General features: G+C 69.4%; 101 protein-coding genes, 2 tRNA genes and 1 pseudogene (1 of these 104 running past the window's edge). 72 read left to right on the forward strand and 32 right to left on the reverse strand.

Annotated features, from left to right (window positions below):
- Nucleotides 1-143 precede the first annotated feature (143 nt).
- The 5 genes from H4F99_RS12560 (at nt 144) to H4F99_RS12580 (ending at nt 4,327) form a co-directional block, all read left to right on the forward strand.
- Nucleotides 144-572: an SseB family protein gene (locus tag H4F99_RS12560; protein WP_182670097.1), complete on the forward strand. Its 429-nt coding sequence runs from the start codon at nt 144-146 to the stop codon at nt 570-572.
- A gap of 392 nt (nt 573-964) precedes the next feature.
- Entirely contained in the window at nt 965-1,411 is a 447-nt protein-coding gene (locus tag H4F99_RS12565; RefSeq protein ID WP_182670098.1) for a hypothetical protein, read from the forward strand.
- Between the two features lie 997 nt (nt 1,412-2,408).
- Nucleotides 2,409-2,918, forward strand: coding sequence for a GNAT family N-acetyltransferase (locus tag H4F99_RS12570; RefSeq protein ID WP_343064215.1), 510 nt, complete (start codon nt 2,409-2,411; stop codon nt 2,916-2,918).
- Nucleotides 2,919-3,533: 615 nt separating this feature from the next.
- Nucleotides 3,534-3,929 (forward strand): VOC family protein, encoded by a 396-nt coding sequence (locus tag H4F99_RS12575; protein WP_182670099.1) that lies wholly within the window; start codon nt 3,534-3,536, stop codon nt 3,927-3,929.
- The gene (locus H4F99_RS12580) at nt 3,926-4,327 is read left to right on the forward strand and encodes a GNAT family N-acetyltransferase (protein ID WP_182670100.1); all 402 of its coding nucleotides are present in this window, start codon (nt 3,926-3,928) and stop codon (nt 4,325-4,327) included. Before H4F99_RS12575 ends, H4F99_RS12580 begins: the two co-directional genes overlap by 4 nt.
- 88 nt (nt 4,328-4,415) lie before the next feature.
- On the opposite strand, the gene H4F99_RS12585 is transcribed toward H4F99_RS12580, so the two are convergent.
- From H4F99_RS12585 to murJ, 6 genes are all read right to left on the reverse strand, one after another.
- Nucleotides 4,416-4,491: transfer RNA gene (locus H4F99_RS12585), tRNA-Thr, on the reverse strand.
- Between the two features lie 83 nt (nt 4,492-4,574).
- Nucleotides 4,575-5,525 (reverse strand): 4-hydroxy-3-methylbut-2-enyl diphosphate reductase, encoded by a 951-nt coding sequence (gene ispH / locus H4F99_RS12590; RefSeq protein ID WP_182670101.1) that lies wholly within the window; start codon nt 5,523-5,525, stop codon nt 4,575-4,577.
- A 46-nt stretch (nt 5,526-5,571) separates the two neighbouring features.
- Nucleotides 5,572-6,084 (reverse strand): signal peptidase II, encoded by a 513-nt coding sequence (lspA, locus tag H4F99_RS12595; RefSeq protein WP_182670102.1) that lies wholly within the window; start codon nt 6,082-6,084, stop codon nt 5,572-5,574.
- Nucleotides 6,084-8,873 (reverse strand): isoleucine--tRNA ligase, encoded by a 2,790-nt coding sequence (gene ileS, locus H4F99_RS12600; RefSeq protein ID WP_220481178.1) that lies wholly within the window; start codon nt 8,871-8,873, stop codon nt 6,084-6,086. Before ileS ends, lspA begins: the two co-directional genes overlap by 1 nt.
- A 59-nt stretch (nt 8,874-8,932) precedes the next feature.
- Entirely contained in the window at nt 8,933-9,883 is a 951-nt protein-coding gene (locus H4F99_RS12605) for a bifunctional riboflavin kinase/FAD synthetase (RefSeq protein WP_182670104.1), read from the reverse strand.
- Nucleotides 9,884-9,921: 38 nt separating this feature from the next.
- Nucleotides 9,922-11,463 (reverse strand): murein biosynthesis integral membrane protein MurJ, encoded by a 1,542-nt coding sequence (murJ, locus tag H4F99_RS12610; RefSeq protein ID WP_182670105.1) that lies wholly within the window; start codon nt 11,461-11,463, stop codon nt 9,922-9,924.
- Nucleotides 11,464-11,713: 250 nt separating this feature from the next.
- Between murJ and rpsT the strand changes: the two genes are divergently transcribed.
- Nucleotides 11,714-11,983, forward strand: a complete 270-nt coding sequence (gene rpsT, locus H4F99_RS12615) for a 30S ribosomal protein S20 (RefSeq protein ID WP_182670106.1) — start codon at nt 11,714-11,716, stop codon at nt 11,981-11,983.
- 222 nt (nt 11,984-12,205) lie between these two features.
- Here rpsT and cgtA read toward each other — a convergent pair whose 3' ends face one another.
- From cgtA to rplU, 3 genes are all read right to left on the reverse strand, one after another.
- The gene (gene cgtA / locus H4F99_RS12620; RefSeq protein WP_182670107.1) at nt 12,206-13,282 is read right to left on the reverse strand and encodes an Obg family GTPase CgtA; all 1,077 of its coding nucleotides are present in this window, start codon (nt 13,280-13,282) and stop codon (nt 12,206-12,208) included.
- A gap of 140 nt (nt 13,283-13,422) precedes the next feature.
- Nucleotides 13,423-13,683 carry a 50S ribosomal protein L27 gene (rpmA, locus tag H4F99_RS12625; RefSeq protein ID WP_182670108.1) on the reverse strand — a complete coding sequence of 87 codons (261 nt, stop codon included), beginning with the start codon at nt 13,681-13,683 and terminating at the stop codon, nt 13,423-13,425.
- A gap of 12 nt (nt 13,684-13,695) precedes the next feature.
- Complete coding sequence (rplU, locus tag H4F99_RS12630) at nt 13,696-14,007, reverse strand: 50S ribosomal protein L21 (protein ID WP_182670109.1); 312 nt, start codon at nt 14,005-14,007, stop codon at nt 13,696-13,698.
- 578 nt (nt 14,008-14,585) lie between these two features.
- On the opposite strand from rplU, the gene H4F99_RS12635 reads away from it, so the two are divergent.
- From H4F99_RS12635 to H4F99_RS12660, 6 genes are all read left to right on the forward strand, one after another.
- Entirely contained in the window at nt 14,586-16,691 is a 2,106-nt protein-coding gene (locus tag H4F99_RS12635; RefSeq protein WP_182670110.1) for a S8 family peptidase, read from the forward strand.
- Between the two features lie 90 nt (nt 16,692-16,781).
- Nucleotides 16,782-17,708 (forward strand): OmpA family protein, encoded by a 927-nt coding sequence (locus H4F99_RS12640; protein ID WP_182670111.1) that lies wholly within the window; start codon nt 16,782-16,784, stop codon nt 17,706-17,708.
- Nucleotides 17,709-17,862: 154 nt separating this feature from the next.
- A complete protein-coding gene (gene uvrA / locus H4F99_RS12645) occupies nt 17,863-20,781 on the forward strand; it encodes an excinuclease ABC subunit UvrA (RefSeq protein WP_182670112.1) in 2,919 nt (972 codons plus the stop codon).
- On the forward strand, nt 20,778-21,461 hold the full coding sequence (locus H4F99_RS14705) for an acyl-CoA thioesterase (protein WP_246372040.1): 684 nt from the start codon (nt 20,778-20,780) through the stop codon (nt 21,459-21,461). The genes uvrA and H4F99_RS14705 overlap by 4 nt, the downstream gene beginning before the upstream one ends.
- Before the next feature lie 81 nt (nt 21,462-21,542).
- Entirely contained in the window at nt 21,543-23,105 is a 1,563-nt protein-coding gene (locus H4F99_RS12655; RefSeq protein WP_182670113.1) for a DUF4139 domain-containing protein, read from the forward strand.
- On the forward strand, nt 23,102-23,860 hold the full coding sequence (locus H4F99_RS12660; RefSeq protein ID WP_182670114.1) for an enoyl-CoA hydratase/isomerase family protein: 759 nt from the start codon (nt 23,102-23,104) through the stop codon (nt 23,858-23,860). The genes H4F99_RS12655 and H4F99_RS12660 overlap by 4 nt, the downstream gene beginning before the upstream one ends.
- A gap of 13 nt (nt 23,861-23,873) precedes the next feature.
- Here the strand turns inward: H4F99_RS12660 and H4F99_RS12665 are convergent, their stop codons facing one another.
- The 3 genes and pseudogenes from H4F99_RS12665 to H4F99_RS12675 form a co-directional block, all read right to left on the reverse strand.
- Complete coding sequence (locus H4F99_RS12665) at nt 23,874-24,743, reverse strand: sulfurtransferase (RefSeq protein WP_182670115.1); 870 nt, start codon at nt 24,741-24,743, stop codon at nt 23,874-23,876.
- Nucleotides 24,736-25,577 (reverse strand): annotated as a pseudogene (locus H4F99_RS12670) (NUDIX hydrolase). The gene H4F99_RS12665 and the pseudogene H4F99_RS12670 overlap by 8 nt, the downstream one beginning before the upstream one ends.
- Nucleotides 25,578-25,725: 148 nt before the next feature.
- A complete protein-coding gene (locus H4F99_RS12675; RefSeq protein ID WP_182670116.1) occupies nt 25,726-26,415 on the reverse strand; it encodes an FKBP-type peptidyl-prolyl cis-trans isomerase N-terminal domain-containing protein in 690 nt (229 codons plus the stop codon).
- Nucleotides 26,416-26,656: 241 nt separating this feature from the next.
- On the opposite strand from H4F99_RS12675, the gene H4F99_RS12680 reads away from it, so the two are divergent.
- Genes H4F99_RS12680 through nth form a run of 3 tightly spaced genes read left to right on the forward strand, consistent with a single transcriptional unit; the run spans nt 26,657 to nt 28,523 of the window.
- Nucleotides 26,657-27,439 carry an enoyl-CoA hydratase/isomerase family protein gene (locus H4F99_RS12680; protein ID WP_182670117.1) on the forward strand — a complete coding sequence of 261 codons (783 nt, stop codon included), beginning with the start codon at nt 26,657-26,659 and terminating at the stop codon, nt 27,437-27,439.
- A complete protein-coding gene (locus H4F99_RS14645; RefSeq protein WP_343064216.1) occupies nt 27,436-27,822 on the forward strand; it encodes a hypothetical protein in 387 nt (128 codons plus the stop codon). The genes H4F99_RS12680 and H4F99_RS14645 overlap by 4 nt, the downstream gene beginning before the upstream one ends.
- Nucleotides 27,822-28,523 carry an endonuclease III gene (gene nth, locus H4F99_RS12690; RefSeq protein WP_182670118.1) on the forward strand — a complete coding sequence of 234 codons (702 nt, stop codon included), beginning with the start codon at nt 27,822-27,824 and terminating at the stop codon, nt 28,521-28,523. The genes H4F99_RS14645 and nth overlap by 1 nt, the downstream gene beginning before the upstream one ends.
- Before the next feature lie 12 nt (nt 28,524-28,535).
- Here the strand turns inward: nth and H4F99_RS12695 are convergent, their stop codons facing one another.
- Nucleotides 28,536-29,390, reverse strand: coding sequence for a 2OG-Fe(II) oxygenase (locus H4F99_RS12695; RefSeq protein ID WP_182670119.1), 855 nt, complete (start codon nt 29,388-29,390; stop codon nt 28,536-28,538).
- A 368-nt stretch (nt 29,391-29,758) separates the two neighbouring features.
- On the opposite strand from H4F99_RS12695, the gene H4F99_RS12700 reads away from it, so the two are divergent.
- The 24 genes from H4F99_RS12700 (at nt 29,759) to rnt (ending at nt 54,240) form a co-directional block, all read left to right on the forward strand.
- Complete coding sequence (locus tag H4F99_RS12700; RefSeq protein ID WP_182670120.1) at nt 29,759-31,198, forward strand: hypothetical protein; 1,440 nt, start codon at nt 29,759-29,761, stop codon at nt 31,196-31,198.
- Nucleotides 31,199-31,337: 139 nt separating this feature from the next.
- Complete coding sequence (locus H4F99_RS12705; RefSeq protein WP_182670121.1) at nt 31,338-34,016, forward strand: TonB-dependent receptor domain-containing protein; 2,679 nt, start codon at nt 31,338-31,340, stop codon at nt 34,014-34,016.
- Nucleotides 34,017-34,166: 150 nt separating this feature from the next.
- Nucleotides 34,167-34,973 (forward strand): type II secretion system protein N, encoded by an 807-nt coding sequence (locus H4F99_RS12710; RefSeq protein WP_182670122.1) that lies wholly within the window; start codon nt 34,167-34,169, stop codon nt 34,971-34,973.
- 50 nt (nt 34,974-35,023) lie between these two features.
- A complete protein-coding gene (gene gspD / locus H4F99_RS12715) occupies nt 35,024-37,027 on the forward strand; it encodes a type II secretion system secretin GspD (protein WP_182670304.1) in 2,004 nt (667 codons plus the stop codon).
- Nucleotides 37,024-38,523, forward strand: coding sequence for a type II secretion system ATPase GspE (gene gspE / locus H4F99_RS12720; protein ID WP_343064217.1), 1,500 nt, complete (start codon nt 37,024-37,026; stop codon nt 38,521-38,523). Before gspD ends, gspE begins: the two co-directional genes overlap by 4 nt.
- A complete protein-coding gene (gspF, locus tag H4F99_RS12725; RefSeq protein ID WP_182670123.1) occupies nt 38,510-39,718 on the forward strand; it encodes a type II secretion system inner membrane protein GspF in 1,209 nt (402 codons plus the stop codon). Before gspE ends, gspF begins: the two co-directional genes overlap by 14 nt.
- A gap of 35 nt (nt 39,719-39,753) precedes the next feature.
- Nucleotides 39,754-40,203, forward strand: coding sequence for a type II secretion system major pseudopilin GspG (gene gspG / locus H4F99_RS12730; RefSeq protein ID WP_182670124.1), 450 nt, complete (start codon nt 39,754-39,756; stop codon nt 40,201-40,203).
- Nucleotides 40,204-40,222: 19 nt separating this feature from the next.
- Nucleotides 40,223-40,705 carry a GspH/FimT family pseudopilin gene (locus tag H4F99_RS12735; protein WP_182670125.1) on the forward strand — a complete coding sequence of 161 codons (483 nt, stop codon included), beginning with the start codon at nt 40,223-40,225 and terminating at the stop codon, nt 40,703-40,705.
- The gene (gspI, locus tag H4F99_RS12740) at nt 40,689-41,072 is read left to right on the forward strand and encodes a type II secretion system minor pseudopilin GspI (RefSeq protein ID WP_182670126.1); all 384 of its coding nucleotides are present in this window, start codon (nt 40,689-40,691) and stop codon (nt 41,070-41,072) included. Before H4F99_RS12735 ends, gspI begins: the two co-directional genes overlap by 17 nt.
- Entirely contained in the window at nt 41,069-41,668 is a 600-nt protein-coding gene (gene gspJ / locus H4F99_RS12745; RefSeq protein ID WP_182670127.1) for a type II secretion system minor pseudopilin GspJ, read from the forward strand. The genes gspI and gspJ overlap by 4 nt, the downstream gene beginning before the upstream one ends.
- Nucleotides 41,665-42,660: a type II secretion system minor pseudopilin GspK gene (gene gspK, locus H4F99_RS12750; RefSeq protein WP_182670128.1), complete on the forward strand. Its 996-nt coding sequence runs from the start codon at nt 41,665-41,667 to the stop codon at nt 42,658-42,660. Before gspJ ends, gspK begins: the two co-directional genes overlap by 4 nt.
- Nucleotides 42,657-43,751, forward strand: a complete 1,095-nt coding sequence (gspL, locus tag H4F99_RS12755) for a type II secretion system protein GspL (protein ID WP_182670129.1) — start codon at nt 42,657-42,659, stop codon at nt 43,749-43,751. The genes gspK and gspL overlap by 4 nt, the downstream gene beginning before the upstream one ends.
- Nucleotides 43,748-44,230 (forward strand): type II secretion system protein GspM, encoded by a 483-nt coding sequence (gene gspM / locus H4F99_RS12760; protein ID WP_182670130.1) that lies wholly within the window; start codon nt 43,748-43,750, stop codon nt 44,228-44,230. Before gspL ends, gspM begins: the two co-directional genes overlap by 4 nt.
- Complete coding sequence (gene gspN / locus H4F99_RS12765; RefSeq protein WP_182670131.1) at nt 44,227-44,865, forward strand: type II secretion system protein N; 639 nt, start codon at nt 44,227-44,229, stop codon at nt 44,863-44,865. Before gspM ends, gspN begins: the two co-directional genes overlap by 4 nt.
- A gap of 266 nt (nt 44,866-45,131) precedes the next feature.
- Nucleotides 45,132-46,292, forward strand: coding sequence for an OprO/OprP family phosphate-selective porin (locus H4F99_RS12770; protein ID WP_182670132.1), 1,161 nt, complete (start codon nt 45,132-45,134; stop codon nt 46,290-46,292).
- Between the two features lie 203 nt (nt 46,293-46,495).
- The gene (pstS, locus tag H4F99_RS12775) at nt 46,496-47,590 is read left to right on the forward strand and encodes a phosphate ABC transporter substrate-binding protein PstS (protein ID WP_182670133.1); all 1,095 of its coding nucleotides are present in this window, start codon (nt 46,496-46,498) and stop codon (nt 47,588-47,590) included.
- A 166-nt stretch (nt 47,591-47,756) separates the two neighbouring features.
- Nucleotides 47,757-48,725, forward strand: a complete 969-nt coding sequence (gene pstC, locus H4F99_RS12780) for a phosphate ABC transporter permease subunit PstC (protein WP_182670134.1) — start codon at nt 47,757-47,759, stop codon at nt 48,723-48,725.
- Complete coding sequence (pstA, locus tag H4F99_RS12785) at nt 48,725-49,612, forward strand: phosphate ABC transporter permease PstA (protein WP_182670135.1); 888 nt, start codon at nt 48,725-48,727, stop codon at nt 49,610-49,612. The genes pstC and pstA overlap by 1 nt, the downstream gene beginning before the upstream one ends.
- A 34-nt stretch (nt 49,613-49,646) precedes the next feature.
- Nucleotides 49,647-50,456, forward strand: a complete 810-nt coding sequence (gene pstB, locus H4F99_RS12790) for a phosphate ABC transporter ATP-binding protein PstB (protein WP_246372086.1) — start codon at nt 49,647-49,649, stop codon at nt 50,454-50,456.
- Between the two features lie 8 nt (nt 50,457-50,464).
- The gene (gene phoU / locus H4F99_RS12795; protein WP_182670137.1) at nt 50,465-51,175 is read left to right on the forward strand and encodes a phosphate signaling complex protein PhoU; all 711 of its coding nucleotides are present in this window, start codon (nt 50,465-50,467) and stop codon (nt 51,173-51,175) included.
- Nucleotides 51,176-51,444: 269 nt separating this feature from the next.
- On the forward strand, nt 51,445-51,849 hold the full coding sequence (locus H4F99_RS14530) for an HvfA family oxazolone/thioamide-modified RiPP metallophore (protein WP_246372043.1): 405 nt from the start codon (nt 51,445-51,447) through the stop codon (nt 51,847-51,849).
- 61 nt (nt 51,850-51,910) lie between these two features.
- A complete protein-coding gene (locus H4F99_RS12800) occupies nt 51,911-52,771 on the forward strand; it encodes an HvfB family MNIO-type RiPP peptide maturase (protein ID WP_246372046.1) in 861 nt (286 codons plus the stop codon).
- Nucleotides 52,764-53,525 (forward strand): HvfC family RiPP maturation protein, encoded by a 762-nt coding sequence (locus H4F99_RS12805; protein ID WP_182670139.1) that lies wholly within the window; start codon nt 52,764-52,766, stop codon nt 53,523-53,525. The genes H4F99_RS12800 and H4F99_RS12805 overlap by 8 nt, the downstream gene beginning before the upstream one ends.
- A gap of 55 nt (nt 53,526-53,580) precedes the next feature.
- A complete protein-coding gene (rnt, locus tag H4F99_RS12810) occupies nt 53,581-54,240 on the forward strand; it encodes a ribonuclease T (protein ID WP_182670140.1) in 660 nt (219 codons plus the stop codon).
- A gap of 21 nt (nt 54,241-54,261) precedes the next feature.
- Here rnt and sugE read toward each other — a convergent pair whose 3' ends face one another.
- From sugE to H4F99_RS12830, 4 genes are all read right to left on the reverse strand, one after another.
- Complete coding sequence (gene sugE / locus H4F99_RS12815) at nt 54,262-54,579, reverse strand: quaternary ammonium compound efflux SMR transporter SugE (protein WP_182670141.1); 318 nt, start codon at nt 54,577-54,579, stop codon at nt 54,262-54,264.
- A gap of 149 nt (nt 54,580-54,728) precedes the next feature.
- The gene (rlmB, locus tag H4F99_RS12820) at nt 54,729-55,490 is read right to left on the reverse strand and encodes a 23S rRNA (guanosine(2251)-2'-O)-methyltransferase RlmB (RefSeq protein ID WP_182670142.1); all 762 of its coding nucleotides are present in this window, start codon (nt 55,488-55,490) and stop codon (nt 54,729-54,731) included.
- Nucleotide 55,491: 1 nt separating this feature from the next.
- Nucleotides 55,492-57,924, reverse strand: a complete 2,433-nt coding sequence (gene rnr / locus H4F99_RS12825; RefSeq protein ID WP_182670143.1) for a ribonuclease R — start codon at nt 57,922-57,924, stop codon at nt 55,492-55,494.
- Between the two features lie 157 nt (nt 57,925-58,081).
- A tRNA-Leu gene (locus tag H4F99_RS12830) sits at nt 58,082-58,168 on the reverse strand.
- 233 nt (nt 58,169-58,401) lie between these two features.
- On the opposite strand from H4F99_RS12830, the gene rnk reads away from it, so the two are divergent.
- Nucleotides 58,402-58,818 carry a nucleoside diphosphate kinase regulator gene (rnk, locus tag H4F99_RS12835; protein WP_182670144.1) on the forward strand — a complete coding sequence of 139 codons (417 nt, stop codon included), beginning with the start codon at nt 58,402-58,404 and terminating at the stop codon, nt 58,816-58,818.
- A gap of 84 nt (nt 58,819-58,902) precedes the next feature.
- Complete coding sequence (parC, locus tag H4F99_RS12840) at nt 58,903-61,146, forward strand: DNA topoisomerase IV subunit A (RefSeq protein WP_182670145.1); 2,244 nt, start codon at nt 58,903-58,905, stop codon at nt 61,144-61,146.
- A 71-nt stretch (nt 61,147-61,217) separates the two neighbouring features.
- Here parC and asnB read toward each other — a convergent pair whose 3' ends face one another.
- Nucleotides 61,218-62,915, reverse strand: coding sequence for an asparagine synthase B (gene asnB, locus H4F99_RS12845; protein ID WP_182670146.1), 1,698 nt, complete (start codon nt 62,913-62,915; stop codon nt 61,218-61,220).
- 322 nt (nt 62,916-63,237) lie between these two features.
- On the opposite strand from asnB, the gene H4F99_RS12850 reads away from it, so the two are divergent.
- Nucleotides 63,238-65,664, forward strand: coding sequence for a penicillin acylase family protein (locus H4F99_RS12850; RefSeq protein WP_182670308.1), 2,427 nt, complete (start codon nt 63,238-63,240; stop codon nt 65,662-65,664).
- 34 nt (nt 65,665-65,698) lie between these two features.
- Complete coding sequence (locus tag H4F99_RS12855) at nt 65,699-65,941, forward strand: DUF6868 family protein (RefSeq protein WP_182670147.1); 243 nt, start codon at nt 65,699-65,701, stop codon at nt 65,939-65,941.
- 43 nt (nt 65,942-65,984) lie between these two features.
- Here the strand turns inward: H4F99_RS12855 and dapE are convergent, their stop codons facing one another.
- The 5 genes from dapE to map form a co-directional block, all read right to left on the reverse strand.
- A complete protein-coding gene (dapE, locus tag H4F99_RS12860) occupies nt 65,985-67,115 on the reverse strand; it encodes a succinyl-diaminopimelate desuccinylase (protein ID WP_182670148.1) in 1,131 nt (376 codons plus the stop codon).
- 222 nt (nt 67,116-67,337) lie between these two features.
- Nucleotides 67,338-67,691 (reverse strand): Spx/MgsR family RNA polymerase-binding regulatory protein, encoded by a 354-nt coding sequence (locus H4F99_RS12865; protein ID WP_182670149.1) that lies wholly within the window; start codon nt 67,689-67,691, stop codon nt 67,338-67,340.
- Nucleotides 67,692-67,694: 3 nt separating this feature from the next.
- Nucleotides 67,695-68,552, reverse strand: coding sequence for a 2,3,4,5-tetrahydropyridine-2,6-dicarboxylate N-succinyltransferase (gene dapD, locus H4F99_RS12870; RefSeq protein ID WP_182670150.1), 858 nt, complete (start codon nt 68,550-68,552; stop codon nt 67,695-67,697).
- Between the two features lie 3 nt (nt 68,553-68,555).
- The gene (gene glnD, locus H4F99_RS12875; RefSeq protein ID WP_182670151.1) at nt 68,556-71,183 is read right to left on the reverse strand and encodes a [protein-PII] uridylyltransferase; all 2,628 of its coding nucleotides are present in this window, start codon (nt 71,181-71,183) and stop codon (nt 68,556-68,558) included.
- Complete coding sequence (gene map, locus H4F99_RS12880; protein ID WP_182670152.1) at nt 71,180-71,956, reverse strand: type I methionyl aminopeptidase; 777 nt, start codon at nt 71,954-71,956, stop codon at nt 71,180-71,182. Before map ends, glnD begins: the two co-directional genes overlap by 4 nt.
- A 340-nt stretch (nt 71,957-72,296) precedes the next feature.
- Between map and rpsB the strand changes: the two genes are divergently transcribed.
- The 15 genes from rpsB (at nt 72,297) to rnhB (ending at nt 87,782) form a co-directional block, all read left to right on the forward strand.
- On the forward strand, nt 72,297-73,109 hold the full coding sequence (gene rpsB / locus H4F99_RS12885; protein WP_182670153.1) for a 30S ribosomal protein S2: 813 nt from the start codon (nt 72,297-72,299) through the stop codon (nt 73,107-73,109).
- A gap of 142 nt (nt 73,110-73,251) precedes the next feature.
- Nucleotides 73,252-74,124, forward strand: coding sequence for a translation elongation factor Ts (gene tsf / locus H4F99_RS12890; RefSeq protein WP_182670154.1), 873 nt, complete (start codon nt 73,252-73,254; stop codon nt 74,122-74,124).
- A gap of 141 nt (nt 74,125-74,265) precedes the next feature.
- A complete protein-coding gene (gene pyrH / locus H4F99_RS12895; RefSeq protein ID WP_182670155.1) occupies nt 74,266-74,988 on the forward strand; it encodes a UMP kinase in 723 nt (240 codons plus the stop codon).
- A gap of 223 nt (nt 74,989-75,211) precedes the next feature.
- A complete protein-coding gene (locus H4F99_RS12900) occupies nt 75,212-76,132 on the forward strand; it encodes a cation diffusion facilitator family transporter (protein ID WP_182670156.1) in 921 nt (306 codons plus the stop codon).
- Nucleotides 76,133-76,189: 57 nt separating this feature from the next.
- The gene (frr, locus tag H4F99_RS12905; RefSeq protein ID WP_182670157.1) at nt 76,190-76,747 is read left to right on the forward strand and encodes a ribosome recycling factor; all 558 of its coding nucleotides are present in this window, start codon (nt 76,190-76,192) and stop codon (nt 76,745-76,747) included.
- A 20-nt stretch (nt 76,748-76,767) separates the two neighbouring features.
- Nucleotides 76,768-77,541 carry a polyprenyl diphosphate synthase gene (gene uppS, locus H4F99_RS12910; protein ID WP_182670158.1) on the forward strand — a complete coding sequence of 258 codons (774 nt, stop codon included), beginning with the start codon at nt 76,768-76,770 and terminating at the stop codon, nt 77,539-77,541.
- A complete protein-coding gene (locus H4F99_RS12915; RefSeq protein WP_182670159.1) occupies nt 77,538-78,380 on the forward strand; it encodes a phosphatidate cytidylyltransferase in 843 nt (280 codons plus the stop codon). The genes uppS and H4F99_RS12915 overlap by 4 nt, the downstream gene beginning before the upstream one ends.
- A 1-nt stretch (nt 78,381) precedes the next feature.
- The gene (locus tag H4F99_RS12920) at nt 78,382-79,557 is read left to right on the forward strand and encodes a 1-deoxy-D-xylulose-5-phosphate reductoisomerase (protein ID WP_182670160.1); all 1,176 of its coding nucleotides are present in this window, start codon (nt 78,382-78,384) and stop codon (nt 79,555-79,557) included.
- A gap of 96 nt (nt 79,558-79,653) precedes the next feature.
- Nucleotides 79,654-81,015 (forward strand): RIP metalloprotease RseP, encoded by a 1,362-nt coding sequence (gene rseP, locus H4F99_RS12925; protein ID WP_182670161.1) that lies wholly within the window; start codon nt 79,654-79,656, stop codon nt 81,013-81,015.
- 69 nt (nt 81,016-81,084) lie between these two features.
- Nucleotides 81,085-83,595 (forward strand): outer membrane protein assembly factor BamA, encoded by a 2,511-nt coding sequence (gene bamA / locus H4F99_RS12930; RefSeq protein WP_182670162.1) that lies wholly within the window; start codon nt 81,085-81,087, stop codon nt 83,593-83,595.
- 26 nt (nt 83,596-83,621) lie between these two features.
- Nucleotides 83,622-84,635: a UDP-3-O-(3-hydroxymyristoyl)glucosamine N-acyltransferase gene (lpxD, locus tag H4F99_RS12935; RefSeq protein ID WP_182670163.1), complete on the forward strand. Its 1,014-nt coding sequence runs from the start codon at nt 83,622-83,624 to the stop codon at nt 84,633-84,635.
- A gap of 54 nt (nt 84,636-84,689) precedes the next feature.
- Nucleotides 84,690-85,145, forward strand: coding sequence for a 3-hydroxyacyl-ACP dehydratase FabZ (gene fabZ, locus H4F99_RS12940; protein WP_182670164.1), 456 nt, complete (start codon nt 84,690-84,692; stop codon nt 85,143-85,145).
- Between the two features lies 1 nt (nt 85,146).
- A complete protein-coding gene (gene lpxA / locus H4F99_RS12945; RefSeq protein ID WP_182670165.1) occupies nt 85,147-85,929 on the forward strand; it encodes an acyl-ACP--UDP-N-acetylglucosamine O-acyltransferase in 783 nt (260 codons plus the stop codon).
- A 39-nt stretch (nt 85,930-85,968) separates the two neighbouring features.
- The gene (lpxB, locus tag H4F99_RS12950; RefSeq protein WP_182670310.1) at nt 85,969-87,162 is read left to right on the forward strand and encodes a lipid-A-disaccharide synthase; all 1,194 of its coding nucleotides are present in this window, start codon (nt 85,969-85,971) and stop codon (nt 87,160-87,162) included.
- A complete protein-coding gene (gene rnhB, locus H4F99_RS12955; protein ID WP_182670166.1) occupies nt 87,159-87,782 on the forward strand; it encodes a ribonuclease HII in 624 nt (207 codons plus the stop codon). Before lpxB ends, rnhB begins: the two co-directional genes overlap by 4 nt.
- On the opposite strand, the gene H4F99_RS12960 is transcribed toward rnhB, so the two are convergent.
- Nucleotides 87,769-88,260, reverse strand: a complete 492-nt coding sequence (locus H4F99_RS12960) for a hypothetical protein (protein ID WP_182670167.1) — start codon at nt 88,258-88,260, stop codon at nt 87,769-87,771. The two genes, rnhB and H4F99_RS12960, sit on opposite strands and share 14 nt — an antisense overlap.
- A 42-nt stretch (nt 88,261-88,302) precedes the next feature.
- Nucleotides 88,303-90,435 carry a tetratricopeptide repeat protein gene (locus H4F99_RS12965; protein ID WP_182670168.1) on the reverse strand — a complete coding sequence of 711 codons (2,133 nt, stop codon included), beginning with the start codon at nt 90,433-90,435 and terminating at the stop codon, nt 88,303-88,305.
- 133 nt (nt 90,436-90,568) lie between these two features.
- Between H4F99_RS12965 and H4F99_RS12970 the strand changes: the two genes are divergently transcribed.
- The 8 genes from H4F99_RS12970 (at nt 90,569) to H4F99_RS13005 (ending at nt 99,943) form a co-directional block, all read left to right on the forward strand.
- The gene (locus H4F99_RS12970) at nt 90,569-91,219 is read left to right on the forward strand and encodes a YkvA family protein (protein WP_182670169.1); all 651 of its coding nucleotides are present in this window, start codon (nt 90,569-90,571) and stop codon (nt 91,217-91,219) included.
- 260 nt (nt 91,220-91,479) lie between these two features.
- Nucleotides 91,480-92,112, forward strand: a complete 633-nt coding sequence (locus tag H4F99_RS12975) for a YkvA family protein (RefSeq protein ID WP_182670170.1) — start codon at nt 91,480-91,482, stop codon at nt 92,110-92,112.
- Between the two features lie 152 nt (nt 92,113-92,264).
- Nucleotides 92,265-95,786, forward strand: a complete 3,522-nt coding sequence (dnaE, locus tag H4F99_RS12980) for a DNA polymerase III subunit alpha (RefSeq protein WP_182670171.1) — start codon at nt 92,265-92,267, stop codon at nt 95,784-95,786.
- Between the two features lie 210 nt (nt 95,787-95,996).
- Nucleotides 95,997-96,332 (forward strand): hypothetical protein, encoded by a 336-nt coding sequence (locus H4F99_RS12985; protein ID WP_182670172.1) that lies wholly within the window; start codon nt 95,997-95,999, stop codon nt 96,330-96,332.
- A 123-nt stretch (nt 96,333-96,455) separates the two neighbouring features.
- Nucleotides 96,456-97,415, forward strand: a complete 960-nt coding sequence (locus H4F99_RS12990) for an acetyl-CoA carboxylase carboxyltransferase subunit alpha (RefSeq protein ID WP_182670173.1) — start codon at nt 96,456-96,458, stop codon at nt 97,413-97,415.
- Between the two features lie 15 nt (nt 97,416-97,430).
- Nucleotides 97,431-98,744, forward strand: coding sequence for a tRNA lysidine(34) synthetase TilS (gene tilS / locus H4F99_RS12995; RefSeq protein ID WP_182670174.1), 1,314 nt, complete (start codon nt 97,431-97,433; stop codon nt 98,742-98,744).
- Nucleotides 98,745-98,799: 55 nt separating this feature from the next.
- Entirely contained in the window at nt 98,800-99,069 is a 270-nt protein-coding gene (locus H4F99_RS13000; RefSeq protein ID WP_182670175.1) for an exodeoxyribonuclease VII small subunit, read from the forward strand.
- Nucleotides 99,062-99,943: a polyprenyl synthetase family protein gene (locus H4F99_RS13005; RefSeq protein ID WP_182670176.1), complete on the forward strand. Its 882-nt coding sequence runs from the start codon at nt 99,062-99,064 to the stop codon at nt 99,941-99,943. The genes H4F99_RS13000 and H4F99_RS13005 overlap by 8 nt, the downstream gene beginning before the upstream one ends.
- A 94-nt stretch (nt 99,944-100,037) precedes the next feature.
- On the opposite strand, the gene H4F99_RS13010 is transcribed toward H4F99_RS13005, so the two are convergent.
- Nucleotides 100,038-100,490 (reverse strand): DUF4870 domain-containing protein, encoded by a 453-nt coding sequence (locus H4F99_RS13010; protein WP_343064220.1) that lies wholly within the window; start codon nt 100,488-100,490, stop codon nt 100,038-100,040.
- 81 nt (nt 100,491-100,571) lie between these two features.
- Nucleotides 100,572-101,888, reverse strand: coding sequence for a metalloprotease PmbA (pmbA, locus tag H4F99_RS13015; RefSeq protein WP_182670314.1), 1,317 nt, complete (start codon nt 101,886-101,888; stop codon nt 100,572-100,574).
- Between the two features lie 192 nt (nt 101,889-102,080).
- Here pmbA and yjgA point away from each other — a divergent pair, with 192 nt between their 5' ends.
- The gene (gene yjgA, locus H4F99_RS13020) at nt 102,081-102,611 is read left to right on the forward strand and encodes a ribosome biogenesis factor YjgA (protein ID WP_182670177.1); all 531 of its coding nucleotides are present in this window, start codon (nt 102,081-102,083) and stop codon (nt 102,609-102,611) included.
- Nucleotides 102,612-102,646: 35 nt separating this feature from the next.
- Here the strand turns inward: yjgA and tldD are convergent, their stop codons facing one another.
- The 4 genes from tldD to H4F99_RS13040 all read right to left on the reverse strand — a co-directional run bounded on the left by tldD (nt 102,647) and on the right by H4F99_RS13040 (nt 110,148).
- Nucleotides 102,647-104,089, reverse strand: coding sequence for a metalloprotease TldD (gene tldD, locus H4F99_RS13025; RefSeq protein ID WP_182670178.1), 1,443 nt, complete (start codon nt 104,087-104,089; stop codon nt 102,647-102,649).
- A 111-nt stretch (nt 104,090-104,200) separates the two neighbouring features.
- Nucleotides 104,201-108,046: a YhdP family protein gene (locus tag H4F99_RS13030; RefSeq protein ID WP_182670179.1), complete on the reverse strand. Its 3,846-nt coding sequence runs from the start codon at nt 108,044-108,046 to the stop codon at nt 104,201-104,203.
- Nucleotides 108,047-108,076: 30 nt separating this feature from the next.
- Nucleotides 108,077-109,564: a ribonuclease G gene (rng, locus tag H4F99_RS13035; RefSeq protein ID WP_182670180.1), complete on the reverse strand. Its 1,488-nt coding sequence runs from the start codon at nt 109,562-109,564 to the stop codon at nt 108,077-108,079.
- Nucleotides 109,561-110,148 (reverse strand): Maf family protein, encoded by a 588-nt coding sequence (locus H4F99_RS13040; RefSeq protein WP_182670181.1) that lies wholly within the window; start codon nt 110,146-110,148, stop codon nt 109,561-109,563. The genes rng and H4F99_RS13040 overlap by 4 nt, the downstream gene beginning before the upstream one ends.
- Before the next feature lie 230 nt (nt 110,149-110,378).
- Here H4F99_RS13040 and H4F99_RS13045 point away from each other — a divergent pair, with 230 nt between their 5' ends.
- The 3 genes from H4F99_RS13045 (at nt 110,379) to H4F99_RS13055 (ending at nt 111,993) form a co-directional block, all read left to right on the forward strand.
- Entirely contained in the window at nt 110,379-111,101 is a 723-nt protein-coding gene (locus tag H4F99_RS13045) for an SIMPL domain-containing protein (protein ID WP_246372049.1), read from the forward strand.
- A gap of 2 nt (nt 111,102-111,103) precedes the next feature.
- Nucleotides 111,104-111,256, forward strand: a complete 153-nt coding sequence (locus H4F99_RS13050) for a hypothetical protein (RefSeq protein WP_182670182.1) — start codon at nt 111,104-111,106, stop codon at nt 111,254-111,256.
- A gap of 74 nt (nt 111,257-111,330) precedes the next feature.
- Entirely contained in the window at nt 111,331-111,993 is a 663-nt protein-coding gene (locus H4F99_RS13055; RefSeq protein ID WP_182670183.1) for an energy transducer TonB, read from the forward strand.
- Nucleotides 111,994-112,020: 27 nt separating this feature from the next.
- Here H4F99_RS13055 and rlmH read toward each other — a convergent pair whose 3' ends face one another.
- Nucleotides 112,021-112,491 (reverse strand): 23S rRNA (pseudouridine(1915)-N(3))-methyltransferase RlmH, encoded by a 471-nt coding sequence (rlmH, locus tag H4F99_RS13060; protein WP_182670318.1) that lies wholly within the window; start codon nt 112,489-112,491, stop codon nt 112,021-112,023.
- A 131-nt stretch (nt 112,492-112,622) separates the two neighbouring features.
- Between rlmH and H4F99_RS13065 the strand changes: the two genes are divergently transcribed.
- Nucleotides 112,623-114,353, forward strand: coding sequence for a glycoside hydrolase family 43 protein (locus tag H4F99_RS13065; RefSeq protein WP_182670184.1), 1,731 nt, complete (start codon nt 112,623-112,625; stop codon nt 114,351-114,353).
- Nucleotides 114,354-114,453: 100 nt separating this feature from the next.
- Nucleotides 114,454-115,343: the 5' portion of an alkaline phosphatase PhoX gene (locus H4F99_RS13070; RefSeq protein WP_182670186.1), read on the forward strand. It continues 679 nt past the right edge of the window; only the first 890 of its 1,569 coding nucleotides appear in the window; its start codon is at nt 114,454-114,456; its stop codon lies off the right edge, out of view.

Raw genomic sequence — 115,343 nt, forward strand, 5'->3', positions numbered from 1 at the left:
GCTCTTAACGGGGCGGCAGCTAACAATTCGTTCAAGCCGAAGCCGCTTCGTGGCGCCGTCTGCGTGCTTAGCTACGCTAGCACGCAGCCGTCACCACTCCGCAGCTCGGCTTAACTTCGGTGTTAGGTTGCAAGAGAGAGATCATGGAGTCCCAACCCCAGTTCGTGCCGGCCAATGACCTTGAGGCGCTTCTCCTGCAGGCGCAGCTCGGCCGCGTCCCCGCTTCTGAATTCTTGGACGCGCTGCTGTCGTCCCAAGTTGTCGTACTCCTAGATAAAGACCCTGGTCCCAGCGGCGTCTGGGACAATTCAGCGTCCCCGCTCGTCCTTTCCAATTCCTCTGGCTCGCCCGTTCTTGCGATGTTTACGGCTGCGGAGCGCTCCACCCCGTGGCACAAGCAGCTACCCCGGTTTGAGTTCGGCCTACTCGTGCAGTTCCAGTGGCTACTCCGCGGCATCGCTAGCAACGTTGGCATCGTTATCAATCCAGGCCACCCTGTCGGCCTTGAGTTGGCACCAGAGGCTGTCGTAGATCTAAGAGCCCGGTTGCAGGCGGCGTCGGTTGCAACCTAACAATTCATTCAAGCCGAAGCCACTTCGTGGCTCGGCTTAATTCTGGTGTTAGGGCCCGGAATGGCAGGGCTCAGGTCTTGGGGAAGTAGCTGTGTTGCTGCCCTTCCCTGGTGGTCTGGTCGGTAGAGCGCAAGGGGAAGGTGCCGCTCACCGCGACCGGCCACGTGTGGAAGTAGGCGGTTTGCCTGGTCAAGGCTGTAGGGGAAGGTTTGAGTGATAGGTCTTGGGCTTGGGGCTAAAGGCCCTTGAGGGGTCCGGGGCCAAGGGTGGTACAAAGGCGACAAGGCGGGCCACGGTCGGCAGAGCACTTCAAGCCAAGGCCGGGCCCTAACAATTCATTCAAGCCGAAGCCGCTTCGCGGCTCGGCTTAATTCAGGTGTTAGGCAGCTCTGATGCATCGCGCTCACTCATGGAAGCAATCCGGCAACATCGCGCTCTGGTATTACACGGAGAACGAGCGCAACTATCCGGGCTGGAACCTTACCGCCGACGCTGCCGGCTGCGGATCGCTTATTGCTTTGCTTGACGCCCTAGCCGCTGATGGCATTCCTGCATCCCGTGCGGTCGAGATCACAACGCCCACCAAGGCTCAGCTGGGCGTTCCAAACAACATGGCCGGCCTGGCCACCTGGCGATCCCCCAGCAAGCTTCGGGTTGCCTTCTCCAGCAACCCCACCGACTGGTCGTTCCCCCCTGATCTAGACCCAGCTGTTCTTACAATAGGCTCAGAGTGGCTGGCACCCCTACGTGAGGGCATCTCGGGTATTCCCCACGGTCGCGGTGACTATTCAATTGGTTCTTCTGGCAAGGGCAGTTCTAGGCTTTGGTTCTGGTGGTGAGTCGGGAGCTGCCTAACAATTCATTCAAGCCGAAGCCGCTTCGCGGCTCGGCTTAATTCAGGTGTTAGGCCACATGTGGAAGTCTTTCGCTCTCATAGTCCTCTGTAGCCTTTCTGGTTTGGCCAGCGCCCATGAGGACACGAGTCTCCCGATCGGCACCGATGGGACCATCCACGGACTGCCCAATGAGTGGGGCCCTGCTTCGCTGCAGGTGAGCTATTCCAGCCCTGGAGTGGTTTCTGGTGTGCGGCTGACCAGCCCAAGGTTCGCGGTCCGCCTCAATCCTTGCGTTCTGCGCCGTCTCACTGGCATTACCCAAGTCAGTGCTTCGGGCTCCTGGTACCACAACTTAGAGCGCATGCCGCCATACATCTCGCTGAGCTTTTTCAGCGCACCGCCGTCAGCGCCAGATTACTTTGGCGAGGGCTTCTCGGTAACTTTCTCCCTCGTGGAGGGCCAAATTGTTAGCGGCCGGCGCACTTGGGATCCGTGGTGGGGCAGCCCACGTGGACTGATAGTTGATGGCGCAAGCCAGTGCCGCGCTTGGGCAGATCTGCCATAGTGGGCCTAACAAATCATTCAAGCCGAAGCCGCTTCGCGGCTAGAATCAGCTCTGGCATTAAACGTCATTGAGAGGAGAGATGGACGCTTTACTAGTAGGCGCAGGCACGGTCCTGATGCTCTTGGGAGTTTTCGGAGTGTTCTTTGCTGCAAGTGGAAAGGCAGCCCTATCGGGGCCCGCAACCCGTTTCTTCTTCGCCATTCGAGGCAACACAGAACCCTCGCGGGCCTACATAGTGCTCAGCTCAAGTGTGCTGGTTGGACTCGGTGTCTACATGCTTTCGGCCGTGTTGTTCCCCGGCCTTCCGGGGTGGCTGTCCGTTGGGACCCTGCTATCTGTTTTCGTCTTGCAGCTTGCAGCCAACTACAAGCAGCATGATGCCTAACAATTCATTCAAATAGCTCAACTCCGACGTCCTGCGCCAGAGGAAAGATCGTGATCATTCGAGGCGCTGACCCCGGGCATGCGGCCGTCCAAGCCCTGTTGCGCGAGCACTTGGCCTCAATGGAGCACACCGCTCCGCCCGAAAGCCGGCACGCCCTGGACCTGTCAGGCCTCAAGGGCCCGGACATTTCGTTCTGGAGCATATGGGACGGGACCAATATCGCGGGTATCGCAGCCTTGAAGCGCCTGAGCGATTCGCATGCGGAGATCAAGTCCATGCGCACCGCGACCTCGTACTTGCGCCGCGGGGTTGCCACTCGCATGTTGCGACACCTCATCAGGGAAGCGAGTGCCACTGGCTGTTCGAGTCTCAGCCTGGAAACCGGTTCCATGGCATTCTTGGAGCCGGCACGCTGCTTATACAGGTCGTTTGGCTTCGTGGAGTGCCCGCCTTTCGCCGACTACAAGCCAGACCCGAACAGTACGTTCATGACCTTGGCGATCGACGGTCCGGCGCCGGGCAACCCGTTCCGACCCGTGCCGTTTCGAGACGCGCCGTGACGCAGGTGCGCAGGCCCAGGCGAAGTATTTTTTGCCTTGTTGGCCGTCATGCTGTGTACGCCGGCGCAGGCGAGCGATGTCCCTGCGTCCGAGCTGAGTATCGGCGGCGTGGCGTCCGGTGCCACGGAAGCAAGCGTGATCGAGCTTCTGGGTGAGCCGTCGCAGCGACTCGACACGGGAGAGGGCGTCGACCTTCGTTACCCTGGCCTCCTGATCACGGTGGGATGGTTTGAGCATCATGACGATGGGGAGCCGAGGCGCGTCCTGGCGCTCTTCGGGAACGGACCGGGTGCCTGTACGCCCCGGGGCCTGTGTCCCGGCATGCCTGCATCCCAGGCAGGTCGGCTCTATGGCCCGACCACGCCCGTCCAAAGAGGGTCCGGCACTTTCCTTGAGTTCCAGCCGGAAGGCGTCAGTTGTTGGCTGAGCATTTCGGTACCCGGCCCCATCGTGGAGTCGGTGGCCGTGGCATGCCAGCCATGAGGGCTGGCATGGCAATCAAGCCGATGGTGTTTGGCGTCAAGATGCGGGCGCCCGCCCCCACCCGGAACGCACGTACTTTACGTCCTGGCGGGACCGTGGGACATCCGACGTGAGGCGAAGGGAGGACCCCGGGTGAACCTAAATCAGATCACACTCCCGGCGACCGACCTGGACCGCTCGGTGGATTTCTATCGAAAGATGGGCTTCACGCTCATCGTGCACTCGCCGCCCCGCTATGCGCGTTTCGAGTGCCCGGACGGAGACGCGACGTTCTCGTTGCATGCCGCAGACCAGCCCGCCCTTGGCATGGTCGTGTATTTCGAGTGCGATGACCTGGATACCCGTGTCGAGCGCCTCCTTGCAGCCGGGTTCCCCTTCACCCAGCTCCCCACGGATGAGCGCTGGCTCTGGCGAGAGGCCCGACTCAAGGACCCGTCCGGCAACGTGCTGTGCCTGTTCCGGGCCGGCGCGAACCGCCGGTATCCTCCCTGGCGACTCCCGCTCCCTGAAAGGGCAAGCGAATCGTGAGTATCGAATACACGCACGACGCGACCGTTTCCACCGAAGAGGCGATCGATCTGTATCGTCGATCCACGCTTGGGGAGCGTCGCCCGGTCGAGCGGCCGGACATCTTCAAGGGCATGCTGGCGAATGCCAGCCTGGCGATCACGGCTTGGGACGGTGCGCGTCTGGTCGGGATCGCCCGGACGCTGACCGATTTCACCTACGTCGCGTACCTCGCGGATCTCGCCGTCGATGTCGACTACCAGAGACAGGGCATCGGCAGGCAGCTCATCGCAGCGACGCGGGAGAGGCTGGCACCCGAATGCATGATCGTGCTGCTTGCCGCGCCCAAGGCCAACGACTACTACGGGAAACTCGGCTTCACGCACAACCCGCGCGCGTGGGTCCTGCCGGGACGTTGAACCCGGGCGGAAGGCACAAAAAAACCCCGCTAACGCGGGGTTTCCTGGAGGAACCCGATCCGCCCTGCGGCGCGTCGGTCCCACGTGTTGGTGCCGGAGATAGGAATCGAACCTACGACCCCATCATTACGAATGACGTGCTCTACCAACTGAGCTACTCCGGCGGTGCCTGTTGCCGATCCCGGACCGGCAAAGGGATGGGAATTCTAGGCGGGCGCGGCCCGGCGGTCAATCGCCGGGATCGCGCTCAGTCGACGAGACGGAGCCGCAGCTCCTTCGGCAGCGCGAACACCATGCGTTCGGGCTCGCCGTCGAGCTCCGCGACGTGCAGGGCCCCCAGCTCGCGGAGGCGCTCGATGACGCCGCGCACGAGCACCTCGGGGGCCGATGCACCCGCGGTAATGCCAATGCAGGTCCGTCCCTCGACCCAGCGCGGGTCGATCTCGATGGCACCGTCGATCAGGTAGGACTCGACGCCTTCGCGCTGGGCCAGCTCCCGCAGCCGGTTGGAATTAGAACTGTTGACCGAGCCGACCACCAGCACCAGGTCGCAACGCGCGGCCAGCTCCCGGACCGCGTCCTGACGGTTCTGGGTGGCGTAGCAGATGTCGTCGTTTCGCGGCCCTTGGATTGCCGGGAACTTCCGTCGCAACGCCTCGATGACCACGCGGGTGTCGTCGACGGAGAGCGTGGTCTGGGTGGTGTAGGCGAGCCTTCCGGGCTGGTCGACCTCGAGGCGTTCGACGTCGTCGACATCCTCGACCAGGTAGATGCGGCCGGTCCCCTGCTCGCGCTTCCATTGGCCCATGGTGCCCTCCACCTCGGGGTGCCCGGCATGGCCGATCAGGACCACGTCGTTGCCGGCGCGGCAATGTCGGGAGACTTCGAAGTGCACCTTGGTCACCAGCGGACAGGTCGCGTCGAAGACCTTCAGGCCGCGGCGATCGGCCTCCTCACGCACCGCCTTCGACACCCCGTGGGCGCTGAAGATGACCGTGGCGCCGTCCGGCACGTCGTCCAGCTCCTCGACGAAGACGGCCCCCCGGTGCTTGAGGTCGTCGACGACGAAGCGGTTGTGGACCACCTCGTGGCGCACGTAGATCGGGGCACCCAGGGTGTCCAGCGCGCGCTTGACGATCTCGATCGCGCGGTCGACGCCGGCGCAGAAGCCACGGGGATTGGCGAGCAGGACATCCATCAGGCGGGGCGGATCCAGGAAAGGTACGGGAGGAGTGTAGCGCCGCTCAGGTCGCCTTCGCGTCGCGTCGGCCACTGAACAGGCCGTGCAGGGCAATGCCGACAGCACCGACCACGATTGCCGAATCGGCAATGTTGAAGGCGGGCCAATAGTAGAGATCGCGCCAATGCCACTGGATGAAGTCGACAACGTGGCCGTGCATCAACCGGTCGATGACGTTGCCGATGGCCCCGCCGATGACCAGTACATACGGCAGCGCGGTGCGCCAGTCGCGGCGTGGGGTCCGGGACAGCCAGTACCCCAGCAGGCCACAGATGCCGAAGGCGAGCGCGGTGAAGAAGTACTTCTGCCAGCCGCCCGCGTCACTGAGGAAGCTGAACGCCGCGCCGGTGTTGTAGGTGCGGTACCAGTTCCAGAAGCCGTCGATGACCGGCACGGCGGTGTACTCGGGCAGCGACGACAGCACCCAGGCCTTGGTCCACTGGTCGAGCACGATGACCAGCACCGACACCAGCAGCCAGGCCAGGGCGTCCGGGCGCGGACGCGACGACGGCGCCATCAGAACCACCTCCGGTCTTCACCCTCGCCCGCCACGTTCCCGACGCAGCGCCCGCACAGCTGGGGATGCGCCTCGACACTGCCCACGTCAGCACGGTGGTGCCAGCAGCGCACGCACTTCGGCTTGCCCGTTGGCGCGGCAGTCACGGTGATGTCCTTGGCATCGTCGTCCGCGAGGATCTCGACGTCGCCGCTGATGAACAGGAAGCGGAGCTCGTCGCCCATCCGCGACAGCCAGTTCTGGTCCGCCACGCCACAGCGCAGGGTGATCTCCGCCTCGAGCGCGGCACCGATCTCTCCCGCGGCGCGCATCGGCTCCAGCACCGCACTGACGTCCTCGCGGATGCCCAGCAGGCGCTCGACCCGGCGCGCGAGCACGGCCGCATCCTCGTCGTCCATCGGCGCCAGGCCGTCGTACCAGGTCGCGAACAGCACGTTGTCCTTGCGCTCGCCGGGCAGGTAGGCCCACAGCTCGTCTGCGGTGAAGCTCAGGACCGGCGCGATCCAGCGGACGAAGGCCTCGGCAATGCGGTACATCGCACTCTGCGCGGAACGGCGGCCACGAGAGTCCTCCTGCATCGTGTACAGGCGGTCTTTGGTCACGTCGAGGTAGAGCGAGCCGAGGTCGACGCTGCAGAAGTTCAGCAGTGCCTGCACGATCTCGGCGAAGTCGTAGCGCTCGTAGGCCGCCTTGATCTTCTCCTGGACCTCCCACGCGCGGTGCACGATCCAGCGGTCCAGTGCGACCATGTCGTCGAGCGGACGCAGGTGTGCCACCGGGTCGAAGCCGTGCAGGTTGCCGAGCAGGAAGCGCGCGGTGTTGCGGATGCGCCGGTAGGCGTCGGCATTGCGCTTGAGGATCTCCTGCGACAGCGACATCTCGTTGCTGTAGTCGGCCGAGGCGATCCACAGGCGCAGGATGTCCGCGCCCAGCGTCTTCATGATGTCCTGCGGCTCGATGCCGTTGCCGAGCGACTTCGACATCTTGCGGCCGTGCTCGTCGACGGTAAATCCGTGCGTCAGGCACTGGCGGTACGGCGCGGCCTTGTCGATGGCGACGCCGGTCAGCAGCGAGGACTGGAACCAGCCGCGATGCTGGTCCGACCCCTCCAGGTAAAGGTCGGCCGGCTTGCCCAGGCCACGTTCGAGCAGCACGCACTCATGGGTGACGCCGGAATCGAACCAGACGTCCAGGATGTCACTGGTCTTGTCGTAGTCGCCCGCCTCTGCACCGAGCAGTTCAGCGGCATCCAGCGTGTACCAGACGTCGACGCCGCCCTGCTCCACCCGGTCGGCGACCTGGCGCATCAGCTCCGTGCTGCGCGGGTGCGGCTCGCCGGTCTCGCGGTGCACGAACAGCGCGATCGGCACGCCCCAGGTGCGCTGGCGGGAGATCGTCCAGTCGGGACGGCCTTCGACCATGCCGGCGATGCGCGCTTCGCCCCACTTCGGGTACCACTGCACGTCCTTGATTGCGGCCAGTGCGTCTGCGCGCAGGTTCGCCTGTTCCATCGAGATGAACCACTGCGGCGTGGCCCGGAACGCGATCGGCGTCTTGTGGCGCCAACAGTGCGGATAGCTGTGTTCGAGTTTCGCCAACGCGAGCAGCGCACCGTTCGCGCGCAACGCATCGACGATCAGGTCGTTGGCCTTCCAGATGTGCTGGCCAGCGAGCACCGTGTCGCCCGCCGGCGGGGTCGACGGCAGGTAGACGCCACGGCCGTCGACGGGATTGAGCTCGGCGGCGCCGTACTTATCGAGCAGACCGTAAGGGCGACTGGCCGCGTAGTCCTCCTGGCCGTGGCCCGGCGCGGTGTGCACGGCGCCGGTACCGTCCTCGGCCGACACGTGGTCGCCAACGATGAGCGGGATGTCGCGATCGGCGTAGAAAGGATGCGCGAGCAGCATGCGCTCAAGCGCGGCGCCCGTCGTGCGCCCATGGACCGTCACCTCATCCACGCCGTAGCGTTGCAGGGCCTTGGCCGCGAGCGCCTCGGCAAGGACCAGCCAGCGACGACGGCCGTTCGAGGCCCGAGGGCCTTCGACCAGCACGTATTCCAGCTCCGGGCCTACCGACACCGCCAGCGAAGCCGGCAGCGTCCACGGCGTGGTGGTCCAGATCGGCACCCCGATGTCGACGTCCGCCGGATGCAATGCGCCGAATGCATGCGCCATCGCGGACGGATCGCGCGCGAGGTAGGCGACGTCGATCGCCGGCGACACCTTGTCCTGGTACTCGATCTCCGCCTCGGCCAGCGCCGAACCGCAATCGAAGCACCAGTGCACGGGCTTCACGCCGCGCGACAGGTGCCCGTTGTCGATGACCTTGGCCAACGCTCGCATCTCGTTGGCCTCGAAACGGAAATCGAGGCTGCGGTACGGGTTGTCCCAGTCACCCAGCACGCCCAGGCGCTTGAAGTCGCGGCGCTGGATGTCGATCTGCTCGTTGGCGTACTCACGGCACTTCTGTCGGAACTCGACGGCATCGAGCTTGGCGCCGACCTTGCCGAACTTCTTTTCGATCGCGATCTCGATCGGCAGGCCGTGGCAGTCCCAGCCCGGCACGTAGGGCGCGTCGAAGCCCGCCAGGTACTTCGACTTGACGATGATGTCCTTGAGGATCTTGTTGACCGCGTGGCCGAGGTGGATCGCGCCATTGGCGTAAGGCGGCCCGTCGTGCAGGACGAACAGCGGACGACCCGAAGCGTTCTCGCGCAGGCGGGCGTAGAGCCCTTCGGACTCCCAGCGCTCCAGCGTCTTCGGCTCCCGCTTGGGCAGGTCGCCGCGCATCGGGAACTCGGTCGCCGGCAGGTGCAGGGTGGCCTTGTAGGGGTTGGCGGGGGCTTCGCTCACGCAGGGACTCGCAATGGGTCTGTCGTCAAAAGGGCGCGCGCCTGGTCGGCATCGCGGTGCATCTGCTCGACCAGGGCCGGCAGGTCATCGAACTTCAGCTCGTCGCGCAGTTTCGCGACGAACTCGACCTCGATCCGCCGACCGTACAGGTCGCCGTCGAAATCGAACAGGTGGGCTTCCAGCAACGGCTCCACGCCGTCGACCGTCGGCCGGGTGCCCAGGCTGGACACCGAGGCACGGGGCGCCTCGCCGACGCCATGGACCCAGCTCGCATAGATGCCGGACAGCGCCGGCGTACGGCCGCCGAATCGGAGGTTGGCCGTCGGGTAGCCAAGTGTCCGCCCGAGCTGCTGGCCGCGCACCACGCGGCCGCCGATCCGGTAGGGGCGCCCGAGCAGTCGCGTCGCGGTGGCGAAGTCGCCCGCCACCAGTGCTTCGCGGATGCGCGTCGCCGAGACGCGCTCGCCATCCAGCATGACCGGTTCGATCTCGCCGGCCACGAAGCCGGCCTCGCGACCTGCCGCATGCAGCGTGTCGATGTCGCCCGAACGGCCCTTGCCGAAGCGGAACGCCGGACCGACCCAGACCTCGCGCGCATGGAGGTGGCCGACCAGCACCTGCGCGATGAAGGCGTCGGCCGACAGCTGGCTCAGGCGGCGGTCGAAGCGCAGCAGCCCCACCTGGTCGACACCCAGGGCGAACAGGCCCTCGGCCTTGGCGCGGGGCGACAGCAACCGCGGCGGTGGGGCGTGGGGGGCAAAGAACTCCCTCGGCAGCGGCTCAAAACTCAGCGCGACCGCCGGCAAACCCAGGGCGTGCGCACGCGCGACGGCGTGGCGCACCAGGGCCTGATGGCCCCGGTGGAGGCCGTCGAAGGCGCCGATGCAGACCACGCTGCCGTCCGGGCACCGGGGCCCACCATCGACGTCACGAAACAGCCTGCTCATGGAACCCGGCAGTATACGTGCGAAGCGCCGGGACCGCCTCACTGACGCAGGTGGCGCGGCCGCAGGCCCATCAGCAGCAGGACCGCACCGTAGGCCAGGCCGCCGGCCGCGACCACGGCCAGCAGCCAGGTCCAGCGCCACAGCATCGGCAGCGCGCTCCACTCGCCGATGGCTTCGCGCGCAGCGACCACGACGGCGGTCATCGCGAGCGCCGCGACGACAATGCGGCCGATCCAGCGCCCCCAGCCCTGGGCCGGCGCATACAGGCCCTGCCGGCGCAGGTGGCGCCACAGCAGGCCTGCATTGAGGACGCCGGCCAGCGCCGTCGCCACGGCGATCCCGACATGCGCTTCCGGTACGCCCAGCCACCACAGCGGCGTGACCAGCGCGATGGTGAGGATGACGTTCGCGATGACCGTGGTGATCGCGACCCGCATCGGCGTGCGCGTGTCCTGTCGTGCGTAGAAGGCTGGCAGGAGCACCTTGCTCAGCATGAACGTGGGGATGCCGACGCTCATGGCCATCAGCGCCGCCCCCACCATGTGCGAGTCCTCGGCGGTGAACCGGCCGCGCTGGAACAGCGAGGCGGTCAGTGGCTCGGCCAGGAGCGCCAGACCCAGGGCCGCCGGCACGCCGACCAGCAGGACGATCCGCAGGCCCCAGTCCAGCGACTTCGAGTACCCGGCCTCGTCCTTCGCCGCGTGTTGCCGCGACAGCTGCGGCAGGATCACCGTGCCCACGGCCACGCCGAACAGGCCGAGCGGCAGCTCGGTCAGGCGGTCCGAGTAGTACAGCCAGGACTGGGCGGCCGGCACCAGCAGCGCCGCGAACATGGTGCCGACCAGCACGTTGATCTGCGCAACCGAGGACGAGAAGACGGTGGGCAGCATCAACCGGCCGACCTTGCGCACGCCGGGGTGGCGCAGGTTGAAGCGCAGGCGCGGGCGGATGCCCAGCCGCCCCATCGCCGGCCAAAGCACCAGCACCTGCAGGATGCCGGCAGCCAGCACGCCCCAGGCCATCGACTTCTCGGGGACATCAAGGTGGCCCGCCAGCAGCAGCATCGCCGCGATGACGGCCAGGTTGTGCAGCACCGGGGTCAGTGCCGGCAGCCCGAAATGCCGGAACGTGTTGAGGACGCCCCCGGCCAGGGCGGTCATCGAAATGAACACCAGGTAGGGGAAGGTGATCCGAAGCATCTCGGCAGTCAGCGGGATGGTTTCCGCATCCGCGGGGGCGAGCGCGAGGAACAGGCGGGCGATCCACGGCGCCGCGAGCATGCCAAGGCCGCTGACGATGACCACGACCGCGAACAGGGCGCCGGCGACGTGGTCCAGCACCTCCTGCATCGCCTTCGGGTCGCCCTGCTCCTTCAATTCGGACAGGACCGGCACGAAGGCCGACGAGAACGAGCCTTCGGCGAAGATCCGGCGCAGGTAGTTGGGGATGCGGTAGGCGACCACGAAGGCGCTCATGGCCGGCCCGGCGCCGAACAGGCTGGCCTGCACCGCGTCGCGCACGTAGCCGGCGACGCGCGAAACCAGCGTCATCGCGCTGAACACCGCGCTGGATCGCAGCATGCCGCGCCCCTTGCCCTGTCTTTGCCCGGGGCCGCCGGCGGGCACGCCGGGGTCCGCGGGCGGCAGCGGCGCCCGCGCCGGTTCCTGAACAGCCTTGTCAGACACGTCTGTCCCCTGCCCCTTCGCGGTTGACGCAAGCCACTGAATTGCCCATAATTTCCTGTCTACCTGCCCGATTCAAGGCCCACATGGCGCCGCGGGTACGGATTTTTCCAGTTTCGACACACAAAATCTTCCAGGAATTCTCACCGTGGCCAACATCAAGTCCGCCAAGAAGCGCGCCAAGCAGACCGTCGTGCGCAATGCCCGTAACGCCAGCCAGCGTTCGATGCTGCGCACCTACGTCAAGAAGGTGCTGAAGGCGCTGGGCGAGAACGACGCCGCCGCTGCCGAGACCGCCTTCGCCGCCGCCCAGCCGATCATCGATCGCTACAGCGCGCGTGGCCTGATCCACAAGAACAAGGCCGCCCGTCACAAGAGCCGCCTGAACGCCCGCATCAAAGCGCTCAAGGCCGCCTGAGGCGACGAGGCACCCTCGCGCCGCGGTGACCCGTGGCGCCATGAAGAAGCCGGCATCCAGCCGGCTTTTTTGTTGCCCGGCAGCCCAGCTACCACCGGACGGCGGGGCCTTCGCAGGCGGCGCCAAGTGCAGTCACATCACCGACCGCCTGCATCCGGAGGGGATGCCTGGGTGCCCTGGCCGGGTCGGACCGGGGCGCACGACGCATAGGGGCCCGCCGGCTCAGGTCGTGGCGCCGCGCGCAGCCGCCGCTTCAGCGGCCGCCTCGGCCGCCTCTTCGGCCTGGCGATCGAAAAAGGCCATCACGTCCTTCATGATCGGCCAGGTGCCCTCGCGGCTGATCGCCGACACCTTGTACCAGCGCCCGGTCCAGCCCAGCTCGTCGATGATCGCCTTCGCGGCTTCGTCCTGCTCTTCCTCGAGCAGCAGGTCCGCCTTGTTCAGCACCAGCCAGCGCGGCTTGTCGAGCAACTCCGGATCGTGCTTGCCCAGCTCGTGCTCGATCGCACGCACCTGCTCGGCGGGACTGATCCCTTCCACGCCACCCTCCATCGGCGCCATGTCGACCAGGTGCAGCAGCAGGCGCGTGCGCTGAAGGTGGCGCAGGAACTGCGCGCCCAGGCCGGCGCCATCGGCCGCGCCTTCGATCAGGCCCGGGATGTCGGCGATCACGAAGCTGCGGTGCGCCTCGACACTGACCACGCCGAGGTTGGGATAGAGCGTGGTGAACGGGTAGTCCGCGACCTTCGGCGTGGCCGCCGACACCGCGCGGATCAACGTGCTCTTGCCGGCGTTGGGGAAGCCGAGCAGGCCGACGTCGGCCAGCAGCTTGAGCTCCAGCTTCAGCACGCGCTCCTCACCCGGCAGGCCCGGCAGCGCCTTGCGTGGCGCACGGTTGACCGAGCTCTTGAAATGCATGTTGCCGAGGCCGCCCTTGCCGCCCTTGGCGACCAGCAGGCGATCGCCATGGCGGGTCATGTCGCCGATGACTTCGTCGGTCTCGACGTTGGTGACGACGGTGCCCACCGGCACGGTGATGACCGCATCGTCGCCGCCCTTGCCGTACATCTGCCGGCCCATGCCGTCCTGCCCGCGCTGGGCGCGGAACATCTTCTGGTGGCGGAAGTCGACCAGGGTGTTGAGGTTCTCGTCCGCCTGCAGCCAGACGCTGCCGCCGTCGCCGCCGTCGCCGCCGTCCGGGCCGCCCAACGGGATGAACTTCTCCCGGCGGAAGCCCACGCAGCCGTTGCCGCCCTTGCCTGCGATGACCTGGATTTCAGCTTCGTCGACGAGTTTCATGGCGGGAATCGTGGGGCTGTGTGGGGGGCGCTCCGCCAGTGTAATGCGGGCGCCGGGGTGGGGTCGGCTTCAAACAAAAGGCCCCGCCGGAGCGGGGCCCTGGGTGGCATCGGCGCGATGACCGCGCCGCCTGCCTGCACTCAGCCTGCGTCGACGACGCTGACGGTGCGGCGGTTCTTCGGGCCCTTGGTCGAGAACTCGACCTTGCCGTCGACCAGCGCGAACAGCGTGTGGTCGCGGCCCAGGCCCACGCCCGGACCCGGATGGAACTGGGTGCCGCGCTGGCGGACGATGATGTTGCCGGCCTCGATCGCCTGGCCGCCGTAGATCTTGACGCCCAGGTACTTCGGGTTGGAGTCGCGGCCGTTGCGGGTGGAGCCTACGCCCTTTTTGTGTGCCATGACTGCTTCTCCTTACTTGCCGGCGATGCCGGTGATCTCGATTTCGGTGTAGTGCTGCCGGTGGCCCATCTGCTTGCGATGGTGCTTGCGGCGGCGGAACTTGACGATGCGCACCTTGTCGGCGCGGCCGTGGCCCACGACCTTGGCGGTGACGGTGGCACCCTTGACGTCGTCGCCAAGCTTCACACCGTCTCCGTCGCCCAGCATCAGGACGTTGTCCAGCTTGATCTCGCTGCCGGCTTCGGCTTCGAGCAGCTCGACGCGCAGGGTCTCGCCCTGCATCACGCGGTACTGCTTACCGCCCGTGACAATCACTGCGTACATGACCAGATTCCTCTGTAGTTATTTTGGTCGCTGACCGCCATCGAGGGCGGACAGAAGCGGAATTGTAGGTCAAACCGGGACTTGACACAAACACCAGGCTCACCGTCAGGCCATGATCGTCGGCAATTGGTCGAACTGCGGCCTGAACAGCATCTGGGGCTTGAGTTCCGCCGGCGCTGCATTTAGGTTCGAGTCAGGGAGCGATGACAGGGGATCGCTCGCTGCTGACCCACCGGACGGGCGCCAAGTGGCGTACGACCACCAGCGACAGCGAGGTATTCCTTGGGCATTGGGCACTGCGCTCGCTGCCGTCGGCCCGACCGGGCCCCGGCAGCCACGCCGCATCGGCAGGAGCACCGCTCCACCTGCCCGCGTTGCCCTGCCCCACCCGACGCCGACCGGCCCTTCGCCGGCATCGGCTCCAGAGCCAACGTCCAAGCGCGTCCCGCCGTTCGCGGCCGGCCGCGCCTGGACCATGCGTTTCGCGTCGCCGCCCGTGGCGACGACGCGGACAGGGCCCCGCGCACAGGGGGAGTATGCGGGGATGAATGGACTGCAACCGAAGGATTTTCCAACTCATGTCTTCCAACACGCACGCAGACCGCAAGCGTCCACCCACCCAGAAGTGGACCGCGCTCGCCATCGCCACGGCCATCGTCGTAGCGCCTGTTGCCTACTCCGGCGACAAGGTCGGGGGTTTCACGGCACCCAATGCCTCGGCATCGGCGACCAACGCCCGGGCCCAGGCCGCTGTCCGGACCGATCGCTTCATCGTCAGCTACCGCCAGGATCCGCGGGCCCGCGCTTCCGCCGCCGCGCGCGGCCAGGGCCTCGCCACCGCCGCACGTGACGCAGGCATCGGCATCCGTCCGGTCCGGGCACTGTCGACCGGTGCCCAGCTGATCCAGACCGACCGCAAGCTGGACCGGGCCAGCAGCAAGGCGCTTGCCATCGCCTTGATGAAGGACCCGAACGTGCTGGCGGTCGAGCCCGATCGCATGCTGACCCGCCAGTACGTCCCGAATGACCCGGGCTACGCCCAGCAGTGGCACTACCACACGGGCAATGGCGGCATCGACGCCGAGACCGCATGGGATACCACCGACGGTGCGGGCGTGGTCGTTGCCGTACTGGACACGGGCAGCACGCCGCACGCCGACCTGTTGCCCAACCTGATCCCGGGCTACGACTTCATCGCCGACCTCGACACGGCGGTGGACGGCGACGGGCGCGACCCGGACGCCAACGATCCGGGCGACTGGCACGACGGCGAGTGCAACATCTTCGGCATCCCCGAGGACAGCAGCTGGCACGGCACCCACGTGGCCGGGACGATCGCGGCCGCCACCGACAATGGCGTGGGCGTCGCCGGCGTGGCGCACGGCGCGCAGGTGCAGCCGGTCCGCGTGCTCGGCAAGTGCGGCGGTTACACCTCCGACATCGCCGACGCCATCACCTGGGCGTCCGGCGGCAGCGTGGCGGGCGTGCCCGACAACGCGACGCCGGCCGAAGTCATCAACCTGAGCCTCGGCGGCAGCGGCAGCTGCTCCGCGCTCATGCAGACGGCCATCGACGGCGCCGTCGGCCGCGGCACCACCGTGGTGGTCGCCGCCGGCAACAGCAGTTCGGACGTCTCCGGCTTTACCCCGGCCAACTGCGACAACGTCATCTCCGTCGCGGCCACCGGTCCGGCGAACGCGTTCGCGGTGGATTACTCGAACTTCGGCGAAGGCATCGACGTGGCGGCTCCGGGCGGCTCCGGCGTGGCTCCGGCCGAGGACAACATCCTCTCGACCCTCAACCTGGGCGCCCAGGGACAGGAGGGCGACGGTTACGCGTGGTACGCGGGCACCTCCATGGCGGCACCGCACGTGGCCGGCACCGTCGCGCTGATGCAGTCGGTCGCGGTCAAGACCCCGGCGGAGGTCGAGGAAATCCTCGTCAACACCGCGTACGCCGCCACCGGATTCCCGGAGGGCTGCAGCTACAGCAAGATGTGCGGCTCGGGCGTGATCGACGCGCGTTATGCCGTGGCGGTCGCCGCCGGGACGGAGCCGCTCCCGGATGCCCCGCCGCCGCCGCCGCCGCCGCCGCCGGCCACCGAGCTGGAGAACGGGGTCACGGTCACCGACATCGAAGTCGAGGCCGACGGCACCGTGCGCTACCAGCTGGAGGTACCGAATGGCGCTTCGAACCTGCTGTTCGCGATGTACGGCGGCGACGGGGATGCCGACATCTACGTGCGTCATGGCGCCGAACCGACCAGCACCGCCTTCGACTGCCGTCCGTTCTCGTTCGGCAACGACGAAACCTGCTTCTTCCCGACCCCGGAAAGTGGCACGTGGTACGTGACCATCGAGGGCTACACGGCTGCCAGCGGGATCTCGCTGTACCCGAGCTTCGTGGATCCGGGTTGGCCGCGGGCTCTGGCGGCGGAAGCCGAGCAGCTGAACAACCACCGGACGCGGGTCAGCCTGAGCTGGGCGGAAGGGGCGAAGTTCGTGGACCTGTACCGCAACGGTGCGATCCTGAAGACCGTCCGCAACAGGAACCACGGCACCACGGACACCTTCCGGATCATCGGCAGCGGCACGATGACCTACAAGGTCTGCAACAACGGGACGCTGGAGTGTTCCGACGAGGTGTCGATCGACTTCGCGTCGCAGAAGCGCCGCACGCGCTGATCGACCCGATCGCTGCACGGCATCAGTCGATGCCATGGACGGGGGCCCCACGGGGCCCCCGTTTTTCCCTGCCACCCACCGGAGTCCCGCATGCCCTTGCGCCTGCGTACAAGCCCCCCCACCCTTCGCGCGTCGTTCGCCATCCCCCCCGTCCTTGCCGCCCTGCTGTTGCTGGCCGGCTGCGGCGCCGACCCGTCCACGCCGGCCGCCCAGGCACCTGCGGACGAAAGCGTCGAGGACGACGCTGTGACCGGAGCCGCACCACCTCCGGATGCGGCCTTCGATGCCACGCTGGACCTGGTCAACAACAACGGTACGATCCGCTACCACGGCCGCGTGGAGGGCGAGGCAACCCGGGACGCGATCCTGCGCGCCATCGGCGGTGCATTCGAAGCCGGCGAGGCCAGCGGCGACATCCAGATCGACCCGAACGCCACGGCGCCCGGCTGGATCCGCGGCCTGCCGGCCTTCCTCGAAGCGTTCGACATTCCCGGCGCCGCCGTCGGCTTCGAAGGCGATACGCTGGAACTCACCGGCCGACTCGACCAGGAACAGCGTGCGCGCCTGACCGACGCCGCACGCCGCCAGTTCCCCGGCGCCCGCCTGACCGGTCTGTTCGTCGGCGCCGGAGCGGAGGACGCCGCCGCCATCGCGGCCCTCGCCGCGCTCGGCCCGGAAAGCGCCGCCTCCGAAGTGGAGCAGGCCCTCAACAGCCTGCAGGTGGCTTTCGAGCCCTACAGCGCGAAGGTCTCCTCCGAGAGCCTGGCCACCGTCGCCCAGGCGGGGCAGGCGATCGCCGCGATGCCTCCCGGGCGCCGCATCGAGATCGCCGGGCATGCCCGCGGCAGCGGCGATGCCGCGATCGATGAGGCCCTCGCGCGCCAGCGCGCCGACGCAGTGAAGGTGCAACTGATCGTCAACGGTGCCAACCCCGCCCGCATCGAGGTCCGCGGCGATGTCGCCACCGATCCGCACGCACCCCGCGCGGACAGCGTGACGTTCAGGGTCCTGAACTGAATCCCGGCCCGCCGGCTGCTGACAGCACGCTGGCGGGAACTGGCGTCCCTGCGATTTGCCCCCATATCGGGCAACCGATACGCTCGTCTGTTCGCTGCCGTATGTCCGGCCGCGCAGACCTCCCCGACCAGCCAGCGCAGGGCCCCCACGCCACATGGACACCATCCGCATCCGCGGCGCGCGGACGCACAACCTGAAGAACATCGATCTCGACCTGCCTCGCGAGAAGCTGATCGTGATCACCGGCCTGTCGGGCTCCGGCAAGTCCTCGCTGGCCTTCGACACGATCTATGCCGAGGGCCAGCGCCGTTACGTTGAGTCGCTGTCGGCCTATGCCCGGCAGTTCCTGTCGGTGATGGAAAAGCCCGACGTCGACCACATCGAAGGCCTGTCGCCGGCGATCTCGATCGAACAGAAGTCGACCTCGCACAACCCGCGCTCGACCGTGGGCACGATCACCGAGATCTACGACTACCTGCGCCTGCTGTACGCGCGGGTGGGCACCCCGCGCTGTCCGGACCACCACTACCCGCTGGAGGCGCAGACGGTCAGCCAGATGGTCGACCAGGTGGTGGCCCTGGGGGACGCACCTGCCTCCACCGGCCAGCGTTACATGCTGCTGGCGCCGGTCATCCGCGAGCGCAAGGGGGAGCACGCGCAGGTCTTCGAGCAGCTGCGTGCGCAGGGTTACGTCCGCGTGCGCGTGGATGGCGAGGTCCATGAGATCGACGCAGTGCCGACGTTGGCGCTGCGCCAGAAGCACACGATCGAAGCCGTGGTCGATCGCTTCCGCCCCCGGGAGGACATGAAGCAGCGGCTGGCGGAGTCGTTCGAAACCGCCCTGCGGCTGGGCGACGGGATGGCCATCGTGATGTCGCTCGACGATCCGCAGGCCGAGCCGCTGCTGTTCTCCTCCCGTTTCAGTTGCCCGGTCTGCGACTACGCGCTTCCGGCGCTGGAACCCAGGCTGTTCTCGTTCAACTCGCCGGTGGGTGCCTGCCAGCATTGCGATGGCCTCGGCGTGGCCCAGTTCTTCGATCCTGGCCGCGTGGTCGTGCATCCGGAACTCGCGCTGTCGGCGGGCGCCGTGCGTGGCTGGGACCGCCGCAACGCCTATTACTTCCAGATGATCCAGTCGCTCGCGAAGCACTACGACTTCGACGTCGACACGCCCTGGCAGACGCTGCCCGAGGATGTGCGCCAGGCCGTGCTGTACGGCAGCGGCGAGGAGCCGATCACCTTCACCTACCTCACCGACGGCGGCAGCCGCCAGCAGCGCAGGCACCGCTTCGAGGGCATCGTGCCCAACCTGGAGCGTCGCTACCGCGAAACGGAATCCTCGGCGGTGCGCGAAGAGCTGGCCAAGTACATCAGCGAGCAGCCTTGCCCCGAGTGCGGCGGCGCGCGCCTCAACAAGGCGGCGCGAAACGTCTTCGTCGCCGAGCACGCATTGCCGCAGATCGTGGTCAAGCCGGTGGACGAGGCCCTGGCCTTCTTCCAGGCGCTGAGCCTGCCCGGCTGGCGCGGCGAGATCGCGGTCAAGATCGTCAAGGAGATCGCCGATCGCCTGCGCTTCCTCGTGGACGTCGGGCTCGACTACCTGACCCTGGAGCGCAAGGCCGACTCCCTGTCCGGTGGCGAGGCCCAGCGCATCCGCCTGGCCAGCCAGATCGGCGCAGGCCTGGTCGGCGTGATGTACGTACTCGACGAACCGTCGATCGGCCTGCACCAGCGCGACAACGAGCGCCTGCTCGGGACCCTCACGCGCCTGCGCGACCTGGGCAACACGGTGATCGTGGTCGAGCACGACGAAGACGCCATCCGGCTGGCCGACCACGTGATCGACATCGGGCCCGGTGCCGGCGTGCACGGCGGGGAGGTCGTGGCCCAGGGCCAGCTCGCGGACATCCTCGAAGCCCCGCGCTCGCTGACCGGTGCGTACCTCAGCGGGCGCAAGCGCATCGAAGTGCCCGCCAAGCGCACCCGCCCCAACCCGAAGGCGACCCTGCACCTGCGCGGGGCGACCGGCAACAACCTCAAGAACGTCGACCTGGACATCCCTGCCGGCCTGCTGACCTGCGTGACGGGCGTGTCGGGCTCGGGCAAGTCGACCCTGATCAACGACACGCTGTACGGGATCGCCGCCAACGACCTCAACGGGGCCTCGCGCACGACGGCCCCGTACCGCTCCGTCGACAACATCGAGCTGTTCGACAAGGTGGTGGACATCGACCAGTCGCCGATCGGGCGCACGCCGCGTTCCAACCCGGCCACCTACACCGGACTCTTCACGCCGCTGCGCGAGCTGTTCGCACAGGTGCCTGAAGCGCGCGCGCGCGGCTACGCGGCGGGACGCTTCAGCTTCAACGTGCGCGGCGGGCGCTGCGAGGCGTGCCAGGGCGACGGCCTGATCAAGGTCGAGATGCACTTCCTGCCCGACGTCTACGTCCCCTGCGATGTCTGCGGTGGCAAGCGCTACAACCGCGAGACGCTGGAGATCCTCTACAAGGGGCATTCGATCCACGACGTGCTGGAGATGACCGTCGAGGATGCGCTGGGCCTGTTCGAGCCGATCCCGGCGATCGCCCGCAAGCTGGAGACGCTGGTCGATGTCGGCCTGAGCTACATCAAGCTCGGCCAGAGCGCGACGACGCTCTCCGGGGGCGAAGCGCAGCGCGTCAAACTGTCGAAGGAGCTCTCGCGCCGCGACACCGGCCGGACCCTGTACATCCTCGACGAACCCACGACCGGCCTGCACTTCCACGACATCGAGCACCTGCTCAGCGTGCTGCATCGACTGCGCGACGACGGCAACACGGTCGTCGTGATCGAGCACAACCTGGACGTCATCAAGACCGCCGACTGGATCGTCGATCTCGGACCTGAAGGCGGCCACCGCGGGGGCGAGATCATTGCATCGGGTACGCCGGAGGCGATCGCATCCAACGCGGCCTCCCACACCGGTCGCTTCCTCGCGCCCCTGCTGGGCCTCTCGCCCGCCGATGACGCCCCAGCGCGTCCACGCAAGGGCCGCAGCACGTCCGCACGTGCACCCCGGAAGGGCAAGGCATGAGCACGCCGGAGGGCACCGGGCCGGACGGAGGGGATGCCACCGGCGCCGCACCCAAGCGCAGCCCGCGCAAGAAAGCCGCTGCCACGCCGCGCAAGTCGCCGCGCAACTCCTCCGCGGCGGCCACCGACACGACCGCCGCGAAGCCGGCCAGAGCACCGCGAAAGCGTGCCGCCGCGCGCGAGGTCGCGCACCGGGCCGGGGAGAAGGGTGGGTCGCCCGCGACGGTGCCCGACGCGCCTGGCGCCGACACGGCAGCGCTGCCGATGGCAACCCAGCCGCGGCCGATGGTGCTGCATCGCAGCCCGATGCGGGTGCGCTGGCGCGACCTGGACGCATTCAACCACGTCAACAACGCCACGTACCTGGGCTATCTGGAGGAGGCCCGCCTGGAGTGGATGGTCGGCCTTCCGGGCATGGGCCTCGACGACGATGTCGCGCCCGTGATCGCAGCGGTCCAGCTCAACTACCGCCGGCCGATCACCTGGCCGGCGACGCTGGAGATCGAGTTGCACGTCGAGCGACTGGGCAGCCGCAGCCTCACCATCGGCCACCGGATCCAGTCGGCGGATGACCCGGCCGTGCTGTTCTGCGACGGTCATGTCGTGATGGTCTGGATCGATAGGGCCACGGGCGAGGCCACCACCCTTCCGGCCAGCGTGCGCGGGGCCTGCGACGGCTGACGTACCGCACGCGCGACATCCGCCGCAGACGGGGCACGGGCATCGGCCTATGATACGGACAGGTCGAGAACGGAGTTCGAGATGCATCGCCCCCTGACACTGTTGGCCACGGCATGCCTGCTTGCCGCCTGTTCGCAGGACGCCCCCACCGATGCCACCGCGCGCAAGCCGGTGCTCGCCCAGGCGCCGGAGGACACCCCCGCCGCGGCATCCGGTCCGGACACGGCCAGCGGGACGCTCACCCGGCTCACCGTGTACAGCGGCGGCTACGAGGCCCTGGCGTACTCGGGACCGCCGGAACCCGGGATGGCGGGTTACGCCCTTGTCGAACGCCCCCTGCACTACCGCCTGAAGGCCGGCGAGAACACCGTCAGGGCGAACAACGTGGCGCCGGCCATGGATGCCGAGGCTGCCCTGCTGCAGGCGCGCGCACCCGGCATCCGGATCACCTCGCAACGCCACGTCCCGGCACTGGGTGGCACCGGCGACCTGCTCAGCCGCGCGGTCGGCCAGCGCATCGTGGTCGAGCACACGTCCGGGGGCGCCAAGCAGACCGACAACGGGATCCTGCTGGCCGCCAGCGACGGACTGAGCCTCGCGCTCAACGATGGGCGGGTCAAGGTGATCCGCGACTACGACAGTTTCAGCATCCTCGAGGCCGCCAACAGCCTGCCCGGGGAAGCCGCGCTGCAGTGGACCGTGCAGGCCGACAACGCCGGCGAGGCGGATTTCGTCCTGAGCTACCCCATGGGCGGCATGGCCTGGCGCGCCGAGTACCTCGCCCGGCTCCAGGCGGGTGACGGCTGCACGTTGTCGCTGGACGGTGCGGCGCAGGTCGCCAACCGGTCCGGCGTCAGCTTTTCCGACGCGCGCCTGACCCTGGTCGCGGGCGAACCCAGTCGGGTCGCACCGTCGCGCCAGCGCGCGGCGTACGACATGGCCGAAGCGGCGATGGCGCCCTCGCCCGCGCCGCCCGCCCCGACGGAACGCAGTTCCGGCGAATACCACGCGTACGACCTGCCGGGGAGCAGCCGGATCGCCAACGGCGCCACCGAACGCCTGGCGTTGTTCCCGGCACGCGACTCGGTCGCCTGCACGCGCGACTACGTCGTCGACAGCGGCGTGGCCGACTGGATCCCGCAACGCGTGTCGCTCCAGCCCACCAACCGGGGCCTTGCCGGCAGCGTACCGGTGCGCGCCACGGTGGCCTTCGACAACACCCCCGACGCCGGCCTGGGCCTGGCCCTGCCCGCGGGTCGCGTCCGGCTGTTCGAAGGCGCGGACTTCCTCGGCGAGGCATCGCTGGGTCACACGCCGGCCGGGGAATCGCTCCGGCTCGAGGTCGGCAACGCGTTCGATCTCACGGCGGAGCGGCAGGCCACTGCATTCAACGTCGCAGCCGGGGGGCTGTCGGCAAGCGAATCGTTCGATATCCGGCTGGCGAATGCGAAGGACGCCGATGTCCAGGTACGCGTCCGCGAACCGATGCCCCGATGGCGTGACTGGGAACTGCTGGACAGCAGTGTCCCGGCCGACGAGACCGGCGCGCAGCATGCGGAATTCCTGGTCACCGTACCGGCGGGGGGCGAGGCCCACCTGACCTACACCGTCCGGTACCGTTGGCCACGGAACATGGCGCCATGAGCTGCGTGGACATCCTCGCCCACGGCGACATCACCGAGCTGCGACTGGCCCGGGCGCCGGTCAATGCACTCGACCCGGGGCTGTGCAGGGACCTGGGCAGCGCCATCGACGCCGCGATCGCCAGCGGTGCGCACGGGCTCGTGCTCAGCGGCGGTCCCAAGGTGTTCTCGGCCGGCCTGGACGTGCCGCACCTGCTGTCGCTGGGCCAGGACCGGTCGGCGGTCAAGGCCGCGTGGGAAGACTTCTTCGGGGCGGCGCGAAGGCTTGCCGCTTCGCCGGTTCCGGTGGTCGCCGCCATCGGGGGCCATTCGCCGGCGGGCGGCTGCGTGCTCGCCCTCTGCTGCGACTACAGGGTCATGGCCTCGGGGCCGTTCCGGATCGGCCTCAATGAAACCCGGGTGGGCCTGGTCGTGCCGGAAGGGATCCAGCGGCTGATGCGGCGTGTCGTCGGCCCCTACCGCGCGGAACGCCTGATGGTGGCCGGCGAAATGGTCGAGTCGGCGCAGGCCCTGGATTTCGGCCTGGTCGACGAGCTCGTCGGCGTCGACGAAGTGTCCCAGCGCGCGCTGGCCTGGTTGCAGGACCTGCTGGCCCTGCCCCGCACGCCGATGCTGCAGACGCGCCGGATCGCCCGCGCCGACGTGCTCGATGCGATGGAACCCGGACTGATCGGGCTGGACCGTTTCCTGGATGGGTGGTTCGAGGACGACACCCAGCGCGCACTGCACGCGCTGGTGGCGAGCCTGAAGAAGTAACCCCGGAACAGGCTCAGGCCGCGGGTCCGCGTGCGATCGGCCGGGTCGGATCCTCGATCCATCCACTCCATGAGCCTGCGTAGAGCCGCGCAAGCGGCAGTCCGGCGTGCGCCATCGCGAGCAGGTGATGGCAGGCCGTGACGCCCGAGCCGCACATCACCACCATGTCCGCGGGGGCGTGGCCATCCGCAAGCGATTCGAATGCCTCCCGCAGGACGCGGGCCGGACGGGCTCGCCCGTGCTCGAGGTTCGCGGCGAACGGGCGGTTGCGCGCTCCGGGTACGTGCCCGCCCACGGGGTCGATCGGCTCCACGTCACCGCGATAACGCTCGGGCGCCCGTGCGTCCACCAGCACACCGCCGCCGGCCAGGTGGCGGCCCACGGCGTCGGCATCCAGCAGGCGACCCTCCGCGAACCGGCCCGGGTACGCTTCGCCCGCTGCCGGTCGCGGTCGCGGGGCCGGCCCGGTGTCCACCGGGCCTCCCGCCGCCTGCCAGGCCTTCCAGCCCCCGTCGAGGACCGCTACCGGCCCGTGGCCCAACAGGCGCAGCAGGTACCAGGCGCGGGCCGCCGCCAGGGCGCCGTCCGCATCGTCGTAAAGGACCACGGGGGTGGCCGGCGTGATGCCCCAGGCGGCCACCTGTCGCCGGAAATCGTCCTCCGTGGGCCACGGATGCCGCCCGGCATCCGGCCGGTGCGGACCGGAGAGGTCCCGCTCGAGGTGTGCGTGGAACGCGCCGGGGATGCGGGCCGCGCGCCACGCGCGTTCGCCTGCAGCAGGCTCTGCCAGGGAGAAACGCACATCCAGCACCACCGGGCGGACAGGCCCGTCAAGCGCATGGGCCAGGGCCTCGGGCGGAATCCAGGCCTCGAACTCAGTCATCCTTCGCCTGCCGTACGGCGTCTTCCACGCGCTGCAGGCGCTCGCGCAGGTTCAGCAGCATCGAGGCGGTCGCCCCCCAGATCCGCTGCCCGGGATACTTGTATTCCAGCACCTCGCGCCGTCGGCCCCGGTACTCCAGGGCCTGATGGCCCAGGTTCGACGGCGTCATCAGGAACGCGAGGGGGACTTCGAACACCGCGTCCACTTCCCCGGGCTCGGGTCTGGCGACGAAGTCCGAGGGAATACGCGCCACCAGCGGCAGTACGCGGTAGCCGGTGATCGTCGCCAAGGGATCGAGGTAGCCGAGCGGACGGACCGTGCCGGGCACCAGGCCCACCTCTTCGTGGGCCTCGCGCAAGGCCGCGGCGCGGGCGTCGGCGTCGCCCGGATCGATGCGGCCACCGGGCAGGCTGACCTGGCCCCCATGCTGGCGCAAGCCGCGGTGCCGCCGGGTGAAAAGCACCGCCGTCCCCTGTTCGGTGGACCGCAGCGCCAGCAACACCGCCGCTTCCACAGGCGGCCCGGGCGGCAGCAGGTCGCGCACGTCGTCCAGGTTCCAGCCGGCACCGCGCGGGGGGGCGTCCAGTGGGTGCAGCGCCTCCCGCAATCGCGGGAAGTCGTCCAGCGCACCCCCGGGACCCGATGCCGTCATCCCCGCGCCGCCTCGCGACCGGGCAATACCGCCTCCATCAGGTGCAGGCGCTCGTCGTCATCCATCTGCGACCAGCGGGCGATTTCAGCGGACGTGCGAAGGCAGCCTTCGCACAGACCCTGTTCGTCCAGGGCGCAAACGCCGATGCATGGGCTGAGCACTGCGCGGAAAGTGGTGGTCATGCAGAGTTTCATCAGGGCCATCGGTCCGCGATATCGCTGGACCTTGTTACAGGAATCGGCCGGGAAAAGAAAAGCGCGCCGGCAGGACCGGCGCGCCCGTGGATCGTCTTCCCTGGCAGCGGCGGCGCGCAAGGGCGCCACCGGACGTTTACTTCACCGAGAGCAGCTTGATCTCGAACTGCACGGCCATGTTCGGCGGAATCCCCATCTGCGGGTTGCCCTGGCCGTAGGCGTTCTCCGGCGGCAGGGTGACTTCCCACTTCGCACCGGCCTGCATCTGCTGCAGCGCCTCGCGCATCGCGGGCATCTCGATCTCGCTGAGCTTCATTTCGGGGGTGGTCTGGGCGGGGCGCGGCGGGTTCGGGCGCTCGCCCCAAGCGTACGGGCCGGAGATCTGCAGCGTGACGGTGCTGGCCTGCGTGGGCTTGGCGCCGTTGCCGGACTCGATCACCCGGTACTGGACCCCGCTCGGCAGGCTCTGCACGCCGGACTTCGCCTTGTTCTGGGCGATGAAGCTGTCACTGCGGGTCTTGTTCTGCGCGGCCAGCGCTTCCCACTCGCTCTTCGCCTTGGCCTGCTGGCGCTGCTGCATGTTCTCGACGGCACTGCGAAGTTCGGCGACGGGCACGGCCGGCTGCTGCTTCGCATAGCCGTCCTGCAGGCCCTTGATGATGGTGGCGACGTCCACGGCTTCGCCGCTTTCGATCACATTGCGTCCGAGGTCGTAACCCAGCGCGTAGCTCAGCTTGCCCTTCTCGGACGACGTGTCCTGCGCGATGGCAGTGCCGGCACCCAGCACGAGCGCGGTCACGGCGACCGCGAGATAACGCAACTTCATTCGGTAAAACCTCCGGTTTGTGGCACGGAACCCGGGCCTGTCACGGGCGCTCGGGACTGACGCGGGAAGCGCACACTTCAGATTCCGCCAGTCGTGCAGGCCTGATCGGACGCGCTAGGATAACGGCGCACCGGCTTAACTGCCACTGACGCCAACCCCTCCGACCGCCGCTGGCCGCGAAGGTTCCCTGCCGCCCCGCGGCCCGCCGCTGGCGGCCCTCCCCTGTCCCGAGCCCGTTCATATGCCTGAATCCCCCCTGCTCATCACCCGCGAAGCCGCCGTCCTCGTCCTCACCATCAATCGCCCCGACAAACTGAATGCGCTGGACGCGGCGACGCTTGACGCACTGGACAGCGCCTTCGCTGACGCATCCGCCGACGACACGGTGCGGGCCATCGTGCTGACCGGGGCGGGGCCGAAGGCATTCGTGGCGGGCGCCGACATCGCGCAGATGAATGGCCTGACGCCGGTACAGGGCCGGGACTTCTCCCTTCGCGGTCAGCGGATGATGCGTCGCGTGGAGCAGATGCCGAAGCCTGTGATCGCGATGGTGAACGGTTTCGCGCTCGGCGGCGGGCTCGAGCTGGCGATGTGCTGCCACCTGCGCATCGCGGCCGACAGCGCGAAACTGGGGCAACCGGAGGTCAACCTCGGCCTTATACCGGGTTTCGCGGGAACGCAGCGCCTGTTGCGCCTGGCAGGTCGCGCCGCCGCGATGGAACTGTGCCTGCTGGGGACCCCGATCGACGCGAACCGCGCGCAGTCCCTCGGGATCGTCAACCGCGTGGTACCGGCCGAACACCTGCTCGCCGAAACCATGAAGCTCGCGAACCAGCTCGCCGACGCCGCGCCGCTGGCCCTGCGCGGCATCATCGATTGCCTCAATGTGGGCGGCGAGTGCGGGATCGAGGAAGGCATGGCGTACGAGACCGCGCAGTTCGGCCTGATGTTCGCGACCGATGACATGCGCGAGGGGACGTCCGCCTTCCTCGAGCGACGCAAGCCGGTGTTCCGCGGCACGTGACCCGCGCGGGCTGCCCGGTCTGCGCCTGCACCTGGCCCGGTGCGACGCGCACGCACGCGATCGCCGCGGCCCTGCGCGACGACGACCTCGACCGTGCGCTGTCCCTCGGCCTGATGGACGCGGATACCTGCACCGGCTGCAGCACTGACTGCCGCGAAAGCCTGGCGGCGGCGCGGGATGCGCGAACCCGGGCCTTCGAAGCCCGCGAACGCTACCGCCAACGCGAGATGCGGCTGCGCCGGCTGGATGCCGAGCGGGACGCTGGACGCGCCCTGCCATCATCCCGGGCCGCCACGTCCGCCGCCGCGACCGCGCTGCCGGATGCCGCCGCTGCTGCCCTCGCCCGGGCCAAGGCGCGTGCGGCGCAACGCAAGCCACGCTGATGCCGGCGGCCCGCGACACCCACCGGAGGAGCGCGGCACGGCAGGGCCGTCGCCTGAAGCCCGCCCAGGTGGAAGAGCTCTTCCGCCGGCTGAAATGGCTCAATCCCAAACCCACCACCGAGCTTGAATTCGCCTCGCCCTACGAACTGCTGGTCGCCGTCACGCTGTCCGCGCAGGCCACCGACGTCGGCGTGAACAAGGCGACGCGCAAGCTCTTCCCGGTGGCCAATACGCCCGAGGCGATCGCCGCGCTCGGCATCGAGGGGCTGAAGCCGTACATCTCCACGATCGGCCTCTACAACACCAAGGCGGCCAATGTCGTCGCGATGGCCCACCAGCTGATCGAACGGCACGATGGCGACGTCCCCCGCGACCGCGCGTCGCTCGAGGCCCTGCCGGGGGTGGGTCGCAAGACGGCCAACGTGGTGCTGAACACCGCGTTCGGCGAACCCACGATGGCCGTGGACACGCATATTTTCCGCGTATCCAATCGCACGGGACTCGCGCCGGGCAAGACGGTACGGGCCGTGGAGGATGGCCTGCTCGCCGCCGTCCCGGCCGAGTACCTGCACGATGCCCATCACTGGCTGATCCTGCATGGCCGCTATGTGTGCCGGGCGCGCAAGCCCGACTGCCCGCACTGCGCCATCCGCGACCTTTGCCTGTTCAAGGACAAGACCCCCGGCGAACCGGCCGACTGATACGCGCTCCGCTCAGTCGAAGCGACGCTCCCGCAGCCACTTCGTCGCGATCCACTTCTCGCCCTCGACCACCGGCGCGCCGCCATGCAGGGTCTGGGTCATCGGGTGCGGCCGGTCGTAGCTGAAGAAGACCGCGTTTCCCTTCACCGCGGCGGCCTCGAAACCCACTTCGGGAAACACCGTCGCGCCGCCACTCGCGGGCGTGTTGAGGTACATCACGAGCGACGCCACCCGCTGCCCCCCGCGCTCGAGCAACCTGGCGAGGCCCGGGTAGCTCGGGTCGAAGTAGTCGTGGTGCGGTTTGTACTCCGCCCCATGGCCGTAGCGCAGGATCTGGATGCCCTCGCCGTTCTCCACGGGCCACTCCACCAGCCGCGCGATGCGTGCCTCGATCCGCCGGCACAGTGCGTTCGCATCCCGCTCGAATCCCATGCCATGGCTGGTGCGCGCTTCGTGGACCACGTCGCCACCGGTCTCCAGGTCCACGGTTGCCGAACGCCCCAGCTTCGGTCGTGCAAGCTCGACGAGCGCGTCGCACTCCCCGTGCGACAGCAGGCCACCGAACACGATGATCCGCGGCTGCCGGAGGCTTGCGAGCAGGTGGACCTCGCGATCCCCGGCATCGACCACCGACGGGCCATTCAGTCCAATGGGCGACGGCACCCGCGTCGATGGCGGCAGGCCATGCTCCCGGGCATGCGACTCCAGGAAGCGACGCGTCGCTTCCTCGATCGCGTCGATCGCATCCTGCTCGTCCCAGCCCTGCTCCACCAGCGGTCCGAGCACGGCCTCGGGCGGATGCCCTGCGCGCACCTGCTCGAGGATCCATTGCTCAAGGCCGGGACTGAGTTCTGTTGCCACGTTCATGCGCACCACGCATCCGGAAGGGAATCGATCGCGAGCGATAAGCGCCCACTTTCCGTCATCCGGATGACATTTCGATGTCGGTTTTCACATGACGTTCCGGTGACACCGTCGCGCATGAAACAAACGTGATCGGTGAAACCCGGTTGTCACAACACAAATCTATAACTTCTCGCCGAATCGCTGGCGCCACGGCGTACTCGCCGCGCCCAAAGGAACGGCCGCGACGAACCGGCGCCTTTCGCCCCGGGGTCCGGGCATCGCACTTCGCAGGCGGCGCGATGGATCCCAAGTGGAACGGATGCCACCCACGCGGTTCCCCCTTGCCGGGGACGTGATTGAACCAACCCACTCGATCGGAGATACAGCGAATGACTTCCCGCAATAACTGCAAGACGCTGCTGATGACCTTCGGCGCGGTCCTTGCGCTGAGCGCCTGTGGTGGCGGAGCCGACCGCGTCGCCTCGCCGGGCGAAGGCTCTTTCCCGCCGGCGCCGCCGCCGGTGACGCCGCCGCCCGTGACTCCGCCTCCGGTCACCCCGCCGCCGACCGGCGCCTCCTGCCCGAGCGGCACCACCGACGTGGGCGAGGTCGCAGGCCTCAAGAACTGCGAGCTGCCGGCCCGCATCATCGGCGATTTCACGCTCGAGAACCTCGAAGGCGTCGTCTACTCGCTCAACGGACGCACCGATGTGGGCGAGGACATGGGCGGCGACGTCGCCAATCCCTACCCGCAGGCCCGCCAGGGCATCCTGCGCATCGAGCCGGGCGTGACGCTGTTCGGTTCCGCCGGCGCCGACTTCCTGATGGTCAACCGCGGCTCGCAGATCTTCGCCGAAGGCACGGCCGCTGAGCCCATCGTGATGACCAGCCGCGAGAGCGTCGAGGGCACCACCGACGTCAATTCGATCGGGCAGTGGGGCGGCCTGGTCCTGCTGGGCCGTGCCGCGATCAGCACCTGCCCGGGCACCGCGCAGCCGGGCAGCGCGACCTGCGAGGCGCAGGTCGAGGGCGCCAACGGCTTCTTCGGCGGCAACGACGATGCCGACAACACCGGCGTGCTGCGCTACGTCCGCGTGATGCACTCCGGCTTCGAAGTGCTGCCCGACGTGGAGCTCAACGGCATCACCATGGCCGGCCTCGGCAGCGGCACCACCGTTGAGTACGTGCAGGTCCACAACAGTTCGGACGACGGCATCGAGTGGTTCGGCGGCAAGGTCAACTCCAAGTACCTCGTGATGACCGGCATCGACGACGACAGCTTCGATACCGACTCGGGCTTCCGCGGCGCGATCCAGTTCGGCCTGATCGTGCAGCGCGATGGCGGCGGCGACCGCGTCAACGAGATGAGCTCGCAGGACCTGCCCTACCGCTCGAACCCGGTCATTGCCAACGTCACCTTCGTCAGCAAGGGCCACGACAACGTGGTCGTGCTGAACCAGGGGACCTTGGTCAACTACTACAACGCCGTGTTCACCGGCGGCAACCCGGCCTGCATCGAGTTCCAGTCGGCCACGACCGAGGGCACCTTCGACTCCACCTATGCCTCCTGCGACACGCCGTTCGCGGGCGGTGCGGGTGGTGCCGAGGAAGCCGCGTTCAACGCCGGCACCAACAACTCGACCGGTGCATCGTCGCTGACCGACGGCTTCGTCAATGGCGCCAACGAGTCGGCGGTGCCGGCCTTCACCGGACTGTCCTCGGTCAACGCCTTCTTCGAGGACGTCGACTACATCGGTGCCGTCAAGGACGCCGGCGACACCTGGTGGGAAGGCTGGACCTGCGGCCTGACCGCGGCCGATCCCTGCTGACCGCGATGCCCGCGACCGCTCTGGGGGTCGCGGGCAGGAAGCGGGGCCGTCTGTCCGTGGCCCCGCTCCACACGATGCCGCGGTCCGCCCGCGGCATCGGTCCATCGGACGCTCCGGACTCCATCAAAGGCAGCCAGTCATGAATCTCAACCTTGCCCACACGGGCCTGTTCCTCGCCATCGCCGCGCTGCTTGCACCCGCTCCGGTGCGCGCGCAGGACGCCAGCACGGCCGACGCCGTCCCGCCGCAACCGCAGGCACAGGAACCCGCCACCGAACTCGACGCCGTGCAGGTGCGCGGCGCCTACATCCCGCAGCCCATGCTGACCAGCTCCGCGGTGATGACCCACGTCTCGCGCGAGGACCTGGACCGCCAGGGCGACAGCACTGCCGCCGATGCACTGGTACGCGTCGCCGGCCTGGCCGTGGACCAGGGCAAGTACGTGTACGTGCGCGGCCTCAACGAGCGTTACTCCTCCGCCCTCCTGAACAACTCGCCGCTGCCCAGCCCCGAGCCGCTGAAGCGCGTGGTCCCGCTGGACCTGTTCCCGACCAACGTCCTCGACACCGTGGAGGTGGTCAAGACCTACTCCGCGCGCTACCCGGGCGAGTTCGGCGGCGGCACGATCAACCTGACCAGCGCCGTGGTGCCCGACCAGCCGTTCCTGAAGCTCAAGATCGGCATGGGCGGCAACAGCGAGACGACCGGCCAGCCCGGCCTGAGCCACTACGGCGGTGGCGCCTCAGACTTCTTCGGTTTCGATGACGGCACCCGCAAGATGCCGGGCGAACTGCAGGACGCCCTGGCCACCGGAAACCGCGTCACACCCGGCCCCGACTTCACCGACGCGGAGGTGAAGCGGATCGCGATGAGTTTCACCAACGCACCGCTGAACCTGCTGCAGACCACCGACCACGTCGATCCTGACTACGAGTACGAGATCACCGCCGGCAACGCCTTCGACGTGGGCGAGACGTCGCGCCTCGGCCTGGTGGCCACGGCCTCGCTGAAGAACCGCTGGCGCACCCAGGTGGGCGTGCAGCAGGACGGCGCGGTCGAAGCCGGCTCGATGGCGGTCCAGAGCGACTACGACTTCCTGTCGACGACCAACAACGCCACGGTGAACGGCCTCGTCGGCGCGACGCTGCAGACCGAGAACCATACGATCGGCCTGATGACCATGTACGTGCACGACACGGACAAGGAAACGCGCAGCACGGAGGGCTACAGCCTGCTGACCGGCGACAACATCCGGGACGACGTGACCCGCTGGTACGAGCGCGAGCTCATCAACACGCAGGCGACCGGCAAGCATGTGTTCGGCGAGTTCCGCGACCTGACCATCGACTGGCGCGCGGGCCATTCGCGCGCGAGCCTGGACGCCCCCTACGACAAGGGCTTCCGTTGGCGCGAGGACGCCTACGGGAACTGGTTCCACGATGCGTCCCAGGCCCAGAACTACACCCGTTTCAGCCAGGTCGACGAGCGCGTGGACTCGGCCGGCGTCGACGCGGCCTGGCGCCTCCCGGTGGAAATGGACCTGTACCTGAACTTCGGCGGCGCCTGGTCGGACACCGAGCGCAACGCGCTCTCGCGCGAGTTCCGCCTGCTCTCGCTGGGCAACCTGCCCTTCCAGTACCGCTACCTGCGACCGGACTTCCTGCTGTCCGATTACGTGATCAGCCAGGGCTACCTGACGCTGCGCGAGACCACCGGCGGCACCGGTGCCGCGGCCTACGACGGCCGCCTGGAGACAAGCGCGCTGTACGTCGAAGCCGAGTCCCAGCTCAACGACTACCTGCGTGCCACCCTCGGCGTCCGCTACGAGGACGCGACCCAGTCGGTGGACCCGATCGACCTGTTCGACCAGGGCCAGCCCCTGCCGACCGCCGCGCCGCTGGAGAACGACTACTTCCTGCCGGCGGCGACGCTGACCTGGAACTTCGCCGACAACCAGCAACTGCGCTTCGGCGCGTCCAAGACCATCGCCCGCCCGCAGTTCCGCGAGCTGGCGCCGCAGCAGTACCTCGACCTCGACAGCGATCGCCTGGTGATCGGCAACCCGTTCCTGGTCGACAGCGAACTGGTCAACCTGGACGCACGCTACGAGTGGTACTTCGATCGTGGCGAATACTTCAGCGCCGGCGTGTTCTACAAGGACATCGACAAGCCGGTCGAGACCGTCCTGAACGGCCGTACCGGTTCCAGCTGGCAACAGAGCTTCATCAACGCGCCCGGTGCGGTGGTGTATGGCCTGGAGCTGGACTTCCGCCAGTACTACGGCAGCCCGTTCGAATGGACCGGCGACAGCCGCTTCTTCGTGGCCGCCAACTACACCTGGTCGGACTCGGAAGTGCAGGTCGACGACGACGACGTGGCCTATACGCTGGCCGGCAACGGCAACCCGCAGCCGGCGTCCGAACTGGTGATGGACGGCAGTCGCCTGCAGGGCCAATCGGAGCACCTGGCCAACCTCCAGCTTGGCATCGAGAGCCTGTCCACGGGCAGCCAGGCGACCCTGCTGGTGGGCTATGCGAGCGAGCGCATCAACGCCCGCGGCATCAACGGCTTCGACCCCGCCACCGGCCAGATCACCGTGGTCCAGCCGGACTACGTGCAGGAACCGGGCACGACGGTCGACCTCGTCCTGAACAAGTTCTTCAACCTGTGGGACGTGGACATGGAGATCTCGTTCGAGGCCCGCAACATCCTCGGCGCCGAGTACCAGGAGGTCCAGAGCTACGGCGGCGGCACGGCCGACGTGATGCGCTATGACCTCGGCACCAGCTACATGCTGAGCCTGTCCGCCTCCTTCTGAGTCCGGACAGGGGGTTGACCACGCGAAAGGCCCGGGCCCATCCCGGGCCTTTCTGCATTTCATGTGTCAGATGAAGTCAAACGGTCACGAATCCGTCTCATCCTGTTCGCGGCGCTGAAATGTCGCGCCCGACGCCCACCGGATGCCCTCGTGCCGCTTGCCGCCCACTTCGACCGCGAACGCCTCGCCGCCGCCATGCCCTCCTGGCTGGCGGTCGCCCTGGTGCTCATGCTCGCCTGGCAGGTCGCGCGCCTGTTCTGGATGCTCGCGGTGCCGCCGGCGCCGTGGGGCACGCCTTCCGCGCCTCCGGAGACCGGCGCGCTGCGCGCGGACGCCTTCCATCCCACCGCCGGCGCGGCGGATGGGACGCCCCCCCAGGCCTCGGCAGGCGGGTATCGGCTGCTCGGGGTACGGGCGGCGATCGATGGCCGGCCCGACAGCGCGTCGGCGATCCTGGCCGGGCCGGGGGGCACACAGGCCGCGTACCGCATCGGCGACGCCCTGGATGGCGGCGCACGGCTGCTGGAGGTCGGTCGCGACTATGTGCGGCTCCAGGTCGGCGGTCGCGCACAGCGCCTCGACATGGCGCGCCCTTCGGACGCCGCCCCGCCGCGAAGCACGCCCGCCGCGCCCGCACCGGCCGCGCGCGTGGCCGCGCCAACCGCACCGCCCCCGGCAGGCACCTCCAACGTCGCACCGGCGGACCTCCTGTCCGCCGCCGGCCTTCGGGCCGACCTCGAAGGCGGCTATGCGCTGACCCCACGGGGCGACGGCGGCATGTTCCGCAAGGCGGGACTGCAGCCTGGCGACGTCCTGGTCGCGATCGACGGCCAGCCCCTGGACCTGGAACGACTGCGCGGCCTGGAGTCCGAACTCGGGGCCCGACAGAACGCCGAACTCACCATCCGACGCGGCGACCAGACCCGCACCCTCATCCTGCAGGCCGACCCACCTTGAACCGACGCATCATCACCGCCTGCCTGATCGGCGCCCTGCTCCTCCAGCCCATGGGGACGCTGCCCGCACAGGACCGGGGCACGGCGAACGAAGCCCTGAATGTCCAGAATGCCGACATCCGGGCGTTCATCCAGGACGTCGCCCGCGCCACCGGCACCACCTTCATCGTCGATCCGCAGGTGCAGGGGACGGTGAACGTCAGCCGCGAGCAGCCGATGTCCGAACAGGAACTGCTCGGCGTGTTGCTGGCGGTCCTTCGCGCGAACGGCCTGGTGGCGATCCCCGCCGGCGGTGGCGCCTACCGGGTGGTGCCCGACGACACCGCCGCCCAGCAACCCGGCTCCGCGGGCGGATCGTCGCTGGGTTTCGCCACCCAGGTGATCCCGTTGCGTACGGTGGACGCCCGCATCGCCGCGGAGACGCTGAAGCCGCTCGTCGGCCGCGGTGGCGTGGTGCTGCCCATGCCGCAGAGCAACAGCCTGCTCGTGGCGGACTACGCCGACAACCTGCGTCGCATCCGCCAATTGATCGCCCAGGTCGACAGCGACCGCGCCTCGATCGACACGGTCACCCTGCGCAACAGCTCGGCCCGGGAGATCGCCGCGACCGTGGGGCAGCTGTTCGGGGTGGGTGGCGAAGGTGGCAATCCCGCGCTTTCGATCCTGCCGGTGGAAAGCAGCAACTCCGTCGTCATCCGGGGCGACAACGCACTGATCCAGCGCGTGGCCCAGATGGTCATGGAACTGGACCGTCGCGCGGAGAGCAGCGGCGACGTGCGCGTGGTGAAGCTGCGCCATGCCAATGCCGAGGAGCTCCTGCCGGTCCTCCAGCAATTGATCGGCCAATCGAACGGCGACGCGCCACGCGGCGACCAGCCCGTCGACACGGCGGTATCCACCGCCGACGCCCAGATCATCAGCGGCACGTCCGGGAAGCGGCCCACCATCGTCCGCTACCCGGGTTCCAACTCGCTCATCATCAACGCGGACCCGGAAACCCAGCGCACCCTGATGGCGGTCATCGAGCAGCTCGATACGCGCCGGGAACAGGTGCTGGTGGAAGCCATCGTGGTGGAGATCTCCGACGAGGCCGCCAAGGAACTCGGCGTGCAGTTCCTGCTGGCCGGCAAGGATGGCAACCTGCCCTTCGCCGCCACCCAGTACCCGAGCTCGGACGTCGGCATCATGAACCTCGCGGCGGGCGTGGCCGCGCAGCAGAAGGACGATGACAGCGCGATCGGCGAACTGGCCAAGCGTGCCGCGGTGCAGTCGCTGCTGGGCCTGACCGGGGGCCTCGCCGGCCTCGCCGGCAGCAGCGGTGATGCGGTCTTCGGCATGATCATCAACGCGGTGAAATCCGATACCGGATCGAACCTGCTCTCCACGCCGTCGATCCTCACCCTCGACAACGAGGAGGCCCGCATCCTGGTGGGCCAGGAAGTGCCGATCACCACCGGCGAAGTGCTCGGCAACGACAACAGCAACCCGTTCCGCACCATCCAGCGACAGGACGTCGGCATCCAGCTGGAGGTCAAGCCGCAGGTCAACAGCGGCGGCGGCATCACCCTGTTCCTGCGACAGGAGGTGTCGTCCATCGCGGGTCCGGTGAGCGCCGATTTCAGCGAGCTGGTGCTCAACAAGCGCGAGATCGAAACCCGGGTGCAGGTGGACGATGGCGCCATCGTCGTGCTCGGGGGCCTGCTCGACCAGGCCGATCGCCTGACCGTGGACAAGATCCCGGGGCTGGGCGACATCCCGGTGATCGGCGGGTTGTTCCGCAGCACCTCCCGGCAGAACACCCAGCGCAACCTCGTGGTCTTCATACGCCCGAGCATCATCCGCGATGGCGTGGATGCGCAGCGCGCCACCGCCCAGCGCTACGACTACATACGGAACGTGCAGCTCCAGTCGCAGGATGCGGAAGGACAGCGCGCGGCGCTCGACGCGCTGGTCGAGGAATACCTGCGGGCCAGCCCGCCGGTGCAGCCGCCCAGCCCGGTGCCCAGCCTGCCCCCCGCATCCGAAGTCGCGCCCCGGGAGGCGTCGCGACCGTGAACGCGTCCTTGCCCGCCCCGGCCTGGCCGTACGGCTTCGCGCATGCGCGCGGGGTGGTGGTACTGCGGGAGTCGCCCGAAGGCTTTCATCTCGGCCTGCGCGCCGATGCCGACCCCGCGGTGCTGCTGGAAGCCCGCAGGGTACTGGGACGGCCCGTCAGCTTCGATCGCATCGATGCGACCCGCTTCGACCGACACCTGTCGGAACTCTACGCCGATGCCGACCTCGGACGCACCGCGGAAGGCGAACTGGCGGACGCCCACGCGGACCTCGACGCACTGGCGGGCGACATCCCCGCCACCGCCGACCTGCTCGACAGCCAGGACGACGCGCCGGTGATCCGCCTCATCAACGGCCTGCTCGCCGAAGCCGCGCGCCTCGGCGCCTCGGACGTCCACGTGGAGCCGTCCGAACGCCAGCTCCGGATCCGCTTCCGGATCGACGGGGTGATGCGCCAGGTGCTTGAGCTGCCGACCCGGATGTCGCCGCTGCTGGTATCGCGCGTGAAGGTGATGGCCCGCCTGGACATCGCGGAGAAGCGCGTGCCGCAGGATGGACGCATCTCCGTGTCCATGGGCTCGCGCGCGCTCGACGTGCGCGTCTCCACCCTGCCCGCGCGCGGGGGCGAACGGGTGGTGATGCGACTGCTCGACAAGGAGCAGGGTGCGGTCCCGTTGCCGGCGCTGGGCATGGCCGCGCCGGTGCTCCGTGCCTACGAACACGCACTGGGCCTGCCGAACGGCATCGTGCTGGTGTGCGGACCCACCGGCTCGGGCAAGACCACCACCCTGTACGCGGGCCTCTCGCACCTCAACGATGGCCACCGCACCCTGCTCACGGTCGAAGACCCGGTGGAATACGCGATCGACGGAGTCGGCCAGACCCAGGTGCACGCCAAGGTCGGCATGACGTTCGCGGCCGGACTGCGCGCGATCCTGCGCCAGGACCCCGACATCGTCATGGTCGGCGAGATCCGCGATCCCGAAACCGCACGCATCGCCGTGCAGGCCAGCCTGACCGGCCATCTCGTGCTCTCGACCGTGCACACCAACGATGCCGCGGGCGCGGTGACCCGCCTCCGCGACATGGGCATCGAGCCCTTCCTGCTGGCCTCCACGTTGCGGCTGGTGGTGGCGCAGCGCCTGGTCCGGCGGCTATGTCCGCATTGCCGCGCACCACGCCCCGTGGACGGGCTGGCGCGGCCGCTGATGGGCGAGGCATTCGAAGGCGTCCTGTTCCAGGCCGTGGGCTGCGATCACTGCAGGCACACCGGATACGCGGGCCGCGTCGGCATCCACGAGGCCATGGCGGTCGACGAGCGCATGCGCGGACTCATCGGAGCCGACGCCAGCGAAGACGCGATCGCCGCGCACGCGTTCGCGCAGGCACCCCGGCTTGCCGACGCCATCCGCGCCCGGGTCGCCGCGGGCGACACCACGATCGAAGAAGCCTTGCGCGTCACCCGCCAGGAACTGGCCCCCGATGCCGGCATTTGACTACTCTGCTCTCGACCTGGACGGCCGCCCGTGCAGCGGCCGGCTCGACGCGTCCAGCGCCGACGCGGCACGGTCGCGCCTGCTGCAGCGGCGCCTGCATCCGCTGTCGGTCGCGCCGGCCGGACGTTCGGAGCCGGCCACCCAACGGCGCCTGTTCGACCGCTTCGATACCAAGGCCCTGACGCTGTTCACTCGACAGCTGGCCACGCTGGTCGCCACGTCGCCGCTGGAAGAGGCCTTGCGTGTCATCGGCCAACAGGCGGAGAAAGCGTCCACCCGAAGCGTGGTGATGGCCACCCATGCGGCCGTCCTGGAGGGGTTCCGGCTGTCCGATGCGATGGCACGGCAGGGGCGCGCCTTCCCCGCGCTGTACCGCGCGATGGTGGCGGCCGGCGAGGGCGCGGGCGCGCTTCCGGACATCCTGGAGCGCCTGGCGGAACTGCTCGAGCGGGAACAGCAGTTGCGCGGCCGGCTGCTTGCCGCGCTGGTCTACCCGGCCGTCCTCGCGGCGACCGCGCTTGCGGTCGTGATCGCACTGATGACCTTCGTGGTCCCGAAGGTCGTCGACCAGTTCGACTCCATGGGGCGCACCCTGCCCGCCCTCACCCGTGCGGTCATCGCCACCTCGGACCTGATGACGCACTGGGGCCCCGCCCTGCTGGTACTGGGGGTCGCCCTGGGCGTGGCCCTGCGTTTCGCGCTGGCGCGCCCCGGCTTTCGCCTGCGCTTCGACGAGGGCATGTTGCGGCTTCCCCTGCTGGGTCGCCTGCTGCGGGACCTGCACGCCGCGCGGATGGCGCGCACCCTGGCCATCATGGTCGGCAGCGGACTGCCGGTCATGGAGGGCCTGTCGGTGACCGCGCAAACGGTGCGCAATGCGGCCCTGCGCGAGGCCACGGTCTCGATGGCGACCTCGATCCGCGAGGGCGGGAGCCTTTCCTCGGCGATGAAACGCGCCGGGGTGTTTCCGCCCACCCTGCTCTACATGGCCTCCAGCGGCGAAAACAGCGGTCGTGTCGGACCGATGCTGGAACGTGCCGCGGACTACCTCGAGCGGGAGTTCAACACCTTCACCAGCACCGCGATGAGCCTGCTCGAGCCGGCGATCATCGTCGCGCTCGGCGGGATCGTGGCCGTCATCGTGCTGTCGATCCTGCTGCCCATCCTCCAGTTCAACACGCTCGCCCTCGGCTGAGGGTCCACCCCCTGCCCCTGTCACAGGAACCTGCCATGCCCCGCCTTCCCGCCCGCCGGTCCGCGCCACGCACGCTCCGCGGCTTCACCCTGGTCGAACTGATGGTCGTGATCGTCATCATCGGTTTGCTGTCCACGGTGGTGATGATCAATGTCATGCCCAGCCAGGACCGCGCGATGGTCGACAAGGCGCGTGCCGATGTCGCGGTGCTGGAGCAGGCGCTGGACACGTACCGCCTCGACAACCTGGCCTATCCCCGCAACGACCAGGGGCTGCAGGCATTGCTGGCACCGCCCGCTGGGCTCGCCCGGCCGGAGCGCTACCGGACTGGCGGGTACATCCGTCGCCTCCCCGAGGACCCATGGGGGAACGCCTACCAGTACCGGGCGCCCGGCCGCTCGGGCGCGTTCGACGTGTACTCGCTGGGTGCCGACGGCGCCGAGGGCGGGGACGGCGAAGGCGCCGACATCGGCAACTGGCAGTAATCCCCGCGTCGACGGCCGCATGCATCCCGAACGCCCGCCCGTGGATCGACGGTGTCCGCCTCCGCGGGGTTTCACGCTGGTCGAGCTGATGGTGGCGCTGGTCGTGCTCGGCCTGGCCGGGGCGACCGTGGCCATGACCCTGCCCCATCGTGATCCCGCACTGTCCCAGGCGGAACGCTTCGCGACCGGTCTTGCGCGTGCGCGCGAGGAAGCGCTGCTCGGCATGCATGCCGTGGACGTGACGGTCAGCGCGGAAGGGTACGGGTATGCGCGGGAACGCCTGGAAGGCTGGGAGCCGCTGCGCCACGCCCCGTTCGGGAACGTCACCTGGGAAACCGGCGTTGAACCGCGGCTGCCGCGCGACGTCGCCCAGCTCGCGTTCCGTTTCGAGCCCAGCGGACTCGCGAGTGGCGGTCCGCTCGTACTGGAGAGCCCACGAGGGGTCGTCCGGGTCACCGTGCGGCCGACCGGCGAGGTCCAGGTCGATGCGCCCGGCCGTTGATGCCCCGCCGCGGGGGTTCTCGCTGCTCGAGGTCCTGGTGGCGCTGGCCGTGTTCGGGCTGGTGGTGCTGGGACTGCTGAACCTGGGCGGCGAAAGTTCGCGCGCGGCATTGATCGCGGAAGAGCGCGTGCTTGCCGGCATCGTCGCGGAGAACCGCGCCATCGAAGCGTTGCTGGCAGACGCCACGGAATTGCAGGCCATGGCGGCCGCGACCACGGGCGTGGAACGCATGGGCGATCGCGACTGGCACTGGCGCCGACGACTGGGCCCGGCCGAGGGCGGTCTGCTGCGCGTCGACGTCGACGTGACGTCGCCGGGATCGGGCCAGGTGATCGCGGAGCGCCATCTGCTGAGGCCCGCCCCATGATGCGCGCGAACGGGTTCACCCTGATCGAGATGCTGGTGGCGCTGTTCGTGTTCGGCCTGATGGCCAGCGCCGGCGTGCTGGTGCTCGCGCAGGCGGTGGACCACCAGGACGTGGTGCACGCGCACTTCGGCGCATTGGGCAAACTGCAGGCATCGCGCGCGTTGCTGCGGTCGGACCTCGGCCAGGTCGCCACCCGTCGGGTGCGCAACGCGGGCGGCCAGCCGGCGCGGCGTGCCTTCAACATGGTCGCCATGCCCGGGACCGGGACGCCGCTGGCCCTGGACTTCGTGCGCCGGGGGTGGCGCAACCCGGACGGCCATCCGCGCGCGTCGATGCAGCGGGTCGAATACCGCATCAGCGGGGGGCGCCTGGAACGTACCACCCATGCCGCCCTCGACGGCAGCGTCCCCGGCGAGCCGGAAACGCTGCTGGAAGGCATCCGTGGCGCATCGATCCGCTTCCGGCACCGTCAGGCATGGAGCAGCGGCTGGCCCGGCGGTGCGGAGGAAGTGCCCGAAGCCATCGCGCTGACACTCGATATCGACGGGCTCGGAACGGTCGAACAGGTCTTCCTGCTGCCGGGGAGTGCGCGATGACCCGCACGCCATCGCGCCAACGCGGCGTCGCCCTGTTGACCGTCCTGCTGCTGGTCGCCGTGATGGGCGTGCTGGTCATGGCGACGCTCGACGACGTCCGCTTCGGCCTGCGCCGGGCGGGCAACGTGCAGGCGCTGGAACAGGCGCAATGGCATGCACGCGGCGTCGCGGCGCTTGCGCGAAGCCAGGTGGAGGCCATGCAGCGCCGGGATCCGGGCGTCACCCTGTTGGACGGAAACTGGGAGGACGTGCCCCGTCCGCTGCCCCTTCCCGGCGAGGAAGGCGGCCTGGCCGTCGTGCGCGTGACCGATGGCGGCAACTGCTTCAACCTCAACAGCGTGGTCGAAGGCGCTCCCGGGCAATGGCAGTACAACGCGACGGGCGCCCGCCAGTACCAGGCGCTGCTCGAAGCCCTCGGCGTGGATGACGCGCGCGCGCGGTCGTTGGCGGACGCCCTCGTGGACTGGATCGACAGCGATGCCTCGCCACGCCCGATGGGCGCGGAGGACAGCGCATACCAGGCGGCCGATCCGGCACGCCGCACGTCCGGGACGCTGCTCGCGGAACCCAGTGAACTGCGCGCGATCGCCGGTTATGACGCCGCGCTTTACGCACGCCTGCGCCCCTGGGCCTGCGCCCTGCCGGATGACCGGCTCTCTCCGCTCAACGTGAACACCCTGCGCCCGGACGATGCGCCCCTGTTGACCATGCTGACGCTCGGCGCGCTGCCGCCGGCGCACGCACGCAGCGTGATCAGCGCGCGTCCCCCGGGGGGCTGGCGCGACAACGCCGTGTTCTGGTCGCTTCCGGCGCTGGCCGCCGCCAACGCGCCCGCACCGGTGATCGGCCAGACGGCCCTGAGGACCCGCTACTTCGGCCTCGACGTGCGCGTCAGCCTCGGGGAGGCGGAGGCGGTGCTGACGGAAACCTTTGAAGTCGCCGATGACGGCCGGACCCACCTCCTTGCACATCGCTGGACCCTCGAAGAATGAGCCCTGACGCCCTCCCCTGCCCCCGCCTGCTGTTCGTCCAGCTGGAAGCCGGAACGCTCGAATGGTGGTGCTCCGCTCCCGGGACCGGGACCGGGATACCGGAGACGGGCCGCACCGAACGCGGCGAGCGTGTCCCGCCCCTCCCTTCGGTGACCGACGTGCTGGTCCTCCCGGGCGAGCACGTGGCATCGCATTGGCTGGAGCTACCCGCACGCAGCGCAGCCCAGGCCCTGGCCGTGGCCCGTCACCAGTTGCAGGCCACGCTGGCCTCTGCACCGGCCGATATCCACCTGGCCCTCGTGCCGCCCGCCGGCACCGGCGATCGACGCCAGGTGCTGTTGGTCGACCGCGAACTGCTCGCGCAGCACCTGGCGCTCGCCCGCGAGGCCGGCGCGGTGCCGCGCATCGCCCTGCCGGACTACATGTTGTTGCCGCCCGGTGAACCCGGCCGGACGCACCGTATGGCACTGGATGACCGGTGGCTGGTGCGCGGCGACACGATCGCGTTCAGCGCCGACGCCGCCCTCGCCGACGCGGTGCTCGATGGCCAGCCCGGCATCCAGCCCGACAACGTGCCCGTGGCGAACGTGGCGTCCGCCCTGCTGGCGGGCGCCGCGGCAGCATCGGCCAACCTGCTGCAGGGCGAGTTCGCTCCCGAAGGCACACCCCCAGCCCGAAGCACCGCCTGGCGCCGCGTGGCGGCCCTGGCCGTGGCCGTGCTGGCCTCGTTCCCCGTACTCACCGCGGCCGACGCCGCACGCCACGCCTGGGCCGCGCGCAGCCTTGAAGCAGAGGCCCAGGCACTGACGACCCGGCTGGCCGCCTCTCCTGGCGCGGCCTACACCGCGAATACCGCGCTGGCCGTGACCCTGGTCGAAGTCACGTCCATGCAGCCGGGCATGCGCGTCGAATCCCTGGAATGGGACGCGCCCGGCACCCTGCAGGCCACGCTCCGCCATGACGCACCCAACGCGCCGGGTACGGTTCTGGAGACCCTCCGCGCGCGCGGCATCGACGCCACCACGGCGGCGGGACAGTCGGAAGGTGCGTCCTACGTTTCCACCCTCCGCCTGGGACACCCGCAGCCATGAACACGCTTAACCCCGCAAGGACCTGGTGGGACGCCCGGGCGCCGCGCGAGCGCTGGATGGTCGGCACCATGTTGGCCTGCGTCGCCGTGTTCGCCTTCCACTACGCGTTGATGCAGCCCCTGTCCCGACTCGACCGGGACCAGACACTCCGTTACCAGCGGGCCGCCGGGGCGCTCGCCGCCCTCCAGGCCGCGCACGCCGCGCGCACGGAGGCCCTGACCGCCGCCTCCCTTCCGGCGCACGCGCACGCCGCCGGGATCCCGCAGGTGCGCATTCGACCGGTCTCGGCCAGTGAAGTGGAAGTGGACATCGATGCGGCCCCGGCCGCGTCGCTGATCGGCTGGCTCGACCGGTTGGACCGGACCCAGGGGCTGGCGCCTTCACAGGTGTCGATCACGCGCGAAGAGGCCGGGGTCACCGCTCGCCTTCGTCTTCCGCTGGCCCGCCCAGCGGGGCAACCCGGCACCGACCTGCCATGAGCCGCCGGTCTCTCCTGCAGGCATTCGGCGTCGGCCTGGTCATCGCGCTTGTGGCGGGCCTGCCCCTGCGCCTCCTGCTCGCATCCACGCCGGGCGCGACGCCCGGATTCTGGGCCGCCGACATCCAGGGCACGCCGTGGAAAGGCCAGGTGCGCGAACTGCACTGGCAGGGCATACCCTTGGGCACGGTGTCACTGGCGCTGGCGCCCTCCGCGTGGCTGGACGGAAGCCTGGCCTGGCACGCCGAGGCGCCCACCTGGTCGGGCCGGCTGCGCGTCGCCCCGCTGCATGGTGTCGAGGACGTGTCGGGGCACCTCGCGCTTCCGGACGCCGGCGATGTCCGCCTTGGCCTGCACAGCGTGCACCTGCTGTTCGACGACGATGCCTGCGTCGAGGCCTCGGGGTTGCTGGAGCTCGAGCATCACGCGGAGCCGGCGCCGGGACAACGACTGGAAGCACGGCTGCAATGCGAGGGTCCGGGCGCGATCGCCCGCTTCGCCCCCGCGGGTCCCGCGTCTGCCGGGTCCGGGAACGCCGCGATCGAATTGCGGATCGATGGCCAGGGGCACATGACCCTGTCGGGTTCCGCGTGGGCCGCTGCCCTTGGGCAAGATGCAGGCCCGGCGGTCCGCTGATATCGCTCTCCCAGCGGCATGCGCCCCCTCGAAGCGCCACCCGCTCCATAAATTGCAAGTGAATGACACGTGCCAGGCGGGAGGATGAAGGCGGCGCTCTCGCGCCCACCCTGTAAACCCCTGCAGTAGCGGGAATTTCACTGGCATCGTTCGATGACAGGTTGTCACATGACAGTCTGCTGGCAGGAATATGTCATTCCTGTCATCTGGCCGTCATCAATGCGCCATAGGCTGCGCACAATCTTTCACCGCCGCGACCCCCCGCCATGAAAACCCCACGCTCTCCCCTTGCCCTCGCCCTGGTGGCGCTGCTCGCGCCGGCCGCGCATGCCGGGGTCGTCGTCGACGACTTCGGCGGCAGCGAGATCAGCTTCGAAGGCCTGCTCCAGACCGACGGCGCCTGGTACGACAGCGACGGCTTCGACCTGGATGCCGACCCGAACGACGGCACCGACACCGACTTCGAACTGCGCCGCGCCGAGCTGGTCCTCAAGGGCAAGGGCCCGGGCAACTTCGACTGGGTGCTCGGCTACGACGCCGCCAACGACGGCAAGTGGCTGGACGCGAACATCGCCTACAGGATCGGAGGCGACAAGCGCCACTTCGTCCGGGTCGGCCAGTTCAAGCAGTTCAATTCCATGGAAGAACTGTCGTCGACCAAGAACAACGATTTCATCTCGAAGGCCATCATCACCGGGCTCTATGCCGTCGGCCGCCGCCAGGGCGTCGCTTACGGCTACGGCACCGACCAGTGGAACATCAGCAGTGGCTGGTATGGCCGCGAACTGACCGAAGGCCGTGGTCGCGGCTCCGGTTATGGCATCCGCGGCAACTGGGCGCCGATGACCGGAGACGGCGACATCTTCAACGTCGGCCTGTCCTATGTCACGAACGACACCTACCAGGACACGATCCGCGTACGGAGCCGGCCGGCGGCCGAACTGTCCAACCGCCTCGTCGACACCAACATCCGCAATGCCGACAGCACCTCGACACTGGGCCTGGAGAGCTTCTGGGTACGCGGACCGTTCAAGCTGCAGGCCGAGTACATGGTCAACACGATCGACCGCTACGAGACGGGCTTCGCCGACCAGCCCGGCGGCGATTACACCACCCAGGGCGGCTACCTCAGCGGCATGTGGAACATCACCGGCGAGACCTGGTCCTACAAGGACGGAACGCCGGGGACCGCCAAGCCGGCCAATGCCAATGTCGGCATGTGGCAGCTCGGCCTGCGCTACGACACCCTGGACCTGAACGACGGCGACACGCGCCCGGGCACGCTCGACACCTGGACGGTTGGCGTCAATTACTACTGGCGCAGCAACTTCAAGTTCGCCGTCGACTATGTGAAGGCGGACGCCGAACGCAACGGCATCGACGAGAGCCCCAGCCTGATCGCGGCGCGCGCCCAGTTCTACTGGTAAGCCCCGCCCCGGGCATGCCAAAGGCGCGGCCCCCCGTGGCCGCGCTTTTTTTCGCCCCGCCGCCCGACCAGGAACCGGATAAATTCCAGCAAAAACATGTATTTATCCATTTCCTTACATCCTGTAACAGGCGTGTAACAAAAACATCATTTCATAGCGTCATCCGCTGGCCGTCCGGTCGGCACCTCGTCATGGAGCCTCCAATGAAATCGTCCCCGGCCCGTATCGCCGTCCTCGCCGTTGCCACCAGCCTGGCCCTGGCGGCCTGCAGCCTCTCGACCGATGCCCCCGCCACGCAGCAGGGCGCCGATGCGCCGGCCGCGGGTGAAGCGGGCAGCGGCGACCGGATCGCGGCCGAAATCACCGGCGCCGGCGCCACCTTCATCTTCCCGCTGATCTCCAAATGGTCGGCGGACTACAACGCCCAGACCGGCGCGAAGGTGAACTACCAGTCGATCGGTTCGGGCGGCGGCATCGCCCAGATCAAGGGCGGCACCGTGGACTTCGGTTCTTCCGACGCGCCGCTGAGCCCCGAAGAGCTCGCCGAAGCGGGCCTCGGCCAGTTCCCCTCGGCCATCGGCGGCGTCGTGCCGGTGGTGAACGTCGAGGGTATCCCCGCCGGGGAGCTGCGCCTCACGGGCGCCCTCCTGGCGGACATCTACCTCGGCAAGGTCAAGACCTGGAACGATCCGGCCATCGCCGCGATCAACCCGTCGCTGGCGTTGCCGGACACCAAGATCACCCTGATCCACCGCTCCGATGGTTCGGGCACCACCTTCAACTTCACCAACTACCTGAGCAAGGTCAGCAACGACTGGAAGGACCAGGTCGGCGAAGGCAAGTCGGTCAAGTGGGTGGACGGCGTCGGCGGCAAGGGCAACGAGGGCGTCGCGTCGTACGTGCAGCAGATCAAGGGTTCGGTCGGCTACGTGGAACTCGCATACGCCATCCAGAACAACATGGCCTACGCCTCGCTGCAGAACGCCGCCGGCAACTGGGTGACCCCGAGCGCCGAGAGCTTCCAGGCCGCTGCCGCGACCGCCGACTGGGCCAATACGAAAGACTTCCACCTGGTGATCACCAACGCCCCGGGCGCCGATGCCTGGCCGATCACCGCCACCAACTTCATCCTGATGTACAAGCAGCCCAAGGACGCCAAGCGCAGCGCCGATGCGATGGCGTTCTTCAAGTGGGCCTTCGAGAACGGCCAGCAGCAGGCCTCGGACCTGCATTACGTCCCGCTGCCCGACGCACTGGTGCAGCAGATCGAAGGCTACTGGGCGGCCGAGTTCAAGTAATGCCCGGCATGCCCGCGCGACGGCGCGGGCATGCATACACTGGCCATAGCGCTACCCGCGCAGCGGGGCGCCTCCTGGACCTGCCGCGCCCGGACCTCTCTCCCCCGGCGCGGCAGGGCCATGATCGCCCCCGCCGTCGCGGCCCCCACAGGACGCCGATGCTCCGATGAATGCCATTGCCTCCGCTCCGACGGCCCCGACCGGGCGCGACGTCAAGGATGCACGCCACGACCGCTGGTTCCGCCTGGCGCTGGCGGGTACCGTGGTCCTGGTACTGGTCGCCCTGGCCGGCGCGGCGCTGTCGATGCTGTGGGGCGGCCGCGACGTCCTGGCTTCTTCCGGCCTCGAGTTCTTCACCACCACCGAGTGGAACCCCGTCGAGGACAAGTACGGTGCGCTGGTGCCGATCTACGGCACCATCGTCACGGCCCTCATCGCCATGCTGATCGCCGTTCCCGTCAGCTTCGGCATCGCGTTCTTCCTGACCGAGATCGCACCGCGCTGGGCGCGCGGGCCCATCGGCACGGCGATCGAGCTGCTCGCGGGCATCCCGTCCATCATCTACGGCATGTGGGGACTGTTCGTCCTGGTACCGGTGATGACCGAGCACGTCACGCCCTGGCTCAACGAGCACCTGGGCACGTTGCCGGTGGTGGGCGCGGTCTTCCAGGGCCCACCGCTCGGCATCGGCATGCTGACGGCCGGCATCGTGCTGTCGATCATGGTCATCCCGTTCATCTCCTCGGTGATGCGCGAGGTCTTCCTCACCGTCCCGACGCGGCTTAAAGAGTCGGCATACGCGCTGGGGGCCACCCGCTGGGAAGTGAGCTGGGACATCGTCCTGCCCTACACCCGCTCGGCGGTCATCGGCGGTGTCTTCCTCGGGCTTGGACGAGCCCTCGGCGAAACCATGGCGGTGGCCTTCGTGGTCGGCAACAGCGTGCGCTTCTCGCCGTCGCTGCTCGAGCCCGGCACCACCATCGCGGCATTGATCGCCAACGACTTCGGCGAGGCGACCGAGACCTATCGCTCGGCGCTGCTGCTGCTTGGCTTCGTGCTGTTCCTGGTCACCTTCGCCGTGCTGGCGATCGCACGGCTGATGCTGCGCCAGCTCGCCCGCAAGGAGGGCAACTGATGGCCATCGCCTCGTTCGATACGCGCGACCGCGCGGCCGATGCGCTGTACCGCCGCCGCAAGCTGGTCAACGCGGGCGCCATCGTCCTCGCGACCGGTGCCGCGCTGTTCGGCCTGTTCTTCCTCGGGTGGATCCTCTGGACGCTCTTCAGCAAGGCCATGGTCGGGATCGACTGGGCGCTGTTCACCCAGGACACGCCGCCGCCCATGCAGGAAGGCGGCCTGCGCAATGCGTTCTTCGGCAGCGCGGTGATGTGCGTGCTCGCCATCGCGATCGGCACCCCGCTGGGGATCGCCGCGGGCACGTGGCTGGCCGAATACGGCGCCGGGCGCAAGCTCGGTACCGTGGTGAGGTTCGTGAACGACATCCTGCTGTCGGCGCCGTCCATCGTGCTGGGCCTGTTCGTCTATACCCTGATCGTCGCGCAGAGCGGGGGCAACTTCTCCGCGTTCGCCGGCGCGATCTCGCTCGCCTTCATCGTGCTGCCGGTGGTGGTCCGCACCACCGACGAGATGCTGCGGCTGGTCCCTGCACAGATGCGCGAGGCGGCGCTTTCGCTGGGCGTGCCGCAGTGGAAGGTCATCGTCCAGGTGCTGTACCGCAGCGCGTCCGCGGGCATCATCACCGGCGTGCTGCTGGCGCTCGCGCGGATCTCGGGCGAAACCGCGCCCCTGCTGTTCACCGCGTTCGGCAACCAGTACTGGAGCACGGATATCTTCCAGCCCATGGCCAGCGTGCCGGTGGTGATGTACCAGTTCGCCGGCAGCCCCTACGAGTCCTGGCAGAACATCGCCTGGGCCGGCGCCCTGGTCCTGGCGCTGTTCGTGCTCTTCGTCAGTCTGGTCGCGCGCGCGCTGCTGCTTCGCAAAAGGATCACCCATGACTGACCTTTCCACCCCCTTCGAACCCCGGACACCGGTCATGAACGAAGCCCGCATTGCCCTTGCCACGCCCCGACGCGAAGCCGCCGCGGACGCGCCGGTCAAGCTGTCCGTACGTGGCCTGGACTTCCATTACGGCGACTTCCATGCCCTGAAGTCGATCGACCTGGACATTCCTGAAAAGCGCGTCACCGCGCTGATCGGGCCTTCGGGCTGCGGCAAGTCCACCCTCCTTCGCATCTTCAACCGGATCTATGCGCTCTATCCGAAGCTGACCGCCACCGGCCAGGTGCTGCTGGACGGCGAGAACATCCTGTCGCCGAAGTACCCGATGAACCGCCTGCGGTCCAAGGTGGGCATGGTGTTCCAGAAGCCGGTGCCGTTCCCGATGACCATCTTCGAGAACGTCGCCTACGCGATCCGCCACCACGAGAAGCTCTCGAAGTCGGAAATGAACGACCGTGTCGAAGAGGCGCTGCGCCAGGGCGCGCTGTGGGACGAGGTCAAGGACAAGCTTGGCCAGAGCGCGCTTGGCCTCTCGGGTGGCCAGCAGCAGCGCCTGTGCATCGCCCGCGCTGTGGCGCTGCGGCCGGACGTCCTGCTGCTCGACGAACCCACCTCCGCGCTCGACCCGATCTCGACTTCGCGCATCGAACAGCTGGTGGAAGAGCTCAAGGTCAACTACACGATCGCCATCGTCACCCACAACATGCAGCAGGCGGCCCGCGTCTCGGATTTCACCGGCTTCATGTACCTGGGCGACCTGATCGAGCACGGGGCCACCGACCAGATTTTTTCTGCGCCGACCAAACAGCAGACCGAGGACTACATCACCGGACGCTTCGGGTGAGGAACGACATGAGCAACCAACCGCACGACCACATCGTCAAGAGCTACGACGACGAACAGAAACGCCTGCTCGACGAAACCCTGCGCATGGGCGAAATGGCCGCCTCCCAGCTCGAGGCCGCGCTGGACGTGGTGGAGCGCCGGGACGACAAGGCCGCCGAACGCATCATCGCCAACGACGAGGCCATCGACGCGCTCGAGCAGGAAGTGAGCCACGACGTGATGAAGCTCGCCCTGCGCGGCCCGATGGCACGCGACCTGCGCGAGATCCTGGCCGCGATCCGCATCGCCTCCGACATCGAGCGCATCGGCGACTACGCCGCCAACGTGGCGAAGCGTTCGACCGCGCTGAACCTGATGCCGGCGCTGCCGCATGTCTCGGGCCTGCACGCGATCGGCACGCTGGCGGTCCGGCAGGTCCGCGACGTCCTGGCCGCGTATCGCGACAACGACATCGAGGCGGCCCGGTCGATCCGGAGCCGCGATGCCGAGATCGACACGGCGTACACGGGCCTGTTCCGCGAGCTGCTGACCTACATGATGGAGGATCCGCGCAGCATCACGGCCTGTACCCACCTGCTGTTCATGGCCAAGAACATCGAGCGCATCGGCGATCACGCCACCAACATCGCGGAAAACATCTGGTTCCTCGTCAAGGGTGACGACGAGTTGCCGCCGCGGGAAAAGCGCGACGAGTCCAACACCACGGTAACGCCCTGACGCGCGGCACCGGCGCCGTCTCCCTCGCTGTTCCCCGACAGGCGGGCCGTGTGCCCGCCTTTCTCTTGCCCGCCCGCCGGCCCGCCTCGGCGGCTTGAATGCGGGCTGAATGGCCACCTCCACGCGGCGCGAACATCCCCCCTTGCAGGGTGTAACCCTGCGCGCTCCCCGGGCGTAAGCAGTACCGTGTGGCGAGGCCGGACCCTGGCCTGCGCGCACCCACCCACGGACTTGCGGGCCGCGTGCCCACCAACAAGAGAGGACGCACCATGAGCAGCAACCGGAAACCCATCGCCCTGGCCGTCGGCGCCACCCTTCTCGGCAGCGTGGCCCTGGCGGGCCCCGCGTTCGCGATGACCGATCTCGCCAGCGGTTACATGCAGGGCGCTGTCCTGGCGGAGGGCAACTGCGGCGCCGACAAGGCCGCCGAGGGCAAGTGCGGCGAAGGCAAGTGCGGCGTCGAGACGATGGATACCGACGGCAACGGCGCGGTGTCGCAAGCTGAGTTCGCCGCTGCCCATGACGGCGACGCGTCGCGCTTCGCGGGCTACGATGCCAACAACGACGGCCAGCTCAGCGCGGACGAGATCAAGGCCCGCCACGAGGGTACCTGCGGGGCCGACAAGGGTGGCGAAGGCAAGTGTGGCGAGGGCAAGTGCGGCGGCATGGCCTGACCATGGCGCACCCAGGGAGCCCGCGTACCGTCGCGCGGGCTTCGCTGGCAGGCCGCATCGCATGACCCCCACCATCCGGCCCCGGCACGACGCGGTTGGCCTCGGGCTCCGCCGCGCGCTGATGGACCCGCTGCGCGCGGCCCCCACGGGCGCGTTCGACTTCCTGGAATGCGCACCCGAGAACTGGATCGGCGTCGGCGGCCGGCTCGGGGACGCGTTCAACGAACTGGTCTCGCGCCATGCCCTGACCTGCCATGGGTTGTCGCTGTCCCTGGGGGGTTGCGCACCGTTGGACCGTACGTTCCTGGCGCGCATACGGCAGTTCCTGGACCGCCACCAGGTCGCGCTCTACAGCGAGCACCTCAGTTACTGCAGCGACGACGGCCAGCTGTACGACCTGCTTCCGATCCCGTTCACCGAGGAAGCCGTGCACCACGTCGCGGGCCGCATCCGCCAGGCGCAGGACGCACTCGGCCGCCGCATCGCAGTGGAGAACGTCTCCTACTACGCGGCGCCGCACCAGGCGATGGACGAGGCCAGCTTCGTGAACGCCGTGCTGGACGAGGCCGACTGCGACCTGCTGCTGGACGTCAACAACATCCACGTCAACGCCATCAACCATGGGTACGACGCTGCCGCCTTCCTGGCGGCGATGCCCGCCGAACGCGTCGTTTGCCTGCATGTCGCCGGGCACCACGACGAAGCGCCGGACCTCAAGATCGACACGCACGGCGCGCCGGTAGAGCCACCGGTGTTCCGCCTGCTGGACGAAGCCTACGGGCTGCTGGGACCCCGGCCGGTGCTGCTCGAGCGGGACTTCAACTTCCCTCCCTTCGCCGAACTGCTGGGCGAGCTCGACGCGATCCGGCGGATCCGCGATACCCGGTTCCCGGCAGGCGGGATGGCAGCCGGCGATGCCTGATACCGCCCCGGCGCGCCTGCGCGAGCAGCAGTGGGCGTTGACCCGCCATCTGCGCGACCCGGACGGCCAACCGGCACCGGCGGACATCGAAGACCGGCGCCTGCAGGTCTATCGCGAGCTGCTGTTCAACAATGTCGAGAACCTGCTTTCCGGCAACTTCCCGGTCATCCGCCGAATTCTGGGCCCTGCCGCATGGAAGGGGCTGGTGCGTGCGTTCTTCCGGGACCATCGCAGCCGGACGCCGTTGTTCCCGGAGTTGCCACGCGAGTTCCTGCGCTTCCTCGAATCCGACCCTCGCGCGCACCCGCCGTGGATGCCCGAGCTCGCCCATTACGAGTGGGTCGAACTCGCCCTGCAGATCAGCGACGCCGAGCTTCCCGTCGACATCGATCCCGCAGGCGACCTCCTGGCCGGCCAGCCTCGCCTGTCGCCGCTCGCGTGGCCGCTGGCCTATGCCTGGCCGGTCCATCGGCTGGGGCCCGGCCGGCTGCCTGAGGCCCCGCCCGAAGCCCCCACCCTGCTGCTGCTGCGCCGCGAGCCGGATGGCCGCGTCCGCTTCTCGGAACTCAGCCCGCTGGCATGGCGGCTGCTGGCCCGGCTCGATGCAGCGGAGGCGACGACCGGTCGCGAACTCCTCGGCGCGCTGGCAGGGGAAGCCGGCGTCCCCAGGGATGCGGCATTCGAATCCGCCGGCGTCGCCCTGCTGGAACAGATGCGCGCCTCGGGGGTGGTCCTGGGCACGACCGTCCGCTGAACCGGCCCCACCCGGCGACAACCGGGCGGAAGCACCATTCTGCTAGGCTTTCCCGATGCAGATCCCCCGTGAAATCGCCGCCGCGGTGCGCCCGACCGGCGCGCGGGCCGCCTCGCTGTCGCCCCTCGCCACCCGTTTCCGCGGCTACCTGCCGGTCATCGTGGACGTCGAGACCGGCGGCTTCGACTGGAACCGCCACGCCCTGCTGGAGATCGCAGTTGCCCCGGTGGACGTCGACGAAGACGGACGACTGGTCGTCGGCGAGGTCACCGGCAGCCACGTGGAGCCGGCGCCGGGCACCGAGATCGACCCCAAGTCGCTGGAGGTCACCGGCATCGATATCGACCATCCGTTCCGCGATGCGCTGCCGGAGCGGCCCGCACTCGAACGGGTGTTCGCGCCGGTACGGGCGGCGGTGAAGAAGCACGGCTGCCAGCGCGCGATCCTCGTCGGACACAATGCGCACTTCGACCTCAATTTCCTGAATGCCGCGGTCGCGCGCAGCAACCACAAGCGCAACCCGTTCCACCCCTTCAGCGTGTTCGACACGGTCACGCTCGCGGGCGTCGCGTTCGGCCAGACCGTGCTCGCGCGCGCGGTGCAGGCCGCCGGACTGGAGTGGAACGGGGAAGAGGCGCACTCGGCGGTCTACGACACCGAGCGCACCGCGCAGCTGTTCTGCAGGATCGTCAACAGTTGGCCCAAAGCCGCCTGAGAGCCACTTGGGAGCTGCCCGTCAGGGCGTCGCCAGCTTCAGGCCGACAAGTCCCGCGATGATCAACAGCAGGCTGATGCCGCGCAAGGCATTCAGCGGCTCGTTGAACAGGACGATGCCGCAGATCACCGTACCGACCGCACCGATGCCGACCCAGATCGCGTAGGCGGTACCCACGGGCAGGGACTTCATGGCCAGGCCGAGCAGGCCGACACTGACCACCATCGCCGCGGCGGTGCCCACTGAGGGCCACAGGCGGGTGAAGCCTTCGGTGTACTTCAGGCCAATGGCCCACACGACCTCGAGCAGGCCGGCAAGAATCAGGATGAACCAGGACATGGCACGCGCTCCTTGGGAGGGGCCGTCCCCGGATGTCGTCGAGTGGCAGGGTCGTCCCCGCTTCGTTCCACCGCCCTCACCGGAGGTGGACGCCATCAGTCTCCCACACGGGGTGCACGAAAGACCGACCCGGAAATGAACGCAGGCCCTCAGCCGGCGCGCTGGCGGACCGCCTCGAACAGGCTGACGCCCGTCGCGACCGACACGTTCAGGCTTTCCACGCCGGCCGCGGCGTCGCCGCCCGGCATCGGGATCGTGACCAGCTGGTCGCAGGTCTCCCGGGTGAGGCGTCGCAGGCCGTCGCCCTCACCGCCCAGCACCAGCGCGACATTGCCGCGCAGGTCGATCCCATAGAGCGAAGTGCCGGCGTCACCCGCCAGGCCGTAGATCCACACGCCGAGCTTCTGCAGGTCGCGCAGGCTGCGCGCGAGGTTGGTGACCGGCACCACCGGGATGCGGTCCGCCGCGCCCGCCGAGGTCTTGCGCACGGTGGCGTTGACCTGCACCGCCTTGTCCTTCGGGAACAGCACCGCGGTCGCACCGGCCGCCGCTGCGCTGCGCAGGCAGGCGCCGAGGTTGTGCGGGTCCTGCACACCATCGAGCACCAGCACGAGCGCGCGGCCCCCAGCCGCTTCCACCAGGCCCTGCAGCTCGCTCTCATCCCAGGTGCGGGCCGCCGCGTAGCGCGCGCACGCGCCCTGGTGGCGCAGGCCGCCCGCCACGCCATCGAGGGCCTGCTGGGCGACGCGCCGCACGTCGATGCCTCGGCGGCGCGCGTTCGACTCGATCTCGGCGATGCGCGGATTCTTCGCGCCCGCTTCGAGCAGCACTTCGCGCACGTTGTCGGCGTCGTGCTCCACCGCGGCCGACACTGCGTTGATGCCGGCGATCCACTGGTTCTGTCTGCTCATCTCAATACTTCTGCTTGCTGCGCCGGGCCGGCTGGCCACGCGGCGGCGGTGCCTTGACCCCGCGCGACTCGGCCAGCTTGAAATCGATCTTGCGGTCCTCGACGCTGGCCTTCATCACGATGATGTCGACACGGTCGCCGAGCCTGAACTCGCGGCCGCTGCGTTCGCCGGTCAGCGTCTTCCGGATCGGGTCGAAATGATAGTAGTCGTGGGGCAGCTGGGTCACGTGGACCAGCCCATTGACCATCGAGTCGTCCAGCTCGACGAACAGGCCGAAGCTGGTGACCCCGCTGATCACGCCGCTGAACTCGCCGCCAACGTGCTGCTCCATCCACGCGGCCCGGTAGCGCTCGTCGACTTCGCGCTGGGCCTCGTCGGCGCGCCGCGAGCGCTCCGAGCACTGCAGCGACAGGTGGGCCATCTCGCTGGGCGAGTAGGTGAACTTCTCCGGCGACCGGCCCGAGAGCACGTGCTTGATCGCCCGGTGCACCATCAGGTCCGGGTAGCGGCGGATCGGCGAGGTGAAATGCGCGTAGGCATCCAGCGCCAGGCCGAAATGGCCGCTGTTGTCCGGGGCGTACACCGCCAGCGACTGGCTGCGCAGCAGCACCGACTCGATCAGGGCCGCGTCCGGGCGTTCGCGGATCCGCTTGAGCAGCTGGGTGAAGTCGCGCGGCTGCACCTTCGGCCACGGTGGCATGCGCAGCTTGAACTCCTTCAGGAACTCCTGCAGGTCCGCGTACTTCTGCTCCGGCGGACGTTCATGGATGCGATACGGCGCGGGCACGTGGTGCGCCATCAGGAAGCGCGCAGCCTCCACGTTGGCCGCGATCATGCACTCCTCGATCAGCTTGTGCGCATCGTTGCGCTGGAGCATGCCGGCCTGCACCACCTCGCCGGTGTTGTCGAGGACGAAGCGCACTTCACTGCTTTCGAACTCGATCGCACCGCGACGTTCGCGCGCCTTCACGAGGATCTGGAACAGCTGGTGCAGATGCTGGACCTGCGGAAGCAGGTCGCCGACCACGGCAAGCGCGGCGGCATGGTCCTCTTCCGGGATGCCCTCGCCGATCGCATTCCAGACCTGGGTGTAGGTCAGGCGCGCATGCGAATGCATGACCGCCTCATGGAACTCCGAACGGGTCACCTCGCCCTGGCGGTCGACCTGCATGTCGCAGACGAAGCACAGGCGGTCGACCTTCGGCTTCAGCGAGCAGATGCCGTTGGACAGCGTCTCCGGCAGCATCGGCACGACGAAGCCCGGGAAATACACCGAGGTCGCGCGCAGCTGTGCCTCGTCGTCCAGCGGCGTCCCGGGCCGGACATAGTGGGAGACATCGGCGATCGCGACGACCAGGCGGAACCCGTCGCGATTGGGCTCGCACCACACCGCGTCGTCGAAGTCCTTGGCGTCCTCGCCATCGATGGTCACCAGGGGCAGCGCGCGCAGGTCGAGCCGCTTCGCCGCGGTCGCCGCATCCACCTCCAACGGGACCGCCGCAGCCTCGTCGAGCACCGCCTGCGGGAACTCGTGCGGGATCTCATGGGCATGCAGTGCCGCCTGCACCGCCAGCGACGCGGTCAGGCGTTCGCCGAGGACGGTCAGGATGCGGCCGATTGGCGGCCGGCGCGTATCCGCGGCCTGGGTGATCTCGGCGACCACCAGCTGGCCGGGACGGGCGTCGCCGCGGGCATCGGCCGGGATCATCACGTTGCGCTGGATGCGCGGATCGTCGGGTACGACGTAGGTGATGCCGACTTCCTCGGTGAAACGGCCGATCAGGCGATTGAGTCGCCGCTCCAGCACCTCGACGATCGCGCCCTCGTAGCGGCCGCGCCGGTCCATCCCGGTCAGGCTGGCGAGCACGCGGTCGCCGTGCATCGCCTTGCGCATCTCGAAAGGTGGCAGGAACAGGTCGTCGCCGCCGCCATCCGGGCGCAGGAAGCCGAAACCATCCGGATTCGCGATCACCACGCCCGGCACCAGGTCCATCTGCTCGGCCGGCGCGAAGCCGCCCCGGCGGTTCTGCAGCAACTGGCCGTCGCGCACCATCGCACGCAGGCGGGCCGTCAGCGCATCGAAGCGCTCGGGCTCCGTCAACGACAGGCGTCCGGCCAGTTCCTCGGCGGTCAACGGCCCGTCGGCCGCAACCAGCAGGCCGAGGATCATCTCGCGGCTGGCAATCGGGTTGGCGTAGCGGGCCGCCTCGCGCTCGGCATGCGGATCGCGTCCGTCCGCACGTGCGGGTGCCAGGCCGGATCGCTTGCGAGGACCCGGGCGCGGGCCGCGGGTCTCGGGTTCGGGCATCCAGGCGGGCAGGCGCTTGCCGCCTTTCTTCTGCTGGCCGGTGGCCTTCGCGGGACGGGCCTTGGAGGCTGGGGGACTGGCTGCCTTGCGGCCGGCCTTGCCGCGCTTCGTTGTTTTCTTGGACATGGGGGGATGATGACAGAGCGGCAGCATGCCGGCCGTGAGGACCGCGACGGCGATCGCGTCGCAGAACGCGCCATGCCGCATCCGCCGTCCGGACGCAAAAAACCCCGCACGGGGCGGGGTCTTTGTTGCATCGGCTGGTAGTCCGATGCGGAATGCGTGGTGCCCAGGAGAGGACTCGAACCTCCACGGAGTTGCCCCCGCTAGCACCTGAAGCTAGTGCGTCTACCAATTCCGCCACCTGGGCATTTCGCGCTGCAGCAGCAGTGCGAGCCGCGTATGTTGCGTGGCGCCGGTGCGCTTGTCAATGCCTCTTCGGAAAAATATTCAGGGCGTGTCCCTTGCCGCCCACTCCCGCACGCTCCAGCGGCGCCGCGACGGCGGGAAGTTGCCCGCCCACGGGGGCAGCGCTATGGTCGGCAGACACCCACCCGCGGGCGGCCCAATCGATGGGCCGCCCGTTTTGTCACTGGAGCCACCATGACCCGCCCGATCCCCCCGCCCCTCGTGCTGTCCCGCATCGATGTCCAGCGCATCGAGGCCCTGCTCGAATCCCCTGCCGCACGCGACATCGACACCCGCGGCCTCGAGGCCGAACTGGAGCGTGCCGAGGTCGTGGAGCCCGCCGACCTGCCGGCCGACGTGGTCAGCATGAATTCCACCGCCCGGGTCCGCGACCTCGACAGCGGCGAGACCCGCGAGGTCACCCTCGTCTATCCCCGCGACGCCGACGGTACGCCCGGCCGCGTATCGATCCTCGCGCCGATCGGCAGCGCCCTGCTCGGGCTGCGCGTCGGCGAGACCATCGACTGGCCCCTGCCGGGCGGCCGCATGAGCCACCTGGAGCTGCTGGCGATCCACTACCAGCCCGAACACGCGGGCGACCTGCACCGCTGACGCGGATATTCGCCCCGGGCCGTCGCCGCTCCTGCGACGGCCTGCCGATACAATGCCCACATCCCCGGACGCACCGCACCGCCGATGACTGAAACCGTACGACCCGCGTTCCACGGCTTCGAGCAGATCCCGCTGAAGGAATACGCCGAGCGCGCCTACCTCGACTACTCGATGTACGTGGTGCTCGACCGCGCCCTGCCCTTCCTGGGCGACGGCCTCAAGCCGGTGCAGCGCCGGATCGTCTACGCGATGAGCGAGCTCGGCCTGAACGCGGCCGCGAAGCCGAAGAAGTCCGCGCGCACCGTCGGCGACGTCATCGGCAAGTACCACCCGCACGGCGACAGCGCCTGTTACGAGGCGATGGTGCTGATGGCCCAGCCGTTCTCGTACCGCTATCCGCTGATCGAGGGCCAGGGCAACTTCGGCTCCAGCGATGATCCCAAGTCGTTCGCGGCAATGCGCTACACCGAAGCCAAGCTGACACCGATCGCGGAGGTCCTGCTGGGCGAGCTCGGCCAGGGCACGGTGGACTGGACCCCCAATTTCGACGGCACGCTCGAGGAGCCGACCTGGCTGCCGGCGCGCCTGCCGCACCTGCTGCTCAACGGCACGACCGGCATCGCGGTCGGCATGGCCACCGACGTCCCGCCGCACAACCTCAACGAGGTCGTCAGTGCGGCGATCCGCCTGATCGAGGATCCCGACGCCAGCACCCGCGATCTCTGCGAGCACGTGCTCGGGCCGGACTACCCGACCGAGGCGGAGATCATCACGCCCCGCGCCGACCTGCTGGCCATGTATGACACCGGCCTGGGCAGCGTCCGCGCCCGCGCCGTGTACGTGAAAGAAGGGACCCACATCGTCGTCACCGCCCTGCCCTACCAGGCCTCGCCCGGCAAGGTGATCGAGCAGATCGCCAGCCAGATGCGCGCCAAGAAGCTGCCCTGGCTCGAAGACCTGCGCGACGAGTCCGACCACGCCACGCCCACGCGCATCGTGCTGGTGCCGCGCAGCAACCGGGTCGACATCGACCAGTTGATGGGCCACCTGTTCGCGACCACCGACCTGGAGAAGAGCTACCGGGTCAACTTCAACGTGATCGGCCTCGACGGTCGCCCGCAGGTGAAGGGCCTGAAGGCCTTCCTGGGTGAATGGCTGGGCTTCCGCCTGGACACCGTCACCCGCCGCCTCAAGCATCGCCTGGAGAAGGTCGAGCGCCGCCTGCACCTGTTGGAAGGCCTGCTCATCGCCTTCCTGAACCTCGACGAGGTGATCCGCATCATCCGCAGCGAGGACGAGCCCAGGCCGGTGCTGATGGCGCGCTTCGGCCTGAGCGATGACCAGACCGACTACATCCTCGAGACAAAGCTGCGCCAGCTGGCACGCCTGGAGGAGATGAAGATCCGCGGCGAGGAGTCCGAGCTGGATGCGGAACGCGACCGCCTCATCGCTACGCTCGGAAGCAAGGCCAAGCTGCGCAAGCTGGTCAAGGACGAGCTGCTGGCCGATGCGAAGAAGTTCGGCGATGCGCGCCGTTCGCCGCTGGTCGCGCGCGATGCGGCACAGGCGATGTCCGAATCGGACCTCGTCCCCAGCGAGCCGATGACCATCGTCGTCAGCGAGAAGGGCTGGGTGCGCGCGGCGAAGGGGCATGACATCGACCCCGCCGGCTTGAGTTACCGCGAAGGCGACGGCCTGCTGGTCGCGGCGCGCGGTCGCAGTACGCAGCAGGTGGCCTTCCTCGACTCGACCGGCCGCGCCTACTCCACCATCGTTCATTCACTGCCATCGGCGCGCGGCAACGGCGAACCCCTCACGGGTCGTTTTTCGCCGTCCGCAGGCGCGTCGTTCCAAGCCGTTGCCAGTGGCGAGAACGACCAGCGGCTCGTCATCGCATCCAGCCACGGCTATGGCTTCGTCACCCGCTTCGAGAACCTCACCGGCCGCAACAAGGCCGGCAAGGCGATGCTGTCGCTGACCCCGGGCGCGAGCGTGCTGCAACCGGCGCCCGTCAACGACATGGGCCAGGACCGGATCGTGGTCGCCACCACCGCTGGCCACCTGCTGGCGTTCCCCGTGTCGGAGCTGCCCGAACTGGACAAGGGCAAGGGCAACAAGCTGATCGACATTCCGAAGGCCAAGCTCGGCACCGAGCGCGTCGTCGCGATCGCGGTGGTGCCGTCGGGCGGCACCCTTTCGGTCAAGTCCGGCGCGCGCACCATGTCCCTGTCGTGGAAGGACCTCGACGGCTACCTCGGCTCGCGCGCCGCGCGTGGCGGCCTGCTGCCGCGCGGCTGGCAGAAGGTCGAGGGCCTGGCGGTCGAGTAGCCGCGCCGCCGGCGCACGCACGCTCCAGCACTGGAGGCGGCCGGGAACCCGCCTCCAGCGACTCGTCGGCCTCAGGCCACCGCGGCCTCGTGCACCCCCGCGACCGCACGGCCTGAAGGGTCGGCGGCATGGGCGAACGCCGCGTCCCAGGCAATTGCCGCGGGCGAGGAGCAGGCGATCGACTTGCCGCCGGGCACCGTCGCGGCGCATGCGGGGCCCGGGAAGAACTGCTCGAACAGGTGGCGGTACAGGTAGGCCTCCTTGCTCTGCGGGGGGTTCACCGGGAAGCGACTCGCCGCCGCCGCGAACACGCGGTCGCTGACGGTCGCTTCGGCATGCGCCTTGAGGCCGTCGATCCAGCCGTAACCCACGCCATCGCTGAACTGCTCTTTCTGGCGCCACAGGATCGACTCGGGCAGGTAACCCTCGAAGGCCTCGCGCAGGACCGCCTTCTCGATCCGCCGGCGCCCGTCCGCGCCGACCATCTTGTGCGATGCATCCATCGACATCGCCACGTCCAGGAAGTCCACGTCAAGGAAGGGCACCCGCGGCTCGACGCCCCAGGCCATCATCGACTTGTTCGCACGCAGGCAGTCGTAGTTGTGCAGGGCATCGAGCTTGCGGATGGTCTCGTCGTGGAACTCTCGGGCATCCGGCGCCTTGTGGAAATAGAGGTACCCGCCGAACACTTCGTCGCTGCCCTCGCCGGACAGCACCATCTTGACGCCCATCGCCTTGATCCGCCGCGCCAGCAGGAACATCGGCGTCGACGCGCGGATGGTGGTGACGTCATAGGTTTCGATGTGCCGGATCACCTCGGGCAACGCATCCAGGCCCTCCTCGAAGGTGTAGGTGAAGCCGTGGTGCACGGTGCCCAGCGCCTCCGCCGCCACCGCCGCGGCCTTCAGGTCGGGCGAGCCCTCCAGGCCGATCGCGAAGGAGTGCAGGCGTGGCCACCAGGCCTCGGATGCGTCGTTTTCCTCGATGCGGCGGCGGGCGAAACGCGCGGCGACTGCCGCCACCAGCGACGAGTCCAGCCCGCCCGACAACAGCACGCCGTACGGCACGTCGCACATCAGCTGCCGGTGCACGGCGGCTTCGAAGGCCTCGCGCAGGGCCTTCGGGCTGACCGCCACGTCGCGGGTCGCTTCGTGGTCGCGCCACGGGCGATCGTAGTAACGCTGCAGCTCGCCAGTGGCGCTGTCGTACACGTGGCCGGGCGGGAACGGCGCGACATCCGCGCAGGTGGGCGCAATCGCTTTCATCTCGGACGCCACGCACAGCCGACCCGCGTCGTCGTGGCCCCAGTAGAGCGGACAGACGCCAATGGGATCGCGGGCGATCAGGTAGCGCTGGCGTTCCCGGTCCCACAGGGCGAATGCGAAGATGCCGTTGAGGCGATCCAGCCACGCCCCCGTTCGGCCCGTTTCCGCCGCCTGCCGATAGAGGGCATTGATGACCTCGCAGTCGGAACCGGTCTGGAAGTCGTAGGGCTGCTCGAGCGACTGCTCCAGTGCGCGGTGGTTGTAGATCTCGCCATTGACGGCCAGGACCAGGCGTCCGTCGGCGGATCGCAGCGGCTGCGCGCCGCCCGCCGGATCCACGATCGCCAGCCGCTCATGGACGAGGATCGCGCCCTCGTCGACGAACACGCCACTCCAGTCGGGCCCGCGATGGCGCTGGCGCTGGGACTGCTCCAGGGCCTGCCGACGAAGGGCGACGACGTCGTCGCCTGGCTGCAGGCCGAAAATTCCGAGGATCGAGCACATGGGTCCACTCCTTTGTCTGTTTTCGGCGGGGCCCCTCCCGGGGCGCCGTTGTGCCGATCAATAAAAAAGCCCGCACTTTCGGTGCGGGCCGGGGAGAGCGACGTTTGTATTGCCTACGCGCTAATCACCGGCCCCAGCGGGGCGGGTGTTGGTATTCACGTTGTGGTTGCGCAGCGCCGCGACCACGCCAGGGGCGCAGGCGATGAGGTCGGCATTGGCATGGATACGGGGCATGCGGCGATCCTGCCCGAGCCCCCGCCGCGACGCAAGCGGCGCTTTCATCTGAAACGTATGCGGCGCCAACGTGGCACCATCGTGGGCCATGGGGACGGCAGGGGCTGAACGGGTGCACGCAACAACGACGGGGAGATGGAGACGCCGACTGGCATGGACGGCAGCGGCACTGGTCGCGCTCGTGCTGTTGCTCGCCCTGGCCGGCACGGCCCTGGTGCGGGGCAGCCTGCCCCGGCTCGAGGGCGAGGCGTCGCTCCCCGGCCTGGCGGCTCCGGCACGGCTCGACCGCGACGCGCTGGGCGTGGCGACCATCGAGGCCCGCTCGCCGGCCGATGCGATGCGGGCGCTGGGATATGTCCACGCGCAGGAGCGCTATTTCGAGATGGACCTGATGCGCCGCGCGGCCGCCGGCGAGCTGGCGGCGCTCTTCGGCCCGGCCGCGATCGACACCGACAAACGCCTGCGCGTGCATCGCATGCGTGATCGTGCGCGGACTTACGTGGCGCAGTTCAGCGCCGGCCACCACGACCTGCTGGAGGCCTATGTCGAAGGCGTGAACGCCGGCCTCGACGGCCTCGACGTGCGCCCGTGGCCGTACCTGGTGCTGCGCCAGGTGCCGGAGCAGTGGCGGATCGAGGACAGCGCACTGGTCGGGTACGCCATGTACTTCGACCTCCAGGACGCGGCCAACGCGCGCGAGCTCGCATTGTGGGAGATGCAGCCCCATCTGCCCCCGGCGCTTTGGGACCTCCTCACGCATGCGGGCAGCCGCTGGGACGCACCCCTTACAGGCGAGGCCGTGGGCGATGCCGTGCTGCCCGCCGCCACGGCGCTGGACCTCCGCCTGCTGGCGAAGCCGCCCGCTCCAGCACCGCATCGGCTGGCCCCGCTGCAGGCGCCCGGCAGCAACAACTTCGCCGTGTCGGGAGATCACACAGCGCATGGGGGCGCCATCGTGGCCGACGACATGCACCTCGGGCTGCGCGCGCCCAACCTGTGGTTCCGGGCCCGCCTGCTCTACCCGGACGCGGCGGCGCCGGACGGGCGGGTCGATGCGAGCGGCTTTACCTTGCCGGGCTTGCCGGCCGTGGTCGTCGGCAGCAACGGCCGGGTGGCCTGGGCCTTTACCAACAGCTATGGCGACTGGCTCGACTGGCAGCAGGTACCGTCGTGCCCAGACCCTGCCGCCCCCGGATGCGACGCCCGCCAGTGGCACGAAGAGCGCATCGACGTGGCGGGAGGCGACCCGGTCCTGCTTGAGGTGGAGGAAACGGCGTGGGGGCCCGTGATCCATCGCGATCCGGACGGCAGCGCACTGGCGCTGCGCTGGGTCGCGCACCAGCCGGGCGCCCTGAGCGTGGGCCTGATGGACTTCCTGCATGCCCGCACGGTGGACGACGTGCTGGAGACCGCCAATCGTGCAGCCATCCCGGCCCAGAACCTGCTGGTGGGCGACCGCGATGGCCGGATCGCCTGGCGACTGCTCGGCCCCCTGCCTGAGCGCGCGGCCACCTGCGACGCGACGCCCCCGGAACGGGGTACCGTCCTCAACCCCGCGTCAGCCTGTCCTCCCTGGCCCCTGCAATCCTCGACCGGCATCAGCCTCGCTGATCCGGCAGAGGGCCGGCTATGGACAGCCAACAGCCGGGTCGTGGACGGTGCGATGCTGTCCGCCGTGGGCGATGGCGGTTACGCGCTCGGCGCTCGCGCACTGCAGATCCGGGACGCCCTGCATTCGCGCGACCGGTTCGACGAGGCGGACCTGCTGGCGATCCAGTTGGACGACCGCGCGCTGTTCCTGGAACGTTGGTGGCGACTCCTGCAGGACGAAGCCGCGCGCGCCGGCACGCCGGCGCTGGGGGCCGTCGCCGTCGCCGCGCACGAATGGACCGGTCGGGCAGCGGTGGATGCCGTCGACTATCGCCTGGTCCGCGACTGGCGCAATGAAGTCCACGCGCGCATCGCCGAAGGCCTCACCGCGCCGGCGCAGGTGGCACTCGGCGACCGGTTCCACATGCCCAAGCTGCCCCAACTGGAGGGCGTGGCCTGGCCGCTCGTCGAACAACAGCCGGCCCACCTGCTGCCCGCGCGCTTCGACTCATGGCAGGCCCTGTTCGAGGACGCGGCACGGGCCCTCCGGGCGGAGGCGGAGGCGGCCGGCGTCCCGCTCGGCCAGCGCCGCTGGGGCGAGCGCAATACCGCCGACATCTGCCATCCCCTCCAGCGCGCGCTGCCGGCCCTGACCCGCCGCTGGCTGTGCATGCCCGCGGACCCGCTGCCCGGCGACACCGACATGCCCCGCGTGCAGGCGCCGGACTTCGGTGCATCCGAGCGCATGGTGGTGGCACCCGGGCGGGAGGACGAGGGGATCGCGCACATGCCGGGCGGCCAGAGCGGCCATCCGCTCTCCCCGTACTGGGGTGCGGGCCACGACGACTGGGTGCACGGCCGCCCGTCGCCGTTCCTGCCGGGTGATGCCCGGCATTCCCTGCAACTGCTACCCACGACACCCTGAATCCGGACGCCTGTATCCGGAAAGCGAAGACCCCATGGACATCGAACGCCTGATCCCTTTCCTCGCCTGGTGCCTGGCGATCAACTACGCGGTGCTGGCCATCTGGATGCTGATGCTCGTCTGCGCGCGCGACTGGATGTACCGGACGCACGGCCGCTGGTTCACATTGTCCGGAAGCGCCTTCGATGCGATGCATTACGGCGCGATGTCCGTCTACAAGATCGGCATCCTGCTGTTCAACCTGGTGCCGCTGCTCGCCCTGCTGGCGAGCCGTTGAAGGCCTCGCCGCCGCGCGCGGTGTCGCCGGAGGTCATGGGCCGTCAGGCCAGCAGCTTCTCCAGCAGCGCCAGATAAAGGTCAGGCAAGGCCTCGAGGTCGGCGACACGGACGTGTTCGTCGACCTGGTGGATGCTCGCATTCACCGGTCCCACCTCGATGCACTGCGCCCCCAGCGGCGCGATGAAGCGCGCATCCGAGGTGCCGCCGCCGGTGCTCTCCTCGGGCGTGCCACCGCTGAACCGGGCCAGCACGTCGCGCGCGGCATCGCGCAGTTCGCCTGGCGGGGTGTAGAACGGTTCGCCGCTGCGGTGCCAGCGGATGTCGAAGTCCACGCCGTGGTCCCGCAGGATCTCCTCGCAGGCGGCCACCAGCCGGTCGGCGTCCCAGTGGGGGTTGTAACGGAGGTTGAACAACACCTCCATTTCGCCCGGGATCACGTTGTTGGCACCGGTCCCTGCGTGGATGTTGCTGATCTGCAGGCTGGTCGGGGGGAATGACTCGTAGCCCTCGTCCCACCGCCGCGAAGCCAGCGCGTCCAGTGCGCCGAGGGCGAGATGGATGGGGTTGCGTGCCTTGTCCGGATAGGCGACATGGCCTTGCACGCCATGCACGCTCAATCGCGCCGACAGGCTGCCACGTCGTCCGACGCGCAGCAGGTCGCCGAGCACATCCTTCGACGAGGGCTCGCCGGTCACGCACCAGTCGAGGCGTTCGCCCCGCTCGCGGAAGGTGTCGGCCACGCGGCGCACGCCGTCGATCGCGTCGCCTTCCTCGTCCGAAGTCAGCAGCACGGCGACGCGTCCACGATGCGCAGGATGGGCCGCGACGAAGCGCTCGACCGCGACGACGAACGCCGCGACGCTGCCCTTCATGTCCGCGGCACCACGCCCGTACAGCACGCCGTCACGGATCTCGGGCGCGAACGGGTCGCTCGACCAGGCCTCGACGGGACCGGGCGGCACCACATCGGTATGGCCGAGCAGCACCAGCGTCGGCCCCTCGCCGTCGCCATGCGTGGCCCAGAGATTGTCCACGTCACCGTAGCGCAAGTGCTCGCAGGTGAAGCCCGCCGCTTCCAGCCGGGCCGCCAGCAGGGCCTGGCAGCCGGCATCCTCCGGCGTCACCGAAGGCCGGGCGATCAGGTCGCGGGTCAGGTCAAGCACGTCACTCACAGCCAGTTCCTCAAGAATTCTCCCGGCAGCACCACGGAAGGTGTTTCACGCCTGCCAACGAAGCGTGCTGGCCGTGGAGGGGTAGCCCCCTGCAGGACTTTCCGCAACATGGATGTTGCGGAAAAGCCCCCATGGATGGGTTCACGGCGTGTCCTGCAGGGGGCTACCCCTTCACGGCACACTGCGAACGCCAAACGCCAACGCTCACACGTCAGCCTCTCGTCAAACCCCGAACCGCTTCTTGAACCCATTGTCGCTGAACCCCTGCGACATCATGCCATCGTCCGTCACCACCACCGGGCGCCGGATCAACTGGGGATGCTCGCGCAACAGCAGCTTCCACTCCGCATCGCTGCCGGGCGACTTCCGGTTCGCCGGCAGGTTGCGCCAGGTGGTGGACGATTTGTTCACCATCGCATCCCAACCACCCAGTGCCGCCTGCCACGCCAGCAGCGTCTCAGGCGTGCGCGGCTCGTCCCGGTAATCGACGAACGCATGCTCGACGCCGAAGCGCTCCAGCCACTTGCGCGCCTTCCGGCAGGTATCGCAGTTCTTCAGGCCATACAGCGTGACCACGGATCAGTCCGCCAGGCCGCGCAGCAGGTCGTTGATGCTGGTCTTGCTGCGGGTCTTCGCGTCGACCTGCTTCACGATCACCGCGCAGTACAGTGAATGCGAACCATCGGCCGCCGGCAACTGGCCCGACACGACCACGCTGTAGGGCGGGACCGACCCGTAGCTGATCTCGCCGGTGGCGCGGTTGTAGACGCGCGTGCTCTGGCCGAGGAACACGCCCATGCCGATCACGCTGTGGTGGCCGACCACGAAGCCCTCGACCACCTCCGAACGTGCGCCGATGAAGCAGTGGTCCTCGATGATCGTCGGCGTCGCCTGCAGCGGCTCCAGCACGCCACCGATGCCGGCACCGCCGGACAGGTGGCAGTGCGCACCGACCTGCGCGCAGGAACCGACCGTGGCCCAGGTGTCGACCATCGTCCCCTCGCCCACGTGGGCGCCGATGTTGACGAAGCTCGGCATCAGCACCACGTCCTTGCCGATGTGCGCGCCGCGGCGGGCGATCGCGCCGGGCACCACGCGCGCGCCGGTGGCGCGGAACGCGGTCTCGTCATAGCCCTCGAAACGGGCCGGGATCTTGTCCCAGAACGGTGCGGGGCAACCGTCGACCACCTCCATTTCCTGCGTGCGGAAGTACAGCAGGACCGCCTTCTTCAGCCACTCGTTGACCCGCCAGCCGCCGGCGCCGTCCGGTTCCGCGACGCGGAACGTGCCCTCTTCCAGCCCGTCGATGACCCGCTCCACGGCCGGACGGGTCGACCCGTCGATCTCGTCCACGGTGAGGGTTGCACGACGCTCGAACGCGCTCTCGATCACCGCCTGCAGTTCGTCCGTGGCGGTGGCCGGGGTCTTGGGGCTCATCTTCTACTCTCCTTCGATACAGGCCAGCAGCGCCTGGCGCAACGCCTGCCGCTGGGGTTCATCAAGTGGACGGTCGTTGCCCTCGGCATCGACCCGGGAAACCTGGAACAGGTCCTCGGCGCGCGCACCGAACGTCGCGATGCGGGCTTCGTGCACCCGCAAGGCCTGGGTCCTGAAGGTGCGCGTCACCTCGGCCAGCAGGCCCGGACGATCGGTACAGACCAGGCTGATCTGGGTCAGGCGAGGGCGCGTTTCGTCGAAGTCGATCTGCGGCGCGGTGCGGAAATGCCGCAGATGGCTCGGCTGGGTACGCCGAGGCGGGCGTACGTCGTCGATGGTGCCGGTCAGCGTGGACTCCAGCCGCTGCTCCACCTCCTGCTCGGCCGGCACATGGCGCGGATCCGAGGGCAGGACCTCGAAGCTGTCGAAGATGGTGCCATCGGGGCCGTCGTGCACGCGTGCCTGCTGGATGGCGAGGCCGAGCCTGTCCAGGGTGGCCACGATGGCATCGAACAGGCCATCGCGATCGGGTGAGTGAACGAACACCTCGAGCGCACTGGCATGGGCCGCGACCGGGCGCACGCGCACCCGGACATCCCCGCTCCGGATGCCACGCAACGACAGTGCCTGCCAGGCCAGGTGGTCGGGGCGCCCGCGCTGGAAGCCGATTTCAGGCATGCGCTCGAACAGCGCCTCGATCTCCTCGTCGCCCGTTCCGAAGGCCGCCAGCATCGCGCGCGCCGCCTCCCGGTTCTCCGCCGCGCGCTCGGTCGCAGCGAGCGGATGCTCGAGGCCACGACGCAGGGCCAAGCGGGTGGCCGTGTAGAGGTCGGCGAGCAGCCGGTCCTTCCAGGCGTTCCACAGTTTCGGCGAGGTGCCCGCGATGTCCGCGCAGGTCAGCAGGTAGAGATGGTCGAGCCGGTCACGATCCGCGACCTCCGTGGCGAACCGGTGGATGACCCCCGGATCGGTGATGTCCTGCTTCTGCGCGGTGGTGGACATCAACAGGTGACGCCGCACCAGCCACTCGACCAGTCCCGACTCCGCCCCGCTCAGGCCGATGGTGTCGCAGAACACCCGCGCGTCTTCCGCGCCGAGTTCCGAGTGGTCGCCGCCCCGTCCCTTGCCGATGTCGTGGAACAGGCCGGCGAGCAGCAGCAGTTCGGGCTTCCTCAGCCGTGGCCAGACTTCGCTGGCGAGGGTGAAGCGTTCGTCGTGCGAGCCCGAGGCGAATATCGCGAGGTTCTTCAGCACCGCCAGGGTGTGCTGGTCGACCGTGTACACGTGGAAGAGGTCGAACTGCATGCGGCCTGAAACGCGCGCGAACGCGGGAATCCAGCGCCCCAGGACGCCCAGTCGCGCCATCCGGGTCAGGGTGGCGACGGGTTCGGGCCCGCGCAGCAGGCCCATGAAGGCCTGGTGCATGGCGGTGCCGGCCGAGGCGTAGTCGGGGAATTCCGGCAACGCTTCCGCCAACGCCCGAGCCGTCTGCGAATGCAGGCCGCGCACCGCATCATGCCCCGCCCAGGTGGCGAACAGCGCGAACACGTCCTCCGCCGCCCGTGGCCAGGCATCGTCGCGCGCGGCCAGGTAGCCGCGCCGGAGTTCGAAGGCCTCGTCCAGGGGCTGCGGGATCGCCTCGCCCTCGATCTGTTCCTCGAACCGCTGCAGCAGGCGTTCGCTGATCCGCTGCACCAGCGAAGCGCTGCGGTAGAAGCCCTGCATCATTTTCTCGACCGCGAGCGTCCCGTCGCTGTCGGTGTAGCCCAGGCGCTCGGCCAGCCGCTTCTGGTAATCGAAACGCAGACGTTCCTCGTGCTTGCGCGCCAGCAGGTGGAGGCCGAAACGCAGGCGCGACAGCGACTTGCGCTCGCGCTCCAGCGATGCGACTTCGTCCGCGCCCAGTTGTCCCACCGCCACCAGCGACTCCAGGTCCGAGGTGCCGATGATCCGGAGCGCCATCCAGTGCAGCGTCTGCACGTCACGCAGGCCACCGGGGCCGTCCTTCAGGTTGGGCTCCAGGTTATCCGAGGTGTCGCCGTGGCGGGCATGGCGCTCGCGCAGCTCCTGGCGCTTCGCTTCGAAGAAGGCGTTCGCGGGCCATGCCCGGGTGGGGGCGACCGCCTCCTGCAGCGCGCGCCGGTCGGCCGCGCCCGCGGCCAGTGGACGCGATTCCAGGATCGCGGTCATCACGGTGATGTCCTGCGCCGCGGCTTCGGTGCACTGGGCAGCGGAACGCACCGCATGCCCAACCGGCAGGCCCGCGTCCCACAGGCGCGTGAAGAAGCGTGACAGCGCATCTTCGTGGCGCGTGTCACCGGTCGCGCCGAGGTCCTCGCCGCTCAGGACCAGCAGATCGATGTCGGAGTGCGGGAAGAGTTCCCCGCGGCCGTAGCCCCCCACCGCGAACAGCGCCAGCGGGGCGTCGACGGGAATGCAGGCCTGCCATGCCTCGAGCACGTGGCGGTCGACCACGCGACTGCGCTCGGCGACCAGCCGGTCGACGTCCACCGCCGCGTCGAAGCGCTCCGCCAGGGCCTTCGCATGCTCCGCCAGTGCGCTGCGCGCACGCGCCGCCCACTCCGCGTCGGAGCCCGCTGCACCGGCATCGCCAGCGGCAGGCGCGCTCACAGATCGTTGTCGTCGCCCGGCAGGCGGGTGAGGATCTCGACACCGTCGTCCGTCACCAGCACGGTGTGCTCCCACTGGGCCGACAACTTGCGGTCCTTGGTCACCACGGTCCAGCCGTCGGGAAGCAGGCGCGTGTGCCGGCCACCCTCGTTGATCATGGGCTCGATGGTGAAGGTCATGCCCGGCTTGAGCACCACGCCTGCACCGGGACGGCCGTAATGCAGCACCTGCGGCTCGTCGTGGTAGACCTTGCCGATACCGTGGCCGCAGTACTCCCGAACCACGGAGAAGCGTTCGGATTCGGCATAGCTCTGGATCGCGTGGCCGACGTCGCCGAGCGTCGCTCCCGGCCGGACCGCCCGGATCCCGCGGAACATCGCCTCCCGGGTCACGTCGACCAGGCGCTGCGCCATCACCGAGGGCTTGCCGGCCACGTACATCCGGCTGGTGTCGCCGTGCCAGCCGTCCTTGATCACCGTGACATCGATGTTGATGATGTCCCCGTCCTTCAGCACCTTGGCCTCGCTCGGGATGCCATGGCAGATGACGTTGTTGACGGAGGTGCAGACGGTCTTGGGGAACCCCTTGTACCCGACGTTGGCCGGAATCGCGCCCTGAACATTGACGATATGGTCGTGGCAGATGCGGTCCAGTTCCTCGGTGCTCACCCCGGGCCTGACGTGCGGGGCGACGACCTGCAGCACCTCGGCGGCCAGCCGGCCGGCGACGCGCATCTTCTCGATCTCTTCCGGGGTCTTCAGGGAAATGCTCATCCCGCCATTATGGACCACTTGGCCGCCGTCGCGGCATCAACTTGTCCACAGGCCAGGAGCCCGCTATACTTGATCGGCTGACCCTTGGCACATCCGCCGCCGGTCGCGCGCCCACGCCGGGCGCTGAGCTTCCGGGATCGCCCCGGTCGCAGGCGAATACACACCCGCTGCCACGCACCGTGCCGGGGTGCCGACGTCCCAGGGGATGCCCCCGAGGGAGGCCGGTTCGGCCACGGAAGCAGCGGGGAGGCCCAACCCCGGAATCCTGCCCTGGCCCTTGGCCACGGCAGCCGCCACCCATTGAACCGGCGGCCGGATTCCACTGCCTGGAGTTCCACCCATGCCCCAGATCACCATGCGCCAGATGCTGGAAGCCGGCGTCCATTTCGGCCACCAGACCCGTTACTGGGATCCCAAGATGGGCCCGTACATCTTCGGTGCCCGCGGCAAGATCCACATCATCAACCTCGAGAAGACCGTTCCGCTGTTCAACGACGCGATGAACTTCATCTCGGGCGTCGCCCAGAAGCGCGGCATGATCCTGTTCCTCGGCACCAAGCGCTCCGCGCGCGAAGCCATCAAGGAAGAGGCCGAGCGTTGCGGCATGCCGTACATGAACCAGCGCTGGCTGGGCGGCACGCTGACCAACTTCCGCACCGTCAAGCAGTCGGTCGCCCGCCTGAAGGAGCTGGAAGCCGCCGAGACCGACGGCACCTTCGAGAAGCTGGTCAAGCACGAAGTGCTGGGCCTGCGCCGCGAGCGCGAGAAGCTGGAAGCCTCGCTGGGCGGCATCAAGGACATGAACCGCCTGCCCGACGCGATCTTCGTGATCGACATCGGCCACGAGGACATCGCGATCAAGGAAGCCAAGAAGCTCGGCATCCCGGTCATCGCCGTCGTCGACACCAACTACAACCCGGAGCTGGTCGACTACGCCATCCCCGGCAATGACGACGCCATCCGCGCCGTCCAGCTGTACGCCCGTGCCGCCGCCGACGCCGTGCTCGAGGGCAAGGCCGCCGCGCCGACCCCGGCTTCGGTCCGCGAGGAAGACTTCGCCGACGCCGCCGAAGGCGAGGACAAGAAGCCGGTGCGCAAGGCGAAGAAGGCCCCCGCCAAGACGGGCGACGCCGAGGCCCCCGCCGCCGAGTAAGGCGCCGGTCACGCAGCCGCGCGATCATGCGCGGCTGCGACCCCTCCCGCGTCGCGGGACCCACCCCTGGGGGCGTGCCCGGCTTCATGGCCACGCGCGCCCGCACGTCGCTCCGGCGACCCCCACCATCTGAGGTACCCCCATGGCTGAAATCACCGCTTCCCTCGTCAAGGAACTGCGCGAGCGCACCGGCGCCGGCATGATGGAGTGCAAGAAGGCGCTGACCGAGACCAACGGCGACATCGACGCCGCGGCCGAGAACCTGCGCAAGTCCGGCCTGGCCAAGGCCGACAAGAAGGCCGGCCGCGTGGCCGCCGAGGGCCGCGTCGCGGCCGCCCAGGACGGCGGCAAGGCCGTGCTGGTCGAGATCAACTCCGAGACCGACTTCGTCGCCAAGGACGAGAACTTCGTCGCCTTCACCGAGGCCGTCGCCCAGGCCGCGCTCGGCGTGTCCGACATCGAGGCGCTGAAGGGCGCCGCCATCGGCGGACAGACCGTCGAGGAAACCCGTGCCGAGCTGATCGCCAAGGTCGGCGAGAACGTGCAGCTGCGCCGCATGGTCCGCGTGGACACCGACGGCACCGTCGCCGCGTACGTGCACGGTGGCCGCATCGGCGTGCTGGTCGAGCTCAAGGGCGGCGACCCCGAGCTGGCCCGCGGCCTGGCGATGCACGTCGCGGCGATGAACCCGCCCTACGTCAAGGCGGCCGACGTGCCGGCCGACTTCGTGGAGAAGGAAAAGGAAATCGAGCTGGCCAAGATGTCCGACAAGGACAAGGCGAAGCCGGCCGACATCCTCGAGAAGATCATCGGCGGCAAGATCAACAAGATCGTCAACGAGGTCACCCTGTACGGCCAGCCCTACGTGCTGGACACCAACCAGAGCGTCGAGGCCGTGCTGAAGGCCGCCGGCGCCGAGGTGGTGAAGTTCGAGCGCCTCGCCGTCGGCGAAGGCATCGAGAAGGTGGTCGAGGACTACGCCGCCGAAGTGATGAAGCAGGCCGGCCTGGCCTGATCGCCACTGCCGTGCAGCACGAAGGAGGCCGCGGACATCCGCGGCCTTTTTCGTTCGTGGATGCGTTCGGGAAACGCCCGCCCCTACCTCGCCCCGGGCCCCTCGGCTAGAATCACCGCGTCCCCCTGCCGGCCCGCCCCCATGCCCGAACTCGCCTATCGCCGCGTCCTGCTGAAACTGTCCGGCGAGGCCCTGATGGGCGACGAGGACTACGGCATCGACCCGAAGATGATCGGGCGACTGGCCCGGGAGGTGATCGAAGCCCAGCAGGCCGGGGCCGAGGTCGCCCTGGTGATTGGCGGCGGCAACATCTTCCGCGGCGCGGGCCTCGCCGCCTCCGGGATGGAGCGTGTCACCGGCGACCACATGGGCATGCTGGCCACGGTCATCAACGCGCTGGCGATGCAGGACGCGCTGGAGAAACTCGGTGGCAAGGCGCGGGTGATGAGTGCGCTGAAGATCAACGACGTCTGCGAGGACTACATCCGCCGCCGTGCGATCCGCCACCTCGAGAAGGGCCGGCTGGTCATCTTCGCCGCCGGTACCGGCAACCCGTTCTTCACCACCGATTCGGGCGCGGCGCTGCGCGCGATCGAGATCGGCGCGGACCTGCTGCTGAAGGCGACCAAGGTCGACGGCGTGTACGACAAGGACCCGAAGAAGCACGCCGACGCGGTCCGTTACGACACGCTGACCTACGACGAGGTGATCCAGCGCAACCTGCAGGTCATGGATACCGCCGCGTTCGCGCTGTGCCGCGACAGCGGCCTGCCGCTGCGCATCTTCGACATGGGCCAGCCCGGCGTGCTGCTGCGCGTCCTGCAGGGCGAGGACATCGGCACCCTGGTCTCGGGCCGCAGCTAGGCCTTCGGCAAGCCGCCAGCGACCGTAGACCACGGAACATCCGCAATCCATCTAGGCTGTAGCCGGGCCTGCCTGTGCCGGACCGTATGCAGCATGGATGCTGCATACGAGCCTACATGGACGTATTCACGGCGTGTCCGGCACAGGCAGGCCTGGCTGCGGCCCACCGACGACCTGCCACGCCGTAATAGTGTCCGCTGCCACCGCGTGCCAGATTCGGCCCATGCACGGACACCATCACCACCACGACGGCACCCGCGCGTTCGCCGCGGTGACGCTGATCAACCTCGCCTACACGGTGCTCGAGGCCGGGTACGGCTTTGCCATCAACTCCCTGGCGCTGTTGTCGGACGCCCTCCACAACCTCGGCGACGTACTGGGGCTGGGCCTGGCCTGGGGCGCCGCGGTGCTGGCACGACGCGCCCCCACGGCACGCCACACCTATGGATGGCGGCGCGCCACCCTGCTTTCGCCACTGGCGAACTCGCTGCTGTTGGCGGCGTTCTCGGGCGCGCTGGCGTGGGAGGCCGTCCGTCGCTTCAGCGCTCCGCCGGAGATCCCGGCGATGACGGTCGTGGTCGTCGCCGCGATCGGCATCGCGGTCAACCTGGGCGGCGCCTGGCTGGTACGCGACGGGCATGACCACGACCTCAACCGGCGTGGCGCCTTCCTGCACCTGGTGGCCGATGCCGCGGTATCACTGGCGGCCGTGCTCGCCGGCCTCGGCATGCAGGCGCTGGGCTGGGCATGGCTGGACCCGGCGACGGCGCTGCTGATCGGCGTGGTCATCGCGATCGGCGCCTTCGGCCTGCTGCGCGAAAGCTTCAACGCCGCGATGGACGCGGTGCCCGCGAGCATCGACCAGGCCGAAGTCCAGGCCTTCCTGCAGTCGCGGGACGCCGTCACTGCCGTGCACCACCTGCACATCTGGTCGCTGGGCGCCGGCGAAGTCGCGATGACGGCCCACATCGTCCGCCCCGCCCGCGATGACCACGATGCCTTCATCGACGCGCTGAACCGCGAACTGAACGCCCGCTTCGGCATCAACCACCCCACCCTGCAGGTGGAACATGGCCGCGGATGCGAGCACGACCGGCACGTCCTCGCGCCGCACGGCGCCCCCGGGGAGGGCCATCGCCACTAGGTCGGGCCCGGCATCGCATATAATCCGGCGGTTACCGACACAGGACCGGAGCCGGCGATGCTCAACGAGATCAAACAAGATGCCAAGACCCGCATGGGCAAGAGCGTGGATGCGCTCCGCCACGACCTGACCAAGGTGCGCACCGGTCGCGCGTCGACGGCCCTGGTGGATGGCCTCAAGGTGAACTACTACGGCTCCGACATGCCGCTGACCCAGGTCGCCAGCGTGGCCGTGACCGACGCCCGCTCGCTGACCATCACGCCGTGGGAGAAGCAGATGGTCTCGGCGGTCGAGAAGGCCATCATCAATTCCGACCTCGGCCTGACCCCGAATACCGCGGGCACGGTGATCCGCATCAACATGCCGGCCCTCACCGAAGAGCGTCGCCGCGAGCTGACCAAGGTGGTCCACGCGGAAGGCGAGAACGCCAAGGTCGCCATCCGCAACATCCGCCGTGATGCCAACCACCAGGTCAAGGAGCTGCTGAAGGAAAAGGAAGTCACCGAGGACGACGTGCGCCGGAGCGAGGACGAGATCCAGAAGCTGACCGACAGCGCCATCAAGGACGTGGACGACGTGGTCAAGGCGAAGGAACAGGAACTGATGGCGGTTTGACGGGTCGTACCGTCGACACCATGACATCGGACCCTGCCATCGCGCCGGTCGCCCCGACCGGCATCCCGCGCCACCTCGCCGTCATCATGGACGGCAACGGGCGCTGGGCGGAAAGGCGGCGCCGACCGCGCATGATCGGCCACCGGGCGGGCGCGCGCGCGGTGAACGCCTGCATCGACTTCTGCCTGGAACGCGGCGTCGAAGCACTGACCCTGTTCGCGTTCTCAAGCGAGAACTGGGGGCGCCCGGAGGACGAAGTCGGCGCGCTGATGAAGCTGTTCCTGAACGCGCTCGAGCGCGAGGTGGAGGAGCTGCATCGGCGCGGGGTGCGCATCCGCTTCATCGGCGAACGCGAGCGCTTCAGCGACGCGATCCGCCAGCGCATGGCCCACGCCGAGTCCGTGACCGCCGGGAACCATCGCCTGCACCTGACGATCGCCGCAAGCTACGGCGGGCGCTGGGACCTTGCGCAGGCCGCCCGGGCACTCGCGGAGGACGTCGCCGCGGGGCGCCTCGCGCCGGAACAGATCGACGAAGCGGCCCTGCACGCGCGCACCTGCCTGTCCGACCTGCCGGCACCGGACCTGTTCATCCGCACCGGCGGCGATCTTCGCATCAGCAATTTCCTGCTGTGGCAGTTGGCCTACACCGAGCTGTGGTTCACCGAAACCCTGTGGCCCGAGCTCGATGCGGCGCTGCTGCAACGTGCGCTGGACGACTTCGGGCGGCGCCAGCGCCGCTTCGGCCTGACCGGCGCCCAGGTGGCCCCGGCACACGACGAGACTTCCGCATGACCCGTACCCGCCTGCTCGCCGCGCTGGTGATGGCGCCCCTGGCGATCGCCGCCATCCTCTTCCTGCCGACGCCCTGGTTCATGGCGCTGGCCGCCGTCGTGTTCCTGGCCGGGCTTTGGGAATGGTTCGACCTGGCCGACGTACGTGACAGCCTGGCGCGCTCGGTCCTGCTGGCCGCCAACCTGACGCTGATGGTCGCGATGGTCTGGGCCTCGCGCTCGGCCAGCGGATTCAGTTACGTCCTGCTGCAACTGGTATCGATCGTCGGCGTCGCCTGGTGGCTGCTGGTCCTGCTGTGGCTGCGCAATTTCAACTTCGCCAGCGACCACGACACCCATGCGCGCGCGATCAAGCTCGCCGCCGGCACGATGAGCCTGGTGCCGGCGTGGTGCGCGCTCGCCTGGATCCACGGCGGTGGCGACGCGGCCAGCAGCCACCGTTGGCTTTTCGCCGCGCTCGGGATCGTCTGGGCCGCCGACAGCGGTGCCTACTTCGCCGGCCGCAAACTGGGCCGCCGCAAGCTCGCGCCGCGCATCAGCCCCAACAAGACCATCGAGGGCCTGATCGGGGGGCTCGTGGCCGGTGTCGTCACCGGTGTCGCGCTGGGGCTGTTCGCCGGCGCCAGCGTTGCGCAGCTGCCCTGGGTGGCGCTGGCCGCCGCCATCGCCGTGCTGTTCTCGGTGGTCGGCGACCTGTTCGAGAGCCTGCTCAAGCGGCATGCCGGCGTGAAGGACTCGAGCAACCTGATCCCGGGCCACGGTGGCGTGCTGGATCGCCTCGACGGCGTGCTTGCCGCCCTGCCCGCCTTCGCCGTCGCCAAGGCGGTGCTGGGGTTCTGAGATGACGACGGCGCGCGATATCGCGGTCCTCGGGGCCACCGGTTCGATCGGCACCTCCGCGCTGGACGTGATCGCGCGGCACCCCGACCGGCTGCGCGCGACCGTGCTCGCGGCGGGGCGCAACGTCGACGCCCTGCTCGACCTGTGCCGCCGCCACCGTCCGCGCCACGCCGTGATTGCCGACCGCAGCCTCTATCCGGCGCTGCGCGATGGCCTCCGCGCATCCGGGCTGGACACGCATGCCCACACCGGGGAAGCCCTGGACGACCTGGTCGCGGGCGACGCGTGCGACACGGTGGTCGCCGCCATCGTCGGAGCAGCCGGCCTGCCTTCCACATTGGCCGCGGCCCGGGCGGGCAAGCGCCTGCTGCTCGCCAACAAGGAGTCGCTGGTCCTCGCCGGCGAGCTGCTGATGCGCGAGGCCGAGGCAGGCGGCGCGACCATCGTGCCGGTCGACAGCGAGCACAATGCGATCTTCCAGTGCCTGCCGGATGCGGCCGCCCATGCCGGCCTGCAGCGCCTCATCCTGACCGCCTCCGGCGGGCCGTTCCGCGGGCGTGACCGGGCGTCGCTGCAGGCGGTCACCGTCGAGCAGGCCGTAGCCCACCCGCGCTGGTCGATGGGCCCCAAGATCTCGGTGGACTCGGCGACGCTGATGAACAAGGGCCTGGAGGTCATCGAGGCCCATCACCTGTTCAGGGTTCCCGGGGAGCGCATCGACGTGCTGGTGCACCCGCAGAGCCTCGTGCACTCCTTGGTCGAATTCGTCGACGGCTCCACCCTCGCCCAGCTCGGCCTGCCCGACATGCGCACCGCGTTGGCGGTCGGTTTCGGCTGGCCGGAACGGATCCGCTCCGGCGTATCCGGTCTGGACCTGCTGGCCCAGGGCGGACGGCTGGACTTCGAGCCACCCGACCTGCAGGCCTTCCCCTGCCTGCGTCTGGCGTTCGAGGCGCTGGCCGGCGGCGGGACCGGTCCCGCGCTGCTGAATGCGGCCAATGAGACGGCGGTTTCAGCCTTTCTTCAGCGCCGCACGGGTTTCCTGAACATTCCGGCCCTGATCGAAGACACGATGACCGCATTGCCCGCGATGCCCGCCGACACCCTGGACACCCTGGCCGATGCCGATGCCCGGGCCCGGCGCCACGTGGAAGCCCTGCTGGCGCGCGCCGCATGACCCGCCCCCAAGGCCCGTGGCGTGACGGTAAACTGGAGGTCGCCTGCCGCCGTCCAGCCCCGATGACTCCACTTCCCGCCCCGACAGGAACCCGCCATGGGTGAGCTCATCGGCTCCTTGTGGTGGCTGGTGGTCAGCCTCGGCGTCCTGGTCAGCATCCACGAATACGGGCACTTCTGGGTGGCACGCCGCTGTGGCGTGCGCGTGCTGCGCTTCTCGATCGGATTCGGAAAGCCGCTGTGGATGAAACGCGGCGCTGACGGCACCGAATACGCCGTGGCGGCGATCCCGCTGGGCGGCTACGTGAAGATGCTGGACGAGCGCGAGGGCGACGTTCCGGACGCCCAACTCGACCAGGCATTCAACCGGAAGCCGGTCTGGCGGCGCATCGCCATCGTCGCCGCCGGCCCGGTCGCCAACCTGCTGCTGTGCGTGGCCCTCTTCTGGGGGATGTTCGTCATCGGGCGCCCGGACTACGCCCCGGTGGTGGGCGGTGCCGAGCGCATCGCAGCCGAGGCTGGCCTTCGCGCCGGCGACACCGTCCGGGCGGTGGGCACGCGCGCCACGCCGACCTGGAGCGAAGTGCAGATGGCGCTGCTGCCCGCCGCGCTCGACCACGAAGACGTCCCCGTCCGGGTGACCGGCGACGACGGCTCCGAACGCACCCTGCAACTGCCCCTGTCGCAACTGCCCGAGCACTTCGACGAGCGGAACGCAATCGGCGTGATCGGCCTGTCGCCGCGCCATGCCGTCGTACCTGCCGTGGTGGGTCGAGTCTCTCCGGACACGGCGGCCTGGGGCGTGCTTGCCGAAGGGGACCGGATCACCGCGATCGATGGCAACCCGGTCGCCGACTGGCGCGGCATCGGCCCGCAGGTGCAGGCGTTGGGTGCGCAGGGCGGCCTCGCGATGATCGAAGTCGAACGCGACGGAGAACGCCTGGCACTTGAGATCCAGCCCCGCGAGGCGACGGACGAGGACGGTACGCAACGCTGGGTGCTGGGCATCGAGCCGGCCCGCGGGGTGCGCCCGGAGTTCGACGCGATGCGCCGCTACGGCCCATTGCAGGCGATCCCAGCCGCCTTCGCCGAGACCGCGCACCAGGCCCGCGAGCTGTTCGCGATGATCGGCCGCGCCTTCACCGGGAAGGTCTCGGTGCAGAACACCGTGGCCGGTCCCGTCACCATCGCCCGGGCGACGAACGCCTTCGCCGGCCAGGGCGCGGCCTGGTACCTCTCCATCCTGGCCCTGCTGTCGCTGAGCCTGGGCATCCTGAACCTGCTGCCCATTCCGATCTTGGACGGCGGACACCTGCTGTATTACCTTATCGAGTTGGTCAAGGGCAGCCCGGTGAGCGAGCGCGTCATGGCTGCCGGGCAATACGTCGGCCTTGCCCTGATCGCCGGCCTGATGGGCCTGGCGTTCTACAACGACATCGTGAACAACCTGGTGCACTGATGCCGGTTGCCACCCTTGACTTCAAGCGCCCGCCCGCGGGTGCGCAGTGAATCCCAACCGGACGTGATGATGACGCGAACACCCAATCGCCGCCTGCTGGCCCTTGCCCTGACCACCGCCCTGTATCCCGCCGTGGTGCTCCCCGCAATGGCGCAGGCGACGGACCCGGCCCCGGCCACCAGCCCGCTCGCGTCCGCCCCCGCCGGCAGCTTCACCGTCAGCGACATCCGTGTCGACGGCCTGCAGCGCATCGCGGCGGGCACCGTGTTCACCTATCTGCCGGTGGAACGGGGGGACACCCTCGACTCCGCCCGCGCGGGCGAGGCGATCCGCGCCCTGTATGGCACCGGCTTCTTCGAGGACGTGAGCCTGTACCGCCAGGGCAGCATCCTGGTGGTCCAGGTCCGCGAGCGTCCGGCCATCAACCGGCTGACCCTGGAAGGCAACAAGGACATCGAGACCGAGCAGCTGCTGGTGGGCCTGAACGACATCGGCCTGTCGGAAGGCAACACCTTCGACCGCCTCGCGCTCGACCGCGTCACCCAGGAGCTGACCCGGCAGTACAACAACCGCGGCAAGTACAACGTCGAGATCACCCCGGAGGTGACCGAGCTGGATCGCAACCGCGTCGACCTGAAGATCAACGTCAAGGAAGGCAAGGCCGCGAAGATCCGCCACGTCAACATCGTGGGCAACGACAGTTTCGAGGAGAAGGACATCCTGGCGGGCTGGGAGTCGCGCGAGAGCAACTGGCTGAGCTGGTACCGCCGCGACGACCAGTATTCCCGCGAGAAGTTCTCCGGCGACCTGGAGAAGCTCAACTCGTATTACCTCGACCGTGGCTATGTCGACGTCAGCATCGATTCGCCGCAGGTGTCCATCAGCCCCGACCGCCAGGACATGTACATCACCGCCGGCATCACCGAGGGCGAGAAGTACACGGTCTCCAGCGTCGAGGTCACCGGCGACACGGTCCTGCCCAAGGAACAGGTCGAGCGGCTGGTGCTCGTGCAGCCCGAGCAGACCTTCTCCCGGCGCCTGCTGGAAGTGAGCTCCGACGCGATCACCGCGACCCTGGGCAACGTCGGCTACGCGTTCGCGCAGGTCAACACGATCCCGGACATCGACCGCGAGAACAAGACCGTCGGCATCAACCTGCAGGTCGTGCCGGGCCCGCGCGTCAACGTCCGGCACGTCGTGTTCAAGGGCAACACCCGTACCGGCGACGAGGTCCTCCGCCGCGAAATGCGCCAGTTCGAGGGTGCGTGGTATTCGCAGGCCGCGATCGACCGCTCCAAGATCCGCCTCCAGGGACTGGGGTACTTCGAGGAAGTCGAGGTCGACACCCAGCCGGTACCCGGCAGCAACGACGAAGTCGACGTGGTCTACAACCTGAAGGAAACCACGTCCGGCAGCTTCGTGTTCGGCCTCGGCTACTCGCAGCTCGGCGGCCTGAGCGCGCAGGTGCAGCTGTCGCAGGAGAACTTCCTCGGCACCGGCAACCGGATGTCGGTGCAGGCGCAGCGCAGCGACTACTACAACAGCTACAACTTCTCGTACGTCAACCCGTACTTCACCGACAACGGCATGTCGCTGGGCTACAACCTGTGGTTCCGCGACTACGACTACGGCGAGTTCAACACCGCGCAATACAACAGCGAGAACGGCGCGGCGCAGGCCGTGTTCGGGATCCCAATCACCGAGACCGGATCGATCACCGGCCTGTTCGGCATCGACAAGAACACCATCACCGCCTTCCGTGGGCAGACGCCGGAGTCGATCGTCGACTACATCGACGCGATCGGCCAGCGCACGTTCCATGCCTGGCGCGGCGAGATCGGCTGGGCACGCAACACGCTCAACAATGCGCTGACGCCGACCCGCGGCACTTCGCAGCGCCTGTGGCTGGAGGCGACCCTGCCGGGCTCGACGGTCGAGTACTACAAGATCCAGTACAACATCTCGAAGTACTGGCCGCTGTCGCGCTGGCTGGTGCTGAACACCCGCGGCGAACTCGGCTACGGCGATGCCTACCAGGATCCGGTGGTCCGCAACGTCTGCTACACCGCGGGCACCTATGAGGACACCAATGGCGACGGCATCCTCGATACCTACGTGCCCGGCCCGGACCCCACCGAACCGTGCGAGACCGGGTCGCCCGACTACGTGGAGACGCTGACCGCCGACGGCCTGCCGTTCTTCGAGAACTTCTACGCCGGTGGCGTGCGCTCGGTGCGTGGCTTCCGCGACAACACCCTGGGACCGCGCGAGGCCCCCTTCGCCGGCAGCACCTACCTGCAGCCGGTCGGTGGCGCCTTCAAGACGATCGGCTCGCTGGAGATGATCTTCCCGACGCTGTTCGACAGCCCGGGGGCCCGCGTGTCGGCCTTCGTCGACTTCGGCAACGTGTACCGCGACGTCGATGCGTTCGATGCGAGCGAATTCCGGGCATCGACCGGCGTCGCCCTGCTGTGGCGCTCGCCGATGGGTCCGATCTCGATCAGCTACGCCTACCCCTTCCAGAAGGAAGACGGCGACGAGATCGAGCGCCTGCAGTTCACCTTCGGCGGCGCGTTCTGACGCCCGCGAACGCCGGTCCTTCCTGCATGAGCGCCCCTTCGCATTCCGCCGCCGAGCTGGCGGAACGCTTCGGGCTCGAGGTCCGCGGCGATGCCGGGGCGCGCATCGAAGGCGTGGGCACGCTGGCAGGCGCGGGCCCGCGGCAACTCGCGTTCCTCGCCAATCCGAAGTACCGCGGGCAGCTCGCTGCGTGCGATGCCGGGGTGGTGGTGATGCGCGAGGCGGATGCCGCGGGATTCCCCGGCACGGCGCTGGTCGCCCGCGACCCCTATGCGACCTTCGCGCGGATCGCCGCCCTGTTCGCGCCCCGTCCGGAATGGCCCGCGGGCCTGCACCCCTCCGCCGACGTCCATCCCGATGCAAGCGTCTCGCCGGATGCGCAGGTCGGCGCGTTCGTCAGCATTGGCGCACGCAGCCGGGTGGACGCCGGTGCCCGGATCGGCCCGGGCTGCGTGATCGGCGAGGATTGCGTGGTCGGCGAAGGCTGCGAGCTGGTGGCGCGCGTCACCCTGGTGGTACGCGTCCGGCTGGGCCAACGCGTGCGCATCCATCCCGGCGCGGTACTGGGCGCCGATGGCTTCGGCCTGGCGATGAACGAGGGCCGCTGGCTCAACGTGCCGCAGCTGGGCGGCGTGGTGGTCGGTGACGACTGCGAGATCGGCGCCAATACCTGCATCGACCGCGGCGCGATCGAGGACACCGTGCTCGGCGACGACGTGCGCCTCGACAACCAGATCCAGATCGGCCACAACGTGGTCGTCGGCGCCCATACGGCGATGGCGGGCTGCGTGGCGGTGGCCGGCAGTGCACGCATCGGCCGTTACTGCCTGATTGGCGGCGGGGCCGGCGTGGTGGGCCACATCGAGATCTGCGATCGGGTGACGGTCACCGCGATGAGCCTGGTCACCTCTTCGATACGCGAACCCGGTGAGTATTCCTCGGGCACGCCATTGATGGACAATCGCAGCTGGCGCCGCAATGCCGCACGGTTCCGCCAGCTCGATGCCCTCGCCCGCCGCCTGCCCCGCGGCGATGCCTGACGGCACCACGGCCGCGCCGACGCGCGCCCGCCCTCCACGCAAGGACACATCCGCATGAGTTCCACCGTACAGCTCCCGGTCGACGTCACGACCATCCAGACGCTGATCCCGCACCGCTACCCGTTCCTTCTCGTCGACCGGGTGGTCGAGCTGACGCCGAACGAGCGCGTGCTCGCCTACAAGAACGTGAGCATCAACGAACCCTTCTTCAATGGGCATTTCCCGGGCCACCCGGTGATGCCGGGCGTGCTGGTCGTGGAAGCGCTCGCCCAGGCCGGCGGCCTGCTGACGCAGCTGTCGTCGGGCGGCTCGGCCGATGGCCGGCTGTTCTACCTGGTGAAGATCGACAATGCGAAGTTCTCCCGCATGGTCGTGCCGGGCGACAGGCTGGAGCTGGAGGTCACGCTGAAGCGCACCATCCGCAACATGGCCCTCTACAACGGCGTCGCACGCGTGGACGGCGAGCAGGCGGCCTGCGCCGACATCCTGTGCGCCGAGGTGAAGGCCTGACATGAGCGCCATCGTCCACCCGTCCGCGGTCGTCGAGAAGGGCGCCAGCCTCGGCAACGAAGTCCGCGTCGGTGCGTTCTGCCACATCGGCAACGACGTGGTGGTGGGCGACGGCTGCGAGTTCGGCCCGCATTGCTCGGTCGCCGGACCGACCACGATCGGACGCGACAACCGGTTCATCGGCCATTGCGCGATCGGCGGCGAGCCGCAGGACAAGAAGTTCGCCGGCGAACGCGTCGAGCTGGTGATCGGCGACCGCAACACCTTCCGGGAGTTCGTGACGGTCAACCGGGGTACCGGCACCGGCGGTGGCATCACCCGCGTCGGCGACGACAACTGGCTGTTGGCCTACACCCACGTCGCCCACGACTGCGTCGTCGGCAACCAGTGCGTTTTCTCGAACAATGCGACGCTGGCCGGCCACGTCACCGTCGGCGACCATGTCATCCTCAGCGGCTTCGCCGGGGTGCACCAGTTCTGCCGGATCGGCGCGCACGCCTTCATCGGGATGGGGGCCTTCGTCAACGGCGATGTCCCACCCTTCGTGATGGTCGCCCAGGACGGTTACGGGCGGCCACGCGGCATCAACAGCGAAGGCCTGAAGCGACGGGGTTTCGACGCCACGCGCATCGCCGCCATCAAGCGCGCCTATCGGGCGCTTTACATGGGCGGTGCTTCGCTGGACGAGGCCCGCGCGAAGCTTGCCGAACTGGCCGCCGACAGCGATGACGTGCGCGCACTGCTTGAGTTCATCGACAACGGCGAACGCCCGCTCCTGCGCTGAAGGCGCCACGCCGTGCCACCCGGCTATCATGCCGGCGACATGCCGACCGACCCGACCGCCCTGCACCCGCCCCTCCACGCCCGTCCGCGGCGCATCGCGCTGGTCGCGGGCGAAGCCTCCGGCGACCTGCTGGGCGCGGGACTCGTCGACGCACTGCGCGAACGCTATCCCGACGCGATATTCGCCGGCGTCGCCGGCCCGCGCATGCAGGCGGCGGGCGTCGATACATGGTATCCGTCCGATGCGCTGGCGGTCATGGGCCTGGCCGAGGTGCTCCGCCACCTGCCCCGCCTGCTCCGCCTGCGTCGCGAGTTGCGCCAGCGACTGCTCGAGTGGCAGCCGGATGTGTTCATCGGCATCGATGCGCCCGACTTCAACCTGCCCGTCGAGCGCTGGCTCAGGCAGCGCGGCCTGCGGACGGTTCATTACGTCAGCCCGTCGGTCTGGGCATGGCGTGAGAAGCGCGCCGCGAGGATCGGCGAGTCGGCGGAACTCGTGCTGTGTCTCTTCCCCATGGAACCGCCGATCTATGCACGCCATGGGGTGAACGCCCGCTTCGTCGGCCATCCGCTGGCGGACGAGATGCCGATGGACCCGGACCGAAGCGCCGCCCGCAAGGCACTCGGGCTTGACGAGGAGGCGCCGGTACTGGCCCTGCTACCCGGATCCCGGCTCGGCGAGATCGAGCGCCTGGCGCCTACGTTCCTCGACGCGGCACGCTGGATCGTCGCGGGGATGCCCGGCCTGCAGGTGGTCGTGCCGGCCGCCAATGCAGGTTGCCGCGCTGCACTCGAGCCGCTGGTGGACGGCATCGAGGGGCTGCACCTGATCGACGGCCAGGCCCGGCAGGCAATGATCGCCAGCGATGCGATCCTGCTGGCCTCCGGCACGGCGACCCTGGAGGCCATGCTGGCGAAGCGGCCGATGGTGGTGGGCTACAAGGTCGCCCCCCTCACCTATCGCATCGTCAAGGGCCTGGGCATGCTGAAGGTCGACCACTACGCATTGCCGAACGTGCTGGCCGGCGAGGCCATCGTGCCGGAGCTGATGCAGGACCGGTTCACCACCGACCGGCTGGTCGAGGCGACGCTCGCGGCGCTGGCGAGTGCGCGTGCGCCGGCGTTTGCCGACGGGCCGTCGCAGCGGTTCCGCGAACTGCACGAAGCCCTGCGTCGCGACGCCTCCCACGAAGCAGCGCGCGCGATCAGCGAACTGCTCGAGGCGTCGCCTTGAGCAGCACGGCCGACCTGTTCGAGGCGCCGGATGCGGCCCGGGCGCGGATCGCGGGCGTCGACGAGGCCGGGCGTGGCCCACTTGCCGGCCCGGTCGCAGTCGCGGCCGTGATCCTGGACCCGGCACGTCCGATCGATGGCCTCGACGATTCGAAGCGCCTGAGCGGGAAGCGCCGCGAGGCCTTGTTTCCGCTCATACAGGAACGCGCCCTCGCCTGGCACGTCGAACTCGTCCCGGCGCTGGAGATCGACCGGCTGAACATCCTGCAGGCGACCCTGCAGGGCATGACTCGTGCCGTGGAGGCCCTGAGCCCTGCCGCGACCTTCGTGCGCGTCGACGGGAATCGACTCCCGCCCCGCCTGCCCTGCGCCGCCGAGGCGCTCGTGGGCGGCGACGCACTCGACCCGGCGATCATGGCGGCCTCGATCCTCGCCAAGGTCGCGCGCGACCGCGCGATGGTCGCGCTGCATGTCGACTGGCCGCGGTACGGCTTCGACGTGCACAAGGGTTATCCGACGCCCGCGCACCTCGCGGCACTGGCCGCGCATGGGCCCTGCCCGGCGCACCGCAGGAGCTTCGCGCCGGTGCGCCGGGCGGTCGATCGGCTCAACGGAGCCTGATGATGATCACGGGATCGACGGTGTGTCCGTTCGCGCGGATGTTGTAGGGGTAGTTGCCGGGGTTGGCATCCGCTTCGAGCAGCAGGGCCTGTCGGTTGACCCCCGCCTGGGACCCTTCCCAAACGCCGGGCGTTCCCGGGCTTGGATTGCGGGCGTCGGCGGCGACCAGCGACGTGCCGGCCTGCTTGAACTGGATCGCGAACGGCACGTTCACGCCTTCGTCCGTCACGAGGTAGACGTCGGTGCCGCGGGTCACGTAGCAGCTTGCCGGCGACGTGGACGGTGGCCCCCCCGGCGCGGGAAACGTCACCCGTACATGGACCTTGCTGCTGGCGACGGACGGGGATGCGGGACAGGCGTCGCCGTAGGGAGACGCGGCCGGTGCGGGAGACGGGGTGGTCGCGCAGCCGGAGCAGCCGGCAAGCGACGTGCACAGGCCGAGCGCGACCAGCCGGGTCGCGTGGGTGGCGGTGGACATGGAACCTCCTCATGGGGCCCGGTACGGGCGGTGGGTGCGGCTTCAACCGCCTCCCTGCGACGCGATCTCCTGTCCCCCCGTGACCTGCCGCAGGACCGGCGCGGCCTGGAGCCGGGCTTCCGCCACGTCCAGCGCGCGCGCTTCCTGCATCGACTCGCGGGCGGCATCCCTGTCGCCCAGGCGGGCATGCACCATCGCACCCAGCAGCGCCACTTCGGCACGTGCGGTGCCCAGCCGGCGCGCATCCTCCAGCCAGCGCCGCGCCGCCGCCTCGTCGTCGAGGTTGGCGCGGTACCAGGCGAGCCATGCCTTCGCCTCCGCATCGTCAGAACGGATCGCGACGTAACGTCCGGCCATCTCCGCCGCGCGGCGGTAGGCGGCGTTCGCGCGCCCACGCCCGCCGGATGACGCCGCGAGGGCATCCGCGATGTTGCCGACCATCCGGTAATCGCCGGGATTGAGCTCGCTCGCGCGCGAGTAGAGGGCCGCCGCCTCGTCGTATTCACCCTGTTCGTACCGCAAGGTGCCCAGGTTGCTCAGCGCGGCGAAGCCGGGTTCTATCGAAAGCGAGCGTTCGAAGGCCGCTGCGGCAGGCTCGCGCTCGCCGTTCGCGAGGTGGAGCCCGCCCAGGCTGCTCCACAGGCCCGCGTCGTCGGGGGACAGCGTGGTGGCGACGCGGAACGACGCGATGGCATCGGCCAGGCGTCCTTTCAGGTAGTGCTGGTAGCCGATCTCGCGATGGATGGCAGCGGAACCGGGCTGCAGTTGCCGGGCACGCTCGAAATAGTCCATCGCGAGGGCATCCTCGTCGCGCGTGCCGGCCAGCCGGCCGAGGCCGATGTAGGCGGCCGGTCGAAGGGCGGTGTCGTGGAGCGTGTCCTCGTAGGCCTTGCGGGCCGCGTCCGCCTCCCCCCGCGAGGCATACAGGTCGCCCAGCGCCAGACTGACCTCGCCCAGCGCAGGATCCATCCGCGCGGCCTTCATGCAGGTGGCCTGCGCGGCGTCGTACAGCCCGACGTCGCGCTTCGCCTCGAACTCTCTGATGCCGACGCGGCACAGGCCGGCCTGCGCCCGCGCGAACCGCGGGTCGCGCTCCAGCGCCGCCTCGAAGGCGCGGCGTGCCTCGGCCAGTTCTGACAGGGACGCGGTGCCCCGCAGCAGGTTGAGACCATGCAGGTACGGCTCATAGGCGGCCAGGTCGGCGGTTGGGCGCAGGCGACGATCCAGCGCCGGCACGTCCGGGGGCAGCACGCCGAGCAGCGCCCGTACCACCTCGCGTGCGATCTCGCTCTGGGTCGCGAAGATGTCGCTGGCGTCGCGATCGTAGGTCTGGCTCCAGAGCACGAAACCATTCCGGGTGTCGCTCAATCGTGCGTCGATGCGCATGCGCTGGCCCTCGCGGCGGACACTGGCATCGAGCACCGTCGCCACGCCCAGGCGACGTCCGAGCACGCGTACGTCCCCCTCGCGGCGGCCCTCGGCGGGCTGCAGCGCGGCGACCTTCAGGCCGGGCACGCCGGCCAGCGCCCCGTGCATCTCGACGGCCAGACCCTCGGCGAAATAGGCATCCCCGGGCGCACCGCTGAGCGTGCTGAACGGGAGTACCGCAACCGACGCCTCGGCCGGAGGGAGGCGTTCCGGTGAGCGCCAGTGCACCCACGCACCCGCACCGGCGAGCGCCCCCACGAGGACAAGCGCGGCGAGTCCCCAACGCCAGGCACGTGGGCGTGCAGGCGCGGTTACCGGCCCGGCGGGGTCCGGCATGGCCGCGGCGTCCTCCCTCGCGGGCAGGGCCGCGGCGCCACTCGCCGGCGCCGGCGCCTCGACCTCCAGCCCGGCGATGAAGCGGTAACCCAGCGCGTGATGGGTCTGGATGAACCGGGGATCGTGGGCGTCGTCGCCCAACGCGGATCGCAGCTGCGCGATCGCACGGGTCAGGACCCCGGGGGTGACATGCCGGTGCCCCCACACCGCATCGAGCAGATCGTCCTTGGCCACCATGTCCCCCGCGTGCCGCAGGAGCTCCAGCAGCACTGCAAACGCCTTGGGCTCGAGCGCGCAGTCCTCGCCGCCCCGGGTCACCGTATGGGCGGCGACATCGACGGTCACGTCGGCGAACCGGTAGCGCGACGGCGGCGCAGGGCCCATCGTGGCGGGGTTTCCGGGCTCCATCATGAAAACCTCATGACTGCATCACCACCCAATGAGAAAGGTGACGTAAGTCTCAATTGCCCATCATGACCGCAAAAACGTTAAGGCGGAATCTGGAGCCGCACCCGACTGGGGTGCATCTCCCCGGAGCAACGCCATGAACGCCATCGTCCATTTCAATGACACGCTGCCCTTGCCGACCGTCCTGGACGGCCCGACCGCCTCTCCGCACCGTCGCCACCTGATCGACCGCTTCGACCTGGCCCCGGCTGCGCTGGCCCGCTTCAACGCTTACCTGAACAGCATCGACCCGGACGCGCAGGGCCTGGATGCCGACCGCATCGCCACCGCCGCGCGCGAGCTGAACGACCGGTCCACTGGAACCGCCGCACCGCGCTGCATCACCGAACAGATGCGCCGGGCCACCGCGCTGGTGTGCATGGAAGCCGATCGCGACTGGCGGGCCGCCAACGAGGCGGGAGAGACCGCGCGCAAGGTGATCGCCTATGTCCGCGGGAACGACGACCTGATCCCGGACGGCTTGCCCCGCGTCGGGCGGCTGGACGACGCCATCGTCATCCGCACCGCGTGGCCTCTCCTGGCCGATGAAGTCGCGGACTACCTGGACTTCTGCCGGATCCGCCGCATCGAAGCACAGCTGCGCGGCCTGGCGCCGGCCTCCTTCCACATGGACCGGAATGACTGGGAATCCGCCGGACGTGCCGAAATGGCGCTTGTCCAGCACCACCGGCGCGTGCGCGAATGCACCTACCTGCCCGAGCGCGCGCCGCTGTTCCGGGTGCACTGAGGCGTGCCGCGACGAAGATTCCGTGCGCGGGGCGCCGTCCGTCGGACAGGCGCGGCGGCCCCGTGGCGGAACCGGCCGATGGTCACCCTGCCTTGCTGCACTTGGGCGTAGGCTCGGGGTTCGGGAGGATGTCCATGCATCCCGATGCAAGGGCGGTCCGCCGCAGGCGGCGCCCTTCCCCGACTGCCGGGACGCGGCGCACCGCCGGCCCGCCCGTCCCGCCCTCCCCGCCCACGCCGTGCCGGCCATGGAGGTGCGTCATGAGAACTTCCCTGCTGAACCCCCTGGAGCCGCCGCTGCCCTTCGGCCCGGACGCGACGCCTCCGTCCGCCAACGACGCGGTGATGTCCTGGCAGCCCGCCCAGGTGGCCGCCTTCGACGCGCTGGTGCACGAAGTCAATCCGGATGCGCCGCGCGTGGACATCCCCCGCCTGCAGGCGCTGGCCGAATGGCTGGTGGCACAACCCCTGCCGGAGGCCCGCGGCCTCATGCAGACCCGGCTCGACCGGATCGAATGGGTGCGTGCGATGCTGGCCGATCCCGATTGGGAGACGCCGGCGGGCGCCCGCGCCCGCGCCGTCCGGATGCTTGCCTACCTCGACGACGACGCCGGCCTCATCCCCCACCGGACGCCGCTGCTGGGGTACCTCGACGACGTCCTGCTGTTCGATCTCACGTGGCCCGCCTTCGAGGCCGAGACCGAAGAGTACCGGGACTTCTGCGACTATCGCCGCGAGACGCATCCGGAGGGCGACGCCGCCAGCCAACAGGACGCCTGGTTGCGCGACCGCCTGGCCGAGCTGGCGCAGCTGCAGCACAACGCCCGCGTCCGCGACGCGCACTACATCGACACCCGCCCCGGCCCCGACGACCGCTTCCGCGTCGTCGCGTGACCGGCGAGCCTCCCGCGCCGGCCCCATCACGGCCGGACGCGGGACCGGCGGAGGGTGCGTCGTCAAGCCTTGTGCCGCCGCCCCGGGCTGCTAACCTGCGGTGACCGTTCCATCGCCCGCTCCCTGGGCACGTCACCACCGCCCAGGCAGGCATGTCCGCATCCCGATTCGTCCACCTCCACCTGCACAGCGAATACTCGCTGGCCGACTCCACCGTCCGCATCGGCGAGCTGGTCAAGCGCAGCGTCGAGCTGGACCAGCCGGCGGTGGCGATCACCGACATCAACAATGTCTTTGCCGCGGTGAAGTTCTACCGCAAGGCCGAAGGCGCGGGCATCAAGCCGATCATCGGCGCCGACATCGGCCTGGCGGACGGCAACGAAGAGGCCTCGCGCCTGACCCTGCTCTGCCGCGACCGCGACGGCTACCTGACCCTGTCGCGCCTGCTCACGCGCGTCTGGATGGAGGGCCACCGCCATGACAGCGTGGCAATGCGCCCGGAGTGGCTGCGCGAGGACAACGCCGGGCTGTTCGTGCTGGCCGGGCGCCACAGCCTGGCCGGACGCCTGACGGTCGCCAGCAAACACGAGCACGCGGAAGCCTGGCTGGCCGACTGGCAGGGCGTGTTCGGCGAGCGCCTGCACCTGGAGTTGACCCGCGCCGGCCGCGACGGCGAGGAAGCCTTCAACGCCTTCGCCCTGCACGCCGCGTCCAAGCGCGGGTTGCCGGTGGTCGCCAGCAACGACGTGCGGTTCCTCGACCGCGATGGCTTCGAAGCGCACGAGGCCCGCGTCTGCATCGCCTCCGGCCGCGTCCTCGACGACCCGCGGCGGCCCCGGGACTACACCGCCGAGCAGTACCTGAAGTCGACGGACGAGATGCGCGCGCTGTTCCACGACGCGCCCGACGCGATCGACAACGCGGTCGCGCTGGCGATGCGCTGCAACGTCGAGATGAAGCTCGGCGAGTACGCATTGCCGGCGTTCCCGGTACCGGCCGAACACACCATCGAGTCCTGGCTGCGCAACGAGGCGCGCGAGGGCCTGCGCAAGCGCCTGGAGAAGGCGCCGCTGGCGGAGGGCAAGACCCGCGAGGACTACGACGAGCGCCTGGAGACCGAGCTGGACGTCATCATCACGATGGGGTTCCCGGGCTACTTCCTGATCGTTGCGGACTTCATCAACTGGGGCAAACAGCACGACATCCCGGTCGGCCCGGGGCGTGGTTCGGGTGCCGGCTCGCTGGTCGCGTGGGCCCTGGGCATCACCGACCTCGACCCCCTGCCCTACGACCTGCTGTTCGAGCGTTTCCTCAACCCCGAACGCGTGTCGATGCCCGACTTCGACATCGACTTCTGCATGGACCGCCGCGACGAGGTGATCGACTACGTCGCGCGCAAGTACGGCCGCGACCGGGTCAGCCAGATCATCACCTACGGCACGATGGCGGCGAAGGCGGTGGTGCGCGACTCCGGCCGCGTGCTCGGCCATCCCTACGGCCTGGTCGACGGCATCGCCAAGCTGATCCCCAACACCCTGGGCATCAGCCTCGACGACGCGATGGGCGAGACCGAGAAGTCGCGCACCAGCGAGGGTCTCGCGTCGCCCGACCTGATCGAGCGCTACAACAGCGACGAGGAGGTCCGCGACCTCATCGACCTCGCGCGCAGCCTCGAGGACCTGACCCGCAACGCCGGCAAGCACGCCGGCGGCGTGGTGATCGCGCCCAGTCCGCTCAGTGATTTCTGCCCGCTGTACGCCGAACACGACGGCGAGGGCCGCGGCCGCAATCCGGTGACGCAGTTCGACAAGGACGACGTCGAGGCGGTGGGCCTGGTGAAGTTCGACTTCCTGGGCCTGCGCACGCTGACGATCATCGACTGGGCGGTCAAGGCGATCAATGCGCGACTGGCGAAGGCCGGCGAACCGCTGCTCGACATCACCGCGCTGCCGCTCGACGACACCGCGAGCTACGAACTGTTCGCGCGCGGCGACACCGTGGCGGTGTTCCAGTTCGAATCCCGCGGCATGCGCGAACTGCTCAAGCGCGCGATGCCCGACACCTTCGAGGACATCATCGCGCTCGCCGCGCTGTTCCGCCCCGGTCCGCTCGGCTCGGGGATGGACAAGGAGTGGGTGGACCGCAAGCACGGCCGCGCCGAGGTCAGCTACCCGCACCCGCTGCTGGAGCCGGTGCTCTCGCCCACCTACGGCGTCATCGTCTACCAGGAACAGGTGATGCAGATCGCCCAGGTCCTGGCGGGCTATTCGCTGGGCGGCGCCGACCTGCTGCGCCGCGCGATGGGCAAGAAGAAGGCCGAGGAAATGGCGAAGGAGCGCGCCAAGTTCGAGGCCGGCTGCGCCGAACGCGGCATCGACGCGAAGGTCGCCACGCCGATCTTCGACCTGATGGAGAAGTTCGCCGAGTACGGCTTCAACAAGTCGCACTCGGCCGCCTATGCGCTGGTGGCCTACCAGACCGCCTGGCTGAAGGTGCACCACCCGGCCGAGTTCATGGCCGCGGTGCTGTCGTCCGACATGGACAATACCGACAAGGTGACCGGCTTCCTCGACGAGTGCCGGGTCATGGGCCTGGAGGTGCTGCCGCCGGACGTCGCCCATTCCGAGTACATGTTCGAAGCCACCGCGCCGGGGACGATCCGCTACGGGCTCGGCGCGGTGAAGGGCGTCGGCCGCGGCGTCTGCGAGGCGATCGTCGAGGCGCGCCGCGCCGGGCCGTTCGCCGACCTGCTCGACTTCTGCAAGCGCGTCGACGGCAACCGTCTCAACCGGCGTGCGCTCGAAGCGCTGAACCAGGCGGGGGCCCTGCAGGGCCTGGGCCGCAACCGCGCCAGCCTCGCCCTGCAGATCCCGGAGGCAATGAAGGCCACCGAGCAGCTCGCCCGCGAGCGCGCGGCGGGCCAGGTCTCGCTGTTCGGCGGCGGCGAGTCGCCGGTGGCCGAGTTGCACATCGACCTGCCCGAGTCCGACGAGTGGCCGCTCGCCCAGTTGCTGCAGGGTGAACGCGACACGCTCGGCCACTACCTCAGTGGACACCCGTTCGACCCCTACCGCGACGAGGTCAAGGCGCTGGTGGGGCACGATCTGGGCGCCCTCGACGCGATCTGGTCGTCCCGTCCGGAGTCTGCCCGCAGCGGCTGGCGGCCCGAAGTGGAGACCGTCGTCGCCGGCCAGGTGACGGGCCTGCGCAAGAAGGGCGACAGCCAGATGTTCGTGCAACTCGAAGACGGCCGCGGACGCCTGGAATGCGCCTTCTTCGGCGAGAGCTATACCGAGCACGCCACCCTGTTCACCCGCGATCGCCTGCTCGTCGTCCAGGGCGGGCTGCGCGAGGACAGCTTCAGCGGGGGCTTCGCCCTGAAGGCCAACCGCTGCTGGGACTACGCCGCGGTCTGCCACCAGCAGGCACAACGGCTGTCGCTGCGGCTGGACCTGCGGGTCGAGGGCATCCTCGACAGGGTCGATGCCGTGCTCGCTCCGCACCGGCCCGGAAAGACGCCGCTTCGCCTGGACCTGCTGCGCGACGGTGCCGCCGGCATGCTCGACCTCAACGGCAGCCATGGCGTCCGCGTCGATGCCGACCTCATCGGCCACCTGCGCGCCCTGCCCGGCGTGCGTGCGGTCAAACTGGCGCTGGCAAGGCCCTGGGGCTGAACGACGGCGATCCGTCTTACCGCACGCGTGCCCCTGCGCCGAGAAGAGCCCAGGGCCGAGTCGACCCGCAAGCCCCTTTCGATCACTCCCTTGCAAGCGAGCGGCGTCGTTTGAGCGGCCCTGCCCGGCTGATTTGCACCCGTGGACGTGATCGGGTTCACTATTCTTGCCGGCCGGGGAGCCGGATCCATGTCACAGGGGGAAAACCGAATGAAGAAGTACCTGCTCGCAGCGCTGCTGCTGGCACTCGCTCCGGCTGCGCCGGTGGGGGCCACGGAGCTCAAGATCACCAACAACTCCATGTGGGACATCTATTACGTGTACGTGTCCCGCAGCTCCAACAGCGAATGGGGCAACGACCAGCTGGACGACAAGGTCCTGGATGCGGGCGAAACCTGGCGCCTGACCAACATCCAGTGCGACACCTACGACGTGAAGCTGGTCGACGAGGACGACGACACCTGCATCATCCCGAAGGTGAAGCTGTGCTGGAACACCCACTGGGAGCTCGACAACGACGCCTGGTTGGGCTGCGTCGCCGAATGATCGGCCACGGCGGGGTGCCGGACCGGCGCTCCGCCGCCCTACCGGACGGCTCGGTATGGAAGCAGGGGGTCGGCTAGACTGTCCCCTTGCCCCGGCGGCCCCTGGCCCAGAACACCTCGACGCATGAATCCCAACTACCTCGATTTCGAGCAGCCCATTGCGGACCTGGAAGCCAAGATCCAGGAACTGCGCCACGCCAGCCATGGACCGGCGGTGGATGTGGATGCCGAGGTGCACGCGCTCCAGGACAAGCTGCGCCAGCGTACCGCCCAGATCTTCCGCGACCTGTCGCCCTGGCAGATCTCACAGTTGGCGCGGCACCCGGCCCGGCCTTACACGATGGACTACCTGCGGGTGATCTGCGACGAGTTCGAGGAACTCGCCGGCGACCGGGCGTTCAAGGACGATGCCGCCATCGTCGGTGGCCTTGCGCGCATCGACGGCCGCAGCGTCGTGGTCATCGGCCACGAGAAGGGCCGCGACACCAAGTCCAAGGTACGCCGCAACTTCGGCATGCCGCGTCCCGAGGGCTACCGCAAGGCATTGCGCCTGATGAAGCTCGCCGAGCGCTTCAAGCTGCCGCTGATCACCTTCATCGATACACCCGGCGCCTACCCGGGCATCGGTGCGGAAGAACGCGGGCAATCCGAGGCGATCGCGCGCAACCTGCTTGAGATGAGCGAACTGCGCACCCCGATCCTGTGCACGGTCATCGGTGAGGGCGGCTCCGGCGGCGCGCTCGCGATCGGCGTGGGCGACCGCACGCTGATGCTGGAGTACAGCACCTATTCGGTCATCACCCCGGAGGGGTGCGCCTCGATCCTCTGGCGCGATGCCGCCCGGGCCAAGGATGCGGCGGAACAGCTGGGGCTCACCGCCAAGCGGCTGCACGGACTGGGCCTGATCGACAAGGTGGTCCGGGAGCCGATCGGCGGCGCCCACCGCAACCCCCGGCAGATGGCCACGCGCCTCAAGGCGGTGCTGCTCAACGAGCTGGACGCGCTGGAAGCCCTGCCCCAGGACGAGCTGCTGGAGCGTCGCTACAAGCGGCTGCGCAGCTATGGGGCATACGAGGCGGCCTGATCCGCCACCGGCGCCATGGTCGCCGACCTGATCCTGCCTGCACGCCCCGCGGCCCTTCCCGGCCACGCCCCGTTGCGCGTCGCGCTCAGCGGCGGCCTGGATTCCACCGTGCTGCTGCATCGCCTGGCGAACGATCCCGCACAGCGGCGCCAGGGCCTCTCGGCGGTGCATGTCGACCATGGCCTGCACCCGCACGCCGGCGCGTGGGCCGCGCATTGCCAGACCCTGTGCGACCGCCTGGGCATCGTTCTCCGGCACCTGCGCGTGGAGGTCCCGCGCGATTCCGGCCTGGGCCTGGAAGGCGCCGCCCGCAAGGCCCGCCATGCGGCCTTCGAACACACGCTTGTCGAAGGCGAGGTGATGGTCCTCGCGCACCACCGGGACGACCAGGCGGAAACCTTCCTGCTGCGTGCCTTGCGGGCATCCGGTCCCGAGGGCCTGGCCGGGATGCCGGCCTGGCGACGCTGCGGTCGCGGCTGGCTGTGGCGCCCCCTGCTGCAGCACCCCCGCGATGTGCTGCGGGCTTATGCAGAAGCGCACCGGCTGGAATGGATCGAAGACCCCTCCAACGAGGACCCATGCATGGACAGGAACTTCCTGCGGCACCGGGTCCTGCCGCTGCTCGCGGAGCGCTGGCCGCATGCCGGCGCCGCCCTTGCCACCAGCGCGACGCTGGCCGGCGATGCCGCCCACCTGCTGCGGCATGGCGACATCGAAGCCCTCGAGCAGGTCCAGCGGAGCGACCCGTCGCGCCTGGACGTCGCGGCGCTCCTGGCTCTCCCCGCGGCCCGGCGTGCACGCGTGCTCCGCCATTGGGTACACGCGCTCGGCTTGCCCGCGCTGCCGGCGCAGGGCATCCGGCGTGTCGAACGTGACCTGCTGGATGCACGCGCGGATGCCGTCGCCAGCTTCCGATGGGCCGGTGCGCGCATCCGACGCTGGCGCGATTGCCTGCATGCGGGCCGGGAAACCCCGCCGCTCCCCGCCACCCTGGACCTGCCATGGGACGGCACGCACCCGCTCGCGCTCCCCGGCGGAGGCGTGCTCCGCCTCGAGGGCGCCCCCCGGCTGCCCGAAGCGCTGCGGGTGCGCGCCCGGCAGGGGGGCGAACGGATCCGGCTGCCCGGGCGCTCGCATGAGCATGCCCTCAAGCATGTCCTGCAGGGGCTGGAGGTACCGCCCTGGGTGCGCGAACGCCTGCCGCTGCTGCTCGACGCCGGCGGCCGGGTGATCGCCGCCGCCGACTTTGCCTACGATGCCGGTTTCGATGCATGGCTGCGTGAGCGCGGAGCGCGCCTGCACTGGCAGGACGGAGAAGCGGGCGGCTGACGGCGGCGATCCCTCCACGTTGACCCGTCCCGGGCATCGCTTCACACTTGCCCGCATGCCACGCAAAGCCGCCCCCGAACCCTCTCCGGTCGCCGATTTCGAACAATCCCTGGATGCGCTCGAGCATCTCGTGGAGAAGATGGAGCAGGGTGAAATGAGCCTCGAAGACTCGCTGGCGGCCTACGAGCGCGGCGTTGGCCTGTACCGCCGCTGCCAGGCCGCCCTCGAGCAGGCCGAGTTGCGCGTGCGCCTGCTCAGCGATCCACAGTCCCCCGACGACGCGCCGCCTTTTGCCGCCGACGAGACGACCGGCGGCAATGCCTGAGTCGCTGTTCGAGGGCTGGCGCGCGCGGGTGGACGCCGCGCTGTCCAGCGCACTGCCCGACCCCGCCACGCCCCCCAGCCGTCTCCACGCCGCGATGCGCCATGCGGTCCTGCTGGGCGGCAAGCGGATGCGTCCGCTGCTGGTCCATGCCAGCGGCCACCTGTCCGGCGCGGAGGCAGGCACGCTGGATGCCCCCGCGATGGCGGTGGAGCTCGTGCATGCCTACTCCCTGGTACACGACGACCTGCCCTGCATGGACGACGACGCGCTGCGCCGGGGACAGCCCACCGTGCACGTGGCCTTCGACGACGCGACCGCGGTGCTGGCCGGCGATGCCCTCCAGGCGCTCGCGTTCGAGGTCCTCGCCCATGCGCCCGTCGACGCGGCCACCCGCGTCGAGCTGCTCCGGACGCTGGCCTCGGCCTCCGGCGTTTCCGGGATGTGCGGAGGCCAGGCCCTGGACCTGGACGCGACCGGCAACGGCCACGTGATCTCGCTGGAGGCCCTGAAACGCCTGCATGCGATGAAAACCGGCGCCCTGATCCGCGCCGCGGTGCGCATGGGGGCGCTGTGCGGCCACGCGGATGTCGCCACGCTCGAAACGCTGGACCGCTTCGCCCGTGCCCTCGGGTTGGCCTTCCAGGTCCGCGACGACATCCTCGACATCGAAGGCGACAGCCGGACGCTTGGAAAGACCGCCGGCAAGGACGAGGCCCAGGCCAAGGCCACTTTCCCCGCGCTGATCGGCATGGCCGCTTCACGCTGCCTGCTCAGCGACCTGGCCGCGACCATGGACGATGCGCTCTCGCCCTTCGGCGAAGCCGGTGCGCCGCTTGCCGCGCTGGGGCGCCTGGCGATCGAACGCGATCGCTGATCGCCCCGCCCCGACAAGGCCATGAACATCCGCGACACGAACGACAACGCCGGCCCAAGGGCCGGCGCGTCGGGTCACGCACTGCGGGCGATGCTTACTTCACCAGTCGCAACGTGAAGGGGTAGCGGTAGGACTGGCCTTCGTTCGCCTTGATCGCCGCGATGATGGTGAACGCGATCCATGCGATGGCCAGCACCACGCCCAGCGGTGCGGTGAGGATCGCGCCGATACCGAAGGTGATGATCGTCAGCAGGAACAGCGCCAGGCCGATCAGGCCCACGGTGATGTTGAAGTTCAGTGCCTCCTTGCCCTGGTCGTCGACGAACGCCATCTCGTCCTTCTTGATAAGCCAAACCACCAGCGGGCCAACGATGTTGCCCAACGGGATGATCAGGCCGACCAGCGACGCAAGGTGGGCGAACATGCCCCACTGGTTCTGTTCCGAAGTGCCGGGCGGCGGCGCGGACGGCGGCGGCGAGGCGGGCGGCGGTTCCGCGTGCGGCGGCGGGGTGGGTCCGTTGGCGTTCGGGTCGTGGGTTTCGTTCATGGTCCTGCTCCCTGGGATCGTGCGGCCACTGTCGACCGATCACCGTCGCCCGTCAACTGCCGGACGGCCCCCTGCCCGGTTTCATGCCTCGCCCGCCACGGTCATGCCACCGACCAGCATGGAACCCACGCGCACGTGCGAGCGAGGATCGACGTCGGCGCCGACGCCTTCGATCGCCGCGAACATGGCGCGCAGGTTGCCGGCAACGGTGATGCCGTCCACCGGGTGCTGGATCTCGCCGCCCTCCACCCAGAAACCCGCGGCGCCGCGCGAATAGTCGCCGGTGATGTTGTTCACCCCCTGCCCCATCAGCTCGGTCACCAGCAGTCCGCGCCCCATGCCCTTGAGCAGCGCATCGAGGCCCTCGGCATTGTGGGTCACCTGGAGGTTGTGCACGCCGCCGGCATTCGCCGTGGTTTCAAGGCCGAGCCGTCGCGCGGAATAGCAACCGAGGATGTAACGCTGCAGGACACCATGCCGCACGAGGGCGGACTCGCGCGTCGCGACGCCTTCGGCGTCGTAGCTGCCCGAGCGGAAGCCCCGCGCCAGGAAGGGAAGTTCATCGATGCCGAACCACTCCGGGAACAGTGCGGTGCCGGCGCTGTCGAGCAGGAAGCTGGCGCGACGGTAAAGGGCGCCGCCCGCCACCGCCCCCAGCAGGTGGCCGACCAGCGATCGCGCCATCTCCGCCGAGAACACGACCGGATAGCGGCCGGTGGCGACACGGCGCGGCTCCAACCGGGCGACGGTGCGCTCTGCAGCACGACGGCCGATCGCCTCGGGCGCCTCGAGGTCTTCGGCGGCGAGGCCGATGCTGTACCAGCCATCGCGCTGCATGCCGTCGCCGCTGCCGGCGATGAACGCGCTGCCCAGACTATGCTGGCTGCTGCGCTCACGGCCGATGAAGCCGTGCGAGTTCGCGTACACGCCCAGGCTGGTGCCGGTCCCGAGCGAAGTCCCATCGGAATTGCCGATCCGGGGGTCTGCATCGCGCCCCGCCTGCTCCGCCGCCAGCGCCAGCGCGATGGCCCGGTCCGGATCGTGTTCGACCGACCAGGGGTGCCAGCTGTCGAACTCACGCAGGTCGCTGGCCATCAGCCCGGCGTCCGCCAGGCCCGACGCCTCGTCATCCTCGGTATGGCGGGCGATGGCACAGGCCTGCTCGACGGTCGCCGCCAGGCTGGCATCGGCGAAATCCGCGGTGCTGGCACTGCCCTTGCGCTTGCCGAAGTAGACCGTGACGGCCACGCCGCGGTCGCGGGAGGCCTCGACCGTCTCCACCTCGCCCTGGCGCACGCTGACGCTGAGTCCGGTGTCTTCATTGCAGGACACCTCGGCCTGGCTGGCGCCGGCCGCACGGCAATGCTCGAGCAGCCGCTCGGACAGGCCTGCGAGCATGTCGAGGCGGGCCTGGGAGTCGTCGGGATGGGCAGTGATCGGGTTCAAGGGGCTGTCCTGGTCCTGGACCGTGGTACTGGAACGTTCCAGCGCGGGTGGCGCCGGGATGAATGCGAATGCGGAGCCGGCGTGCTTTATCGCCGCCAATCCGCGAAAATCCGGGGCCTACATGGCTTCCTGCGACCCTTTACCATGCGCGGCATCGACGAAGACTCCGGCGAATTCCGCGGCCCCAGCCGCAGCCAGCAGCGGCGTGAAGCGCTGGACGTGCTGGAACTGGGCCGCAAGCTCTCCGAACTGACCGACGCGCAGCTCGAGCGCCTGCCGGTCCCGGAGTCGCTGCTGCCGCACATCCGCGAGACCCGCCGCATCACCTCGCACATCGCGCACAAGCGCCAGCTGGCGTTTCTGGCCAAGCAGATGCGGCGCGAAGAGGACGAAGTGCTGGACGCGATCCGCGACGCATTGGACGAGAGCGGCGACGCGGCCCGCCGCGAAGTCGCGGCCATGCATCGCGCGGAAGCCTGGCGTGACCGCCTGCTGGACGAAGGCGACACTGCGCTGGGCGCGTTCATCGACGCGCATCCCACGGCCGATCGCCAACAGCTGCGCCAACTGGTCCGCAACGCGCTGGACGAGCGCAAGCGCAACAAGCCGCCGCGTGCCTACCGTGAACTGTTCCGTGCGATCCGCGAGCTGGTGGTCGACGCACAGGAGGGTTGAGCACGGGCCGTTGGGATGCAGGGCAGGCGCCGCGATCACGCCTGCGTGCCGCCCACCGTCAGGCCTTCGATCAACAGCGAGGGCTGGCCCACGCCAACCGGGACGCTCTGGCCGTCCTTGCCGCACACGCCCACGCCTTCGTCGAGGGCCAGGTCATGGCCGACCATGCGGACTTTCTGCATGGTTTCCGGCCCATTGCCGATCAGTGTCGCGCCCTTGACTGGCGCGGTGACCTTGCCGTCCTCGATCAGGTAGGCCTCGGTCGCGCTGAACACGTACTTGCCGCTGGTGATGTCAACCTGGCCGCCACCGAAGTTGACCGCGTACAGCCCCTTCTTCACCGAGCGGATCATTTCTTCCGGATCATGCTGGCCAGCGAGCATGTAGGTGTTGGTCATGCGCGGCATCGGCAGGTGCGCGAAGGATTCGCGGCGGCCGTTGCCGGTCGGGGCCATGCCCATCAGGCGGGCATTGAGGGTGTCCTGCATGTAGCCAACGAGGACGCCGTCCTCGATCAGCGTGGTGCACGAGGTCGGCGTGCCTTCGTCGTCGACATTGAGCGAACCGCGCCGTCCCGGCAGGGTGCCGTCGTCGACGATGGTGACGCCGGGCGACGCCACGCGCTGGCCCATGCGTCCGGCGTAGGTGCTGGTGCCCTTGCGGTTGAAGTCGCCCTCCAGACCGTGGCCGACCGCCTCGTGGAGCAGCACGCCGGGCCAGCCCGGCCCCAGCACCACCGGCATCACCCCGGCCGGCGCATCGACGGCATCGAGGTTGACGAGGGCCTGGCGCAGGGCTTCGCGGGCGAGCCGCTCGGGCAGGTCGCCGTCCAGTAGTTCGGCATAGGCATAGCGCCCACCACCGCCGGCATAGCCGCTCTCGCGGCGGTCGCCCTGCTCGACGATGACCTGCACGTTGAGCCGCACCAGCGGCCTGACGTCGGCGGCGAGCACGCCGTCGCTGCGTGCGACCAGCACGGTGTCGACGCCGCCGGACAGGCTTACCATCACCTGCTTCACGCGCGGGTCCGCCGCGCGCAGCAGCCGGTCGACGCGTCGCAGCGCTTCGACCTTGGCCTCGGTCGCGTAGCCGTCGATGGGATCCTCGGCCGGATACAGGCTGCGGCCGCTGCCGCGCACCAGCGCCTGCGGACCGACCTGGCGGCCGTCGCGGGCGATGGCCCGGGCCGAGCCGGCGGCATCGAGCAGGGCCGTGGCGTTGATCTCGTCCGAGTACGCAAAGCCGGTCTTCTCGCCGCTGATGGCACGTACGCCGACGCCCTGTTCGATCGAATGCGCACCGTCGCGGACGATGCCGTCCTCGACCGTCCAGCTCTCGCGCCGGCTGTGCTGGAAATACAGGTCGCCGAAATCGATGCCCGGCCCCAACAGGGTGCCGAAGGCGCGCTCCAGCTGGCCGGCATCGAGGCCGGCAGGGAGCAGCAGGCGGGTTTCGGCAACGTGCAGGGGAAGGCTCATGAACGGTTCCAGTAAAGCGGCAGGCGGCCTGCCCCGAGCGTAACGGCCGGCGCCGGGTTTGGCATCCCGCAGGGGGCGGTCATCCCGATATGGTGCCGCGCTCCGTCCCGATCAACCCGAGGGTACGGGGGCGTCCGAGGCGCGGCGCACTTCGCGCGTCACGACCTCCACATGGGGTGATTTCCACGGGCCGGTGACGTGGTAGGTCTTCGCGGTGATGTCGCCGAGCGGCTTTTCCAGCACCGCATTGGCGGCGGCACCGATGGCGGCACCGACCGGGCCGCCCGCGATCGCACCCACCGCGGTCAACAGGTTGCCCGCCTTGGGCCGCACCTCGATCGTCTGGTCGAAGGTCTCCGCACGCAGGTCCGCGCTGCCGCGCAGATCGATGTCGGCGGCCGGTCCGTCGATCCGCAGCGCATCGCTGTGGGCCCGGCCAGCGGCGAACACGATCCCGCCGTCGACACGGTTGTAGGCGAAGCCTTTCGAGAACAGGTCGCCGAAATCGAGCATCAGCCGTCGCGGCAACTGGGCCACGCTGAGCAGCCCCAGCACCCGACCGGCGCCGGGCTCGACTTCCAGCAACGCACCATCCTGCGCATCGACCGCGAGGCGTCCTTCGAGTGCCTTCGCGCTGAAGTCCGCGGGGCTGCCGGGCCAGCTCGCGTCCAGGCGCAGCGTGCCTTCGCCGCCCTCGGTGCGCCCCCCCAGTCCCAGCCCTTCGAAAAGCGCGCCGAAGTCCGCGCTGCGCACGCTGGCGCTCATGCGCGTGCGCGCGTATTGGCCCTGGCCGCGCCAGAGTCCATCGACGTCGATCGCATGCAAGGGGGCCTCCGTGGTTAGGGTTTCGATACGCATCCCATCCCCCTCCGGCCGCGACCGGAAGCTTGCGCGGCCGAGGTCGGCCTGCTTGATGCGCAGTGCGTCGACCTCGAAGTCGAGTGCTGGAACCGCCGCGGGGTCGAAGGTCTGTGCGGCGACAACGCCTGCCGTGGTCCCGCCCGCGGCGGCAGGCGTCGCGTCGCTCCCCGCCGCCGAGGCCGCTGGCGGCACGGCACCCTTCGGCTGGGGCATCCAGTACACGCGCTCGAAATGCCCGGAAATAGGCGCCCGCTCGCCGCGCGGGACCGCGAGGCGTCCGTTCAGGGCATCGCCGGTGGCCACCACGTTCCATTGCCCGTCCCCGCCGGCCGACACCTGCACGCGGGTGTCGGGAAAGCGGCCGCCGAGCAGGTGCAACTGGCCTGCGGTGACGTCGACCCCCGCAAGCGACAGCGCACCGTCGCCTCCTCCACGACTGAACGCGATCCAGTCGATCGCATCCAGGCGTTCGGCATGCCCGGACACCCGCAGCCCTTGCGCGGGGGGCGCCTCGTCCACGCGCCCGGCACCCAGTACCACGCGCACGCCACTGCGCCCCCCGGTACTGCGGGCCCTGAGGGCGAGCCGGTCGCCGAAGCCCACGCTCACGTCCCCGGTGCCCCAGGGCAGGGAGGTGTCGACCTGCACCGGCAGCGCCTCGCCTGCCGGCTTGCGCATCGGCTCGGGCAGCTCGAACGCGGTCCCGACCAGCGCGGAGTCGAGCGTCAGGCGAACGCCACTCCCGGCACCTTGCCCCTGCGGCACGTCCACGCCGATCCGCCACGGCGAGCGGCCGTGCACGTGGGGAGCCAGCCAGGCAAGGTCCGGCGCGCGCGCGAGCAGGTCGCGCGCGTCCAGGGTGGCTTCCAGCCGGCCCTCGAACGCGTGCCCGGCGTCCTGTACGTGGCCTTCGCCCGCCCGGAGCGAAAGAGTCCCCGGCTGCCCTTCATGCACCACCGACAACCCGTCGGTCTGGAATCCATTGCGATCGAACCGGCCACGACCGCTCACGTGTTCGAAACGCAGGTTCCAGCGCGAATCGCCCAGCACCGCCCCAGCGAGATCGACGCGGCCGCCCAGCTGCATCGGCTGGCCGGCCACCAGCGGCAGGCGCAGGCCGAAGTCGACCCGCGCGTCGCCACGCGCGGACAGGTGGTCGAGCGTGTCCCCGGCGTGCGTGCGCAGCGGACTGGCGCGCAGCACGTCGAGCAATGCACCGGCATCGCCCCGTGCGTCGGCATCGACCGCCAGGCGCCCCCCTTGATAGTGATCGATGCCGGCCTCGACGCGGGCCACGCGCAGGCCTTCCAGCTCGCCACTGCCGGTGGCGCTGAAGCCATCCCCGGCGAACCGCACGTCGGCCTCGAAGCCCTCCAGGGCCGGCCAGCCCGGCTGGAAGGCGACGACGCCCTCCTCGATCCGCGCGCGGGCCTCGAACAGGCCGTCTTGCGCGAGGAAGGGCCAATCGTCCAGGTCACCACTGAGGACCGCACGCCCGTCACGTACCGTGCCGTCCACGAGTGCGTTGTCCAGCCATTCGACTGCCGGGGCCGGCATCCGGTGCCGCACCCAGAATCCCTTCGCCACGGTCACGCGCGCGGTATCGATGCGGGCCGCCACGTCGATCCGCGGGCGACTGCCATCGCCCTGCCACACCAGCCCCCCTCGCAGGTCGGTCCCGAAGCTGCCGCCGTCCACGCGCAGCCCCGGCGTGGCCAGCTCCCAGCCCGTGGGGCCCCGCCAACCGGCGAGCGCGCCCTGCAAGCGCACGCGATGCTCGACACCGAAGCCGCTGGGCCAGTCGAACAGCACCGGCGCGTGGTCATCCGGCACGAAGGCGAAACCGCTGGCATCACCCCGCAGGTGGCCTCCCAGCCCGGACAGTGCGGGCGCATCGCCGACCACCTCGAATCCGAAGCCCTCCACGTCCGCTGCGAAGCGCATGGCGCCGCCGGCTTCACCGGCAAGCTCGACGTCGCGCAGGGTCATGCGCGGCCGTGCGCTGCGCAACCACTCACGCAGCGGGACCGGCACCCGGGGGCTGAGCGCAAGCACCGGCACCAGCGGTGCCAGGTCGATACGCTCCGCGGCCAGTCCATAACGGCGGCCACCGGCCACCTGCAGGCCATCGAAGGAATGACGTGCGCCTCCGGTATCCAGCGCCAGGCGCGGTGCGTCGAAACGCCAGCCGCCCTCGACAAGCTGCCATCGCACCAGGGCATCGGCCTGGTCGATGGTGACGGGCGTCCCCGCGTGCCCGGCCACCTCGACGAGCGAGACCGCGGCCAGGTCGCAGCGTGCGGTCACCTCCACGATCCGGCTGCCGGACAGCCGCGCCCAGGCTTCGGCACGGCCATGCCCGCTGGCGACGGCCACGCCGAAGGCCCGCAACAGCGGGCTCCATTCCGCCAGGTCCACCTCGTCCGCCCCGACGTAGGCGCGTCCTCCGCCGCCACGGCGCTCCAGCGACAGCGTGGCATTGACCGGCTTCGCACTGTCCTGCGGCCAGGCGCGCACGGCCGCACGCACGGTGTCATGGTCGACCTGCAGGCGCAGCTGGATGCGCGGCACCTCGGCGTCGATGCCCAGTCCCGGCGCGAGCAGACGCAACCGCCCATCGATGACCTGCAACTCGCCGAGCGACTCGAGCATGCCGAACACTTCCTCGGCGGATCGCTGTTGCCCCGGCAGGCCGCGCACGTGCCAACGGCCCTGGGCGTCGCGCTCCAGGCGCAGGCTCAGGCCGCGCAACCGCAACTCGGAGAGCGCCTGTCCCGGCAGCAGGCCGGCGTACACCGAGACGAGCATCTCCGCATCCCCGACCTCGAGCGCCTCGCCCGGTTCGCCGATGCGCAGGTTCTCGAGTTCCAGCAGCGGCCCGCGGCGCGTCCATGCCGTCCGCATACCATCGAAGGCGACCGGCCGGCCGGCCTTACCGGAGAGCCAGGCGGCGACCCGTTCCGGGTGACGCTCCACCAGCGGCAGCACCTGGCTCACCGCGCCCAGTAACACTGCGACGAGCACCAGCACCACCGCCACGCCGTAGACCAGGCCACGGCGCGCCAGTCTCATGCGTCGGCGCAGGGGGGTGGGCATGTTCAGCGCGTTCCGGCGACGCGCCGTGCCTCAGAGCAGCACCACATCAAACTGCTCCTGCGAGTACTGCTCGTCCGGCTGGAAGCGGATGCTCTTGCCGAGGAATTCCTCCAGTTCCGCCACCGCGGTGGACTCCTCGTCGGTGATCCGCACCACGACCTGGGGCGAGGCGATCACCAGCAGCCGCTGCGCGTCGAACTGGCGCACCTGCCGGACGATCTCGCGGAAGATCTCGTACGTGACGGTCTCCGGCGTCTTCAGCGTGCCGCGGCCACTGCATTCATGGCAGGGCTCGCTGAGCTGGCGCTCCAGGCTCTCGGTGGTGCGCTTGCGCGTCATTTCGACCAGCCCCAGCGGCGAGAACTCGTACACCGTCGACTTGGCGTGGTCGCGTGCCATCGACTTCTCCAGCTGGCGCAGGACCTGGCGCCGGTGCTCCGGGTCGGTCATGTCGATGAAATCGATGATGATGATACCGCCCAGGTTGCGCAGCCGCAGTTGCCGCGCCACCGACTGCGCCGCCTCGAGGTTGGTGCGGTAGACCGTCTCCTCGAGGTTGCGCTGGCCGAGGAAGGAACCGGTGTTGACGTCGATCGTGGTCATCGCCTCGGTCTGGTCGATCACCAGGTAGCCCCCGGACTTCAGCGGCACCTGCTTGTCCAGCGCGCGCTGGATCTCGTCTTCGACGCCGTACAGGTCGAAGATCGGCCGCGCGCCACTGTAATGTTCGATCTTCTCGTCCAGCCCGGGCATGAACTGCGCGGCGAAGGTCCGCAGCTTCTCGCAGGTCTCGCGCGAGTCGACCTTTACCCGCTCCACGTCCTTGCGCATCAGGTCGCGGACCGCGCGCATCGGCAGGCTCAGGTCCTCGTACACGCGCTGGCCGACGCCCGCCGCGACGACGCGCTCCTCGATCAGCGCCCACGCGCGTCCCAGGTAGGCGATGTCCTCGGCCAGCGCCTCGGTGGGCTGGCCCTCGGCATTGGTCCGGACGATGTAGCCATGCCCCGCTTCGGCCACCGCGCGCTCGGCGATCACGCCCTTCAGGCGCGCACGCTCGGCTTCGTCCTCGATACGCGCCGAGACCCCGACCACGCGGGTACGCGGCAGCAGCACCAGGTAGCGCGACGGTATGCTCAGTTGCGTGGTGAGGCGCGCGCCCTTGCTGCCGATCGGGTCCTTGACCACCTGCACGATGATGTCCTGGCCCTCGCGCAGCAGTTCGGTGATCGGACGCGTCGGCGCCGGCGGCAGCGGCGCCTCGTCCCCCTCGCCGTTGCTGACCGGCGGCGGCCGCGCGATGTCGGCCGCATGCAGGAACGCCGCACGCTCCAGGCCGATCTCGACGAAGGCGGCCTGCATGCCCGGCATCACCCGCTGCACCTTGCCCTTGTAGATGTTGCCGACCACGCCGCGCGCCCAGCCGCGCTCGATGTGCAGCTCCTGCAGCATGCCGTTCTCGACGACGGCGACGCGGGTCTCGCGCGGGGTGACGTTGACCAGGATCTCCTCGCTCATGCGACGGCCTCCACCGGTGCCAGCAGGCCGGCCCGTCGCAGCAGCCGGTCGGTTTCGCGCAGGGGCAGCCCCATCACGCCGGAGAAACTGCCGTCCAGCCGGCCGACGAAGACCTCGGCCGCGCCCTGGATGCCGTAGCCGCCGGCCTTGCCGAACGCCTCGCCGGTGGCGACGTAGGCGGCGATGCGCGCCTCGTCCAGCGCGTCGAAACTGACCTGCGACACCGACACCGCCTCGAACTCGCGCGCGTCGGAGACGAGCCAGACGGCGGACACCACGCGGTGCGTTCGACCGGACAGGCGGCGCAGCATCGCCGCCGCGTCGTCGCCGTCGCGGGGCTTGCCGAACACCTCGTCGTCGAGGATCACCTCGGTGTCCGAACCCAGCACCCACGCGCCCGGTTCGCCGGCCACGTGTCCAAGGCCCGCGCGCGCCTTCTCGTGCGCGACGCGGCTCACGTAGGCATCCGCGGCCTCGCCCGGCAGGCGGTGCTCCGGGATGTCCAGGTCGATCGGGTCGAAGTCGATGCCCAGGCGGGCGAGCAGGTCTCGGCGGCGGGGCGACTTCGAGGCGAGGTAGAGCATCGGGACTCCGAGGAAAAAGACGTGCCACCGCCCCGCGACGCGCACCCGGGTGGTGCCGGGACCTCGCGCCTGCCTTGCGCAGGGGCAGGCGTCGGCATCCCGCAAAGCATAACCCGCGCTGACTGAGCGGCAGCCGACGGCGGCCACCCGCGACCCCGCGGCGGCTCACCGCCCGTTCACCGCTGGCAGGTTCAATGAACAGGGCATCCCCTGCCCTGATGGAGCCGTCCATGAAGCGATCCACCCCGCTGCTGTTCGCCACCCTGCTTGCCCTTGGAGCCCTGCCCATGAGCCCGCGTGCCCAGACCCTGCCCCACGCCGTTGCCCCGGACGGAACCCTGCTTTCGGTGTCCGCCACCGGCGAAGCCCGCCGCAATCCCGACATCGCCACCCTGTCCACCGGCGTGGTCACCCGGGCCGCCGGCGCGGACGCTGCCATGCAGGCGAACGCCACGCAGATGGAAGCCGTGATGGCGGCCCTGCGGGGCGCGGGCATCGCCGCGCGCGACATCCGGACCAGTGGCGTCAACCTCTACCCGCAGTACCGCCACGAGGGCGACACGCCGACCATCACTGGCTACCAGGCGAGCAACACCGTCGACGTGACCGTCCGCGACATCGGCTCGCTCGGCGAGGTGATCGGAACGCTGGTCGATGCCGGCGCCAACCAGGTCCACGGTCCGTCGTTCGACGTCGACGACAAGACGGGGGCGCTGGACGAGGCGCGCCGCGATGCCGTCGAACAGGCACGCGCACGCGCCGCGGTGTATGCCGACGCGCTGGGCCTGCGGGTACGCCGCATCGTCAGCCTCGGCGAAGGCGGCGGCCGCATGCCCGGGCCGGTCCCGATGATGGCGATGGCCCGCGCCGAGAAGGCCGCGAGCCCGCCGATTTCACCTGGCGAAAGCACCCTCTCCGTCACCCTCGACGTGGTCTTCGAACTCGGACGCTGAACATGGCCAAGCCCACCCGCGAGCCCGACCCCCGTCCCGGCCGGTCCCCGGGCTACCCGGAGAAGCAACCGCGCGACAAGCGCGACAGCCGCACGCCGCCGGCCCCGGAGCCGGCCGAGGACGTGGGCGAACCCCCGGCGAAGAAAGGGGGCTGAAACGCGGGGCGGCCAACCCCGCCCCGCCCACCGGGCCGTTAAGTCGGGCACCCCAGGAAGAACGGAGGTGCCCGATGTCCCCGATCCCGACCGACCGCTTCGGCCGCGACCCGGCCGATCGCCCGGATTTCCATCGCGTCATCGCCCAGGCCGGCGTTCTGGTCCTGCACGCGGCCGCACTGATGCTGTTGCTGACGCCGGCACGGATCCAGTTGCCGGAAGCGCCCACCCAGGACCTTGTCGTGGTGGTGCCACCGCCGATCCTGCGGCCGCCGGCGCCTCCTGTCGAGGTATCGGTGACGCCACCCCGCCGCACGCCCCCATCCCGCCCGCTCGACCCGCCGCGGGTCGCACCCGTGGACACCGCGCCGGTCTTCGACACGCCACTCCCCCTCGACCTGCCCGCCCTCGATGCGACGGACCCCTTGGATGCGCCGGCCGCGGTGCCGGACCTGTCGCCGATGGCCGGGGCGACGCTTGCCTACGCCAGTGCTCCGCCGCCGCCCTATCCGGGCGCCGCGCTCCGTGCCGGGCGTTCGGGCCGCGTGCTGCTGGAGGTGACGGTCGGCGCCGACGGCCACCCCGTCGATGTCCGCGTGGTCGAAAGCAGCGGCCACCGCGACCTGGATCGTGCGGCGACGCGGCAGGTCCTGCGCCACTGGCGCTTCCGGCCTGCGATGCGCGACGGACACGCGGTCACCGCGATCGGCCGGGTACCGGTGGACTTCAGGCTCTGATCGCCCGCCACGCCACCGCGCCCGGCGTCAGGCGCGGTGGTACGGGTGGTTGGCCAGCATCGCCGCGGCCCGGTACAACTGCTCGGCCACCACCAGCCGCACCAGCATGTGCGGCAGGGTGGCCGGGCCGAGCGACCAGGACTCATCGGCCCGCTCCAGCACCTCCGGCGCATGGCCCTCGGGACCACCGATCATGAAAGCGAGGTCGCGCCCCTGCCCACGCCAGTGTTCGAGCCGTTGCGACAGCTGCTCCGAACTCCATGGACGGCCGCGGCCGTCGAGGGTGACGACAAGGGCCCCCTTGGGCAACGCCGCCAGCACCCGCCCGCCCTCGTCGTGCATCGCACGCGCGGTGTCGCGGTTCCTGCCGCGCAATCCGGGCGCCACTTCCACCAGTTCGAACGGCAGCCAGTGCGAGAGGCGCTTGCGGTAGTCCTCGAAGCCTTCCGCCACCCACGCCGGCGCGCGTTCCCCGACCGCGATCAATCGTGCCTTCATGCCGCCATGGTAGCGGCCATCGCCGGCGCCCGAGGTATGCCATCCGCGCAGGGCTGACATGCCATGCATCGCCGGTGCTAGGGTCCGGCACGGGCGGACGTCCGCCGCGACGACGGGAAAGGGGGATGGGCATGTCCACGCGCGCCACGCCGGCCCGGCTGCTGGTCCTGCTGCTGGCTTTGGCGTGGAAGGCGGCCAGTGCCGGCGAGCCTCCTGTCGCCCGCTTCGATGCGTTCCGGTACGAGGGCCATGATCCCGCCGATGAGGCGTTCACGCCCGGACCCGGGCAATACCGCAACCCGATACTGCAGGGCTTCTACCCGGATCCAAGCGTCGTGCGCGTCGGCGCGGATTACTATCTCGTCACCTCCACCTTCGGCTGGTTCCCGGGCATCCCGGTCTTCCACAGCCGCGACCTGGTGCGCTGGAACCAGCTTGGCAACGCGATCGACCGCCCGGACCAGCTCGATTTCGGCAGGGAGAGCCTGGTCAACGGCGTGTTCGCTCCGGCCATCGAACACCACGATGGCCGGTTCTACATCGTCAATACCTGCTTCCCGTCCTGCGGCGGCAACTACGTGCTGACCGCGACGGATCCCGCGGGCCCCTGGTCCGACCCGACGTGGCTGCCCGACCTTGGCGGGGGTATCGATCCCTCGCTGTTCTTCGACGACGACGGACGCGCCTGGATCGTCAACAACGACCTGCCCGAGGGCGGGCGGGAACGCTATCCGGGCCATCGCGCGATCTGGCTGCAGGCATTCGACGCCGACACCCTGCGCACCTTCGGGCCACGCCGGGTGCTGCTGGACGCGGGGATCCGTCCCGGTGAGAAGCCCACCTACGTCGAGGGACCCCACCTGTTCAAGCACGCGGGCTGGTACTACCTCACCGCCGCCGAAGGCGGCACCGGCGAAATGCACCAACAGGTCGTCCTGCGCAGCAGGACGGTGACCGGCCCCTACGAAGCCTGGGACGCGAACCCGGTGCTGACCCAGCGCGACCTGCCGCGCGATCGCCCGATGCCGGTCACTTCGGCGGGCCACGCCGATTTCGTCCGGACGCCCGACGGCGACTGGTGGGCCGTGTTCCTCGGCAACCGGCCCTACCCGCCGGCCTCCGCGCACCATGTGAACACGGGGCGCGAAACCTACCTCCTGCCGGTCGAATGGCACGACGGCTGGCCGCGCATCCTCGCCGCGGGGCTGGCCATTCCGCGGATCCTGGATGCGCCCGGGCTTTCCGCCGGCAAGGCCGCATGGCCCACGTCGGGACGCTTTGCCATCGAGGACGACTTCGACGGGGAGACGCTGCCGCCCTACTGGATGTCATTGCGCACCCCGCGACAGACGTGGCACCGGCTCCACGACGGCGCCCTGCACGTCCAGGCATTGGAGATCGGACTCGGCCAACGCGATACGCCGGCGTTCCTCGCGCGACGACAGCAGCACCAGTACGCCATGGCCACGACCACGCTGCGTTTCGTCCCGCTCCGCGACGGCGACATCGCCGGCCTGGCGGCGTTCCAGAACGAGGAGTACTGGTACCTGCTGGCGCTGGCCCGGGAGGGCGGCGAGGACCGCATCGTGCTCGACCGTCGCGATGGCCGCAATGCCGGCGAGCCTGCCACCGGGGTTCGCCTGGCGTCGGCGGCCCACCCCCCAGGGGCCGCCGGTGCGCCGCTGCGGCTGCGCATCCGTGCGCGCGGCGGCCGGCTCGACTTCGAGTACGCCCACGGCGACGGCGACTGGCACACCCTGCTCGCCGATGCCGATGGGACCCTGCTCAGTACCGCGACCGCCGGCGGTTTCACTGGCGTGGTGTTCGGCGTGCATGCCGGGCGACGCCCCGCCGGCGACTGAAGCCGCCGTCACGGTACGGACGACTGCAACGCGCCGGTAACCGCGCGGTTATCCGGGGACCAGAACATCGGGCACTCCCCCAGCCCGCAGGAGTCCCCCGATGCAAGCGCTCGACACCTCCCGCCGCCAGGTCCTGAAAGGCAGCGCCGCCGCGATGGCGGTGGGCGCCATCGGAAGCCTTGGCGCCCTCCATGCCCGACAGGCGGAGGCCCACGGCCGGCACCACGGTCCGCGCGACCCGGTGCAGATGGCGCCCGTCCCGAGTCCGTATGGCCGACTGGCCCCCGTGGCCGACCTGAGTACCGGCCTTCCGCTGCTGCAGTTGCCACGCGGCTTCAGCTACCGCAGCTACGGCTGGAGCGGCGACCTGATGGCCAACGGCCAGCCCTGCCCGGATCGCCATGACGGCATGGCGGTCGTCCGCGCCTATCCCACCGGCTGCCCCTGGCGACCGGGGCGGAGTCGCGGGCGCTGGCCCCGCCCGACGCCCGAACTCGTACTGGTGCGCAACCACGAGCGCGGCGCGACGGCGCCGATCCAGGCGCCCGGCATGTACGACACGGGCGACGTCGGCGGCGGCCAGCGCGCCGGGGGCGGCACCACCAACCTGGTCTGGCGCGAAGGCGAGTGGGTCGACATGGAGCCGAGCCTCGGCGGCACCCTGGTCAACTGCGCCGGTGGCCCGACCCCATGGGGCACCTGGCTGACCTGCGAGGAGATCAAGACCGACCTGGCTTCGAGCGAGGGCAAGAAACACGGCTACGTGTTCGAAGTCCATCCGGAGGCCAGCCGCACCACCGGCCGGCCACTGGTCGGCCTCGGCCGCTTCAGCCACGAGGCAGTCGCCGTCGATCCGCGCACCGGCATCGTCTACCTGACCGAGGACGACCGCAACAAGGCGGGCCTCTACCGTTTCATCCCCCACCAGCGCTTCGGTCGCCCCGGATCGCTGGAGAACGGCGGCCGGCTGCAGGCGGCGCGCGTGCGACG

The sequence above is a fragment of the Marilutibacter penaei genome, assembly GCF_014145395.1.
Taxonomy (GTDB): domain Bacteria; phylum Pseudomonadota; class Gammaproteobacteria; order Xanthomonadales; family Xanthomonadaceae; genus Marilutibacter; species Marilutibacter penaei.

Coding starts and splice junctions, on each gene's coding strand:
- H4F99_RS12560 (WP_182670097.1), top strand. CDS start 144: ATGGAGTCCCAACCCCAGTTCGTGCCGGCCAATGACCTTGAGGCGCTT.
- H4F99_RS12565 (WP_182670098.1), top strand. CDS start 965: ATGCATCGCGCTCACTCATGGAAGCAATCCGGCAACATCGCGCTCTGG.
- ispH (WP_182670101.1), bottom strand. CDS start 5,525: ATGGATGTCCTGCTCGCCAATCCCCGTGGCTTCTGCGCCGGCGTCGAC.
- lspA (WP_182670102.1), bottom strand. CDS start 6,084: ATGGCGCCGTCGTCGCGTCCGCGCCCGGACGCCCTGGCCTGGCTGCTG.
- ileS (WP_220481178.1), bottom strand. CDS start 8,873: ATGCGCGGCGACCTGCCCAAGCGGGAGCCGAAGACGCTGGAGCGCTGG.
- H4F99_RS12605 (WP_182670104.1), bottom strand. CDS start 9,883: ATGAGCAGGCTGTTTCGTGACGTCGATGGTGGGCCCCGGTGCCCGGAC.
- murJ (WP_182670105.1), bottom strand. CDS start 11,463: ATGCTGCGATCCAGCGCGGTGTTCAGCGCGATGACGCTGGTTTCGCGC.
- cgtA (WP_182670107.1), bottom strand. CDS start 13,282: ATGAAACTCGTCGACGAAGCTGAAATCCAGGTCATCGCAGGCAAGGGC.
- rpmA (WP_182670108.1), bottom strand. CDS start 13,683: ATGGCACACAAAAAGGGCGTAGGCTCCACCCGCAACGGCCGCGACTCC.
- rplU (WP_182670109.1), bottom strand. CDS start 14,007: ATGTACGCAGTGATTGTCACGGGCGGTAAGCAGTACCGCGTGATGCAG.
- H4F99_RS12635 (WP_182670110.1), top strand. CDS start 14,586: ATGTCTTCCAACACGCACGCAGACCGCAAGCGTCCACCCACCCAGAAG.
- H4F99_RS12640 (WP_182670111.1), top strand. CDS start 16,782: ATGCCCTTGCGCCTGCGTACAAGCCCCCCCACCCTTCGCGCGTCGTTC.
- uvrA (WP_182670112.1), top strand. CDS start 17,863: ATGGACACCATCCGCATCCGCGGCGCGCGGACGCACAACCTGAAGAAC.
- H4F99_RS14705 (WP_246372040.1), top strand. CDS start 20,778: ATGAGCACGCCGGAGGGCACCGGGCCGGACGGAGGGGATGCCACCGGC.
- H4F99_RS12655 (WP_182670113.1), top strand. CDS start 21,543: ATGCATCGCCCCCTGACACTGTTGGCCACGGCATGCCTGCTTGCCGCC.
- H4F99_RS12660 (WP_182670114.1), top strand. CDS start 23,102: ATGAGCTGCGTGGACATCCTCGCCCACGGCGACATCACCGAGCTGCGA.
- H4F99_RS12665 (WP_182670115.1), bottom strand. CDS start 24,743: ATGACTGAGTTCGAGGCCTGGATTCCGCCCGAGGCCCTGGCCCATGCG.
- H4F99_RS12675 (WP_182670116.1), bottom strand. CDS start 26,415: ATGAAGTTGCGTTATCTCGCGGTCGCCGTGACCGCGCTCGTGCTGGGT.
- H4F99_RS12680 (WP_182670117.1), top strand. CDS start 26,657: ATGCCTGAATCCCCCCTGCTCATCACCCGCGAAGCCGCCGTCCTCGTC.
- nth (WP_182670118.1), top strand. CDS start 27,822: ATGCCGGCGGCCCGCGACACCCACCGGAGGAGCGCGGCACGGCAGGGC.
- H4F99_RS12695 (WP_182670119.1), bottom strand. CDS start 29,390: ATGAACGTGGCAACAGAACTCAGTCCCGGCCTTGAGCAATGGATCCTC.
- H4F99_RS12700 (WP_182670120.1), top strand. CDS start 29,759: ATGACTTCCCGCAATAACTGCAAGACGCTGCTGATGACCTTCGGCGCG.
- H4F99_RS12705 (WP_182670121.1), top strand. CDS start 31,338: ATGAATCTCAACCTTGCCCACACGGGCCTGTTCCTCGCCATCGCCGCG.
- gspD (WP_182670304.1), top strand. CDS start 35,024: ATGGGGACGCTGCCCGCACAGGACCGGGGCACGGCGAACGAAGCCCTG.
- gspF (WP_182670123.1), top strand. CDS start 38,510: ATGCCGGCATTTGACTACTCTGCTCTCGACCTGGACGGCCGCCCGTGC.
- gspG (WP_182670124.1), top strand. CDS start 39,754: ATGCCCCGCCTTCCCGCCCGCCGGTCCGCGCCACGCACGCTCCGCGGC.
- H4F99_RS12735 (WP_182670125.1), top strand. CDS start 40,223: ATGCATCCCGAACGCCCGCCCGTGGATCGACGGTGTCCGCCTCCGCGG.
- gspI (WP_182670126.1), top strand. CDS start 40,689: ATGCGCCCGGCCGTTGATGCCCCGCCGCGGGGGTTCTCGCTGCTCGAG.
- gspJ (WP_182670127.1), top strand. CDS start 41,069: ATGATGCGCGCGAACGGGTTCACCCTGATCGAGATGCTGGTGGCGCTG.
- gspK (WP_182670128.1), top strand. CDS start 41,665: ATGACCCGCACGCCATCGCGCCAACGCGGCGTCGCCCTGTTGACCGTC.
- gspL (WP_182670129.1), top strand. CDS start 42,657: ATGAGCCCTGACGCCCTCCCCTGCCCCCGCCTGCTGTTCGTCCAGCTG.
- gspM (WP_182670130.1), top strand. CDS start 43,748: ATGAACACGCTTAACCCCGCAAGGACCTGGTGGGACGCCCGGGCGCCG.
- gspN (WP_182670131.1), top strand. CDS start 44,227: ATGAGCCGCCGGTCTCTCCTGCAGGCATTCGGCGTCGGCCTGGTCATC.
- H4F99_RS12770 (WP_182670132.1), top strand. CDS start 45,132: ATGAAAACCCCACGCTCTCCCCTTGCCCTCGCCCTGGTGGCGCTGCTC.
- pstS (WP_182670133.1), top strand. CDS start 46,496: ATGAAATCGTCCCCGGCCCGTATCGCCGTCCTCGCCGTTGCCACCAGC.
- pstC (WP_182670134.1), top strand. CDS start 47,757: ATGAATGCCATTGCCTCCGCTCCGACGGCCCCGACCGGGCGCGACGTC.
- pstA (WP_182670135.1), top strand. CDS start 48,725: ATGGCCATCGCCTCGTTCGATACGCGCGACCGCGCGGCCGATGCGCTG.
- pstB (WP_246372086.1), top strand. CDS start 49,647: ATGAACGAAGCCCGCATTGCCCTTGCCACGCCCCGACGCGAAGCCGCC.
- phoU (WP_182670137.1), top strand. CDS start 50,465: ATGAGCAACCAACCGCACGACCACATCGTCAAGAGCTACGACGACGAA.
- H4F99_RS14530 (WP_246372043.1), top strand. CDS start 51,445: ATGAGCAGCAACCGGAAACCCATCGCCCTGGCCGTCGGCGCCACCCTT.
- H4F99_RS12800 (WP_246372046.1), top strand. CDS start 51,911: ATGACCCCCACCATCCGGCCCCGGCACGACGCGGTTGGCCTCGGGCTC.
- H4F99_RS12805 (WP_182670139.1), top strand. CDS start 52,764: ATGCCTGATACCGCCCCGGCGCGCCTGCGCGAGCAGCAGTGGGCGTTG.
- rnt (WP_182670140.1), top strand. CDS start 53,581: ATGCAGATCCCCCGTGAAATCGCCGCCGCGGTGCGCCCGACCGGCGCG.
- sugE (WP_182670141.1), bottom strand. CDS start 54,579: ATGTCCTGGTTCATCCTGATTCTTGCCGGCCTGCTCGAGGTCGTGTGG.
- rlmB (WP_182670142.1), bottom strand. CDS start 55,490: ATGAGCAGACAGAACCAGTGGATCGCCGGCATCAACGCAGTGTCGGCC.
- rnr (WP_182670143.1), bottom strand. CDS start 57,924: ATGTCCAAGAAAACAACGAAGCGCGGCAAGGCCGGCCGCAAGGCAGCC.
- rnk (WP_182670144.1), top strand. CDS start 58,402: ATGACCCGCCCGATCCCCCCGCCCCTCGTGCTGTCCCGCATCGATGTC.
- parC (WP_182670145.1), top strand. CDS start 58,903: ATGACTGAAACCGTACGACCCGCGTTCCACGGCTTCGAGCAGATCCCG.
- asnB (WP_182670146.1), bottom strand. CDS start 62,915: ATGTGCTCGATCCTCGGAATTTTCGGCCTGCAGCCAGGCGACGACGTC.
- H4F99_RS12850 (WP_182670308.1), top strand. CDS start 63,238: ATGGGGACGGCAGGGGCTGAACGGGTGCACGCAACAACGACGGGGAGA.
- H4F99_RS12855 (WP_182670147.1), top strand. CDS start 65,699: ATGGACATCGAACGCCTGATCCCTTTCCTCGCCTGGTGCCTGGCGATC.
- dapD (WP_182670150.1), bottom strand. CDS start 68,552: ATGAGCCCCAAGACCCCGGCCACCGCCACGGACGAACTGCAGGCGGTG.
- map (WP_182670152.1), bottom strand. CDS start 71,956: ATGAGCATTTCCCTGAAGACCCCGGAAGAGATCGAGAAGATGCGCGTC.
- rpsB (WP_182670153.1), top strand. CDS start 72,297: ATGCCCCAGATCACCATGCGCCAGATGCTGGAAGCCGGCGTCCATTTC.
- tsf (WP_182670154.1), top strand. CDS start 73,252: ATGGCTGAAATCACCGCTTCCCTCGTCAAGGAACTGCGCGAGCGCACC.
- pyrH (WP_182670155.1), top strand. CDS start 74,266: ATGCCCGAACTCGCCTATCGCCGCGTCCTGCTGAAACTGTCCGGCGAG.
- H4F99_RS12900 (WP_182670156.1), top strand. CDS start 75,212: ATGCACGGACACCATCACCACCACGACGGCACCCGCGCGTTCGCCGCG.
- frr (WP_182670157.1), top strand. CDS start 76,190: ATGCTCAACGAGATCAAACAAGATGCCAAGACCCGCATGGGCAAGAGC.
- uppS (WP_182670158.1), top strand. CDS start 76,768: ATGACATCGGACCCTGCCATCGCGCCGGTCGCCCCGACCGGCATCCCG.
- H4F99_RS12915 (WP_182670159.1), top strand. CDS start 77,538: ATGACCCGTACCCGCCTGCTCGCCGCGCTGGTGATGGCGCCCCTGGCG.
- H4F99_RS12920 (WP_182670160.1), top strand. CDS start 78,382: ATGACGACGGCGCGCGATATCGCGGTCCTCGGGGCCACCGGTTCGATC.
- rseP (WP_182670161.1), top strand. CDS start 79,654: ATGGGTGAGCTCATCGGCTCCTTGTGGTGGCTGGTGGTCAGCCTCGGC.
- bamA (WP_182670162.1), top strand. CDS start 81,085: ATGACGCGAACACCCAATCGCCGCCTGCTGGCCCTTGCCCTGACCACC.
- lpxD (WP_182670163.1), top strand. CDS start 83,622: ATGAGCGCCCCTTCGCATTCCGCCGCCGAGCTGGCGGAACGCTTCGGG.
- fabZ (WP_182670164.1), top strand. CDS start 84,690: ATGAGTTCCACCGTACAGCTCCCGGTCGACGTCACGACCATCCAGACG.
- lpxA (WP_182670165.1), top strand. CDS start 85,147: ATGAGCGCCATCGTCCACCCGTCCGCGGTCGTCGAGAAGGGCGCCAGC.
- lpxB (WP_182670310.1), top strand. CDS start 85,969: ATGCCGACCGACCCGACCGCCCTGCACCCGCCCCTCCACGCCCGTCCG.
- H4F99_RS12960 (WP_182670167.1), bottom strand. CDS start 88,260: ATGTCCACCGCCACCCACGCGACCCGGCTGGTCGCGCTCGGCCTGTGC.
- H4F99_RS12965 (WP_182670168.1), bottom strand. CDS start 90,435: ATGATGGAGCCCGGAAACCCCGCCACGATGGGCCCTGCGCCGCCGTCG.
- H4F99_RS12970 (WP_182670169.1), top strand. CDS start 90,569: ATGAACGCCATCGTCCATTTCAATGACACGCTGCCCTTGCCGACCGTC.
- H4F99_RS12975 (WP_182670170.1), top strand. CDS start 91,480: ATGAGAACTTCCCTGCTGAACCCCCTGGAGCCGCCGCTGCCCTTCGGC.
- dnaE (WP_182670171.1), top strand. CDS start 92,265: ATGTCCGCATCCCGATTCGTCCACCTCCACCTGCACAGCGAATACTCG.
- H4F99_RS12985 (WP_182670172.1), top strand. CDS start 95,997: ATGAAGAAGTACCTGCTCGCAGCGCTGCTGCTGGCACTCGCTCCGGCT.
- H4F99_RS12990 (WP_182670173.1), top strand. CDS start 96,456: ATGAATCCCAACTACCTCGATTTCGAGCAGCCCATTGCGGACCTGGAA.
- tilS (WP_182670174.1), top strand. CDS start 97,431: ATGGTCGCCGACCTGATCCTGCCTGCACGCCCCGCGGCCCTTCCCGGC.
- H4F99_RS13000 (WP_182670175.1), top strand. CDS start 98,800: ATGCCACGCAAAGCCGCCCCCGAACCCTCTCCGGTCGCCGATTTCGAA.
- H4F99_RS13005 (WP_182670176.1), top strand. CDS start 99,062: ATGCCTGAGTCGCTGTTCGAGGGCTGGCGCGCGCGGGTGGACGCCGCG.
- H4F99_RS13010 (WP_343064220.1), bottom strand. CDS start 100,490: ATGAACGAAACCCACGACCCGAACGCCAACGGACCCACCCCGCCGCCG.
- pmbA (WP_182670314.1), bottom strand. CDS start 101,888: ATGCTCGCAGGCCTGTCCGAGCGGCTGCTCGAGCATTGCCGTGCGGCC.
- yjgA (WP_182670177.1), top strand. CDS start 102,081: ATGCGCGGCATCGACGAAGACTCCGGCGAATTCCGCGGCCCCAGCCGC.
- tldD (WP_182670178.1), bottom strand. CDS start 104,089: ATGAGCCTTCCCCTGCACGTTGCCGAAACCCGCCTGCTGCTCCCTGCC.
- H4F99_RS13030 (WP_182670179.1), bottom strand. CDS start 108,046: ATGCCCACCCCCCTGCGCCGACGCATGAGACTGGCGCGCCGTGGCCTG.
- rng (WP_182670180.1), bottom strand. CDS start 109,564: ATGAGCGAGGAGATCCTGGTCAACGTCACCCCGCGCGAGACCCGCGTC.
- H4F99_RS13040 (WP_182670181.1), bottom strand. CDS start 110,148: ATGCTCTACCTCGCCTCGAAGTCGCCCCGCCGCCGAGACCTGCTCGCC.
- H4F99_RS13045 (WP_246372049.1), top strand. CDS start 110,379: ATGAAGCGATCCACCCCGCTGCTGTTCGCCACCCTGCTTGCCCTTGGA.
- H4F99_RS13050 (WP_182670182.1), top strand. CDS start 111,104: ATGGCCAAGCCCACCCGCGAGCCCGACCCCCGTCCCGGCCGGTCCCCG.
- H4F99_RS13055 (WP_182670183.1), top strand. CDS start 111,331: ATGTCCCCGATCCCGACCGACCGCTTCGGCCGCGACCCGGCCGATCGC.
- rlmH (WP_182670318.1), bottom strand. CDS start 112,491: ATGAAGGCACGATTGATCGCGGTCGGGGAACGCGCGCCGGCGTGGGTG.
- H4F99_RS13065 (WP_182670184.1), top strand. CDS start 112,623: ATGTCCACGCGCGCCACGCCGGCCCGGCTGCTGGTCCTGCTGCTGGCT.